Genomic DNA, 115,343 nt, shown 5'->3' with positions numbered 1-115,343 from the left:
GGATTCCTTTAGCATTTCCCTTATCGGCAGGTTGTAGGGGCACTTCTCTTCACAAAGGCCACATTCGACACAATCGGAAGCCTTTTTGGCCAACGGTCTGTATCTGTCTACAGCCCAATCCTGCAGTCCGTATCTGGTCCAGTAACCCTCCAGGAGAAAAATCATAGGAATATCAATGCCCTGGGGGCACGGTTGGCAGTATTCGCAGCGCCGGCAAAAACGCTCTCCCAATTGCCGCACTTCCCGGTTTAAGGTTTCCTGCTCTTCCTCCGTCAAAGGTAATATTTGCTGTCCAAGGGCAGCATTTTCGGCCACCTGATCCAGTTTGTCCACGCCTGGTATAATGGTCGAAACAGGCGAATTTAGAAGAAACTTAATGGCCAGGGCCGCGTTTTTAAAAGCCCCGCCGGCCAAGGGTTTCATGGCAATCATCCCAATATTCATTTCCAGGGCAAGGGGGATGAGGGCTTTTTCCGCTTCCCTTTCTACAGGGTTATATGGGAACTGGACTGTATCGAATTCCCCTGTTTTCAGTGCTTCCACCAGGATTTCCGGAATGTGCCCGGTAATCCCAATGTAATTGATCTCGCCCCGGGCCCTGGCTTCTTTTAAAGCGGCCAGCGCCCCATCAGGCCCCTGGACCTTTTGCAGAGTTTCCCTATCCTTAACATTATGTAACTGGTACAGGTCAATGGTACCGACACCTAAATTTTTCAAGCTCAGTTCAATATCCCTGGCCATGGTCTCTTTGTCTCTGGCCATAGACTTAGTAGCGATGATGGGTCTTTTGGTGCCCCGAAAACCGACACCGAACTTTACTTCACTATCGGTGTACGCCCTGGCAGTATCAAAAAAATTAATGCCTTTTTCCAATGCGGTTTTCAGTATCGCTGTCGCTTCTTCCCCGGCAACCCGTTGGATGGGAATCCCCCCCAGTCCAATTACCGATACCTTTAAGCCAGTTCTGCCAAGAGTTCTTTTTTCCACAATCAATACCTCCTAATGTAACAGTTTATTGCCATCAATATAAACAATTATTGTAGTATGAAGTTATTTTACCCTGGAAAAAGAAAACTTTTACGTTCAAAAACTAATCCTTCTCTAGCAAATTACCCCACTAATATTTTCTGGGGCTTTTCCAAAAGCTAAGAAATAAGAAAAAAGATATGATACAAGCTTTGGAAGGAGGTGTTGTTGTTGTTGCAGAAAGAGCAAAAATTCATGGACAAACAAAGAGCGCCAAGGTTAAAAGACGCCAAAAACAACAAAAGCGTGATGGAGCCGGTTGAAAACACAGGTTTTACAGCAGCGGCAGACCGCATCACCCCTTATGACCCCGATGAACTAAAAAAAAGGAAAGAGCTATAGCGTCCTGCATATTTAGGTTGCCAAACCGGGGAAATAAGACCTTTCCCGTGACTTTAAGGTAGGTGGCGTATTCACCGGCAGGATACACCACCTATTCAACATTTTTTCTATTCTACTTTTATTTCCGTATCATTGATAATCCAATGGACAGCTTTAACCACGTAAAAAATGGCTATAGCATAATAAATCAAGAAGAAATAAGGAAACTGCGGGTACACCAATTTGACCAATGCTTCCAACAGCAGCGGCAAAGTCAATGCGTATATGCCAACGTTCCAGGCCTGGCCAAACTGCAAAGGGCCCTTTTGGGCGTTGTTGACAAACATACCGATCATGGCAAGGAATACTCCGCTTAGCAGTTTTCCCACCAGGCTAACGATATAACCTACAATGCCGATGATAATGATCAACCATTTCAAAGAAGGCAAAAAGGCCAAAACTTTATCTTTGGTGAGGGTTATTTCTTTATAATCCTTTAAATTTATCTGTCTGACCTGGTACTGCTGCTTAAGATAAATCTTAGTCTTGGTAATAAACACGCCATCGCTGTATTTATCCAGAACATCCTCTCTGGTGGCTCCCGTTGTATCAACCACCAGGACGGAATTGTTTTCTCCTTCCAGGTAATAAGGCTGCTTAGCATTGAATCGGAATTCACCGTCTGCCAGCTTAAAATCCGGCACCTTTTTTTTAAAATCACTGATAAACTGCTGTAAATCACTGTTTAACCCAATTGCGCTTTTGATGCCTGTGATAATAAAAAGGATACTGAATAAAACCAGCAAATACTTGATGGTTTTTGATGTTTTTTGGAAAGCTACTTCTCTGTAAAAAGTCCAATCTATAATACTGCCTTTAAACTGTTCTATAAAACCCAACTCAGCGTACCTCCTTAAACAGGTTATCGGCTTCCGCCACATTTACCAGTTTATCCCAGAGCCAGGGAGCGGCTTTTTTAACATTAACCGGTTTGCCATGTTCGTTTAGAAAAGCATGGGTTGTCCCGCCATGGGCAATAAGCTGACCATCCGTATTAACGATGTCATAATCGAAACCAATACGGGCGCCGGAAAGTTTGTTTACTCGCGTGTTAATAATCAATTCATCGTCGTACCGGGCCGATGTTTTATACTGGCAGTGGGCCTCCACCACCGGCAGATAGATTTTATTGGCCTCCAGTACAGTATAAGGCAGCCCAAAGTCACGGAACAATTCAGTCCGACCTACTTCAAACCACACAAAATACTTCCCGTGGTATACCATCCCCATTTGGTCTGTTTCTTCATATCGTACCCTGACCTTGACTTCTCCCACCATATTTCCTCCTAAGTAATGTGAATTATTTTACCGTTTCTGTTAATGTCTATTAATATTTGCCCTTTCCCTTGCCATTTCCTGCTTTAAAAATACCTGCGCCGGGCGCGTTAGCCGCCGCTTATTTCATTTACTGAAAAAACGCTGTAGGTAAAAACCGAAATTCCAGTGCTCGAAAAAGGCTTCCGCGGCCATTTTACCTGATTCGTAAAGCTGGCGCATCTTTTCCTTACTTATATCGAAATCAGTGGCATGAATCCCGAGGGTAGGAATGGATATAGTCTTGGCTGAAGAGCGTTCCTCCAGGTAATAGGCATCGTGGGCTTCCAACATGGTGGAAACCAGGGCTGCTAGAAAAGATACCGGTCCTTCAATGTTTCGCGGCCTGCCCTCATTTGGTCCCACAAGCCGGAAACCAAAAGTAGGCAATTTCGGACGGGCCCCCTCGGACTCAAAGAGCCATAAGGGAAAATTGCTTAAAACCCCCCCGTCGACGAAATAACTTTCTCTGAGCACACATCTTTCATCATGGTATTTGATTACCACCGGCGCGAAATAAAAGGGAATGGTACTGCTCATGCGCACAGCCCTGGCTACAGAAAATTCGTCGGGATTTATGCCGTAAAACTTTAGGTCCCTGGGCAACACCACCATCCTACCCCGGGAAATATCCGATGTAATTACCTGTAATTTATACTTATAACGGTCATCCCTTTCCTTTGAATTAATTAAATCGCCAAAAGAACGAATACCCCTGGCGGCAAGTTTTTCCTTCACCCAGTCTTCAATAAACTTCCCCTGGTAAATTCCCATCCTGGTTATCACATTATAAATGGGACCGCCGACAGGTGGAATTTTCCCCGCAGGGAAGGAATCCTTTAATTGCTTATAATTTATAGAAAACAACATATCTTTAATTTCCGACGCGGAATAGCCTGCCGCTACCAAAGCGCCGATAATTGCCCCGGCAGAGGTCCCGGCGACGTTTTCCCATTCGTAATAACGTTCAGCCACTTCCAGGGCACCGGCAATGCCAAGGCCTTTTACTCCCCCGCCTTCAAAAACAGCGTAGGCTTTTTTCTTTTTTTTCAATTTATCAAAAAAGCCCATCCGTCAACCCTCCTCAATTTATAATATTAAAAGGGCCGACGGATGTACCTAATTCCCTGCGCAGATTTCTTCCACAGCCTTGCGAATATTCTCCATGTGCATTTTTACCAAAACACCGGTAATTTTTTCGCCACGGAATGACATTTCTTTTAGAACTTCCAGAATTTCCTTTAAAGTTATGCCGCGAGTACAATAATCCGTAACCCTGGCCAGGATTTCTTCCAAGTAGTCCTTATCGCTGTCAATACGGAACAGGATTTCTTGTCGACCGGCTGCAAAATCTCCGTGGCCGGGTATAACCATTTCGATTTCCAGTTCATCAACCAGCTTTTTTGTCTTTTCCAACGTATCTATATAAGACCGAAAACTATGGTATACAAACGGAAACTCAAGATCGGAAAGATAATCACCCGCTACCAGTATTCTCTTAGACCTGCTGATTAAAAATATACTTTCCGCTGTATGTCCGGGGGCATGAACGACTAAAAGTTCATCCTTTGCCAGGGGTATGCGCATTCCGTCTTCCAGGTAATTGTCTATTTCCGGGAAAACAAATTTTTTATCCCTGGATACGTAGTAAGTTTCATCAAGTTCGTTGAGCTGAATCAACTGAGCCTCCCGGTCTACTGTCCGGAACGCCGAATGTCCCAACAATTTAAACCCGTTAAAGTACTGATGCCCCACAATATGGTCAAAATCAGCATGGGTGAAAATGACATACTTGTTAAAGGCTTTGCTATTCATCGCCTGGCTGGCAATAATCCGGATCTCGCTTGGGAAATAGGTCGGGTCAATCACAACTGCAACTGCTTCATTCCGGTAGACCACACTGTTAGTCTGCCACATGCTGCTTTGAAAGACAAAAAAATCTTTATCTATCCTGAACAACTACAACACTCCGCTCCATTTTTCTTTTCCATTTGTTTCTTATATGTACAAAAAATTCCTACTTTATACAGGCGCTTTTTTCCCACTGCACAACCATTATATTTTACTGGTATCGTAATGTAGTAAAACATAATCTTTCTGTACGGGGCGCCATTTGGTAATTCCGCCGGATACCATGGCTTCTTCCCAGAACTGCCCGCACTTTGGGCAAATAAACAGGTATTTGAAATCCCGCTTATGTACAGATACAATATGCCAATCATCTCTAACGGTCCCACAGGCGCAGTCGCAATTGTCCCATTCCCCGGAAGTTTCCACCAATTGGGGAGGGATAATAAATTTGTCTTTTTTGGCAATTCTCCACTTGAGAGCAAACATGAGCCAAAGAGTACCAAAAGTAATTAATGCCAGCGATTTAATCGTCCTGACCACCGCCCTCCGGATACCGGTTTTTGTATCTATATCATATTTTCGACCGTTGAACCCAAATCCCTTTTTCTTACGCAAAAAGGAGAGGATAATCCTCTCCATTCAGGCAACGTTTGTTTCACCGGGCAACGGCTCCTATTTTTCTTTCTCCCCTCCTACGGCAGGATAGGGAGGGTTCTCCGCCTACCGTTTGGGAGCGACTGCGCCCGCAAGCCCGCTGCCGGGCAGGCAGGGAGTTCCCGCATGCCCGAAGATGGCGAAAATACCGTTTTGAGGCTTTACTACTGCATTTACTCTGCAGGATATCAAAAAACCGCTGCACATTAAAGTGATGAGTTGCGACTTAGTGGAGGGCGGATAGACAGTGTTTACGACAGTGAGGGCTTGAAATTGCCGTTTCCGACACGGACGTCGGAAACCCGGCCATTGAGTCACGGATGACGATTTGGCCGGGTTCGGCAATTTCAAACGAACGGAGTTTACACTGTCTCCGCCCGTAACTTTTAAGCAACGTTTACTTTATGTGCAGCGGTTTTTCCGCCGAAACTGCAATATAAGCCATCGAGTTCGGGAACGCTGCCTGAACGGCAAGGGCTTGCAGCACCAAGCTCCCGGGTAGCGGAGACACCCTCCTACCCTGCCGCCATTCTCCAGCATAAAGCTCCGTGGTAACGGAGAGCCCACCCACCCCTTCAATAGACTGACTTGGAAATATTGGAGCGGAGAAACTTTGTCTTCAATCAGAAAGGAGAGGATTACCCTCTCCTTCCTTTTTTAACCTTCCGGATCAAAATAATAACCCACACCCCAGATAGTTTTGATAAACTGGGGTTTATAAGGATCCCCCTGAATTTTTTTACGAAGCCTGGTCACATGGACACATACCCTCGATGCATCCATGGTGGAACGTTCCTTCCATATGTTTTCCATAATTTCATATCTGGAAAATACTTCGTAAGGGTGACTGGCCAGGAAATTTAGAATTTCAAATTCCTTGAATGTTAACTGAATTTCTGTTCCGTCAATAGTTACGGTACGAAGTACCCTATTCAGACTGATTTCCGGAGTTTTACCATGCTTGTTTCTTGGCATTGCCAAAACCATTGTTGTCCACCTCCTATAAAATATAATAAATTAGAACCCTTACGAAATCGTTTCGCAATTATTACAAATAAATTAATTTTCAAGATTATTACTTTTTCTTAACGTTAACAATAGATACTACTGCTCTGCTTCAAATTTATAACCAATACCCCAAATAGTTTTAATAAATTCAGGATCGGCAGGGTCATTTTCAATTTTCTCACGCAGTCTCCGAATATGAACTGTTACCGTATTCTCATCACCGTAGTAACTGCTGTCCCATATTTTCTCCAGCAACTGCATTCTGGAAAATACCTGGTTGGGGTAAGAAGCCAGAAGCCACAGTAAATCGAATTCCTTAACTGTCAGGTTGACATTTCGCCCATAGACCCTGACCTGCCTGGTTCGCTGGTTTATTTCTATATCTTTGTAGGTGAGAATTCCATCATTGGCAGCTTCTTTACAACCCTTGCTCCTTCTTAATACGGCCCTGATTCTAAGCACAAGTTCGGTAGGGCTGAAAGGCTTGGTCTGGTAATCATCTATCCCTAATTTAAACCCGACTATTTTGTCAACTTCATCATCTTTTGCTGATAAAACAATGATCGGTATGTCTGACCGGCTTTTTATTCTTCTGCACACTTCAAACCCGTCAATATCGGGCAGCATCAAGTCCAGTAAAACCAAATCCGGCGATACTTTGGCTGCCAATTCCACTGCCTCCATGCCGTTTTGCGCCGTAATAACCTGGAATCTCTCTTTTTTCAGAGTATGTTCAAGGATCTTCAAAATTTTAGGTTCATCATCAACAACCAAAACTTTATGATTATTCACTTTTCTCTCCCCCAATCAATGGAATGGAAAAGTAAAAGGTGCTTCCCTGACCCAGTATACTTTCCACTTTTACCTGACCGCCGTGCATTTCTACTATATGCTTGACCAGAGCCAGCCCCAGCCCGGTACCCTGGTATAGCGGCTCAGGCCTGTTATTAACCTGCCGAAACTTTTCAAAAATCAGCTCCAGGTTTTCACTGGAAATCCCCACTCCGTTATCGGATACACTTACAATTACCTGGTCCCGCCGGTCATTCATCCTGGCCCGTAACTCAATACGTCCATCCTCAGGAGTAAATTTGTGGGCGTTGCTCAGCAGGTTAGTCAAAACTTGCATCATTTTCGGCGGATCGACGTAGACAGGCGGTATGTTATCCTCCACATCTATGATAACCTGCTGTTTTTTTAATTTAAAGATGGGTTCGGTTTTCCGAAGAACACTGCTACAAAGGTCTGATATGCTTACCGCCTCACGGTGCACCTCAAATTTTCCGGCTTCAATTTTCGCCAGGTCCAAAAGATTATTTATATAATTGAGCAGTTGCTGACTGCTCTCGTTTATCTCGTTAATATAATCACGCTGCCTATTGTTTAAAGGGCCCGTTTCTTCGTCCAATAAAAGCTCTGTAAAAGCAATGATAGCGGTCAAAGGGGTTCTTAATTCGTGACTTGTATTGGCCAGAAACTCATTTTTCAACCTGTTCGCTTTTTCTAACTGCAGATTTATTTCGGCCATCTGGCGTTTCTGATTATGGAGCACGGTATTGGTCTGATAAAGCCTCACCACGGACAATATAAATAAGGCCCGCATAATGTAAGCAAATTCAAAAATTTTGTAAACATGGCCCAGGACGTTGTATGTATCATAGGCAGAGGCGTATAAAGTAAAAGCCGCTTCACTAAATATCCCGAAAATCAGGGCCGCCTGCAGGTAATAATCGGCCGAATACTTCCTACCCAGTCTTATTAGATGGTAAAGGGCTATGCCTTTTAAAACAATTACCAGATAATCCAGAAATACCTTCAGCCAGGTCTGGCCTTCTCCCGGTATAAACATGGCCGGGTATTTGGGATGATAGTACCCTATACTGATTATAATTACTAATGTAAAGACCGCCGCCCCGGCCAGAAAATAGCCGGGATTAAGTTTGCTTTTACGTATGGGGTTTATAACTACAGCGGTTAGTAAACCAAGAGATTCAACTGACCTGGACAGCACCCAGTAGAGAGTTGATTTATTTAACGAATTTTCCGTGAGGAAATTCGGCATGCCATGATAAGAAAGCGTATGGGCAACATCGATTAGGCCCACCATAAAAAATGTCAGGCATAATACCAGCTCCCGCAAGCTCCTGGTTTGTTTAAAATCATACCAGGCGGCAACAAAAACAGTGCAGCTTACGACCACGCTAAACAACATAAGAACTATGTGCAGGGTCAGAAAGACGCTCTGGTCCATGTCAAAGTAAAATATCCTGGGTAACCAACCTACTATCAGAATTCCGGCCACTAATACGAAAACTAAAATCAATAGCCAATCCTGCCTCAATTTGGGCGGGCTTAAGTAATTTGGCGGGTTTTCATCTTTTACAGCCATCATATTGGCCTCCGGTAACTTTATTACGCAAAGATTACTAGTAGTAATTATACTTTTCTTTCAAATTTTCCTTCTTTTCGAGGTTATTTGACAATGTAAAAACATGCCATTTTTTTGCAGCCATTAAATGCTGACTTATGGGCAACATTATTAATGTAACGTCAACCTTATCACTGGAAAAATATTTTTGAAATTTACAGCCATAACAAGCTAAAAATCAGGGAGGAAAAGAAGTGAAAAAAGAAAAGAAAATTTATAATAGTGGCGCTAACGGCCAAAAGCCCAAACCATACCGGTTAGAATACAAAGAAACTTTTGTGGAGCCTGTTGGCGCCGGTAAGCCAAAGAAAAAGTAATCGTGCCCGGCAGCCGGCGTCTAATCAATGATTACACTGAAATGAGTGTAATGAGGATGCTTAGAGAAAAAAATGATAAACTTGCCGGCTGCCAGGCACTAACCACTAAAGCTTTGGAAAAAGAGGTTTTTCATAAACCAGGTAATCATGTAGTTTTTCAAAAAAGAGCCCCATAAAAAACCAAACCGGAGCATAGTCAAGCCTGATCAGGCCGTCAATAGCATACCGGTTTGTATATGTCCAGGGGGCCACCCCGAATATACTGCGGAGAAACCAACCGGACAAGTATTCCGCAGCAAAGATAATGGCAGTCCAGAATACCCCCCGGATCAACCACGGCCAATTCCTGATCCGGTCATGCACAAATTCCAGAAATACGCCCGAACCATAAATCAGGAACATCCACAGGGAACTGTAAGTCTTTAACCGCCAGTCGCCTGCCAATAGCGCGCCCATACCTGTCCAGAAAAACTCCATAACCAATCCGATTGTCCCGTAAATAATAAACCTTTTCCACATAAACATAGTGTTACCCGATGCAGGGAACACTATGTCCTGTCCTTTATGGTAATGGTAGGCAGCCTGCAAATCATGCCCCTTCCACCATTTCTGACTTTAATATGGCACTAATTACTCAGCCCGGGCAAAAACGGCGCCGAATAGAATCCGGCCAATAACCCCAAAAATGCAATAACAGCTATTACCAAAAGATATTTGAGCATTCTTTTTAATATCCTTTTTAACAAAATAGAACCTCCTTACCGGTTTTAATTTTTGTCTGTTATTCCCCTATAATTTTAACGACCACCCGTTTTCTTCGGCGTCCGTCAAACTCCGCGTAGTAGATTTCCTGCCACGGTCCTAAATCCAATCTGCCGTTTGTTACCGGCACAATCACCTGGTGGTGCACCAAAATACTCTTTAAATGGGCATCACCATTATCTTCACCGGTTCGGTGGTGCAGGTAATCGGGACCAAATGGAGCTATTTCCTCTAACATGTTATCTATATCCTGAATTATCCCTTCTTCGGCATCGTTAACATAAACACCGGCCGTAATATGCATAGCGGAAACCAGTGCCATCCCTTCCCGGATGCCGCTGCGGCCGAGGATCTCCTTAACCTTTCCGGTGATGTTAATATACTCCCTGCGTTTAGTGGTATTAAACTCCAGATATTCCGTATGAGATTTCATCTTGTTTCCTCCTCCCGATATATTCTTTGTCTCAACTTCGCATTTTATTTTTGCCATTTTAAAAATCATTTGCAGCGCCCTGTAATGGTAAACAACACTAAATGGCAACTTTTGTTTCATAACAGTGCGAAAGTTGAATTCTTTGTTTTTAAAGGTACTACGTGTGGCAGGTATTTCCTCCTTCATATTAAACAAACTATATGGAAAAAGCTTATATTATGCTATAATATACCAAGCAACAAACCTACAGAGAAAAGGAGTTTTGGCTATGGGAATTTCCAATAAGATTGAAGAAAACCTGAAAAGAGCCTCCTGGATCAGGGCCATGTTTGAAGAGGGTGAACGTTTAAGAAAAATATATGGCCCGGAAAAAGTCTATGATTTTACGCTGGGTAACCCCAATGTAGAACCGCCTGCCGTCTTCAAGGAAGAATTAAAAAGGCTGGCCGACAACCCCATACCCGGGATGCACCGTTACATGAGTAACGCTGGCTATCCTGAAGTCAGAAAAGCTGTTGCCGATGTCCTGGCAGAAGAATCGGGCCTGCCCGTTAATGAAAACCATGTGGTTATGACCGTTGGCGCTGGCGGGGCTTTAAACGTGGTTTTAAAAACTCTCCTGGATCCCGGCGATGAAGTAATTATCCTGAGTCCCTATTTTGTCGAATACAAGTTTTATGTTGATAACCATGGAGGGGTATGTAAAGAGGTTTCTACCCTGGAAAACTTCCAAATCGATACCGAGGCCATAGCCCAGGCTGTCACGGCAAAAACGAAAGCTATAATCATCAATTCCCCTAACAACCCCACCGGAGTTGTTTATCCGGAAGAATCCCTGTCGGCGCTGGATCAAGTCCTCAGCGCGAAAGAAGAAGAATTGGGCACTGATATTTACGTGATTTCCGATGAACCATATGCCAAAATCTGTTACGATGGCATTAAGGAGCCAAACGTCTTTAAATACATCAGGAAAAGTATTATTGTAACTTCACACAGTAAAGACCTGGCCTTACCCGGCGAAAGGATCGGTTACCTGGCAGTGAGCCCGAAGGTGCCGAAGGTTGACCTGGTTATGGAAGGAATGACTTTTGCTAACCGTATCCTGGGGTTTGTCAACGCACCGGCCCTGATGCAGCGACTGGTTACTAAACTGCAAAGGGAAAGGGTAGATATCGCCGATTATGAGGAAAAAAGAAATATCCTCTACGAAAATCTCACTGCTCTCGGCTTTGAAATGGTCAAACCGCAGGGCGCATTTTACCTTTTTCCCAAATCACCCATACCCGATGACATTGCTTTTATAAAGGCAGCCCAGAAACATAACATTCTCCTCGTGCCCGGAAGCGGTTTCGGAAAACCGGGGTATTTCCGCATTTCTTACTGCATTGACAAACAAATTATCCTGAATTCTCTACCTGCCTTTAAACAGTTAGCCGCAGAATTTAGTCTGGGATAATGTAAAGGACCTGCATTACCGGCAGTTGCATACCGGCAATGCAGGTCCTTTCTTTTAACGGTTAGCCTTTTTCTGCTGCCAGAATTTCTGGCTTTTTTGCCAGATTTCTTTCTTTGTCGGTTCGGGCGGCCACAGGTCGGCTATATTCTGTCGGCGCATGGCTGCTGTCAAATTTTCAAAAACCTGCGGGTGCTCTTTGACCAGGGATTTGATGAGTTGCTTAGTGGTTTCCCGTTTCGTCTTCTTATCCCTCGGACAACCCCCGGGAATGGGTTCAAAGCCGATAAAACGCAAAGCTCCTTTGATCTCCTTTTCCCTTAAATAAACCAATGGTTTAATTAAGGCGAGGCCGCTGCGGTCCCACTGCGTCTTCGGCAGAAAAGTCCTTATCTGCCCGGAAAAAAGCTGGCTCATCAAAAATGTCTCCACTGCATCATCCAGGTGATGGGCAAAAGCTACCTTATTAAACCCTTCCGCCCGGGCACAGGCGCTGATTATACCTTTTCTGAAAAATGCACAGGCAGCGCAGGGGTTTGGCTGTGAGGGAGAAAAGGCAATTTCGGCAATTTGGGTCTTTTCGAAAAAGAACGGTACATCCAGCCGGCGGCAAAAATCTTCCAGGGGCTGTCGGTCGAATTTGTCGTTAAAACCCAGGTCTATGGTAATAGCTCCAATATCAAACTTGAACGGAAAATGCCGGCGTAGCACTCCCAGTGCATAAACTAAAAAAGCGCTGTCCTTGCCCCCCGATAAACCGATTAATATTCTGTCGTTCGGTTCAATAAGTTCAAATTCTATTATCGCCCGCATCAATTTCCTGACATAGCTTTTCGGTAAAGTTTCCCTCATTGTTGTCCATCCTTTTGCTTGTCTTTATACTGCAATCTGTAAACTACTCCCTGCGCCACAGCTACGGTATCCCCTGTTTCGTCCCGGATCATGATACTGTAAATTCCCGTTCTGTTGGTCAGGCTGTCCTCCCTGGCCTCAGCCGTCAGAATTGTTCCTTCTTTCGTTGCTTTGGCATAACTGATATTCATATTTAAACCCAGGGCTATTTTGTCATGGGTATTGGCGGCCACGGCAAAAGCCAAATCCGCGATGGCAAACACCACAGCCCCATGGGTGATGCCCGCCCCGTTCAGCATATCCCTGGTCACCTTAAGCCTTGTTTTACCGTAACCTGCAGAGGCTTCCACTATTTCTATGCCCAGGCTCCGGGCAAAAAAGTCTTTCTTAAATTTTTCTTTTATTTTTTCCAGCATACTTTACCACCCCCTACTTCGTCCCTTTTTTATTCGCTTTCTTTTTCGAAATTCCTTTATCCGGCACTCCGTTAATTTTTAACTCAACTCGCGCAGTTCAATTAGCAGTTGTTACTTTTAAAACAATTCCTTAAAGTTAAAAAACGAGCTGCCTATGCGCCCGTTTTAATTAAAATATCATAAAACATTTGGCCTAATTTTATATTTATTTTACCCGTACCGGCGTCAGGTAACCATTTATATAAATCATGCTTAAAATTGACTGCAGGTATTCCAAAATTCTCCTGTGATGATTTTCCAGCAGTGCTGCTGAAGCCCTTATTTTCAGCAGTTGTTCGGGTTGCAAACCAGCCAAGGACTTTTTGAGCTCATTTGAATCAATACTTGGTGAAGGAACACTGATAGCTGCCCAAGATAGCCTCTTTAAGACTTCTTCTACCGATGTGCTGCCAGCCCGTATATCATCCTCCTGCACGAAAGGATTTGCTGAATTCCAAATTCCTTCCCTCGAACTTCCCTTTGCCAAAACGTATCAACTCCATTTTCTGTTTTCCTTCCTCCAGGTAACCCTTTACCCGAAACAACATAATTGCCCACTGTGAAATTCCTAGTAAATTATAACATAACTGCCCCATTTTCACAACATATTTTCGGAATATTTGGAATTATGTGTTTTCCTCGGCAATTGCAGCAATGCTGGCAAATTTATGTGTTTAAAAACTTGCGCATTTTAACCCTTTTAGCACTTCGTTCCCTTTTTGCATATTGTAATTAAAAAGCTATTTCTATGCAGGAGGGATATATTCATGTATCACTACGGTCATATATGGCCTGCCTACCCTTACCGCGACGACGTCTATATGCCTGTCATCAGATACGGTCAAGCGTATGTTCCATACCAGAGGTACAGATGTTTCTTCCCTTTACCGGAGGGATTTCACAAGGGCACAATCTTTCAGGAACTGTACGACCCTTACCAAAGAAAACCCTGGTAACCGAAAGGAGGCGCAGTTATGCATAGATACGACAAAAGAAGGGTCCAAATGCTGGAAGAAATTATGATGGTAGAGTTTGCCACTATTGAACTTGGTTTATTCCTGGATACACACCCCTATGATATGAGAGCCTTGAAAGACTACAACCGTTACACCTGCATGCTGCAGAAACTGAAGGCAGAATATGAACAGCTTTACGGTCCTTTAGCCCTGCATGGGACTGCCCCAACCCAATTCCCCTGGAAATGGGTGGAAGAACCATGGCCGTGGGAAATTGAATATTAATCTAGAAGGAGGTATTAAATATTAATGTGGATATATGAACGAAAACTGGAGTACCCTATTCGCGTCAGGAAACCTGACCCCAGAATGGCCAAGGCTATAATAACCCAGTACGGCGGGCCCGACGGCGAACTTTCCGCTTCCCTCCGATACCTGACCCAAAGGTACAGCATGCCCACCAGAAAAGCCCAGGCCGTTCTTACCGACATAGGTACCGAAGAACTGGCCCATATGGAAATGGTGGCCACCATGGTATACAAGCTGCTCCGGGATGCTCCGTTAAAAGAAATAAAAGCGGCCGGTCTGGATACCTACTATGCTGACCATGACCGCGCCCTTTTCTATATAGACGCGGCCGGCAACCCATGGTCAGCCAAGTATATACAGTCCAAAGGCGACCCGGTGGCCGACCTGCAGGAAGACCTGGCTGCCGAAGCAAAGGCCAGAGCTACTTATGAACACCTGATCAATCTTACCGATGACCCGTGCCTGCGCGACGGGCTGCGCTTCCTGAGGGAAAGGGAAGTTGTCCACTTCCAGCGTTTCGGCGAAGCCCTGGATGATGTGCATATGTGGATGCACAAGAAGAAGTGTTAATAAAACCGGTAAAACAATAAATATTAAAGAGAGCCGTAGGTTTCCTCCGCTCAAGGACGAAATCTCCATTGGTCACCGCTCCCGCTTATGCGGCTCGCGGACCGATGGATGATTTTAGTCCCTGCTCCGGAAATCCTGCGGCTCTCTTTTATGTAAGTAGTTTAGCAGCAGAATCCTGAAGAATTCTTGCAACAGCAAGTGATAAATAACTGTAATCCCTTCCTGAATTATTATAAAAACTTTTTATTGCCACAATAGCAGGTATTAATAGCAAAATATTGTAATATTTATTAAGGAAATTATTTTATGTCAAGGAGGTATAAAATGGGAAACAAAAAATTAATCATCCTGACCGGTGCAATAATCGGGTTACTGGCACTGACCCTGGTCAAACTGGGGAATCCTGCCAATATGGGCGTATGTATTGCCTGCTTCCTCCGGGATGTCTCAGGAAGCCTGGGGCTCCACCAGGCCAAGTTGGTTCAATACATGCGACCGGAGATTCTCGGCATTGTTTTAGGGGCCTTCCTCACCGCAAGAGCAACAGGGGACTTTCGGGCTACCGGCGGTTCAAGCCCGCTGATTCGTTTTATACTGGGGCTTACCATGATGATAGGTATGCTGGTATTCCTCGGTTGCCCTTTACGCGTGGCACTTCGGTTAGGTGCAGGAGATCTGAATGCTCTGGTCGGATTAGCAGGATTAATAGCAGGCGTTGTGGCAGGAACTCTCCTCATCAGAAAAGGTTTTTCGCTGGGACGTGCCGGCAGTCAGCCGAAAGCTAACGGTTATGTTTTTCCCCTGATGGTTCTAGTCCTGTTAATCTTACTACTGACATCCCCTTCTCTCTTTGTCTTCAGCCAGGAAGGACCCGGTTCTATGCACGCTCCCCTGTTTATTTCCCTGAGCGCCGGTATTGTAATAGGTGCTCTTAGCCAGCGCTCACGCCTGTGTCTGGCCGGCGGAGTAAGAGATATGGTTTTGTTTAAAAATTTCCACCTCATTTCTGGATTTGCTGTGATCTTCGTGGTTGTTTTGGTCGGTAACCTGCTGACAGGGGGCTTTAAACCGGGTTTTGCCGAACAGCCTATTGCCCACACAGAAGCCCTCTGGAATTTTCTGGGTATGGCCCTGGCCGGTTTTTCGGCAGCTTTGCTGGGCGGATGCCCTCTCCGCCAGTTGGTCCTGGCTTCAGAAGGCAACTCAGATTCTGCTGTTACCGTATTGGGCATGCTGTTTGGAGCAGCCCTGGCCCATAACTTTGGTATCGCTGCCAGCCCCAAGGGAGTGCCTGCAAACGGACAGATAGCGGTTTTAATTGGGTTGGCCTTAACTGCAGCCATCGGTTACCTGTTCAGGAAATGGGAAACGAAAGGAAGTTTGTCAGTGAAATCATCTGTAAAAATGTTGGAATAAATACACTGAGGAGGGATTGGTTTTGAAAACTCTGGATGTTCGGGGACTGGCCTGCCCGGAACCGGTACTGACGGTCAGGAGGGAGCTTGAAGAAATGGTTACAGGTACCTTACAAGTCATGGTCAATTCAGGAGCCGCCAAAGACAATATTACCTTTATGGCCAAAAACCTGGGGTGGGAGATAGATGTCACAGATCAGGAAGATTATATAACTCTCACATTAAAAAAGTAGCATGCCATGAGAAAGGAAAAATGTTTTATAACTTTTCCAAGCTCATATCACGTTTTGCAGGCAGAGAAAATCCTCAGGGCCCGCGGTCTTGATTTCTCCGTCGTACCTATCCCCAGGGAAATCACATCAAGTTGTGGCATGGCCATAATGTATAACTGTTCTGAGCATGCAAAATACTTTAATGTTATTGAGAGCTCCCGTCTGCCCGTTGAAGACTTCCACCGGTTAAAGTTTACCGGAACTTCGAGTTTATGGGACAAACTCTTAAGATAAAAACAGGTAAGCTGAAATTAAGGAAAAGTAGCTTCCCGATAAGGGTTTCGGCTACTTTTCCTGATTTATAGCCCTAGGTTCCCTCACGAAAAGAAAAGTCAAATTTTACTTCTTTTTTGCCATACAGTACGGGCTCTGGCCAGTTCTGTCCCGCTGTCCTTGTCCAAAATGATATGTAAAAAGGTTGTCTGCCTCTCTCCTGCTTCCGTTTCTTTTATCCCGCATAATACCGTGGAACCGTAGCTTGTTTCTTTCTTATAAGCTATTTCCACGGAAGAAAGCAAAAACCCGTTGTGCACGGAGAGCGGCACCGTTTCCAGCAGCCATTCAACATATTTTGTGTTGTTCACATGATCGTTGGTATCAATATCGCTTAATCGCACCCTGAACTCCAGTTTAATTTCCGGCTCATCTACGACCGGTAAATCGGCAAATTCGTCTGCCACCATCCTCTCCGCCCCTGTACCATATGCATCATAAATATCCGGCGGTATCCTGACCGGCCGCTTGCGGCGCAAATCAAAGAAAACCCAGAGTGTGGTGGCTGCTCCGAGTACTCTACCCTCCCTGTCACTAATCCTGAATTCCCGGGTAGCATAAAACCGTTCAAACTTATAAGGCCATGTCTCAATATTTACTGTTTCACCCCATTGGGGGTATTTTTGCATATGTAAGGACCAACGGGTCAAAAGCCAACCCCGGCTGTTTGCCAACAGTTTCTCTATACCCCAGCCCACAGATTCTGAATGCCTGATGGCAGCTTCTTCAAGATAATTTAAAATGGCTACCGGCGATGCCTGCCGGTGGTTGTTGATTTCGTAATAATGAACAGGGATGCTTGTCTGATAGGGTTCCATTGCTTTGCTCCTTTCCAGTTATGCACAGTCAAAAAGTTCCACTACAATTATAACTTATATTGCGCAGTTTTTTAAGGCATAGGTTAGTAACTGTCACTGTAATGGTGAAACAACCGTTGCTCCGAGGCTACGCCTTCCTTCAACCACAGAAGGGTGGGTAGGGTTCTCCGCTACCAAGGAGCTTTATGCTGCAAAACCTGGCCAGGAAGTCCGGTAACCGCTATGGAGGTAAAACAACCGTTGCTTCGAGGTTACGGGCGGAGACAGTGTAAACTCCGTTCAGTTGAAATCGCTGAACCCGGCCAAATCGTCATCCGTGACTCGTGGCCGGGTTTCCGGCGTCCGTGCCGGAAACAGCGATTTCAAGCCTTCACTGTCGTTAACACTGTCTACCCGCCCTCCACCAAGTCGCAACTTATTGTTTTACCTCCACAGCAGCTAAGTGATTACGGAAGGGTGGGTGGGGTGCCAATGCTACCGTTAAGGAGCGACTGCGCCCGCAAAACCGCAGCAAGGCAGGCAGGGAGTTCCCGCATGTTTAAAGATGGCGAAGGCCGCCGGGAAGTCCGGCGTTCAACTCATGTTGAGTGCCCGGACGGGAGGCGGCCTGACTCGTGACAAATGCACTATGAGCCATCAAGTTCGGGAACTCTGCCTTCCTGGCAAGGGTTTGCAGCACCAAGCTCCGGGGCAGCCGGGTCACCCCTCCCACCCTTCCGCCACCAGATGTTAAAGGCAGCAGGGAATTTGCAATTTTTGCCGAAAGCATATACCAAATCGTTTCTAAAACATATGGTGGAGGAACCTTTATGCCTAAAAAAGAATCCAAACAATTGGACAACCAGTTATTTCAACTGCAGTTAGCCTTTGCCGGTTTATCTTTATACCGGAACCTCCTGACAACAGATGCCGGTACACAGTTATACAACCTCCTAAGCCTGTTAAGAGCCAAGGAAGTGGAGCCTCTGGAAATTGTATCCGCTTACCATACTTTACTGCATACCCTGTGCAAGGACGCGGAGTTATCGGGAGAGCCCTGTGTGGGCGATGCCTGGCAGAACTTTTTACTTGATTTCATAATTACTGATGAAAACCCTTTTTCCCTGCAGGCCCAAAAAATGTCCCTGAGAGATATGAGTCCTTCCCTGATCAAAGCGGCCGGTTACGACATGAAGCTGCTGCAGCAGTTATTTTACGCCACATCCGTTGTTAAAAAGGCTTGTGGATTTGCTTCAGATTCAGCATACCCGGACTGGCACGTCTTTGGGGGCCAAAACCCACCAAGTAATACTAACCTGGAAAACCACCAAATAAAAAACATGTTTATGGAAACTCCCGCTTGGGAATCCTGCCTGGAAAAACTGGCAGACTTTTACCAGCAGAAAGGCTGTGGAATTTTCGCCAAGTATATTGCCTTCAAATGGTCCGGAGAGGATAAAAAGTTAAAGGGGATTCCCCAGCCGGACCCCGTCAGGCTGGATAATCTGGTAGGATATAAAACGGAACGAAAGGTAGTTATTGACAATACCAGGCAATTTATTGCCGGTTATCCGGCCAATAATATTTTATTATACGGAGACCGGGGCACGGGCAAATCGTCAACGGTCAAGGCCCTGTTAAACGAGTTTTTCATAAAAGGGCTCCGGCTGGTGGAAATGACCAAAAAGCAGTTGTCTGACCTACCAAGCCTGTTGGATGTCCTGAAACGTCATCCGCAAAAATTTATTATTTTTGTCGATGACCTTTCCTTTGAAGAAACCGAAACAGAATACCTGGCCCTGAAAGCGATTTTGGAAGGAAGCCTGGAAGCACGCCCGGCCAATGTGTTGATTTATGCCACATCAAACAGACGCCACTTGGTAAAAGAAAAATTCAGCGACAGGACTGTTTCTACAGTATACAAGGATTCGGAGGAAATCAGGATTCAGGATACGATGCAGGAGAAACTGTCATTGTCGGACCGTTTCGGGATAACGGTGATATTCCCTGCTCCTGACCAAAAAACCTACCTGGAAATAGTGGAAAATCTGGCTATCCAGAGAAGCATCGCATTGGACCCCGCTGTTTTGAGGCAGCGGGCGATACAGTGGTCCATGCTACACAACGGTCGCTCCGGCAGGTCGGCAAAACAGTTTATCGATCAATTGGAAGGTGAACTGGCCCTGGAAAAAACACATTTTTGACAGTTAGGAAAAATAATGAGGGGGCCGTTCACGTATGAACTGAGCCCCTTTCAAACTTCCCTCTTTAGTGGTTTTTTTATGTTTTACCTGACCCCACCAAAAACAATACAGGAATTATAATAGCCAACAAAGACACCGCTGAGCACCTGCCCGTACAAGCTGTGCAAAGGCCGTTAAAATTACGGTAAAAGTCTATGGACGCCAATATCAACCCAGCGGCTAAAACCGTATACAATATCACCCTATAGGTTAAAGCGCTGCCTGATTTCATAAAATTCCCCCACAGTCTCATCAAAAATCTTCCTGATTTTTCAATAATTTGTCCAAGGAGGGTTTGCCACAGGCTCTCATATTCTGCACTCTAGCTCCAATTTTTTTGGAAGATAAAGGCTTTTCCTTACGATTATATTAAAATTATATTACAAAAATAGGTCGGTTTCCATAAAAAATTAACAAAACGGCAAAAAAAATGGTAGAGAGTATTTCTCTACCAAATGGAAAATGGGTTTAACAGGTTTAGAAATAAAAATCCTGGCCTCAAAAGAAACCAGGAAAACCGTTAACTTTATCCGGTACTTCCCTTTCTCCCGAAGGGCGCTGCACCTTTGTCCCAGGCAGGTCTCCTGACTCATGGCTCAACGCTTCCCAAACCTTCCCCGGAAATCCGAGTGGCCTTCTTTGGGTTGCTCCCCATTCACAGTGGCGGGACCGTACAGGATTTTCACCTGTTTCCCTATTATCCCTTATAAGGGCACCTGAAACAAATCCAATTTTAAGTTCTTAAAAATTATAACATAATCCTTTCGAAAAGTCTACCGTAAAAAACGAATTTAAGGGTGGCAAAAACGCCACCCTTTGCTTAATTGCAGCCTGTATTCCTGAATTTGGTTTCTTTATTTGGTACTGACTGCACTTTCGCCACCTACAGCTGCCTGGGCTGCTGCCAGACGGGCAATAGGCACGCGGAACGGAGAACAGCTGACATAATCCATGCCTACCCGGTGACAGAAGGCGATGGAACTGGGCTCGCCTCCATGTTCACCGCAGATACCCACTTTGAGTTTTGGGTTGGCTTGCCGGCCGAGTTCGGTACCCATTTTAACCAATTTGCCCACACCGCCCTGGTCGAGGACAATAAAGGGGTTATCGGTAAGAATTTTCTTGGCCAGGTAATCCTGTAGGAACTTACCTTCAGCATCGTCCCGGCTAAAGCCCAGGGTGGTCTGGGTCAGGTCATTGGTGCCAAAGGAGAAGAAATCAGCAAATTCCGCAATCTCATCGGCTGTGACAGCAGCTCTCGGCATCTCAATCATCGTTCCTACATGGATATCAAAAGTAACACCTGTTTCTTCCTGTACTTGTTTGGCTATTTCAACGGCCTGTTCACGCAGCATCCTGAGCTCGTTGGCATGAATAACCAGCGGGATCATAACCTCCGGCTTAGCATCAACACCTTCCTTCACTAACTGCGCCGTAGCCTGGTAAATAGCGCGAACCTGCATAGCATAAATTTCCGGGAAGGTTACGCCCAGACGGCAGCCCCGGTGCCCAAGCATGGGGTTAAACTCATGCAGTTGACGTACTTTCTTGAGCAGTTCTTCTTTTTCAGCAATAACCTTGGGATCCCCATTAGTACATTTCAACTCGGCGATCTCAACGGCCAGTTCTTCCTGGTTGGGCAGGAACTCATGCAGTGGTGGGTCAAGCAACCGGATGTAAACAGGGAAACCTGCCATGGCCTTTAAAATGCCGTAAAAATCTCCCTGCTGCATGGGCAGTAATTTTTCCAGAGCGGCATTTCTTTCTTCCAGGGTTTCGGCCAAAATCATCTGCTGAACAACAGGCAGTCTATCCTGAGCCATAAACATGTGCTCGGTACGACAGAGGCCGATACCTTCAGCGCCAAATTCCCGTGCCCTGGCTGCGTCTTCTGGAGTATCAGCATTAGCCCTTACGGACATGGTTCTCAGTTCATCGGCCCAGCAAAGCAGTTTCTGGAATTCACCGGAAATCTCCGGGTCAATCATGGGCACTTCACCAAGAATGACCTGGCCGGTAGCGCCATCGATAGAAATTACGTCGCCCTCTTTAACTGTAACACCGTCAACAGTAAAATATTTGCCTTCGTAATTAATTTTGATTGCTTCACAGCCGCATACACAAGGTTTACCCATACCGCGGGCAACAACGGCTGCGTGGCTGGTCATACCGCCACGGCTGGTCAATACGCCCTGAGCTTCCACAATGCCGTGGATATCATCAGGTGTTGTCTCGGTCCGTACCAACACAACTTTTACGCCCTGCTGGCCCAATTTTTCGGCCTCGTCAGCATCGAATACTACCTGGCCGCAGGCAGCGCCGGGAGAGGCAGGTAATCCTTTAGCGATTACTTCAAATTTGGCATTGGGGTCAATTCTCCGGTGGAGGAGTTGGTCTAACTGACCGGGCTCTACTCTTAAGATAGCTTCTTTCTTATCAATAAGGCCTTCTTCTACCATATCCACCGCTATCTTGATAGCAGCCGGCGCTGTCCTCTTTCCATGACGGGTCTGTAATATGTACAACTTACCTCTTTCAATAGTAAACTCAATATCCTGCATGTTCTTGTAGTGGTTTTCGAGGAGCTTGCAGATATCAAGAAACTGTTGGTAGATTTCTGGCATTTCCTCTTCCAACTTGCTGATGGGCTGCGGAGTTCTGATACCGGCAACTACGTCTTCGCCCTGCGCGTTAATAAGATACTCGCCGTAAAGCTTTTTTTCACCGGTAGACGGGTTCCTGGTAAAGGCGACGCCGGTACCGCAGTCATTACCCATATTACCGAAAACCATTAGCTGAACGTTCACGGCTGTACCCAGATCATCGGGGATACCGTTAAGCTTCCGGTAAACTATGGCCCTTTGGTTGTTCCAGGAGCCAAATACGGCAGTAACAGCGCCGAATAACTGTTCCATGGGGTCTTCGGGGAATGGTTTTCCCGTTTCTCTTAAAACTACATTCTTGTATTCGGCAACTATTGCTCTTAAATCTTCAGCATCCAGTTCCGTGTCGTAATGAACGCCTTTTTTCTCCTTTTGGGCTTCTAAAACATTTTCAAATTTATAATGATCTACACCCAGAACTACGTTGCTGTACATTTGGATAAATCTGCGGTAGCAGTCCAGAACAAAGCGTTCATTCTGAGTGGCTTCGATCATACCCTGGCAGGTTTGTTCATTGAGCCCCAGGTTCAGAATGGTATCCATCATACCGGGCATCGAAAACTTGGCCCCAGAACGAACGGATACCAGTAACGGGTTTTTGGCGTCCCCAAACTTTTTCCCGGCCATTTCCTCAAGGCTGGCCAACTTTTCTTTAAGCTCTTCTTCCAATCCTTCAGGCCACTTTTTGCCCTGGGCATAATATTCGTTGCATGCCTCTGTGGTAATGGTCAATCCTGGTGGCACGGGAAGACCGATGTTTGTCATTTCCGCCAGGTTAGCGCCCTTGCCTCCCAGCAAATCCCTCATATCCGCTTTGCCTTCTTTAAACAGGTAAACATACTTCTTATTTGCCATATCCATCCCCCTTATTAACTATTTCTAAAACTTTACTGGCCGTTTCTTCCACGGCTTTGTTAGTAACATCAATAATAGGGCAGTTGATTTTACGCATAATTTCTTCTGCATAGTCCAGTTCCTTTAAAATTCGTTCCATGCTGGCATAATCGGCCCCGGATTTTAACCCAAGGGTCTTTAGTCGTTCACGGCGGATTTCGTTTAGCTGTTCGGGTTTAATCGTTAAGCCAATTACTTTCTTCGGAGGCAGGATAAAAAGATCGGCCGGAGCTGCCACTTCCGGGACCAGAGGAATATTGGTAGCTTTCACCCTTTTATGTGCCAGATACATGCATAAGGGGGTTTTACCGGTCCGGGATACCCCAATGATGACCACATCGGCATAATTTATCCCTCTGGGGTCCTTTCCGTCATCATATTTGACGGCAAATTCTATGGCCTCGACTTTCCGAAAATATTCTTTGTCCAACTTATGGAGAAGGCCCGGCTTCATCTTTGGCGTTTTGTCCAGCATATTGGCCAGGGCCTCCACCATTGGCCCCATAATATCCACAGCCGTTACACCCAGGTTTACCGTTTCCTGCACAAGGGCATCACGAAGTTCCGGGAGCACCAGTGTATATGCAATTATTGCAGGCTCCTGTTTGGCTTCAGCTACAATCTCTTTGATATGATGGACATTATTAACATAGGGAATTGTCCTTATATCAATATTTCCTCCGTTGAACTGGCTTGCCGCAGCTCTTACAACGAATTCTGCTGTTTCTCCTACCGAGTCGGATACCACGTAAACTTTTGGCTGCATTGTATCGGTTGAAACACCTTCACCTCCTAACGGGTTTCGCCTAACTCAACAAAGAGCTTGGTAATAGTTGTTTTTGTTATCCTGCCGGTAACCCGCAATTTTTCTTCGCCGTTGGCCAGGGTTTTCACTTCCACAACGGGCAGGGCATCAATTTCCCTGGACACCAGTTTCTGAGCAGCGAGCAAAATGGGGTCATCAGGATTGATTGTAACTACATTGGGCATCTTAGTCATCACAACCATTACCGGCACTTTGGAAACATCCATGCCACCCATGGTTGCTTTTAAAAGATCTTTTCTGGAAACCACCCCTTCCAGGTAACCATTTTTAGTAATAAACAATGTTCCTACATCTTCCATAAACATGCTGACAATAGCATCGTAAACGCTGACTTGCTCATCAAGAACAAAAGGAAAAGAACAAACATCTTTTACTTTAATTTTATTGATCCTCTGGGCAACCAGACTATTAATCGTTTTCCCGGTAAAAATATAACCGACCCGCGGCCGGGCTTCCAAAATGCCGGCCATAGTCAACAGGGTTAGGTCAGGGCGTAAGGTTGCCCTGATCAGGGACAGTTTTTCAGCAATTTGTCTACCGGTAATAGGGCCTTCCTGCTTGACTATTTCTACGATTTGTTCCTGGCGTTTGGTAAGTTCCACTTCGGTCACTACCCTCCCTGAAGACAATGTGTTATACTAATAGAACAAATATACTATATAATTATACGCGATATTTGAGAAAAGTCCTGCCTTTTTGTACTAATGTTCTACATTTTTTACCCAGAAAATATAGTATTTAACCATTTGCCGACATAGACCGATTTTTCAAAAAAGACCTTAAGGTTCCCTCAAGGCGGGAGCCGGATTTATCCGTCTTTACCCGCTAGACTCTACACGCCAACTGAAATATAAGCGTAAAAAGGAACCCTAAGGTCTCTTAATATCATACAAACATGTGGAACAAAACCAACTTCACGGCTCGCTTTGTCATTTACTGGACAATTTTGGTCAGGTCGGCTATGGGCAGCATCAAGTTAGTAATCTGCTTTAACAGCGCTAACCGGTTATTCTTAATCTGTTCATCGTCAACCATTACCATAACTTGCTCAAAGTAATTATCTATGGGCTGCTGAAGGAGAGCAAACCGCTGAAACAACTGCCTGTACTGCCCTTCTTTCAGGTAAGTCCTAAACTCTTCGGAAGCTGTCAAAAATTCTTTATAAAGGGCTTTTTCAGCTTCTTCCTTTAATAGTGCAGGTTCAATATCTTCAGTCTCGGCTTTATTAGCCAGATTTGCCACCCGGTTATAAGCCCTTAACAACTTATCAAAAATTTCCTGGTTGCGCAGGTTGGTCAGCGCCTCTGCCCTATTGACCGTATCAATCAAATCATCGTAACCCGATGCCAGGACAGCTTCAATTACATCGTAGCTGATGGCCTTGTTTTCCAGGATATTCTTAATCCGCTGCCGGAAAAATTCCAGCACTTCGGCAACAGTCTCCTCCTTATTTAATTTTGCTTCGATTTTTCCTTCATAATTGTCATATGCCCGTTTTACCATCGCGCTTAAAGAAACCCGCAGGCCGGAATTAACAATGACATGACAGATTCCCAATGCCTGGCGCCTCAGTGCATAGGGGTCCTGGGAACCGGTAGGCTGGATACCGACAGCGAAACACCCGACTACCGTATCCATTTTATCGGCAATACTCAATATCTGGCCTGCTTTTGCTTCCGGTAAAATATCGCCGGCAAACCTGGGCAGGTAGTGTTCGAATATAGCTTCCGCTACCGCATCGGTTTCGCCGCTGTGCCGGGCATAGTCTTTACCCATTACCCCCTGCAGTTCGGGAAATTCATATACCATGTTGCTTACCAGGTCAGCTTTGCAAAGGTAGCCGGCCCTTTTAATGGTTTCCTGTACAGCGCCATCAATTTGCAGTGCTTCGGCGAGATAAGTTCCCAGCTTGATAATTCGTTCAACCTTGTCGTAAACAGTACCCAGGCTTTCCTGAAAAACGATTTTCTTAAGTTTGTCCACGTTTTCGGCCAAGGGTACTTTTAAGTCCTCGTCATAGAAGAATTTTGCATCGGCTAACCTGGCCCGGAGAACTTTTTCATTGCCTTCCCTGACCAGGTCATTATTAATGCCATTACTGATGGCGATAAACTTGTCCAGCAACTGGCCATCCTCTTTTTCCACGGGAAAATACCGCTGGTGTTCCCGCATAGGCGTAACTACCACTTCTTTTGGTAGTTTCAGAAAATCAGGTTCGAAACTTCCTGTCAAGGCAACGGGATATTCTACCAGGTGGACAACTTCATCAAGGAGTTCTCTAAAATCATCATCTTCCTTAAAATAACCGCCCGCCTGTTTGGTTAAAGCTTCTACCTCCCTGGTTATCCGCCTCTTTCTTTCCTCAGGATCTATGACAACAAATAATTCCTTTTCTATCCGCCGAAAATAATCAGCAGGATTGGCAATTTCTGCCTCACCTTTGCCTAAAAAACGGTGGCCCTTAGTAGTTCTGCCGCTTACGGTGCCGGCAACCTGAAAATTAATAACATCTTCCCCGTACAGAGCCAAAATCCACCTGATAGGCCGCACAAAGCGCATCTCATGATCAGCCCAGCGCATGGGTTTGGGGAAACTGAGCCCGTTAATCAACTGCAGGCAAAATTCCGGCAGCAATTCTGCCACATTGCGGCCTTCTTCCCTTTTGACTGCAAAGACGTATTCCCCGGCCCCCGTATTTTTAACTACCAGGTCTTCTACTGCTACACCCTGGCTCCGGGCGAAGCCCAAAGCAGCTTTTGTGGGCTGCCCCTGCTCGTCATAGGCGGCTTTCACGGAAGGACCTTTAGCCTCGCTTTCTGCCGATTCCTGGGTTTCCCCCAAATTGCTGATGCTTACCACCAACCGCCTGGGAGTTCCATATACCTGCACTGCTCCCTTTTCATCCGGCGTCTTAAACCTGTATTCTTTTATCAATTCGCCCGTTATGGCCCCAAGCTGCACCAAAGCATCATCCATAAATCTGGCCGGAATTTCTTCTGTCCCGATTTCCAGTAAAAAATCTTTGGCCATGACTTACTTTCCCCCTTTCTTCAATAAGGGAAAGCCCATCCTCTCCCTTTGTTCGACATATGCCTGCGCACATAACCTGGCCATGTTTCTCACTCTGGCGATATATCCTTGCCGTTCAGTAACACTGATGGCCCCCCGGGCGTCTAATAAATTAAAGGTGTGGGAACATTTCAACACATAATCATAGGCCGGCAGGACAAAACCTTTTTCAATTACCCTGACAGCCTCTTTTTCAAACATGTTAAAGGCGTTAAAAAGCATATCAGTGTCGGCAATTTCAAAATTGTAGTGCGAGTGTTCAACTTCTCCCTGGTGGTGAACGTCGCCGTAAGTTATTCCGTCCACCCAGATGATATCGAAGACACTGTCTTTCTTTTGAATAAATGTAGCCAACCGCTCCAGGCCATAGGTAATTTCAGCACAGACAGGTTTGCAGTCTAAGCCGCCGCACTGTTGAAAATATGTAAACTGAGTGATTTCCATGCCGTCAAGCCATACTTCCCAGCCCAACCCCCAAGCGCCCAAAGTAGGGGATTCCCAGTTGTCTTCCACAAATCTAATATCGTGTTCTTCGGGGTTGATACCAATGGCCCGCAAACTATCCAGGTAAATTTCCACCACATTTTCCGGGTGCGGCTTCAAAATAACCTGGTATTGATAATAATGTTGCAAGCGGTTGGGGTTATCCCCATAACGCCCGTCAGTAGGCCGCCTGGATGGCTCTACATAAGCCACATTCCACGGTTCCGGTCCCAGGACCCGTAAAAATGTGGCGGGATTCATGGTACCTGCCCCTTTTTCAACATCGTAAGGCTGTTGAATAATACAGTTGCGTTCAGACCAAAACTTATTGAGAGTTAAAATAATGTCCTGAAAATTCATATAAACCTCCCCTTTTTGAAGTTTATAATTGACAATTGATAACTGATAATTGACTACAAGCTGCAGGGTTATGGTTAATTGTCAACTATAAATTGCCAATTAAAAAACCTCCCATCCCCGGCAAATTGCCAGGGACGAGAGGAATTTCCCGCGGTTCCACCCTGCTTGGCCAAAAAACATTGACCCACTTTCTTTTCTGCAGGCTTTACTCAGGCCAGGGCCCTTTCCTCCTGCCGTTCAGGAGCGCCTTTCCCCGTATGCCTCTGGCCGGATTTCCACCACCACCGGCTCTCTTGGCAGTAAACATACGGCTACTTTCTCCCTCATCACGCAACATTATCCATTTTGATAATACTTTAGCAAATTAGATATTAAAAGTCAAGCAGGCAACTTAATGCCGGACGTCCATATATTCATTGGTCGGGTTATTGGCCGGTTTTGCTTCGTCTGAATTATTTTCGTCATCTTTCCTATTTTTCTCCAGTTCCAGAGTTACTTTGTTAGCCATGGCCGCAATGGTACCTATACCGGCAACAAGAGCTAACTGGGTGTTGGCCAAGGCCCCCAGCACCCCCAGCGCCCCCAAGGTAGCCGGTACTTCAAACAAGGTCTTGTCACCCTGTTTGACTTTTATCTTCGTATCAGTTCCCTTTTTTATATAGGTTTTAATTTGGTTTATCACTTCTTCGCCTTTTTTCTGAGCGCGGTCTGACCAGTTCTCGCTCGCCTGTTCTTCCAGCAAAACCAAAGCTTCAATAATATCACCATTGGTTTTTTCCAAAGCTTCTTTGGCTTCCCGGTAAGAGACGTCTAACCTTTCACGAATAATATCTATCTTTTCCAAGTCCAGGTCCACTGTCATTTTAAAGCCTCCTTTCTGCTTTATAGTTTGTGCAAATCATCCGAATTTATTGTAGAACGGTATCGAGGAAAACAGTTGATTTTAACTTCCGCTCAATCCGTTCATCGATATAATGTCTCAAAATAGCCGCGATTTCTTGCTGTCTTTCTTCGGGAACTTTGAGAACCTGTAGCCGGCGAATATCCCATTTTAACAATTGTTGCATAGTTTTTAGACTGCCCATTTGTATAGTTGTAGCAAATGGGTCATGGCCGGAACATTCATCACATAAACCCCCACCAAGGCGGGAACTGAACCTGACTTTCGCAGCATTGCCTGCCACGGGTCCGTGACAATGAACACAACTCTCCAACTGCGGGCAGTATCCTAAAATATTTAACAGCTTTAATTCAAAAGCCCGCACCAACAGGCCTGGATTATCTTTTAACAAAAGGTAAAAAGTTGTCAGCAATAAAAGAAAAACCTGCTCATTCGGCTCTCCTTCGGCCGTAAAACCATCCACCAATTCCGTTAAATAAGTGGAATAAGCCAGTTTAACAAGGTCTTCCCGCAAGTGACTGAACGATTCTTTGGGTTCACATTGGGTTATCGTATCCAGAGAACGTCCCTGATAAAGGAGGAAATTACCGTATGTAAAAGGCTGGACCGCTCCCCTTTTGCGACTTTTTGTTTTTCGGCTGCCTTTCGCTATAGCCTGCACTTTTCCACGGCTATAGGTGTATAAAGTCACTATCCTATCGGCTTCCGAAAAATCCCGGACCCGTAGCACCAAAGCATCAGTTTTATATAATCTCATCATGTCCCACTTCTTTTCATAAATGTATAGCTACGGGTTACCTATTCGACAAGGGCAAGCGGATTCCTTTTCCTTCAATATTCGCCTCCCGTTGCCACATTCTGAGTTTCCGCGGAATTATTGCCTGTTAGCGCCATTTCTTCGTTACTATAATCTTTATATAGCAAATAAGCGCCAATGTGTCCGGTATTTTCAAATAACTTCCAAAATACATCACTGCTGACCATCGCAAGCAACCCCTTTCCGCTCAGGTGAATCTTGCATACACTAAAGTATATGCAGCTAAATATTTTCCTTTTAAACCTTATTCAATTTTTACAGTATTAGATTGACCGGAAGAGATGCAGACTATACTAGCTGGTTAATTCCAGTTTCACCTTAAAAAAACTGGTTTAATGTAAAAGTACAAGTCTGCATTGACATTTTAAAACTTACATCATATACTAAAATCAGCAAAAAGGATTTCCGTTTTTCATTTTCTTAACTTAAACAGAATCAAAAACCCCATTCTTTGTTAGGTGAGGCTTCTGCATAGACCATACGCCACTGCCCGGAAATGTCGAGAGACGCCAATGGGTCAACAGGTACTACCGGATTAAGGTTTTACCTAATGTGGCTGAGTTGTAGAACTCTAGCTATGTATGTGCCAAAGCTCAGACGAGGAAGGTGGTCGCGATATGCATTTTTGTTTTATCGTAAACATCTTCTTCGGGAAGGTGTTTTTTTTCTTTTTGAACAAAACATTTTTCAATTTTTGAACAAAATAGATTTATAATCACAAGAAAGGAGTGTTCCCGGTGATTAATATATTCAAATCTTCAATAGACGGGCAGTTTCATGAACTCGATACTTTCGAAAAAGGCTGTTGGGTCAACCTGGTCAACCCGACTGAGCCTGAAATCCAGCTTGTTTCAAAAGAACTTGGCATCGAGCCCAATTTCCTGCGGGATCCCCTGGACGAAGAAGAAAAAGCGCGTATTGAAAAAGAAGACAATATATTATTAATCATCGTGGATATTCCTATTCTAAATATCGAAGACAACGAATGTTATTTTGATACCATACCCCTTGGTATGATAGTTGTTGACGACAGTTATTTTGTCACCGTCTGTCTCAAAGAAAACCCTATCCTGAACGAATTCGCCCAAAACAGAATTAAAGGTTTTTTTACCTTTAAAAAAACCCGGTTTATTCTGCAACTGCTGTACCGAATAGCAACTTATTACCTGCGGTACCTGAAACAGATAAACCGGAAAACTGATGAAATAGAAAAACAACTGCACAAGTCTATGAAAAACCAGGAGCTGTTTTCTCTCCTGAACCTGGAAAAGAGTTTGGTTTATTTTACTACATCCTTAAGGGCTAACGAAATCGTCATGGAAAAATTGTTAAGGGGCGGTTTCCTGAAAATGTACCCGGAAGACGAAGATCTGATGGACGACACCATTATAGAAAATAAACAGGCCATTGAAATGGCTCATATATACAGCAACATTTTAAGCGGCATGATGGATGCTTTTGCGTCGGTTATCTCCAATAACCTAAATATGGTGATGAAATTTCTTACCTCGATAACCATAGTCCTCGCCATTCCAACCATGGTGGCCAGTTTTTTTGGCATGAATGTCAGTCTTCCGTTTCAGAACAATGAACACGCCTTCACCTTTATTATCCTTTTGACCCTGTTCGTTTCATTCGCAACAACCTTAATACTTGCCAAGCGAAAACTGTTTTAGTTTAATGGGAGCTTAAATGATTCCTCGCTCCAATTTTTCCAAGCCACTCAATTGTAGGGTTGGGTGGGCTCTCCGCTACCACGGAAACTTTATGCTGGAGAATGGCGGCAGGGTAGGAGGGTCTCCACTACCCGGGAGCTTGGTGCTGCAAACCCTTGCCGTTCAGCCAGCGTTCCCGAACTCGATGGCTTATATTGCAGTTTCGGCGGAAAAACCGCTGCACATAAAGTAAACGTTGCTTAAAAGTTACGGGCGGAGACAGTGTAAACTCCGTTCGTTTGAAATTGCCGAACCCGGCCAAATCGTCATCCGTGACTCAATGGCCGGGTTTCCGACGTCCGTGTCGGAAACGGCAATTTCAAGCCCTCACTGTCGTAAACACTGTCTATCCGCCCTCCACTAAGTCGCAACTCATCACTTTAATGTGCAGCGGTTTTTTGATATCCTGCAGAGTAAATGCAGTAGTAAAGCCTCAAAACGGTATTTTCGCCATCTTCGGGCATACGGGAACTCCCTGCCTGCCCGGCAGCGGGTTTGCGGGCACAGTCGCTCCCAAACGGTAGGCGGAGAACCCTCCCTATCCTGCCGTAGGAGGGGAGAAAGAAAAATAGGAGCCGCTGCCCGGTGAAACAAACGTTGCTCCGGAGCTGCGCACGGAGATAGTTTACCACAGAGAAGTCATTACTTGAAATGTCTTCTTTGGGAGGCTCTACGGTTTCAGAAAATACCACAGAGAGTTCAGAGAACACAGAGAAAACACAGAGAAAACACAGAGAAAAAATTGAACGAGAAAATTACTAAGAAGCTAATTAAAATTTCACTTTTAGAATAAGCTATATACTTTGCTTTCACCATTAATTCTCCGTGTCCTGGTTGCGCGGATTATACTGGAGCCCCGCTCCGGAAAATATTTAAGCTCTCCAAATTTATCCCGGAGACCTTTGCCATAGCCTAGGGAGTGTCCCATAACTAACAGCCTTTAAACATCCCGCATATCAAATACCCGCTTGCTCTTTTTCTCTGACCTGGGCAAAGTACCTCTTGGTACCGCCTCCACATCAGCCAGAATGCCGATCCGCGCTTTTATGTTTTTCCTGCATTCACCGGCAACCTGCTCGAGGCTAGCGCCCGGTTCGGCCTCCACCTTTATCAGGATCTGGTCTTTGGCATCTTTACGGGTCAAAATAATCTGGTACTCACTGCAAGCTCCGGGCGTAAGCTTAAGGACATCATCAATCTGGCCGGGGTAAATATTTACAGCCTTAACCTTAATCATGTCATCAGTTCTGCCCAGTACCCTGTCGATCATGGGATACAGACTGCCACAAGGACACTTCTCCACAAAAATTCTGGTAATGTCATGAGTCCTGTACCTCAATAAAGGCATACCTTCCTTGGTCAGGGTAGTAATAACCAGTTCGCCCTGTTCGCCGGGGGGCAGTTGTTTACCCGTGTCAGGGTCAATAATTTCGAAAATTAGGTGGTCAGACCAGAAATGCAGACCCGTATGGTACGGACAGTCTATAGCGATGCCGGGTCCGTAAATTTCAGTCAGGCCATAAATATCGAAACTGTCGATATGCAGGTATTCCTCAATACGTGAGCGCATCTTGTCGCTCCACCGTTCGGAACCGATTACACCAATACGCAGTTTGATTTTATCCCCTAATCCACGGCGGTGAATCTCCTCGGCCAGCAGCAAAGCATAAGACGATGTACCGATAATAACTGTGGTTCCCATGTCCACCATCATTTCCAGTTGTTTTTCCGTATTTCCGGGCCCCGTGGGTATAGCCATTGCCCCAAGGCGTTCTACCCCGGCCTGGAAGCCGATGCCGGCTGTCCATAACCCATAGCCGGGAGTAATCTGCACCCGGTCACGGTTAGTTACTCCAGCCATAGCCAGGCAGCGAGCCATCAGCTCCGCCCAGGTTATGACATCTTTTTGCGTGTAAGGGACGATTATCGGTTTCCCTGTGGTCCCCGAGGAAGAGTGAATCCTGACCACGTCTTCTTCCGGCACGGCCATCAACCCCAACGGGTAGCCGTTGCGAAGTTCTCCTTTATCAGTCATGGGCACGCTTTCCAAATCCCGGATGGTTCGTATGTCGTCCGGTTTAATACCGGCCTGGCTTAGTTTTTCGCGGTAGAAAGGAGAGTTTCTGAACAGCCGCTGCACCAAAGCCTGCAGCTTTTCCTCCTGGTATTTGGTAATATCCTCAAAATTCATCTTTTCTGTTTGGATGGCATCTCTGTTTATTGCCATTTAACTCCCTCCCAAGGCTTGCCTGCCGGCAAGAAATGCTTTTTTATTTATTTCTGTTGTTTTTGGCGGTACCATGGCCAGAATTGCTTCCAACAATTGTTCGGAAGTAAAAAGCAGGTCGGGTAGTGTGGAAAGGGCTCCCAGCATAACTATATTTACAGCTTTAAAACTACCGGCTTCCTCAGCTAAGCGGGAAGCGTCAAAAATATAACAGCTTCCGGGCCATTCGTTAAGGTACTCGCTAAGTTGGGCCTCATTGTAAACAGATTTTCCAGTCGCCACTGACACCGGAACAATTTTAGTAGCATTGGCTATAACCGTCCCGCCCGGCTTGAGCTTGGGCAGCAGCCTGACTGTCTCGGCCAGTTCAAATCCTATTAAAACATCCGCTTTACCGTCGGGGATGACCGCGCCATACAGGGGTTCCCCAATACGGACATTGCTTGTCACACAGCCTTCCCGCTGAGCCATACCAATGGTTTCAGACGTAAATACAGGCTGGTTGGCCAAAATGGCTGCTTCCGCAATTATCCGGGAAGCCAGGACTGTCCCCTGGCCGCCAACTCCGGCAATTACAATATCCTGGCTCACTTTGCCACCTCCTCTATGGCATCAGCCGGGCAAACCTGCCGGCAAACACCACACCCCGTACAAGTTGCTCCGATAATAACTTTTTCGCCTGCAGGAACAAGGGCAGGACAACCAAGTTTGTTCATACAAACTTTACAACCAACACATTTATCAGTAACCCAGCAAATTTTCGCAGGCTTAACCAGGGAAACACACTCCCGTTTCATGATGACAACAGCAGGGCCTGTAAAGTCAACAGCCTCCCTGACAGCATCCACTGCTTCAGCCAGGTTGTATGGATCGACTTCTTTAACCAGGCTTATACCCAAAGCCCGGCAAACTTCCGCAATACTGATAACTTTATCGTTCACACCCGTAGCCGTACAGGGCAGTCCGGGATGGGGCTGGTGCCCTGTCATGGCCGTGGTGCTGTTATCTAAAACTACCAAAGTAATATCGGCGTTATTATATACGGCATTAACCAGTCCCGCCAAACCGGTGTGGAAAAAGGTCGAATCTCCCAGAAAGGCCAGGTGTTTGACCCCGGATTCCACTTTGGACAAACCCGATGCAATCGTCACACTGGCACCCATACATAAACAGGTATCCATGGCATTCAGGGGCGGCGCTACGCCAAGGGTATAGCAGCCAATATCGCCGGCAAAAACAGCAGGTTTCCCTTTGACAGCTTCTTTCGCCGCAAAAAAGGAAGCGCGGTGCGGACACCCGGCGCACAAGACAGGGTTCCTTGCCGGCAGCGGAGGCGGCGGGCTCTGTTCCGCCGTTGTTTTATCTTCCACCCCAAGAAACCCGGCCAGGATAGCGCGTACTTTATCGACATTCAACTCCCCTTCCCGCGGCACCAGTTTATCATTTTTACCGGTGATGGAAAGATTAAGTTTATTTTTCCAGGCTATTTTAATGATCTGGTCTTCCACCACGGGTTCCTGTTCTTCGATAACAATCAGCCTGTCTACATTCCGTAGCAATTCCAGCACGGGCTTCTCCGGCAGGGGATAAGGCGTACCAACCTTAAGCAGGGAAACCTCCTGTCCCAGTTGGGCCAGGGCTTCCCGCACATAGTTGTAACTCACGCCCGAGGTCACCACACCTGTACGGTTTTTCAACACTAATTTATTAAAAGGAGAATAATTAAAGGCAGCAGCAATCTCCTCCTGCATTTCGTTTAACCAGATGTGTTTTTGGTATGCCAGACTGGGGAAAATAACCCAGGAAGGATCCTTTTCAAATACAAAGGCCTGGTCCTTTTTCGGGACTTCCTCCATGACTACATCCTGGCAGACATGACAAACTCTTGTGGTGGGCCGTAAGATAACAGGCAGTTTAGTCTGTTCGGAAAGTTCAAAGGCCGCAATAGTCATGTCCTTGGCTTCCTGTGGAGTACTGGGGTCAAATACGGGCAGTTTGGCAAACTGGGCAAATTTTCTCGTGTCTTGTTCATTTTGCGAGCTGTGCGGTCCCGGGTCATCAGCCACAACTATAACCAGCCCGCCTTTTATTCCTATATAAGCCAGAGTCATTAACGGGTCCGCCGCCACATTTAAACCTACCTGCTTCATAGAAACTATGGCGCGCGCCCCCGCATACGCGGCGCCAGCAGCAACTTCCAGCGCAACTTTTTCGTTTACAGACCATTCAGCATAATAACCGTACTCTTTAGCAAAACGAGCAAGGGTAGAGAAAACCTCCGAAGAAGGGGTTCCCGGATAAGCGGCAGCTACCTTGACTCCTGCTTCAACAGCGCCTCTGGCTATGGCTTCATTGCCCATCAGAAGCTTTTTTTTTGTCATTATTGTTTCCTCCCGAGCAGTAATTTTTCTAATCTGTCTCTATTATAGAAAAAGCCAGGTTTTTGGTAAGACCTGGCCACAAGATTCTATTTAAAAATGTGTATCAAGACAGGCTAGGCTAGGCTCATCTCAAAACTCTTCTATACTTTTAGCTGCTATATTTAATTTTAGCACATACTTGATTTTTTTGTCAGTAGAAAAACTTTGCCTTGACGGCGCCTCTCTTCAACGAGGCCAAAAAATGCTTTACCTAATCCCTGCCTCCATGGGGCGGCGCCAGCAGGCCCAGATGTTTCAGCAGGTCAACAAATTTCCGCAGCGTTTCCCGTTGATACTCTGATACATCCCTGTCCCTGTAATTGTAAAAACCGTGACCAGTTTTGAGCCCAATTTTCCCTTTTTCCATATTTTCAGTGATTATTGTCGGTGGAGCAAACCGTTCCGAATTAAGGGCTTTTGCCAAATAGTTGCCGGCATAATAAAGAGTGTCTCCTCCACCCCAGTCGATAAACTCAAGCAGTCCCAGAACCGCAAACCTAAGACCGAAGCCCACCCTGCAGGCTTTATCTATATCTTCTGGTTCCGCTACCCCTTCATCTACCAGGCGGGCAGCCTCATTCATGGCCAAGGCCTGGATACGGGGAACGATAAACCCCGGTGAAGGCGCGCATTTCACAGGTACCTTCCCTATGGATTCAAGAAGTTCGATCATTTTCTCCAACATTGCCGGTGAAGTACCATGGGCAGGACTGACTTCCACCAGGGGGATAAGGTAAGCAGGATTCAGCCAGTGCGTATTCATAAACCGCTCCGCCCCTTTTATAAAAGAAGCCAACGTATCGGCAAGAAATGTAGATGTGGTAGAAGCAATTATTGTTTCACCGGAGACCAGCCGGCATATTTCAGCAAAGACTTCTTCCTTTGCTTCCAATATCTCGGGTACCGCTTCAAAAACCACCCCGGCCTCCTCTAAAGATTCTTTTGCCTGGGACCGGCCATGGTACGTTACCCGGGCGGCAATTACCTGTGCTGTTACCTCATCGGTGACCCCCAGGGACGTCAGTAAGGAAAGGGTGGCCTCAATTTGCTCCCTGGCCTTTAAGAGAACCTGTCGAGATTCACCGGGTGAGCGTTTTTTTAGATCCAAGAGCCTCACATTATGCCCGGCGGAGGCAAAAACCTGGGCAATACCGGTACCCATGCGGCCGGCCCCAACAACAGTTATGATTGTTTTGCTGTCATCCATAAAAGCACTTCCTTATAGAGCAAGCCTTTATCCAACATTAACCTCATTTCTTCCCTGGATAAATGATTTAACCCGAGGTTTTCCAGGGTCCGGCCCGTCACCCGCAGGTTTTCCCCAACAATTGCAGACGCAATGTTCAAAAGACCGGTAGCCACAGGTACCGGTACCCCAACCCAGTCAGCAATTGATACCAGCAAAGCCAACCCGCAGGCGATATCTTCACGCATGTAGCGGTGGTTCAGCAGGTCCAAGGATTCGCGCCAATCGGCGCTGTCAACCAGTTTCTCATGGGCTGCATTGCCATACATCCACTCTTCTCCGTCAGGATTATAGTGGTCTGCCAGAGGAAAGTGGGGCGGCCCGTACCCTAAAGCCTCCCTAACGGCAATCCGTTCAGCGTCGAGGGCGTCATGGACCCGACGTATGGAAGGCTGGGTGCCTTCGTTGTGAATGTCCCAGTAGTCAAAGTGTTCAATCGGGCCCGCGTTAAGGAGGATAAGTGGCGGGTGGATAATGGGCCCGGCATTCATTAGTGCCCCGTCCAGGGCATCCTGCAGGGGCTCCACTGCAGGAAAGGCCCTCTTTATAATATCAAAGGCATAAGCTGATTTGTTCGCCGGGAACACTCCCGTTGGCAGGCGAGTTGCCCTGGCAGTTATTGCCACCGTGTCAGGGCCATGTTTTCGTGCCAGGTACGGAAGAGTCCCCGTTTCCGCAAAAACCACTTCGGCCCTGCATCCTTCTTCAATGAGCCCCTTGGCCATGATATAACTACCGAAGGTACCCGGTGTCATTAGGATTACCTGTCCATTCTTAAGGTGCTGCGCAAGCCGCTTAACCAGCGAATCTTGCGTGAAAGCAGGAAGCGGGATCATAATCAACTCCGCATCCCTGATAACAGCGCCCAGATCGTCACTTGCCATCGCCAGATTGACTTTCCGGTGCCCCTTATAGTCTTTTAAAAATAAGGCCTGTTTCTCAAGGACCGGTTTAAAGGCGGTGATGTCTCGCCTCCACAATCTGACTCTATGTCCCTTTTCAGCAAGGTCTGCTGCCGCTGCATAAGCTCCGTTTCCACCACCCAATACTGCTACATCCATATCTTTCCTTCCTTCCTTCCTTACTTACTAAATAAAAGTTATTATTCCAATTACATAAAAATTATTAACTCAATTACATAAAAGTTATTGTCCCAGGGAATACAATCAGCAGGGCAATTAATACTGCATAAGCAACAAGGAAATACCCTGCTCCTTTAAAGATGGACATCACCGGTGTTTCCGGGGCTAACCCCTTGACCACAAAAACCGTAACTCCTACGGGCGGTGTAATAGCCCCGGCGCTGGTAACAATGCAGAGAAGAACGGCAAACCAGACTGGGTCATATCCCAGAGCCATAACAGTGGGATAAAAAATAGGGATTGAAATAATTAGAAAACCAAGGGCGTCCATTAGGGCGCCGCCCAAAATATATATACCGAGAATCGCCAGCAGGATAATAAGAGAAGGTACGTGTAAAGCGGCCGTCCAGTCAGCAACCTCGTAAGGAAGCCTGGTTATGGTCAGGAACCTGCTGAACACCATGGCACTGATAACAAGTGTTAAAACCATGGTTGAGGATTTTAAGGTTCCGAACAGGGAAGCCGAGAGTTTGCTGAAGTTCAGTTTACCCATGGCAAGGGAAATCACTATGGCCCCGAAAGCTCCAAAAGCTCCTGATTCGGTTGGGGTAAACCAGCCCTTATAAAGCCCGCCTATAACAAAGATGAAAAGCAGTAGTGTAGGGAAAACCCCTTTGATGGATACCATTTTTTCTTTAAAAGTACTTACCGGCCCCGCCGGCCCCATCTCGGGGTACTTCATACACAAGAAAAATATAGTGAGAAGGAACAGCAGAGTCAACAGTATGCCTGGAATAACCGAAGCTACAAATAACTGCTTAACAGACTGTTCCGTCTGCAATGCAATAACCAGCAGCACTGTACTGGGAGGTATAATTATGCCCAAAGTACCTCCGGCTGCCACAGACCCGGTACTTAGCTTCTCATCATACTTATATTTCTTCAATTCCGGCAGGGCCATTGTCCCCATAGCTGCAGCAGTAGCCGAGTTGGAACCACATATAGCGGCAAACCCCGCACTGGCCAGCACAACGGTAGCAGCCATACCTCCCCTGAGGTGCCCGACCCATTTATAGGCCGCCTTAAAGAGGCTTTCGGTAACTCCCGTCCGAAATATAATTTCTCCCATTAGTATGTAAAGGGGTATAACACTCATGGTATAGCTTGAAAACTGATTCCACAAGTCTCCGGTCAGTACACTGAAGGCCGCCTTAGGAGAAGCTACTGTCAGAAGCCCCGCGAACCCCACTATAAACATGGAAAAACTTATCGGCATTCTGAGGATCATTAGAAAAAACAATACTAAAAGACCAATTAATGCTATGGTTATATCACTCATCGCCAGCCCTCCCAACCACTTCTTTGACGAAATCTACAAAAAGAGCCAATGTAAGGCCGGCAAAACCCAGAGCCACCAGGTATATTAAAGGATAAAAGGGTATTTTCATGGTTTCGGAGACGTTTCCATTTTCGGCCACGTTAATTGCATATGAAACCATTTTCCATGATACCATGAAGAAGAAACACGCGCTTAAAAAAAGCATTATGCTTTTAATGATTCTTTGGAGGAGCGGGGAAAAATGCTCAACCAGAGCATCAATCTCAACATAACCCTGCTGCAATTGGGTAAATCCCAGGCCGAAAGCAAGGGCAATGGCAGCCAACCACCCGACAAGTTCTGTTGTGCCTATAAATGGTTTGTATACCTCACGGGAAACCGCATTGGCTACAACTACAAATACCATCAAAAGCAGGCTAATACCCGCTATCCAGGCAAGGCTTTTATTGATATATACATTAATAAGATCTAAATAGCCCAGTAACCCCCTTTTAGTTAGCTTAGTTTTACTTTCCAACGGAATCAACCGTTCGTCAGGATTTGCCATAATTTCCCCCCCCAAAAATGTGCAGACACCCAGATCCTATTTGGGGTAGGCAGGGTGCCTTTTGTTTTTACTTTCTACTATACTTATCTTTAAGTTCATAAAGCCTGTTCCTGTATTCTTCTGCCGGCAGGCCTTTGGCCTTCAAATCCTTAACAAGTTTATCCTGCAGAGGCTTCAGTTTTGCGTCCCATTTAGCCTTTTCTTCCTCGGACAGGGTCACTACTTGAAGGCCATGTTCCCGGGCGCTCCATTTCAGGGCTTCCTGAACATGGTTGTCGTGGTATTCACCGGTCCACCTGGCCATTTCAGGGCCAAGTTCGTCAATTACCTTCTGCACATCGGGTGGCAGGGATTCCCATACATCTTTATTCATAACAGCTATAAAGCTGGTTACTGTCAGCGGGTAATCGGTGGTATATTTCAGTGATTCTGCCAGTTTCAGGTCTTTCAAGACTTCGCGGGAGCTTACAAGCCCATCAATGATTCCTGTTTGCAGCGCTTCCGGAACCTCGGCCATTCCCATGCCCACCGGAGTGGCGCCAAGGTCCCGCAAAACAGGAGTGAGGGCTCCGGAAATCCTGATCTGCATCCCCTTGAGGTCATCTAAACTTTTGACTGGCTTTTTAGTCATTAGGTGGGCAGGTTCCGTGGCAAAAGCAGCGATAATTTTATAATCTTTTAAAGCATCGGGCGGGAACTCCCGTACCAAATCGTAGAATACCTGACTGGATACCTTGGAGTTAGGGAAACCGGAAGGCAGATCTGAAATACCGATTAAACCAAACCGGCCCGGTTCATACGTGGGACATGACAAGCCAATATCCGCTACCCCGTCCCTGACACCGTCATACATATTTTTATCGGTAAGCAGGGTACCGCCTGGGAACAGCTCAACTTGAACCTTACCGTTGGTCCTCTTTTCAACCTCTTCCTTCCACTTTTCCATCTGTTTCGCCGGGAAGGTATTTGCCGGCGCAAAGAAGGCATATGTAAGCTTGATAGGCTTATCGCTCTCAGCTTTACCGGATTCAGAACGCCCCCCACAGCCGGATAAAATGGCGCTCAATAAAAACATCAGAGCAATTAAACTAAATACTGCTTTCCTTTTCATCTTAAAGCCTCCATACTTTATTGTTTTTTCAGCTTATTTTCTCAGACACAGGGTTCACAATAAAATTAATCTGCCAGAAACCAAAAAACCAGCACTCAAATGAGTACTGGTAATTAACTGCACCAACCTCATCTCAGCTCCTCTCATCTCTTTTTCTAACTTTACTCAACTAAACTGAACTTCAATTTTCCTTTGGTCTATACATCTTATTTTATTTTATATTAGCATCTAAAATATAAAAATGTCAAGAATTTTAAGTATCCGGCATCCTGTGATATTTGTATGGATTGGTATTAATTAAAAAATATACCGCGGCAGGACTGGCCGTCATAATGTGGAATATAAGTTATTGTTGTTCCCGAGCCATATCTCCGGAGTTATCCGGCATTACTTATATCACCAAAAAAAGGAGTTGTTGAAATGATTAGTATAAAAATTAGTAAAAACTTTGCCAGCGACAATTGTTCCGGGGTTCATCCGGAAATTCTGCAAGCCATCTGTGAGGCCAATCAAGGCCATACCCTAGCTTATGGGGATGATGTATATACTGCATCGGCCCTCAACAAGTTCCGTGAACATTTTGGAAAAGATATCGAAGTCTTTTTTGTCTTCAACGGGACAGGCGCTAACGTTCTAAGTCTGCAGGCAGCCACCGATTCCTTTAATGCAGTCATTTGCGCCGATACGGCTCATATTAACTGTGACGAATGCGGCGCCCCCGAGAAATTTACAGGCTGCAAGTTGCTAACAATCCCATCGGCTAACGGTAAAATAACAGTTGACCAGGTTGAAAAATTTCTGCACCTGGCCGGCAATCAGCACCACAGCCAACCGAAAGCCATCTCGATAACCCAGTCAACAGAGCTTGGCACCGTATATCAACCGGAGGAAATCCAATCCATCGCCGATTTTGCCCATACTCATGACATGTTCCTGCATGTGGACGGCACCAGGCTTGCTAATGCAGCAGCCAGTCTAAACCTTACCCTACGCGAGATTAGCCGTGACGTGGGAGTGGATATTCTTTCCTTCGGCGGCACTAAAAACGGGATGATGTACGGCGAGGCAGTGGTTATTTTTAATAAGAATCTGCATAAAAATTTCTCATATATAAGAAAACAGGGCATGCAACTGGCATCTAAAATGCGTTTTATTGCAGCTCAGTTTGAAGCCCTGCTGTCCAATGATTTGTGGCTGCGAAACGCCCGCCATACCAATAAACTGGCCAAGCTACTGGCAGAAGAAGTATCAAAAATACCGCAGATTAAAATCACCCAACCGGTGCAGGCCAATGCTGTTTTTGCCATTGTACCGCCGCAATTCATCCCGGCGCTGCAGCAGGAATATTTCTTTTATGTCTGGAATAAAGAAACTTCCGAAGTGCGCTGGATGATTTCTTTCGATACCACGGAGGAAGACGTCATGGACTTCGTTCGGCTTATCAGACAAACGATTTCCTGAATTTACATTGGTATTGTCACTACGGCCCTGCTATATCTGTAACCGATGTCCGGCACTCCAAAACCCTTTTTGACCTCATATTAGAAACTTAAAGAAGAGCATGGTAAGACTACCGTAAATAATCAAACCCGTATTATCCAAGGTTGTTGAGATAAAGGGAGCCGAAGCTACGGCCGGGTCTATATTGAATTTTTTAAGCAACAGAGGAACTAGGGTCCCTATTGTGGCGGCTGTAACCATGTTCCCCCACATAGCTAAGCCCACAATCAGTCCCAGGATAGGTTTTCCCTGCCATAGAACAGCAAAAATCGCTACAATAAATCCACAAATCAAACCGATCGAAAGGCCCACCAAGCCTTCTCTGATGATATTATGCAATATCTTGCGGCTGTCTATTTGGCCGGTGGCAATCCCCCGGACTATAATGGTGGAGGACTGGGTCCCCAGGTTTCCACCCATTCCTGTAAGCAAGGGAATAAAAAAGGCCAGGGCCACCATGGCATTTAGAGCTCCTGAAAAACTCTTTATAATCTGACCCGAGATTACCCCGCTCATCAAAGTAATTAATAGCCACGGCAGGCGGTAGCGTACCGACTTGCGAATCCTATGGTACAAATCCTCTTCATCGTCAATTTCGGTAGTTCCAACCAGCAAATACATATCTTCAGTAGCCTCTTCGCGAATAACGTCTATAACATCGTCTACAGTGACAATACCGAGCAGTTGATTGTTGTCGTCAACTACCGGCACAGCCAGGAAGTCATATTTAGCCACCATATTGGCCACTTCTTCCTGGTCGGTTTGCACATTAACACTAACTACTTTTCGCCGCATAACATCGGCAATGGTTGCGCTGGATTTAGCCAGAATTAATTCCCGCAGGGAAATAACCCCCACCAGTTGATTGCGCTCGTTTATTACATATACATAATAAACAGTCTCCGCTTCCTGAGCAAATTCCCGGACAACCTGTATGGCCCTTTCCACCGTTATATCTTCCCTGATAGCCACGTACTCGGTGGTCATAATTCCACCGGCTGTGTCTTCCGGGTAATCCATCAGTTCCTGTACATCTTCCGCATCAGCGTACTCCATCAGGTTAAGGAGTTTTGCTTTGTCTTCGTCCTTCAAGTCGCCAATTATATCTGCCGCATCATCAGTAGACATCTCGTCCATAATTTCGGCAGCCATGGATTTATCCAACGACTCCATTAATGGCGCCACTATTTCACTGTTTAATTCATAAAGAACTGCGGCCGCTTTTTCACTACTTAAAAGCCCAAATACTGATACCCGCTGTTTTTCGGCGAGACTCTCAATAATTTCAGCAATATCGGCCGGATGCAGCTCTTCCAGCATTTTTTTCAAATCTACTTCCCGGTGCGTGTTAATTTGACTTTTTATTGCCGCCAATATCTGTTCTTTATCGTTTGGCACTGATTTTACAAATTCCATAACGTAGCGCCCCCTTTCAGGACACGTCAACCCAACTCCAAAATTTCTTACGGTTTATGAAAATAACCAAATAATGAATAAAGCCTTCGTCTGAAAAGATGAAGGCCTCATAAACAAATAGTTCCACATTCCGGTATCATTCATGAATTAAATTTATCAATATTTACCGGCGCTGTCAATAGGCTAGGTATCCAATTTATAACCAAATCCCTGCAGGATATTGGCGCGGTTACGCCAATCCTTTTTCACTTTTACCCAAAGATCCAGGTATACCTTGGAGCCAAGCAAATTCTCTATATCCTGTCTCGCAAAAGCTCCCACTTTTTTCAACATCTGGCCGCCTTTACCGACGATAATTCCTTTTTGGCTCTCCCGCTCCACATAGACTACGGCCCTTACATATACAGTCTCATTTTTCCTGGCAGTTACTTCTTCAATATCAACAGCTACGGAATGAGGAACTTCATCTCTGGTCAGCTCCAGCACCTTTTCTCTAATCAATTCAGCCATTACAAAGCGTTCAGGCTGGTCGGAAATCATGTCATCAGGATAATACTTGGGCCCTTCCGGCAAATATTTCAGTATATTGTCCAAAAGCGCCTGGAGGTTCGCTCCTGTAATCGCCGAGACGGGCACCACCTCAGCAAACTGTTTTAGCGCAGTATAAGCATCAATCACAGGCAAAATAGCATCTTTCTGTACCAGGTCAATTTTATTAATCACCAGTATCACAGGCGTCTTGATTTCCTGCAACTGTTCCAATATGTATCGGTCGCCGGTCCCAACCTCTTGTTCCGTTGCTTCCACAAGAAAGAGAATCAAATCAACTTCTTTTAAAGCATTATATGCCACCTGAACCATGTATTCGCCCAGTTTATGCTTGGGCTTATGGATGCCAGGCGTATCTAAAAAAATTACCTGGTAGTTTTCTCCGGTTAAAACACCGTTAATTTTATTCCTGGTGGTCTGCGGCTTTTCTGACATAATTGCCAGCTTTTGGCCGAGAAACTTATTCATCAACGTTGATTTTCCTACGTTAGGCCGACCAATTAATGCTACAAACCCGGACTTAAAACCCTCCGCCATTTTACCTACCCCCAGTTACGGAATCGCCGGAAAAAGCCTCGGGAAGCAATTCCGTGATTGTTGTTAACCGGTAATCTCCTTTGTTATTGGCCATTATTACCGTTAAGTCCCTGGAAAATTCAACAAGTACCTGTCGGCAGGCGCCACAGGGAATACAGTAGTCATCAGCATCGGAAACTATGGCGATAGCCTTAAAACCACGGCAGTCATCGGCAATTGCCCGGAAAACGGCATTTCGTTCGGCACAGCTGGTCAATCCGAACGAAGCATTTTCCACATTGCATCCTGTATAAACCCGCCCGTCACCGGTCAGTAAAGCCGCCCCCACCCGGAACTTGGAATAGGGAGCATAAGCCCTTTCCTTAACTTCCAGGGCATGCTTTACTAATTCATCGATTTTTTTTCGTTCAAAGACACCTTTGTCCATTATCCAACCTCACGTATTTTAAAAATTAATTCAACTTTCTCACTTTAAATCTCACTTTAAATTTTTTGCAAATAAATTATTGCTTTTAAAAATATTTACCACTCTGTGGTTAGGTACTGTAAGTCGCCACTTATTGTTTCACTATTACAGTGTTATTAGCTGTTACCTTGCCACTGATGGCTTATTATTGGTCAGTATACTCAGTGGTTTAGTTTTTCCTTTAGTAATCTACTCTTGTGTTTGAAGGAACTACCTCAATCCATGTCTGCCCCGGCCGCAGCCTGATTTCTTTACCTTGCTCGTCTCTATACACCGTCCAGGCACGCAGGGCGCCTTTTTCCCAACGGCCCCGGTATACTTGCCCATCTATGAAAAACAGGGCTTTACCGCTACCAATCATTTGCACATCCAGACGACCTTCAGCATCTATAACCTTAGTATTTGTATATTGGATAATAATATTGCGGGCCGTCAACTGCCTACCGGTAACGTTGTCAATATGGGCTTTGCCACCGTTATACCTGAAATAAAGATTCTTTTTCGGATCATAGGTATATTTAACCAGACTATAGCGGCGGGGAAAATTTATTACGATTTCTGGGGCCGGGAGGCCGTTGTGCAGTTTTTCACCGGGACTTAAGAAGCTAAATCCAGGTACCCGGACATGGGCTTGATAACCCTTATCCAAACTTACTTGGCGTATTTTGTCCGTATCTCCGTATAAGTTATGCGGCGCCTTGCGGCTTTTTATCCGCCAGTAAGCTCCCCCTCTTCTGCCGATGCCAAACTCATCAATATCTGCTACCCGTGCAGTCTTAACAAATTTTTTGGCATCTTCGCTGCCGCCGCAGTGGGCATAAAGAGCATTATATTCCAAAGCTCTTTCGATATAATAGGGCCGCGCGCTGCGAACAGGCCCCACATTATTACTGTCCTGTGAATGATATATAGCCAGAAACCTGGTTATGCCCCCCTCGGCCAATACTTCGTAAACTATATCAGCTTTCGGCAGCCCTGATTGCGGTCTGGCCGCCGGGGCATTTTCCACCATAACAGCCACGGGACGTTTTTCCAGGTTAGCCGGGTCAGTCATTATCCCTGTAAGCGGAGCCGGAACGTAATTATCGGGCACAACCGAATCCTTCTCTTTACCCGGTTTTTCCACTTCCTTTTGTTGTATGGCAGAAGGTAGGGGGCCTTTGTCTTTTATTGAACAGCCCGTACCATAAATCAAGAGAGATAAAACCAAAACTACCATCAAGGCCGATAAACAAACCCTTTTTAACAAACTGTTCATAATGTCGTGCTCCTGTCAGTTGATCTCTTACCTGGTGATATTTAAGCCGGTTAATACCTGTTCTTCTTTCTCCCGCATGATATCCCGTTCTTCCTCTGTATTATGGTCGTAACCTAGCAGATGAAACATGCCATGGGCCGTTAGATAAGCCATTTCCCTGGTAAAAGAATGTCCATATTCTTCTGCCTGATTTTGCGCCCGTTCTACGGAAATAAATACGTCACCCAAAAGAAGGTCTTCTTCTTCTTCAAAAAATTCCTCTTCTCCGTCTTCAATCAGGGCAAAAGACAGGACATCCGTTGGAGAATCTACACCCCGGTACTGCTTGTTCAATTGGTGAATATAATCATCATCAACAAGCACTATGCCCACTTCAGCGCCGGGAAACTCGCTTTGTTCCAAAACGGCATTAGCAACCCTTTCGATGGTTTCGCCCAATTCGGGCGGCACTTCCACTTTTTCCTGCAAATTATTTACGTAAACCGGCATCTCTGGCCTTTCTCCTCTCTATTTCCTTGATTACTGTTTCAGGATATTCTACCCTGGCATGAAATATACCTGACAAAACACGCACAAAGGTATTGGCGATAACATCCAGGTCTTTAAAAGTCAAATCACATTCATCCAACTGCCCATCGTGGAGTTTATCCTTTATTATCCGCCTGACCAGGCCTTCAATCCTGCCCGGCGTGGGCTTTTGCAGGGCCCGCACTGCTGCTTCCACGGAATCGGCCATCATAACCAAAGCAGCTTCCTTGGTTTGCGGTTTGGGACCTTCATAGCGAAAATCTTCCTCAGAGACACTTTCATTTTTATCATTTTCTAAAGCCCTGTTAAAGAAATAACTTACTATGCTTGTTCCATGGTGCTGTTCAATGATATCAATGACAGGCTGGGGCAGTTTATGCTCTCTGGCCATTTCCACACCGTCTTTGGTGTGGGAAGTGATAATAAGGGTGCTCAAACTGGGCGCTATTTTATCATGTGGGTTTTCACAGGATAACTGGTTTTCGATAAAAAAGTACGGCCTCCTCAACTTTCCTATGTCATGGTAATAAGCGCCTACTCTGACAAGAAGCGATTCCCCCCCTACCGCGTCTGCAGCAGCTTCCGCCAAATTCCCGACAACAATGCTGTGGTGGTAAGTACCGGGCGCTTCCAGCAGAAGCCTTTTTAACAGAGGTTGGCTGGGGTTGGCCAATTCCAGTAATTTTACAGCGGAAGTAATACCAAAGGCGCTTTCCAGAAAAGGCAACATGCCGATAGTTAAAACGGAAGAAAAGATACCGTTGATTAAACCAAAAGCAATAGCCGAGAAAAATACTAATAATGCCGAAGCTGTTTCTCCTTTAGTAGTCAACTCAACAGCAATAATCCCTATGAAATGAGTAGCGCTGATATAAACCAGCCCAGCTTTTACCAGGTCAGAACGCTGACTGAGTTTGGAAACGCTGAAAACTCCGGCCATACCTGTAAAAAGGCTTACCACTGCAAAATTCAGTTGATTACCGGTGATGATCCCTAGCATTACGGCCAGGATGGCATTTATGAGCAAGGCAAGTTTAGTATCCAGTAGAATGGCAATCAGCATTACGGCCGCCGCAAAAGGCACCATATAACCCAGTAAAGCCGCTATGTTTGAGGTAATTTCGATGGCAATAATTATTTTCGCCAATATCAACGAAACAATTACTATCAGGCCCAAAAGCAACAGGTAACCTTCATTGCGGTAAATATTTCTCCTGTAGTGATATAAAAATACCATGACCATTATCAATGAGAGGATTACGAGGATGGCTATTCCCACAACTGACTTAAAGGGCGCGCGAGCTTTCAGTACGCCAAGGGCCTCCAATTTCGCGATATGGTCCTGAGTAACAATTTCTCCCTCGCCGATAATTTTCTCTCCCTGTTTCACCGTTACCCTGACAGGCGTTACCGCTTCTACTGCGGCTTCTATCTTGGCTTTGGTTGCTTCTTCATTATAAATGAAATTAGGACGCAAATAATTGTTTATCAGTGAAATCAAAAAAGACTTTTGTTCGGCGCTAATCTTCAGGGGTTCTATTTCTTCGCTGTTCAACCTGCTTTTGGCTGCTGCAAGATTTTCTTCAGAAATACCTACCTCCATGGCTTTATTTACAATACCTTTAACTTTTTCATGTAATGCCTGCAAAACGGCAGGATTGGAGGAAATTAATGCCTTATAAACGGCCGGTGAAAGGTCCAGCCCCAATTCTGTTCTTAAACGTTCTACTTTAGTGTTAAGATCGGCATTAGTTTGTGCTTGAATAGATTTAATTTTATTGAAAGCAGTGTCGATATCAGCAATTGTAGCCGCATAAGCATCGGGGTCTTCGTCGTGTACTTTCCCCACACTGTTGGCAGCCTGTCTTTTTAAAGCCTGTGTTTTCAGCTTGTCCTCAAATTCAATACTTCGAGGAGCCTTGATAGTTTTGGGGGCTACGTCACCTGGCTTTAAATTCAGCCGGTTAGGCAGAAAATTCAATGACAAAATAACCGTAACCAGAAAAAAAGTAGCCAAAGCTATACCGACCTTTTTCACGGTGGTATTTTTAAAAACGGGAATCAGTTTATTTTGCAGAAGGTCAAGGACACTATCCTTCAGAGCCATTCATGTCACTCCCAACTAATCTCCCTGCTCCGCGGCCCGGTCGTAGGCTTGAATAATACGCTGAACAAGTTGGTGCCTCATAACATCCTGGGTGCCAAAATACCGAAAAGCTATACCCTTTACGTCTTTCAAAATCCGTTCCGCCTCCAGGAGTCCTGAACGCTGCCCTTTGGGCAAATCAATCTGGGTTATATCTCCTGTTATAACTGCTTTGGAACCAAAGCCCAACCGGGTTAAAAACATTTTCATTTGCTCCGGAGTTGTATTTTGGGCCTCGTCCAAAATCAGAAAAGCATCGTCCAGAGTGCGCCCCCGCATATAGGCCAGAGGCGCAACTTCAATAATCCCTTTTTCCAGAAATTTATTGGTTTTATCCGGCCCGATAATGTCAAACAGGCTGTCATATAAAGGCCTTAAATAAGGATTAACTTTTTCCTGCAGGTCGCCGGGCAGGAACCCCAGTTTCTCTCCCGCTTCTACAGCGGGCCGGGTGATAATTAAACGGTTTACTGCTTTTTCTTTTAAAGCTTTGGCAGCCATAGCCACCGCCAGGTAGGTTTTGCCTGTGCCGGCAGGCCCAACGCCGAATACCACATCGTGCTGCTTAATGGCATCAATATACTGCTTTTGCCCATGGGTTTTAGGTTGCAGCGGCTTGCCACGGAAGGTAACAATAATTAACTCCGAGGCCAGTTCCTGCATTTTCCTGCCCTGCCCACTTTTCACCAGTCCAATAATATATTGGATCTCTCGCGTCGTTAAATTCTGGCCGGCATTGCTTAAAGCAACCATTTCCAAAAAAACTTGGGCCGCCTGTTCGACCGCCTCTTCATCACCGGAAAAAACAATCTGGTTTTCTCTGAGCACAACTGCAACATTCAGGGTCTCTTCCAAAAAACGTATGTTTTCGTCATAGTGACCAAAAATATTTCTGGCATCCGTTACATCGTCTATGGAAATTTTCTTTTCGACCTTTGTTATCAATTATGCCTAACCTCCTGTTTTTTTTCAAGGGTTTCGTATTTCATTTCGTTTTGGGTTAGTGGTCGCACTGAACCGATGTTTTCCAAAGTTTCCACCATTACCTTGACTCTGACCAGATCAGGTTCCTTTGTTTTTATGATATATGTTTTTTCTTTTAGTAGTTTCACCTGCGCCGGCAATTTAAACTGGCTTTTGGCCTTCTGTATGGCCAATTTCTTAGCTTCGTCAAAGGCTATCTTTTCCGTTACCGGCTTTGTTTCATAGTAATACGTTATAAGTACTTCGACGGGAATCTTTAGATTCCTCCAGGCCGGCAGTCTTTCGACTTCTTCCTTCTTTATATAAGACTTAAAGGGAACCCTTGCGCTACCCTGGAAAGATATGGATTTTTGACCCAGTTTCACCACTATTTTCCGTACATAACGCCCCGTCTCAACCGTTTTCACGGTTTTTAGCTGGGCTTCACCATATCCGTCATACCAAACCCTCGCTTTTATTATCCCCCGAGCGCGCACAAAACGCCTCCTGATAACTTTTTGTTTCTCACCTTCCAAAAGCTGTTCCGGATTCTCCTTTTCGATAGGCGCCTCTATCTCTGATTCAATAATACCGGAAATGAGCAGTTCGCCCTTTTTCACCATTTCCCCTTCTTTTGCGGCAGCCACTCCGGATAAAACCAGCACTTCTTCAATTAAACCGGTTTTGTTGGCCACTATATGCGCCGGCCTGTCATCTTCCACCGGCGGGGTCACCTTTTCCGCCACCCTGATGATGGCTTTGGTCCCCGTAATATTAATACCCACCCAGGATATACCGGGGAGTTCGGTCTTAATTCGTTTTTCCACTTCCGAGGAATCCAGTTTCCATTTCGCTGTTCCGGTATACAGGCCGGCCTTTTCAGCCGTCTTTAATATGATGTCCGTCGAGACCTTTTTGTTTCCCGCCACATCAATGAACCATACGAAAGACGATAAAATATACAATACCGCTACGCAGGTCAGCGCCCCCACTACCATCATTTTCCGGCGCAATACCTTTGCTGTGGCAAAAGGCAGCCCTTTTTTGTTCTTTATTTTCATCTTGCCGCCCGTTCTTTTTATGATATGCCGAAGAGCCCGAAAACTGCTTACCCTGGCTTTAAGCAGAATTTTCTGGGGACCAAGCCAACGGATGTCCCAAAGGTATATTCCCCGGCTGACGGCCATGTTAACCAGTTTTTCAACGGCCTCACCTTCCACCAATAGTGTTAAGTAACCCATCAAATAGGACCAAAATCTAACCCAAAACATTTGTCTCCCTCCCCTACGCCCCAATTTTTATATCATCGATTTTACCTTCTACCGAAATTTCATCGGGCAAAATACTACGCAGGGAAAGGTCTGTTCCCGTGATGGCATATTCTCCTATGCTGGTGTTAATTCTGACCAGGGTATCGGTATATTCCAAGATACCTTTATGATTCTCAATAATTACCTGAAAATTACCTACCATAATAATTTTCGGCAGGTCCAAAAGAACATCTTTCGGTATATCCAGAAAATTGGCAAATTGCTGGCCGAAGCGCCTTCTCTGGTCTTTCCACGACATAAAACAACCCCTCCTTGTACTAATAATCTCTATGCACGCGGAGGGGTAAACATGCCTTTGGGGTTAGTTTTTAACTACATAAAGTCCTTTTCTTTGTGGGCCGCGCTTTGATTTGGGTACCTGCAGCACTTCGCTTAAAATTATGCCGTTCAGCAATGCCTGGCTGTTGAAAAGGGGATAGCCCTCTGTATCCTGTCTCGCTGCCTGTTGGGCAGCCGGAAAAATATGCTCGTCAGGGGGTGGCCCCTCCTGGTACATCATCCGGGATTCCGTGCCACCTGCTGCGTCCTTTGATATCATTTGGCTTCTTGCTTCCAGCTCGGATTTTTGATCTATATATTTGGTCATCTGCCGAATAGGAACTTGCCGTTCCCAGTTTTCCGACATTTCAGGCCATCTCTTCGGACCATGGGGCCACCCTTCCGGTCCCCAATTCTTCGGTCCCCAATCTTTCGGAAGTTTGTCTTTTATTTCCGGCATTTTGCCTAAAACTTTAAAGAAGACAAACGCCAGGAAAATTATCAACAACAATGCATCCATTTAAACGCCCCCTTTCCGGGCACCAACAATACGTTTATTTGTTATCTACAGGCGGAGTGTTGCCGGAACCTGCGCCATCTCCTTTGGGCGCCATTTTGCCTATAGCATCCCTCATCTGGGTATCGGCAAGCAGGTTTTGCAGGTTATAATAATCCATTACCCCCAGTTTACCCTCACGTAAGGCTTCAGCCAAAGCTCTCGGCACCATTGCTTCCGCTTCCACAACTTTTGCGCGCATTTCCTGTACGGCAGCCTTCATCTCCTGTTCTTTGGCCACCGCCATTGCCCGGCGTTCCTCAGCTTTGGCCTGGGCAATCCGCTTATCAGCCTCGGCCTGGTCAGTCTGCAACTGTGCTCCGATGTTTCGGCCAACGTCAACGTCTGCAATATCTATGGATAATATTTCAAAGGCTGTCCCGGCATCAAGTCCTTTGCCCAAAACAGTTTGCGAAATCAGGTCAGGGTTTTCCAGTACTGCCTTATGGTTGTCGGCGGAACCTACCGTAGTAACAACCCCTTCTCCAACCCGGGCAATAATTGTTTCTTCCCCAGCCCCGCCAACAAGGCGGTCGATGTTTGCCCGTACTGTTACCCGGGCAATAGCTTTTACTTCTATACCGTCCTTGGCTACAGCTGAAATCAAAGGTGTTTCAATAACTTTGGGGTTAACACTCATTTGTACCGCTTCCAAAACGTTTCTACCGGCCAAGTCGATAGCTGCCGCCCGCTCAAAGGCAAGGGGTATATTGGCCCTTTCCGCAGCGATCAAAGCATCAACTACCCGGTCCACATTACCACCGGCCAGGTAATGAGCTTCCAACTGATTAACCGTTACATTTAACCCCGCTTTTACAGCTTTAATTAAGGGATTAACTATTTTTGCCGGCGGTACCCGCCGTAACCGCATACCAATCAGGGTTATAATCCCGATTTTCACCCCTGCCGCCAAGGCAGAAATCCACAGCCCGACAGGAATAAAACTTAAAATGATGGCCAGGGCGATCAGGCCCACGGCAAAGAAAAATAAGGGAACCAGAGCAGCAATACCAGCAAATTCCATTAATTTAACCTCCTTGCAATTAGTTTTAAAAACTCTCCTAACTTATTCACTGGAATTTCCAAGTGACCGCACCACAACGCGGCCTCCTTCAACCAAAATAACTTTGACAGCTTTACCGGCAGGTATAAATCCTCCTTCGGTAACCACATCTACCCGTTGCCCGCTAAATTCCGCTGTTCCGGCAGGTCTTAAGGGAGTTACGGCCACCCCTTCCAGGCCCAGTAAATTTTCCAGTTCCTTTTTGGGCGCTACATACCCGGTGTCTTTGTCAAGCTTCAGGCCCAGGACAAGTCTGTCAAATATCCCTCGGCGGCCCATAACTTTAATTAACACGTATAACAGAATTATGGTGCCGGCAAAAGCTACCGAAAGGGAGATAATAGCCTGCAGTGGGCTGGTCGAAACGAGAAAAATACTCCAGATTACCAATCCTATGCCAATTACACCGGCTACGCCAAAACCCGGGATAACAAATATTTCAAGCATTAAGGCAATTATGCCCAGGCCGAAGATCAAAACCGCGAGCCACCCCGATACCCCGGCCATCATGTGCCCGCCGAAAAACAATCCCAGGGCAATAAGCCCAACAGTACCGGCTACTCCCCAGCCAAGGGTAAAAGCTTCCATCACTAACCCCACAAAGCCGATCAACAATAAAATGGGGCTGATAAAGGGGTTAATTATCCACCAGGCCAGCCTTTCCCCAAAGCCCGGCCGGTATTCTTCGGCGGTATAATATACCCCGTCTTTTTGGGCCAGATCTGTCAACAAGGCATGTTTATCGGGCACTATTTTATCCGCTATGCCCAGTTCTACTGCTTTCTTGGCTGTAAGCGATAAAATCTCGCCTTTTTCTTTAATGTTTTCGATAACAACATTTCTGTCGGCCATGCCGGCAACAATCTTTGGGTTGCGCCCCCTGGCTTCGGCCGCTTCCTCCAGGTCTGACCGCCAGGAAGCCAAAATCTTCGGATTGTTGGGAACGGGTTCCGCCGCTCCAATGGCAGTACCCGGAGTCATATAAATTTCTTCTGCTGCCAAAGCAATTAACACCCCGGCCGACTTGGCCTCTCCGTTAATAAAGGCTACCGTCGGCACTTGAGCATTAAAAATTCTCGTCTTGATCCGCTGGGCTGAATCTATAAGACCTCCCGGGGTATCAATTTCAAATACAACCTTCTTGGCCCCCATCTGCTCAGCTTTGTCAAGACTTCTTTCCACAAATGAGGCCATCCCCGGTTCAATTTCTCCCTTTATAGGGATAAAAACAATCTTGGCCTGGTCAGCAAAAACGGGGCCAGAACCTACGTTGAGGGCGAAACCCAGCAGAATAATCAGTAGGTAAACAGCAATGCGCCTAAATCTTCTTTGTAGCAAAAATACTGTTCCGCTCAAATCTATACCTCCTTTCTACCGGCTGGCGCCGCCGCCTCCCGAAGAACCACCGCCGAAGCCGCCTCCGCCGAAGCCGCCTCCGCCAAACCCTCCGAACCCGCCGAACCCTCCAAAGCCGCCGCCAAAGGGCCCGCGGTATTTACGAGAGCCTTTTCCTGAACCAAGCGACAGGAAAACCACTAGCAGGATAAGAAAAATTACAAATCCCGGGACCATTCCTTCTGATGAATTATCATTAAGCGGCCTTGGCAGAGCGACCCCGTCAGGCGCTAATTCAACTTTATATTCTTTTGCCAATTCGGCCGCTATACCCAGGTAGCCTCGCAAAATCCCGGCGCTGTAATCACCCTTTTCCCAGGCAGGTAATATAAAATTGTCTAAAATACGACCGGCTTTACCGTCAGGTATGGCTCCCTCCAGGCCATACCCAACCTCGATACGTACCTTACCGGGTTTGTTTTTCAGCAAGTTCTCTTTGTTGACAAGCAGCAGCACCCCGTTATTTTTATCCTTCTGACCTATCCCCCAATCTCTGAATAATTCATTGGCATATTCTTCAATACTGTAACCTTGGAGATTTTCTACAGTCACAACTGTTACCTGAGCCCCCGTTTTCTTTTCCAGTTCATACCCCACTGCGCTTATCGTGTCCCTGGTTTTCTCATCCAGCAAGCCGGCAAAATCCTGTACATATATATTGTCTGTTGGTTTGGCGGGTAGGTTCAAACCGGCCCAGGCCGGAAAAGAAACCAGTAGTAAACAAACAAGCACCAATACACTGACAAGTTTATTTCTCATACTCAGCACCCCTTACTGGGTTCCGCCAAAATCAACTTTGGGGGCATTTTCTGCCTGCGGTTGAGCCTGAAAATAAGGTTTTTCTGTGAAGCCCATCATCCTGGCAAATATCACCGTCGGAAAACGCTTGATGCTGGTATTATACTCCTGAACAGCCTGGTTATAATCCCGTCTGGCCACGGTAATCCGGTTTTCAGTACCGGCCAATTCATCCATTAACTGTCTAAAGTTAGCATCGGCTTTTAGGTTTGGATAATTTTCCACAACCACCAGCAACCGGGATAAAGCTGAACTTAATTCATTATTAGCTTTAATCTGGTCATCCACTGTTGTCGCACCGGCCAGTTTGGCCCGCGCATCGGAGACACTCTTCAACACTTTTTCCTCGTGCGCCGCATACCCTTTAACGGTCTCCACCAGGTTAGGAATTAAATCTGCCCTCCTCTGTAAATATGTTCCTACATCACTCCATTTTTTATTGACATTTTCCTCTTGGCTTACCAGCCCATTATAGGCGCCAAAAGCGCCCATCACAGCAAAGGCAAAAATAATCACTAAGGCTATGACCAAACTTTTCCCTCTCATTGTATCCCTCCTATTAATTTCCCAAAAATTCAGTTTCAAAAAAATCGCCTTTAATCTTACTTCCTTCTAATAACCCTATTCACCTCCTTAAGATTTAATATTTAAAACTGAGGCCTCAGATAAAGGGGAAGTCCGGCCAAGGTAAAATAAAAAGACCTTAACCGTCACAACGGTAAGGTCTTGCTTTCAAGCGATCACTTGCGGTAAAACCGGAGGATGGATGTGAGTTACTCCTCGACTGACGATTTTACCGGAACAGGTTGCCCTGTTCAAGCTACTCCCCTTCAGCTTATTAACTTGATTTAAATTATACAGAACCAAGCCAGAAAGGTCAATACCTGTTTTTGGTCATTTCCGCCCTTCCTGGTTTAATTTCTGGTATTCTAACGAAATTATCCTGCCGGGGACCCGCTGGACATATCCACAATTCTTTACCTGAATATTGTCTTAAATATGTTCCACATACGTGAACTACAAGTATTTTTATATCCTTCGTTCCAAACAATAATCACAGAAATGTTATCGTTTCCTCCGTTATCATTGGCAATCCGGATCAAACGGTCCGCTGCGCCTGGCATATTTTCCATAATAGAAGTGGCCAAACAATGGTGAGGCACCTTATTATAAAGTCCATCGCTGCATAATAAGAAAATGTCGCCTTTTTCCACCTTGCCCCAACTTAAAAAAGGCGATATTTCCTGGCGTATTCCCAAACACTGGGTCAGAATATTGCGGTTAGGATGATATAAAGCTTCTTCGGAAGTGATTTTACCGAAACGCACTTGTTCCGCCACTACAGTATGGTCTATCGTTAATTGGGTAAGCTGCTTATCCCGGCTTTTCAAACGGTATACCCGGCTGTCCCCGATATGGCATAAAACATAGGTATCCCGAACTATAAAAAGAGCGCTCAGTGTTGTTCCCAGTTTAATCCCCCGTTCTTGGCCATAGTGGCGAATGTTATTGTTTATATGTCGAAACTGTTTTCCTAAATCATCGCCTATGCTTGTCTGATCCGGGTGGCAGATATTTTTAAAATCCAATTGCTCCCACCAGTGTTTCAGAGCTTCTACGGCAATTTCGCTGGCCTTTTCTCCTTCCGCCATTCCTCCCATCCCATCGGCGACAACAAAGAGACCAAATTCTCCTATACCTTCTGCTTCCCCTATCCTGATAAGTAATTTATCCTGGTTATTAACTTTTCTTTTCCCAATATCACTGCCCAAATCATAAAAAAACTTCATAATTATCTCCGGCAAACTAATTTTTTATTTGGAGCAAAATAGGTAATCCACATCGGCAAAAGTAATTTTATCGTTTTCTCGCAATTCGTACTGCTTATTACTAATCAATTTATCACCATTTATAAAGGTGCCGTTTCTGGAATCGAGATCCACGATATAATAAACGCCGTCAATACACTTGATTTCCGCATGAGCCCGACCGATACTTTTGTTTGCTATCACCCGGTCACAAGTTTCCTTATTTCTGCCAATAACCATAGTTGATTTATCCAGGATTATTTTATCTCCACCATTTGCAGCCTTTAACACAGGGTAATTATTCTCAACCAGCAGGGTAGTTTCGTCACTGTAATCTTCCAAAAGGGTTGTCTCGTCGCGATCATAATTGGGTGAACCGGTTGCCGGCTTGGGAGGTAATGGAGAAATAACAAGATCGGCTATAGTTGTCTTGCGTTGGGGCTGAGTTTCGATGTCCACTTTTGACATATTCAGGTGGTTAAAGGTTTGGGGTAAATTGTCATCTTTTTGATTAACACTGCTGCCGCCTTTTGCAGAAGCCCTTTTAACCTTCCGGTAATAAAAGCTTAGAGTAATAACGAAAATTAAAAGTCCACCGGCAGCAGCTAATTCTTTATTGGTAAAATTCTGCAGAACCCTTGCGAAATCAATACCACTGTTGGAAATAATTGCCGACACCACTGAAATGACCGCCATTACACCCAGAACTTTAGTCCTGACAGAATTTTTATTATTTTTAGGAACGGGTGGTTGATTATTTATGTGTTTCTCAGCACGCATTTTTTTAACAGGCTGGGGCAGTACGGTCTTTTGAAAGGAAGGCTTATCCGGCGGAACATTTAATCCGGTATGAATCGGTATAACGGGCACCGGTTTTGCCTGTACCTTAGGTGTATGTGTTGATTCATCCTGAAGGGGCATGGATTCTATTCCCGGTATGGGGGATAAGTTCCTGATATTGTACGGTTCAGGGTTTTCCTCGGGCAGTTTATCGTCAACTCCAATTAATTTCATTAATTGTTTGCGAAATTCCGGTAAATTGAGATCTTCTGCTTTAAGCAACTGCAAAAGCCGTTGCACAAAATTGTCCCCCGTATCAATATTAGCCTTGCCAACCAGTAAATCTGTAACAAAGGTTTTGAAAGTCCGAGTAATATCCTGTTCTAATTCTAACGGTAGATAGGCCAGGAATACTTCCCCGGAATCAGGATTAATATAAATTAAGTTGTCATCAAGCAGGAAGGAATTGCTGTTTAGGAAATATTTTTTACTTTCCAAAATCGGACTTAAAATCCTTTCCAAAATTAAAGTAAATTCTGTTTTGCTCATTTTCTGCCTCTTTAAATAATTTGCCAGACTAATCAAACCGGTTAGATTATAATATAGTTTGGCATGCGCATTCTTTTCCCTTATCTCCAGGTTTAAGACCCCGGGAATTTGGTTGTTAGCAATCATTTCGGCCTGAAATCCGATAATTTGGTCCGCCTTAAGGTTCTCTTTATCCAACTCCAGGTAGCTTCTGCCCAAATCGGCAACATACTCCACCTTAAAATCAAATAAAGTGTTTTCCATGTTCCTTCACATCCTTAATTAAACAAAATGATGCCTTTAAACTGCAACAGGGTAAGTATATACTGTATCATGGTTCCCGGTACTATGGCTGTGGAGAAAATAAATTTGGAACTTTTATCGTCATCACCGCTGTACTTGGCCAACCGGCCGGTTAAAAAAATATATTTGAAGTAATTGCATACATCCTGCATACGTCTGATAAACTCTCTTTTTTTTAGCAATATAACCAAGGCAATAACACCGCCTGTATATACTGAAAAAACAAAGCTATAGGCTGTAAAAGGCAGCCCCATAACCGCCCCGATGGCAGCAAACAGTTTGATATCGCCCGCTCCCATAACATTGATGCGGTAAAGTACCATTAGGACTGCAACGGGAACAAGCCATCCCTTGATGGAGAACAAGAGCCCTGTCAAGCCACCTTCCATAAGGTTAGTTGCCAGTCCCAATACCGCTGCCGGTAAAGTAATAAAGTTCTTAATCTTTTGCTCCCTGATGTCATAATACAGGGCAAGGCCTAAGATGATGATTAATATCAAGGATTTGCCAATAAAACAAACTGTCACCATTATTCACCTGCCTATTTGTCGTCCACCCATGACCTTTCTATTGCCGTATTGGATAAAGTCAGCTCTTTTTTAAAAAACGGAAAAAGCAGTTTCACCTTATACTCCACCACCAGCGCTATATCCTCATTGTTTAGCTCCACGTTATTTACCAGACCGTTACTGCGGGATAGATTCAAAGGGTTAAACATAACAGCCTTAACAATTTTAAAGCTATCGTCCCTCAAGGAGCCCAGCGGATACATTTCCCTTATCTTTTTCTGCGCATATACTTTAACGGCAGGCTCAATCAGCGCCATTGTATCTTCCTTTATTTGGTTGCCAACCACCGCTAGAAAATCTGAGGTTACTGCCGCTTTGACCTGCTGCGGCAAATCAAGGGTAGCATTGGTTGGGTCCATAAGTATTTTTTGTGCCAAGTCTTCCATACCGGCGGGATCTGAGCCCCTGATAAATTTAAGCGGATAAGAATGGACCGCAATCTGTTTGGCCGTTTGACTGACCGCATGGTCCATGGCAATGTACACCATACATACATGCACAAAATTTATCAGGGTTAACATCAGCGCCAGAAAAAAGGGGAAAACAACAGTTGCTTCCAAAGTGAGGCTGCCATTATTGTCTTTAAAAAAATTTCTCATCAAAATCACCCGTTTAGTAGCCATATTCTACCCGCTTGGTTATATAACACCGGCCATCCTTAACTGTTGTTCCAAAGGGCCCGTGTTCCATATTACGAATGCCGGCCAAAGGTAAAAACCATAACCTTATGGAAACCTCTGCACTACCCGTTAAAACCGTATTTAGATTTTTCGGGTCCACATTGTTACGCAACCGGATTATTTCCTGAATCCGCCGCAATTTGTTGTCATCATTATTTATAAATAATAACAACCGCAAATGTTCTTTGTAGTTGGTCCTGATATCATGCAGGGGATTACCAAAAGCGTAGGTCGGGTCATACATCTCGGCAATGGCTACGGTTTGGCCCAGCAGCAACTTCAGCGTATCCACACCCGCATGCGTAACTCCCATGATTACAGAATAGATAAACCTGGCAACGGGTTCGGCAGGAGCAACTTTGCTGAAACAAAGATAAGCCATGGTATCCAGTCCAAAACGAATGAGGTATATTTCTCCTACTGCCCTTGCCCTGGGATAGGCTCCACCGAAGGTTATGTATTCCGCTTCACTGTTCCAATATTTATACATAAAATTTTTACCTGCTGCAGGTTTGGTCAGATAGGAGAAATGCGCCAGGATATATTCGTTGATATATAAATCATCCCGCATGTCCGTTAATACTTCCTCAATGGCTACAACGCCGTTCACCTTTTCAGTAATTTGTTCGATATCTTTGCCGTTCTTATCTTCAAAATCGTCTACTCTTGACGTAATGTCCTTAGGCTCAATAATCCCTTCCCCTTCCAGAATATTTTTTTGAATTATTTGGTTTTGCAGGTCGCTTTGTTGCCGCCTTAGCTCATTTCCATAAGCTGATGCGCTAACAGTTTCATACTCAGAAATTACTACATTAACAGCCGTCAACCCAATTCGTTCATACTGGTCATGGTCCAATGCATCCAGGCTGGCAGCAATTTCCCTGTTCACTTTCGTCATTTCTCGCTCGATATTGAGCTGAATTCTTTGCACTTCTGCATTAATCGATTTTTCACTTTCTTCAACAGCCATGTCTATTTCGTCTTTTCCGTCGGTCGGGCCCATATACCCGCCTTCAATTAGTTTACCCCTTTCCTCATCTACCTCCCGGGATAACCGTTGGCAGCGCTCTAAATCGCCGCTGATTTCTTCCTTTAACAGCTTTATTTCCTCTTTGACCTTGGCCATCTCTTTCCGGATGGCTTTTCTTGTTTCGGCATCCTGCGCCCGGGCCAGTTCTTCCTCCAGCTCTTCCAGGCGTTCCCTTTTGCTAATCAGGTCCTTTTTTTTCCGTTCTATGTCCCGGCCAATTTTATCAATCTCCCTGGACTTCTTTTTTATAGTATCCAGGCTTTTTCGTTCCTGGTTTTTCGCCTGAAAAAAGCTAAACATTTTGCCTATTACCCTGATCTTATCTGTAATAAACTGGCCCAACTCGATGGGAGCCCGGTATTTCATGTCTTCCAGAATTTGCTGTTTTAATACCGCTTCCTCAGCCAACGAATTGTTTACATCTGCCTGGGAACCTTCATACCGGTAGTCCAGCAAGTTGAAATTCTGCCCCGCTGAAGAAGTTAAATTGGCCTTGACATATTTTGCAAAATCCTGGTCATAATTCGTACCTTTATAGGTAAATAAACCAAAATCCTGTTTTGTAGAAGTATGGTAATCAGCCAATACGGAGCAGGCAGCGGCATTGGCTACCCTGCGCAATTGATTCTGAGCTGTTTTTATCCGGGCCAAATCAATAAATAGCCCAATAAAAATGACCATTATCATAAAAACAATAACCAGGTAAACAGTTACCGTCCCTTTTTCATTTTTCAGAAACCTTTCCAAAACACTGTTTATAATATACATTCCTAAAACCTCTCACCCCATTTAGGGGACTAGTGATTATTTTGGGTGCAGACTTTACACTGCCTGTACCCCATCTCTGTTGCCACCGCCGTTGATTCCAAAACCATCAGGTTTCCGTGCCTGCTAATTCTTTGTACATACCGGCAATTGGGGTCAGAATGATAAACCTTGTCTTCGTAAATATTTTTCGTGATATAAACCCTGCCTCCGTTATTTAAACTGTCCTGCCGCTTACCCAGCAGGGTCAGATACCCTTTCAACCTGTTCAGGTAATCATATAGAATATCCACATTTCTTATGTACTCCACAGGTTCGGCCACATCAGCCTGAGCCCTGGCCTGTATTTGATTGCCGAGGCACTTTGCTGCCCAAGCGGGCATGAGCACATTTTCATTGATGGAAGCCGTTACAGTTCTCTTGATAAGCTGATTATTATAGTTTATCTCAATTGTCTGGTCGTTTTGGAATACCCCGTAAGCAAGGTGCTCGCCGGCCAGGCCGGTAGCTTCAACAGCTTTTGCAACTGCCAGTGAGGAATTATCAGAGTCCTGGAAAATCCGCCAATACAGACCGTTATTTTTTAACTTCCCTCCCAAGGCGCCTGTTTCCAGGTCCTTAAAGCTGTTATTCCAGGTGGCGGCTCTTTGGGCGGAAGTGTACACAGCAGCATTGAGGACAACCAGTTTTTCAAAAATAAACATGGAAACAAACAGTAGACAAAACAAAATGAACAAGATTAACGGAAAAACAATAGTGGCTTCCAGGGTAAAACTACCTTTTGAACTGGCAAGGGCCTGGCAAAAATAAATACGCATTTTTGTTAACATATGGATAACCCCAAACTATATAAATCATTTGGTACCGCCGGGCAGTTAAAACCAACCTGCCCGGCGGAAATCCGGTCATTATTTTGCTTCTGTGACTGAAGGTAGGCCTTTATCAGTATTGTTAATCTGAGCAATCTGATCGTTGTACCATTTAGTAAGACTTTTTCTAAATGAAAAAGCCAAACCAACAATAACGACCAGAATAATTACCATTTCTACGGTTTCAAGACCATCCTCATCTTTAAAAAAGTTTATCAGCAGCTCTTTCATCTTGTCACCCCCTTCACAACTTCCGCTACAACTACCTGCCCATCGTCATGATGGCCGGAGCCAGAACTATAATGGCTACAGCAATAAACACCATAACCATGGGAAAAACCAGCTTTGACGATGCTTCTTCTCCCTGTTTCCGGGCAATATCCTTTCTTTTCTCCCATGCTTCCTGGGCCAGTGTCCTTAGCACATAAACAATGTCCCCGTTTCCACGATTTAAATTCTGAATTATAGTTGATACAAACCGGGTTATTTCCGGTATCCGGCATCTCCGGGCAAAATCTTCGTAAGCCTGGTGAATAGGTTTACCGGCGCCTATATCTGCCAAAACATAGTTCATTTCTTTGTATAGCGGCCTGTCCGGGTCGCTGTCATGTACAACCTTATGGACAGCCGATGAAAAAGGTAATCCGGCGTTTAACAGTAAGGCCAGGGTATTAATAAACCCGGGCAGATCAATCAAAATCTGTCTTTTTTTCATCTTCAGCTTCTTTTCCAAATCCTTATCAACCCAATAATACAGAAGAGCTGATAATATTAAGCCAAAAACCAAAAAAGAGTATTCTGCCTCACCGGCCAAATAAGTGATGCTAAAAAAGAAAGCGCTTGCTGTCATCAAGGCTGCTTTTTGAGCGATATGGACAGCAAAATAGGTGTAGGCTTCCCGCTGGCCAAACAGCTCAGCAATCCGGCCTCTAATTTTACGGTCGTAACCCGAGTTGAATTGATAGGGTAACTTTTCCGCCAGAAAAAAACCTATCGGAGCAAGAAACGCCAGTTTAAAACCGTACCTGTTGATTTCTTCGGCAAAATCACGGTCTTTGTCTTTAGCCAGAAAATATAAGCCTGCAAACAAAGCTAACAAAACCAAAGCCAATACCGGCTTGAGCACCAAAAGCAAATGATTCACCATAATCACACCTTAATGTCAAAGATTTTTTTGGATACCACTGAAGCGGCAATCAAAATTCCAAGAGCCAGCGCCATTAACAGGTAACCTTTAATTGAAGTATATAAGGAATCCATATAACCGGAGCCACCAAATTTGACCAGACCAATGAAGACTATAGGCATGATATTGAGAATTTTTTGTTCGTATTTTTGCTTTGTTAACAGAAGCTCTATCTCCTGATTGATTTCTATTTTGTCGCTAAGGATGGCGGAGGTGTTTTTTACCACCTGCACAAGGTTCCCGCCTGTTCTTTTGCAAATAACCATCACTTCGGCAAAGTTTTTGATATCCTCTAAACCGGACCTTTCGGCAAAATCCAGCAAAGCCGTTTCAACAGGTTCATTTAGTTCAATTTTCCTGCATATGTATCCGAATTCTTTTATGATGTAGGTGTTTTCGTCCGGATAAAGGACCCGCAAGTCATTAAGAGCAGTTTTAAAAGCGCTTTCCAAAGACCTACCCACACCCAGGGACGAAGTTAAAGAATAAAGTGCATCTTTAAACTGTAACTGAAGTTCCGCTTTTCTCTTAGTAATTAAATCCTGGACTTTATATTTTGGATAAAAAAAACCACCTAACGAGAAAATGAAGGCGATAATTAAATTGCTGAAAAAAATTAAACCTATGACAAACAATACGATGGCCGCTATAATTGTGTACTTGGTTTTCTCTTGCCGGGCCATATGGTATTCATTATAGTCAATTAAATCTGTTGCCGCAGGATTTTCGGCCAATATTGCTTTTTCACTGACAGCAATTGACCCCCGTAGTAACTCTCCGTCGTTTTTCCAATACAGCATATTTACCAACTCCAAACTTCTAATCTTCCAAGCTTAATCCCGCCATTTTCAATTTCAACCTGTGTAAAAGCTTACCGGTTCGTTTTAAGTTTCCGATTACCCTCTGGTCCACTTCGCCTTCTTCCTGGAAGCGGAATAAGGGATTTAGGACGATGTCGCCATGGGCAAAGCCTTCTACCTCACATATTTCCAAAACCTTACGGGTTCCATCCCGCAGGCGGCCAAGGTGAATAATAATATCTAACGCAGCGGCTATTTGCTTGCGAATGACTTCAACAGGAAGAGGTGCGGCGCTAAGAACCATGGTTTCCAACCGGCTGAGCATATCCTTGGTAGTATTGGCATGACCCGTTGATAAAGAGCCTTCATGCCCCGTATTCATTGCCTGCAGCATATCCAGGGCTTCCGCTCCCCTGACTTCCCCGACAATAATCCGGTCCGGTCTCATTCTTAGCGAAGTTTTAATCAAATCCCGGGTGGTTATTTCGCCTTTCCCTTCGGTGTTGGCATTTCTGGTTTCCAGACTTACCAGGTTCTTGATGTTTTTCAACTGTAGCTCGGCAGAATCCTCGATAGTAATGATCCTTTCATGCGGTGGGATAAAATCGGAAAGGGCGTTTAGAAAAGTGGTTTTTCCCGAACCCGTGCCACCGCTAACAAAGATGTTATACCTGGCCTGTACCAGTTTTTTTAATAGTTCTGCCGCTTCTTCCGATAAAGACCCCAGCTCGATTAATTTTTCCACTGTTAAATGCTGCTCGGGAAACTTCCGGATAGTCATGGTCGGCCCCCGCAACGCTATAGGGGGTAGTACCACGTTTACCCTGGACCCGTCCGGAAGCCTGGCATCTACTATGGGCATAGCCTCATTTACAACCCTGTTTACCCTGGAAACTATTGACTGAATTACATTTTCCAGCTTTTCTGTGCCTTCGAATTTGATATCGAGTTGATAAGTCCGGCCGTTTTTCTCAATGAAAATGTTATCCGGTCCGTTAACCATGATTTCAGTAACCGCCGGGTCTTCCAGCAGCGGCTGAAGCACATCCAGCCTTCTCATGGAATTGAAAACCCCGGCTATCAGTTCCTGCTTTTGCAAAAGCGTCAGGTAATTTTCTTTGCTCTTTTCAAAAACTACCTGGGTAATCACATCTTTAATCTCTTCATCTTGCAATTCTTTTGAAAGGTCTAGCCTGTATCCGACTTCATCCCTAATAAGTTGGATCATGTCTTCCTTGGCAATATCCACCATCTCAGGTAACCCCTTTCACTCAGAGTTTACCCAACCGCTTTAGCCAACTGATACAAACTGTTGCTGAACTCACGTGTGCTGTCAAAAATGTTGCGCCCATTGACGGAATGCCATAACCCCTGAACAACAGGAATTGTAAAGTTGGTTCGCAATTCCTCACTTAATTGGGTATCCACATTACCGTAATGTTTGTTTAACACCGGTACCAGCTTGTCAAAAAACCCCGTTTTTTCCGCAATACCTGTTATCCTCATCTGGTTTAAAAAGCTTTGCGTCTTGAAGTGGCACAGACTATCGGGGGCCTGAACCAACACAACACTGTCGCTTGCTTCAAAAACCGCAACAGCCCGTTCATCAGCGGCAGCATCCATATCTACCAGTATAAAGTCATATTTGCCCAATTGCCTGAGATTTTGGAAAAGCAAACGCAAATCATCAGCTTTTAATTCCGAAAGTTCCAGAAAACATTCAGGAGGCTCAATAAAATCAATGTTCAAGGACAGGTCTTTGGTTTTGTACATTTCCAATTTAACCGGCAGTACCGCCACATTTTCCTTCAGGCTTATTAATATATGAGTCATGGCATCATTTCCATTGCATACCAGCCCGGAAACCATTGAATTGATGCTTTCAAAACTCAAACACAATACTGCGTTTCCAAAATCACCGAGTTTAGAAGCCAGGCCCAGGGTAAGGGATGTTTTTCCCACGCCGCCGGCCGGTGAATAAACAGAAACAACCTTTGTCCTGGCGCATCCTTTAATCAAATCAGATACAGACGAATTCTTTTCAGCATAAAAATTTAGCAACTGGCTGACCAACTGGTCCCCCGGCTGGTATTTGTTAATACTGCAGCCTTTTCCCTGACAGATGAGGCTTCCGTCAGATAGGGTAACAATCATGCAGACATTTTTATATAAATCGGGTTCATCAATTAGAAAATTCGGGTGAGCCAATAATATATCAACTTTATCCCGACCGGAGCTTAAAAATTCCCTGAGCAGGTCAGCTCTGGTAAAAGAGACAACCCTTATGCGTGACATGTAGATTGAATTAATGTATTCAGCAACCTTATCTACATATTTACTATCATGGTCGGCCAGGACCAGGCGAATTTTATACAACTGAAATCACCTCTAAATATCCTGGGTTCTGAACTTAGAATATAAAATTGCCACCTTAGCCTCAATTATAAAGCGATGATATATCGATGATATCGCAAAAAACCCCGTCAAATGTCCGCTATGTATTAAATTTCCTGGCAATACATGGTATAATGATAACTACTGACAAAATATAATCTTTATATCCGGCGTGGATTGGGGGAGGAAAAAGCTGTGCACAATATATTCCTTTATATTATTCAGGGAGAGCCTTATAATTACGCTACAGTCATATACCTGCCCGGTCACCGAACCCTAATTGGACGTTCCTGGAACGGGCATCAACCAGATATTTCTTTTAACAGTTTGTTAATATCAAGAAAACACGCCGAAATAGTCCTCGAAAAAGACCGTTGCTATATAAAAGATTTGGCCAGTAAGCACGGAACCCATGTAAATGGCCGCGATATCGGGCAAAACCAGGCCTGTCCCCTTAGCCACGGAGACAAGATTGACCTGGCCCGGGGGGAAGTGAAATTTATCTTTAACAACTTACTCGAAGCCGATGCCGGGGAAACTGTAGAACTTGGTGAAGCTCTTCTGCGGCAGCGCCATAGCGGCTCCGGTACTGATTCCCTCTGCATTGTTCCCGAGCGGAGAGAGGTTTTTGTAAATGGCCAACCGGTAAACTTGTCCGGCAAAGACCTGGACCTGCTGCTACTGCTGTACGATAACCGCGGCAAAGCAGTAAATTATGATGAAATTAAGAGAAAAATCTGGCCCGAACGGCAAATAGACATTACCAACACCCCGGACGTGGGTAATGACGAAATTACTGCCCTTGTTTACCGTTTAAGAAAAAGACTTGGCAACTGCGGGCAGTATATCGTAAGCATTCCAAGATACGGCTACATGCTGGAGTCAAAATAAAAGGCCCGGTCAAATGACCGGGCTTTGTTCAGCTCAACAATTCTCTTACTATTTCGTTTACCAGCTTGCCGTCTGCTTTTCCTTTTACCTTCGGCATCAGTTTACCCATTACTTTACCCATATCTTTGGGTCCTGAAGGATTAACTTCAGCAATTACTTCCTGTGCTAATTTCCTAATTTCGTCCGCAGACAGTTGCTCGGGGAGGTATTTCATAAGAATGGCGATTTCTTCTTTTAGGGTATTGGCTATATCATCGCGGTTTGCTCTTTCGTATTCCGCAATGGCATCCCGTCTTTGTTTAACTTCCCTTGCCAAAACTTCGATAACTTCTTCTTCGGATAATTCCCTTTTTTTATCAATTTCGATATTCTTGATAGCCGACCTGGCCATACGGATAACGCTTAGCCTAAGCTTCCCGTTTTCCTTATCCTTCATGGCGGCCTTCATATCTTCGTTTAACATGTCCTTAAGGGACATTTGGATTCCTCCTTAGAAACTAAACAAACCTGCGCTTGCGTGCAGCCTCAGACTTTTTCTTCCTCCTCACGCTGGGCTTTTCGTAATGTTCGCGCTTTCTTACTTCTGATAAAACACCAGCTTTTTGACAGGAACGCTTGAACCTTCTGAGGGCGCTATCCAGTGTTTCGTTTTTTCCTACTCTAACTTCCGCCATTTCTTATCCCTCCCTCCGCCGGGCAATAAATGCCGAGAGGTAAAATTAACTAGCATAGGAGTAATTTCTAAAGTCTCTGTTTTTGGCACATAAGCAATTTTTATTATACTATATTATGTAAAAGAATGTCAACCGGACTAAGCGAAGTTACGCAGTTCTTCGCCGCCGATAAGGTGATAGTGGAGGTGGAAAATAATCTGCCCACCCTCTTTGTTGCAGTTGGTTACAATCCTAAAACCTTTCTCCGCTATACCTGTATCGCGGGCAATCTTATTGGCTACCAGGTGGATATGTCCGATCAAATCGACATTATCCTCATGTATATCCAGCACGTTTGTTAGATGTTCCTTGGGAATTATCAGGATATGCACGGGAGCCAAGGGATTGATATCTTTAAAAGCCAGCACCCGGTCGTCTTCATAAACTACCTGACTGGGAATCTCTTTCCTGACTATTTTACAAAAAATACAGTCCTCCATAGTCAACCTCCTTTCCAAAAAAACTCTTCCCTCAAAAGTATTTCTTTCTTTATATTTGCGCAAAATCCTGCACTTTAAACCAAATTAGCCCATTTTTTCAACCAATCCGCCTTCACTTCCCCGAAGACATGCTCCTCTTTAACAGAAGTTAATTTCACGGTGACAAATTCCCCCTTTAATTCATTGCCGCCGGGGAAAGCAACCGCCAGGTAATTATCGGTAAGACCTTCCATATAATGCAAGTCGGCCTCCAGCCTTTGCTCGACCAGGACTTCCATTTCCCGGCCCAAAAAGCGGCGGGCAAATTCGCGGCCCATTTCTTTACCCAGCTCAATAAGCCTGCTGCTGCGCTCCTCTTTCGTTTCCGCCGGAACCTGCCCGGGGAAATTTGCCGCCGGCGTGCCCTTACGCGGCGAGTATTTGAAAACATGCAAGCGGCTGAACCCCAGAGCTTTAACATAGTTATAAGTGTTGTCAAACTGCTCGTCGGTCTCTCCCGGAAATCCGACAATTATGTCCGTTGTGATAGCAATGTCGTCAACCATAGCCCTGATGGAGTTCACCAGTCGGGTAAACTCGTGAGTATTATACTTGCGGTTCATTTTTTCCAGGACTGCATCATCACCGCTCTGCAGAGGAAGGTGCAGGTGACGGCAGATTACCCGGTTGTCCGCCATGGTAGCAATCAAATGCGGGGTAACATCCTCCGGCTCCACGGAACCCAAGCGCAGCCGGCGTAAGCCTTTTATCCGGGCAAGATCGGCAACCAACGCCGCCAAGTCATACCCGTCGTCCCTGTCCCGACCGTAAGCTCCTATATGGATGCCCGTCAGAACTATTTCCCTGAATCCTTCGCCAACGAGACGCTCCGCTTCCGCGATAACTTTGTCCCTTTTCCGGCTGCGCACAGGACCTCGGGCATAGGGAATGATGCAGTAGGTGCAAAAATTGTTACAGCCTTCCTGGATTTTCAGAAAGGCCCGCGTTCTTGATTCATAATCAAGAACAGGCAATTCTTCAAACTCCCGTGCCTGCATAATGTCTTTCACCAGGTTAACGGGAGTATCCTGTCTTTTAAAGTCCTCCACACATTCAACAACTTTGCTCCGGTCGCTGGTGCCGATCACCAGGTCCACCCCTTCTATGGCCGTCACTTCCCCGGGAGAAGTCTGGGCATAGCAGCCCATTACAGCAACAATGGCATCGGGGTTGTTGCGTTTGGCCCGCCTGATCATCTGCCTTGATTTGCGGTCTCCCAGGTGCGTAACGGTACAGGTATTTATCACGTAAACATCAGCTTTATCAGAAAATTCGACAACCTGGTAACCTTGCCGCCGGAACAGGCTGGCCAGCGCTTCTGTTTCGTATTGATTAACTTTACACCCAAGGGTATGAAAAGCCACCTTTTTCATTACGCCATTCCTCCCAGGTCTCCCAGTTGGTACAGGACCATGGTTATTGCCGCTATGCCTGCCGTTTCCGTACGCAGAATCCGCCTGCCCAGGGTAACAGGGACCACCCCTTTGCCCTTGGCTTTTTCAATTTCCGCCTCGGTAAAACCGCCTTCGGGGCCGATAAAAATCCATACCTGCCCCCTGTTATTGTAACTCCGCAAGACCTTTTTTAACCCCGTACCTACGGCATCCTCCCATGGAATCACCGCCAGAACCCCATCCGGTATTAATTGCAAGGCCTCATCAAAGCCCGTCAGGGGCGAAACTTCCGGTACCTTGTTACGACGGCACTGCTTGGCTGCCTCCAAGGCCACCCGTTGCCACCGTTCGCGCCTTTTGGCCGCTTTCTCCTCTGTCAGTTGAACAACACTGCGGGTGCAGGACACAGGTATAATGCGGGTGACGCCAAGCTCCACGCCTTTTTGAATGATTAGCTCCAGCTTGTCTCCTTTAGGCAGCCCCTGGCACAAAATTACTTCCAGGGGTGGTTCCCGGTTAACGGAAGTTTCAGTAACAATTTCACATGTAATCCGCTCCGGGGCTATTTGAGTTATCCGGGCTTCATACTCCGTCCCCGCTTCGTCAATGAGGGTCAAGCAATCCCCCGGCTGCATCCGTAACACTTTGCTGATGTGCCGGACATCGGACCCAACTATGAAAACCTGAACCCCCTTAACCTGTTCATCTTTTACAAAAAACCTGGCCATGGTTATGCCTCCTTGACAGCCAGGACTGCGGCCCAATCGCCGGACTCTCTGGTCTTTCTGTGCTTAAAACCGTTTTCCTCCAGCCACCGGTAAATGTCCGGCAGCCTTTCGACAAATATTCCCGAAACCAGCAGCAGCCCACTATCCTTTAATTTCTCTTTTGCCTGGGGAATAACCTCTTTTATTACATCCGCCACAATATTGGCCACCACTATATCGGCAAGTTCCGTTTCACCGGCCAGCAAATCGCCCAATTTCACTTCCACCTTAGCAGCAACACCGTTTAAAGCTGCGTTTTCCCGGGCAACTCTGACAGCCACTTCATCTATGTCGATAGATACCACTTCCGCACCCAACTTGGCGCCGGTAATGGCCAGGATGCCAGAACCGGTACCCACATCATAAACCTTATGCCCTTCCCTGATAATGTCCTCCAGGAATTCCAGGCATAAAACCGTTGTAGCATGGGTTCCCGTTCCGAAAGCCATACCCGGGTCAAGTTCTACAATTATATCACCCGGCGCGGGAACTACCTCTTCCCAGGAAGGCTTGATAAGTATGGAGCGGCCCACCCGAACAGGTTTATAATAAGCCTTCCAGTTCTCTGCCCAGTCTTCTTCCTTGACGGTGGCATATGAAATGTTTTTAATGCAGCCGGGCAACAGGTAGGTATTGAGATAATCCAATCGCTGTTTCATATCTTCCAGCCTGCGTGGCAGATTTTCATTTACAGGGAGGTAGAGTCTGACAAAAGCATTCTCCCCTTGGGTAAGGTATTCGGGCAATTCATAAGCGTCCCAGCTTCCTTCTTTGATTTTATTGATTACCATTTGCGGGTCTTCTATGGCGACACCACCGGCTCCGACTTCATCGGCTATATTTGCTACAGCTTCCACTCCTTCCGGAGCAGACTCGATAATTATTTCCTGCCAGTTCATAAGTCAGCCTCCTTCCGGCCCATAAGTCACAAATTTAAAGCCCCGGAGTCCGTTCAGACCCGGAGCCCTTTTGCTGCCTATTAATGGAATTTCCAACGGGCTAACCCATAAACGCATCTTTCATCTTTTCGAAAAAGCCTTTTTCCACTCCCTGCGGGTGTTCCCCAAAAGTGGCCGCATATTTGCGCAGCAGATTTTTCTGCTCCTCGGTAAGTTTGGTTGGCGTTTGGATAACCACTTTTACGTGCTGATCCCCGCGTCCGTATCCATGTAGATCGGGAATGCCCTTGCCCCGCAGTCGGAAATAGGTCCCTGACTGGGTCCCCTCGGGTATCTTGAGTTTAACCTTTCCGTCAAGAGTCGGCACCTCTATTTCATCCCCCAATGCAGCCTGGGGAAAACTAATGGGAATTTCACATATAACATCATTGCCTTCACGGGTAAATATTTTATGAGCCTTTACCCGCACATAAACAAATAGGTCACCGGGAGGGCCACCTCTCAAGCCTGGCTCCCCTTCGCCGCTCACCCTGAGCCTTGAACCGGTATCAACACCGGCAGGAACCCGAATGTGAATTTTCTTCTGTTTGCGTACAATACCTTCGCCATGGCAAGACGGGCAAGGCTGGTCAATAATCTTCCCGCCGCCATGGCATTTATCACAGGTCCTTGTCTGGACGAACCTTCCGAAAGGCGTATTCTGGGCATACTGTACCTGTCCTGATCCGTGGCAAACATCACAAGTCCTGGGCTTGGTTCCTGGCGCCGCGCCGGTCCCGGCGCACTTGCCGCAGGTCTCGTTCTTAGTGATGGCAATATCCTTCTCCACGCCAAAGGCAGCCTCTTCAAAAGTAATATCCAGGTTATACTTCAAATCAGCGCCTTTTACAGGCCCGTTCCTGCGGCGTCCACCACCGCCGAAAAACATTTCAAAGATATCGCCAAAGCCGCCAAAATCTGCTCCCGAAAACCCGCCGAAACCTTCAAATCCGCCGAAACCGCCCTGGCCGTTCATACCGGCATGGCCAAACTGGTCATACTGCCTGCGTTTTTCCGGGTCGCTAAGAACCTCGTATGCCTCAGTTACTTCCTTAAATTTGGCTTCCGCCTCTTTATCTCCCGGATTCATGTCGGGATGGTACTTGCGGGCCAGTTTACGATATGCCTTTTTAATTTCCTGTTCGGTAGCATCTTTGCTGATCCCCAGGACCTCATAATAGTCCCGTTTACTCATTACTTATCACCTTTCCTACCGGGGTTAAAGCTGAACTGCTAAAAAGAAATTAGAAAAGCCAGGTAGATACACCAGCTTTTCTATTATATCATAAACATTCCGGTTTTGGTGACCTGGGAAAGATTATTTTTTCTCGTCTTCGTCAACAACTTTATAATCGGCGTCGACGACGTTATCTTTTTCTTTGCCTGTCTCTGCGCCACCGGCAGCGCCGGCTCCCTGCGCCCCCTGTGCCGCCTGCTGTTGATACATGGCGGTAGTCAATTCGTACAGGGGCCCGGTCAGAGCTTCGGACTTGGCTTTAATTTCCTCAATGTTATTCCCTTTGAGGGCCTCCTTCAATTCATCAACGGCCTTTTGCACCTTATCGACCAAGGCCTTATCGGCCTTATCGCCAAAATCTTTGATTGTCTTTTCAGCCTGGTAAACCAGAGAATCAGCCTGGTTCCTGGTTTCGGCCTCTTCCTTACGCTTTTTGTCTTCTGAAGCATGAGCCTCAGCTTCTTTAACCATCCTGTCAATTTCCTCATCGGAAAGTCCGGAAGACGCGGTAATGGTTATCTGCTGCTGGTTGCCGGTAGCCATATCCTTGGCCGAAACATGGACTATACCGTTGGCATCGATATCAAACTTGACTTCAATTTGCGGAATACCGCGCGGAGCGGGCGGAATTCCGGTAAGTTGGAACCTGCCCAGGGTCTTGTTGTATGCTGCCATTTCCCTTTCACCCTGTAGGACATGGATCTCTACAGTAGTCTGGTTATCAGCGGCTGTAGAGAAAATTTGGCTCTTAGAAGTCGGAATGGTGGTATTCCGTGGAATAAGCTTGGTAAATACGCCACCCAGTGTCTCAATACCCAGGGAAAGCGGTGTTACATCCAGCAACAAAACGTCTTTTACTTCACCGGCCAATACCCCGCCCTGGATGGCGGCGCCCATAGCCACAACCTCATCGGGGTTGACGCCCTTGTGGGGTTCTTTGCCCAGCAACTTCCGGATAGCTTCCTGCACCGCCGGTACCCGTGTGGAACCGCCGACCAGAATTACTTTATCGATCTGGTCAGGGGTTAAACCCGCATCAGATAAAGCCTGACGGGTTGGGCCCATGGTTTTTTCGATCAGGTCAGCAATCAGCTCTTCAAATTTTGCCCTTGTTAATGTTATATCAAGGTGTTTCGGACCTGTCTGGTCAGCAGTAATAAAGGGTAGGTTGATGTTGGTGCTGGTAACACCGGACAGTTCTATTTTAGCTTTTTCCGCAGCTTCTTTGAGCCGCTGCATGGCCATTTTATCATTGCGCAGGTCAATACCGTTTTCTTTCTTAAACTCTTCTACCAAATAATTTATGATGCGTTCATCAAAGTCATCACCACCCAGATGGTTATTCCCGCTGGTGGCTTTTACTTCAAACACCCCGTCGCCCAGCTCCAAAATAGACACGTCAAAGGTACCGCCACCCAGGTCATAAACCAGAATTGTCTGGTCCTCACCTTTATCCAATCCGTAAGCAAGAGCTGCTGCTGTAGGCTCGTTAATAATGCGCAGAACTTCCAGTCCGGCGATTTTGCCGGCATCCTTGGTAGCCTGACGTTGGCTATCAGTAAAATAAGCCGGCACAGTAATTACGGCCTGGGTGATAGTTTCTCCCAGGTAAGCTTCTGCATCAGCCTTCAGCTTCTGTAAAATCATGGCTGAAATTTCCTGGGGGGTGTAATCCTTGCCGTTTATATGCACTTTATAGTCAGAACCCATGTGCCGCTTTATAGACATGACCGTCCCTTCCGGATTGGTAACGGCCTGACGCTTGGCCACCTGGCCCACCAGTCGTTCACCTGTTTTCGAAAAAGCTACTACGGACGGTGTGGTCCGGCCTCCTTCAGCGTTGGGAATTACCGTGGCTTCTCCACCCTCCATAACAGCCATACATGAATATGTAGTTCCTAAGTCAATTCCTAGTACCTTACCCATTTACGAATCCCTCCTAAAAATATGATATCCCTTTTAAAAAATTAATTAATTCTTTTTAGATTAATATTAGCTGTTTTTCGCCACTTTAACCATTGCCGGGCGGATAACCTTGTCATGCAAGTAATAACCCTTCTGTACTTCTTCAACCACAGTGTTATCGGGATGGTCGGGTGATTCTACGCCCATTACCGCCTCATGCTTGGTCGGGTCAAATTCAGTCCCCACGGCTTCGATGGGTTTAACCCCCTCTTTTTGCAGGACATCCTGTAACTGCCTGAAAATTAAGGAAACTCCCGCTAAAAAGCTCTCTAAATCTTGTCCCTCAGCTTTCAAAGCTCTTTCAAAATTGTCCAGCACAGGTAGCATGTTCTCCACTAACCGACAGGCCCCGTATTTCAATATTTCTTCCCGCTCCTGCCGGGCCCGACGGCGGAAGTTTTCAAAATCTGCCTGGGTCCTCTGCAATAACTGCAGATATTCATTAGCCTCTGCTTTGGCCTTGGCCAGTTCCTTTTCAATGTCCGCCTGTCCTTCCCGGTCCGGAGTCGCATCGGCAGGGGTATCCCCCTCTGCTCCTTCGCCGGCATTTTCTATATCCTGAGTACCGGCGGCGTCCGGGGCATTATTTTCGCCTGTAACCGCTGTTGTATCGGCATTGGCGTTAACGGAATTTTCCGTTTCTTTTTCATCAGGCAGTCCGTTATCGGCTTGGCCCGTTACCTTCTCTTCCTGCATTATCAACCCTCCCAGTCAAAGTTTTCCTTTCCTGTTTTGTGCTCAGGTTTTTCTTCCTTTTTCTTGATGATGGTATCTATCCGCAGAATAGCCTCAGCTACTTCTCCCGCCGCTCGTAATGCATGCAGTTTAACCAGCGTGGGGTCAACAACGCCGAGTTCCAGCATATCGGCAACATCGCCCGTATCACAATCAAGGGAAAGGGAATCTTTACCTTCTGTAACCTGTGCAGCAATTACATCACCGATTTTCTCCAACGGGTTAAAACCTGCATTGGCCACAATTTGCGAGAAAGGCCTTTTCAGGGCTTCTACCACACAATCAACACCGTAGGCGGCCATGCCGCGGATACTTTCCCTGACCTTTTCCACTTCCCGGGCTACGGCCAGTTCCACTGAACCTCCACCGGGCACTATTCCGCCACGCACCGCTGCCTGTACAGAAGCGGCGGCATCTTTGGCAATACGTTCTCTTTCCCCTACTACCTCTTCCGTGGCAGCGCCCACCAACACTGTGGCCATAGGCTTACCTTTCCCGCCCAGAATGCAGATATGCTTTAATTTTTCATCTTCGTAAATCTTTTCCGCCATACCCAAAATCTTGGCCAGCTCTTCAACGGGCTTTTTCAAGCCGGTTCTTTTAATCGGGCGAGCCCCCACGTGTTCCGCAGCTTTTCGCAGTTCCTTGTTGGAAATCCGCTGCACCACCATAATCCCCGCATCTGTCAGCACTTCTTCCGCTATGTCTTCTACTCCTCGGTCTACAAGTACAACATTGACACCCAGATCAACAATCTTATCGAGATTTTCCCTGAACTGCCGCTGTAATTCCTGGTACCGGGCAAAGCCCGCTTCTGTGGCCAGGGCTTCGTCCTCTATTTCCTCCGGCTCCAGGGCATCGTCGATAACCAATACTTTGGCGTCAATCACTTCCCGGGGCATATGTTTGCTCAGGCGCTCCTTGTTAATCAGAACGCCCATAAACACTTCATTATTGGCTCCTTCCTCGGCAGTGATGATATCCGAAAGCTTAAATCCAGAATCTTTAAGTTTTTCGGTTCCAATCATGCCGGCAGCCTTTACCACCAGGCTGGCAATGTCGTCATAACCCCTTCCGGCAACAAGAGCAATCTGGTGCAGTATCGGGTCATCGGCGCCAGAAACAGGTCTTGATTTTTTTTCGACCAGCTCCAGCGCTTTCCTTACCCCTACCCGGACGCCTTCAATAACTCTGGACACCGGCACACCTTTAATTACCTGTTCCACACCGCAACCTACCAAAGCACCGGCCATCACTGTAGCGGTGGTAGTGCCGTCTCCTATTTCCGCCTGCTGGGCTTTGGCTATATTAATAAGCATCTTGGCCGCAGGATGGTTAGCCTCCATCGTGGTAAGGATGGTAACCCCATCATTGGTTATCACCACTTCCCCAAATTTATCCACCAGCATAGTATCAAGTCCTTTTGGCCCAAGGGTCCCTTCTACGGCCGATGCAATAGCTCTGATAGCATTTGAATTGGTCACAAGGGCGGCCAACCGTTCATCCACATCGGAACCGGCGCTGGCCTGCTGTTTTAAACTCATGCAGCGAATCCTCCTGACTACATAACTCTTTATCTTTTCTTGTAATAATCATGCAGTACCTCAGACAGGTACTGGGTGACAAATTCCACCATGGCAACTGCCTTATCATAATGCATGCGCGTCGGCCCGATGAGACCGATAGCTCCAACAACCTCCCCCTCGATCTGGTAAGAGGCTGTAATCATACTGCACTCTTTAAAGCCTTCAAGCTCATTCTCGCCGCCGATTTTTATAGTAACGCCGGCTTCATTTTTACTGGACTCCTTGAGAAGGTTTCTCAGTAAGGAATCCTGTTCTAACAGGCTGAGCAGGGTTTTGACCTTATTTATATCCCTAAATTCCGGCTGGTTAAAAATGTTCAGAGTCCCGGCCAAATACACCTTTTCTTCCGAATTAAGGTCTAAGGTCCCCTGCAGTAAATCCATGGCCGCATCAAAAATATGCTCATTTTTGGCCAGTTCGGAGTAAATTTCCCGTATTAGGGTCATTTTTATGCTTTCCAGGGTCAGGCCTTGCAGTTTAGCATTGAGTACCCTGCTGATATGCTCCAGATCAGCCGGCGTTAAGCTCTCTGCAATGTCTATCATCCGATTGCGGACCACACCGACGGAAGTAACAACCACAACCAGGGCTTTCGCGCCCTCCAGGGGTATAATTTGCACATGCTTTATAGCGCCTCCAGTGTTGGGGCCCAGTACTACGGTAGTATAATTGGTCAGCGAGGACAAAATCCGGTTGGTTTGTTCTATTACCTGGGCCACTTCGTTCACCCTGGTCGCAAGCCCCCGGGTAATTGCATCTTTTTCGTTCTTAGTAAGTTTGCTCTTTTTCATCAGGCAGTCCACATAGTAGCGGTACCCTAAATCTGACGGGACTCTGCCTGCAGAAGTGTGGGGCTGTTCTATATATCCAAGCTCTTCCAGGTCAGCCATTTCGTTTCTGATGGTAGCGGGGCTGACGCCGAGCTTATATTTACGGGCTATAGTCCGTGAACCGATAGGTTCGGCAGTAGCAATGTAATCTTGAATGATAGCCAGTAAAATCTGTTTTTTCCGCTCATCAAGCATCACATTCACCCCAGTTTGTTAGCACTCTAACCCGTTGAGTGCTAAAATATCTAATTAAAAAATACCATCGAAAGCCCCCTTTGTCAAGAAGTAACCAAAGACCGGCAATTTAGACAAATTCGGCAAAAACTTCATTGGCTAAGGGCAATCCTTTCCTGGTCAGGCGCAAAAAAACATCCCTCTTTTCTACCAGTCCTAACCGTTCTAGTTTATCCAAAGCAGCCGGAAACAATTCTTCAATGCTTTGACCAAAACGCTGCCGAAAATCCTTCAAATTCAGCCCATTAATCAAGCGCAAACCCAGAAAAATTGTCTCAGAAATTTCCCCGTGCCGGTCAACAGGATTCCGCTCTGCAACAGGCAGCAACCCATCATTCAAGGCAGTACAATACTCGTTAAGGCCGGGTCTGTTAGAAAAACGCACGCCGTGCAAGTAAGAATGGGCCGCCGGCCCAAGGCCCAGGTATTCCTTGTTGGCCCAGTACCTCAGGTTATGGGCAGAGGCCTTCCCCGGGCGGCAGAAATTGGAGATTTCATAATGCTCGTATCCTGCCGCCCTTAAAGTATCTATGGTATGAAAATACATTTCCACTTCCAGGTCTTCGTCGCCCGGGGGCAGTTGCCCCTCTGCCTGTAGCCTGGCCAAAGGGGTCCCCTCTTCTATCTTCAGTCCGTAGGCAGAAATGTGTTCCGGCCCGAGTTCCAGCACCCGCCGCAATGTATCCGACCAGTCATGCATCCCCTGCCCCGGAATGCCAAAAATCAGATCTATATTTATATTGTCAAAACCTGCTTCCCTGGCCAGGTAAAAAGCATGGGCGGCTTCATCGGCCCGGTATATTCTGCCCAGAAACCGCAACAGGCTGTCATTCATCGATTGAATACCAATGCTTAACCGGTTGCAGCCAAAAGCCTTCCAGTTATTCAGTTTTTCCCGGTCCAAAGTGCCGGGATTGGCTTCAACAGTGACCTCCGCCCCGGGGACATAATCAAAAAAACTTCCTAAATTGCCAAAAACGGCTTCCAACTGGGGTACAGACAACAGCGAAGGGGTTCCCCCCCCTATATAAACAGAAGCCAGCTCTTTATCTTTTCCGGACAGTTGTTGCCCGTACAACTCAATTTCTTTTAACAACGCAGAAACATATGACGCAGTCAAACCTGCGTCATAAGGATAAGATATAAAATCACAGTAATTACATTTTTTTACACAGAACGGTACATGAATATAAAGGCCTATTGCCATAATTTAACACCTTGCCGAAGGTTCTATTCAAGCTTCAGTACAGCCATAAATGCTTCCTGCGGAATCTCCACGTTGCCCACCTGCTTCATGCGTTTTTTACCCTCTTTCTGCTTTTCCAAGAGCTTTCGTTTCCGGGTAATGTCACCGCCGTAACATTTGGCCAGCACGTTCTTCCGCAGAGCTTTTACCGTTTCGCGAGCGATAATCTTGTTTCCTATGGCCGCCTGAATAGGAATTTCAAACATGTGCCGCGGAATTAATTCCTTAAGTTTTTCCGCCAGTTGTCTTCCTCTTTGGTAAGCCCGGTCCTTGTGTACTATTGAAGACAGAGCGTCAACTACTTCGCCGCCGACCAAAATGTCCAGTTTGACCAGGTCCGATTCCTTATAGCCGGAAAATTCGTAATCAAAAGAGGCGTAACCCTTTGTCCGTGACTTTAACAAGTCAAAGAAATCGTAAATAATCTCAATAAGAGGGAGTTCATAATGAAGCATGACCCTGTTTTCGCTAAGGTATTCCATATTGATAAAGGTGCCCCGTTTCTCCTGGGCCAGTTCCATCACCGAACCAACGTAGGTGTTCGGTACCATAACAGTAGCCTTCACATAAGGTTCTTCCATTTTGGCGATGTTTTGGGGCGGCGGTAGGTTGGTCGGATTGTCCACATCAATAACTTCGCCGTTAGTTTTGTGTACCTTAAATATTACACTGGGCGCTGTGGTAATCAGATTTAAACCATATTCCCGCTCCAGGCGTTCCTGGATTATTTCCATATGCAGCAGCCCCAGAAAACCCAGGCGAAAACCGAATCCCAGCGCCACCGAATTTTCGGGTTCAAAAATCAGTGAAGCATCGTTAAGTTTCAGTTTTTCCAAGGCATCCCGCAAATCGTCGTAATCAGCCCCGTCAATCGGATACAGACCACAGAAAACCATGGGTGTAATCTTCTTGTACCCTGGCAAGGGCTTATCAGCAGGCCTGTCGGCTTCGGTAACCGTATCACCGACCCGGGTATCCTTCACATTCTTGATACTGGCGGCAATAAAACCCACATCACCGACGGATAACCGGTCTACCTGTGTCATATAGGGCTTGAAAATCCCCACTTCGTTTACCTCGAAGGTCTTGCCGGTAGCCATCATTTTTATTTTCATACCCGGGCGGATAGACCCGTCCACTACCCTGATGTAAACAATAACTCCTTTATAAGGGTCATAATGGGAGTCAAAAATCAGGGCTTTTAACGGCGCCGCAGCATCGCCCTTCGGCGGCGGAACCTGCCGGACAATCCGTTCGAGAATCTCCTCAACCCCGATACCTTCCTTGGCAGATGCCAGAATCGCGTCACTGGCATCGAGGCCGATAACCTCTTCGATCTCCTTTTTGACCCTCTCCGGTTCCGCACTGGGCAAGTCGATTTTGTTGATAACCGGAATAATTTCCAAATCATGTTCCAAAGCAAGGTACACATTGGCCAGGGTCTGAGCCTCAATTCCCTGAGCCGCATCCACTACCAACAGGGCTCCCTCGCAGGCAGCCAGGCTACGGGATACTTCATAAGTAAAGTCAACATGTCCGGGAGTATCGATCAGGTTTAAGGTATAAACATTGCCGTCTTTAGCCGGATATGTAAGTCTCACGGCCTGGGCTTTAATAGTTATCCCCCGTTCCCGTTCAAGGTCCATTTGGTCCAAAACCTGGTCGGCCATTTCCCGCTGCGACAGGGTGCCCGTATACTCCAGCAACCTGTCGGCCAATGTGGATTTGCCGTGGTCAATATGGGCAATAATGGAAAAATTACGGGTAAAGTGGTGTTTCTTATCCTCTCCCATTAACATTTCCTCCAAATCACTGCGTAGATCTTAACTTTTTAATTATAGCACCTGAGGTAAGACCTATCAACTTATTACCCAAATACCCATCCCCACTATCGTCAGCAGTTGAACCAGTAATCCAAACCGGCCACCCGCTTTGCGATGGGGTATCCAACCGGAATGAGAAGGAAAATACCTTTTGGAAATTAGCCTATAATAATACAACGGTATTTCTATATCCGGAAGAACACCGGCCACTGACCCCACCAGGCAACTGAGACCCGGCCGGTAAGCAAAAAACCATAAAGCAAATAATAAGCTGCCGCCCATTACATCTATTAAGCAGTTTATTACTTTTTCATGGTCACGGTGAGGAATCAGGTCCATTATAATGTGGCTGGCCAACCCGGCAATAAAAGCCTTTAGCGGATGACCGGTAGCAATTCCGATGGTTGCTCCGACTACCAAATGCGTTGAATAGTACAATGACAACTACCTCCTACCTATGTTAAGCGGCTCTTTTTACCTTCCTTTTAATTATACCCAAAACCATGTCGGCTTCTTCCAGTTTTAAAAGAAAAGTTACGCCAACATAGGCAGCTAAACCAACTACAATGGCCATGCCCACCTGAATCATTTGATTTACTTTCTGTGCCGTGTCCAGAACGGAACCTGAATAGTACGCAGCTCCATAAGCTGCAGCTCCCATAACAGCAGAGGCCAGTACAATGAGAACAAAAGAACGCAGGATACTCCTCGCCCCTAACGGACCAATTTTTTTCCTCAACAGAATCATCAGTACCAGCATATTGAATATCCCGCTCAGGGAATAAGCCAGCGCCAGACCTCCCTCAGCCATCGGCCCCATCAGGGTAACGTTAAGCAGGTAGTTTACAACAATAGTAACACAAGCGACGAGCAGCGGGATCAGAGTGTTATGTATAGCGTAAAAAGCCCTAGTTATGACGAGAATAGCTGACTGGGCAAAAAGCCCAATGCAATAAAAAATCAGCGCATAAGCAGTCCTTTCAGTAGCATCGGGTCCGAATTTCCCCTGTTCAAAAAGCAGCCTGACTATCGGCATACTGAGAACCATTAAACCGGTAGCCGCCGGGATAATAATGAGGAAAATGGACCTTATGCCAAGAGAAAGAGTCTTTTTGAACTCGGAAATTTCATTCCTGGCCACCTGAGCCGTCATGGTGGGAAAAATAGCTACGCCAATCGAACCGGCAAAAACGCCCAGGGGCAACCACATTAAACGGTTGGCCATCCGCAATGCCGTGATACTGCCGTCAGATAAACCGGATGCCAGGTTTTGGTTAATTATAAGGTTTATCTGGTTCGCCGCCAACCCCAGCACTGCGGGAAGCATAAGGACAAACAACCGCTTGACACCGGGGTGCCGCAAGTTTAATACCGGTTTATACCGTAAACCCTTTCTCACCAAAACAGGCAGTTGGACCAGGAAATTACCTATGTGGCCGGCCACAACACCGATAGCAAAAGCAGCTATACCAAATTTATGAGCCAAAGCCAGTCCGAAAACAATAATAGACAGGTTGTAAATAATGGCGCCAAAAGCCGGAGCTTTGAAATGCTGGTAGGAATTCAATATCCCCATCATCAGCCCGTTTAAGCCCAACAATAAAAAGGCCGGAAACATAATGCGCGTAAGCTTCACCGTCAAATCAAGGGTCTCCCCTTTAAACTTGTATGCAACCAGGGGAACCAATTGGCGAGTGAAAATCATGCCGCAAACAATGCCCACGGTCATGACTATGACCACCAGATTTATAACAGTGCTGGCTACCTCCCAGGCATCCTTTTCCTCGTTTCGGGCCACGTAACTGGAGAAAACAGGAATAAAGGCTGAACTTAACACTCCCCCTACCAGCAGGTTATAAAGTAAATCCGGGACCGTAAAAGCAGCTATGTAAGCGTCTGTTACCGAAGTTTGTCCAAACTTGGAAGTCAGGGCTATTTCCCTTACGTAACCGAGGACCCTGGATACCAGCATTGCCACCATCAGCATACCTGCCGCCTTGGCTACTGTTTTCCCTGTTGACATGAATAATCTCCTTTCATCTCCCCTTGTTATACCTTTATTTAATATACCACTTTTGGGATGCGCCGGAAAGAAGAATTATTGAAAAGTTGCATGATTAACGGTCAAGGTAAGCATGGAACCTACAGGTAACTTCCGTAGCCTTTTCCCGGGCGTTGTTGTAAAGTTGCTCAGCTTTGATGAGCGACCGGTTCCAAAGGCTATTCGCCCGGTCGCCCCAGTATTTGAGGTAAAATATAGCCTTTCCCTCCGGGTCTCTAATACCGAAGTTGTCACCAAATACTGACACAGTAACTGTTTCCTCCCGAAGGTTCCAGGTAACAGGCTGCGGAATCTCCGTAGCTCCCGTCATTGCCAGATTGGCCCGGTAGGCTTTATTTACGCCCAGTAAAATCAAAATAAAACCTGCCAGAATAAAAATGAACATCTTGGTCCGATCCATCAGCGATTCCTCCAATATAGGGTTTTCCATGACGCAGAATTTTTCTACATAATTTAGTTTACCCACATTTAGTTTACCCACCCAGCCGTTTCCCAAACTTTTGTCTAAATCTTAGGTCCATAAAAGGGACCAGAAAAAGAGAAAAGACCTAGCTGAAGTATAAAAAAATGAAACAAGCATATAAATTAAAGTACCCAAAAGTTTAGGAGTGGTCCCCTTGCGAGCTCATTCTTTAAGGAGAATATCCCCTCTACTAAAAAGTATGGGCATATATTTATTAATTGTCGTTATCCTTTTCGCCGGATTAGGTTCCCGGTTTCTTTCGGATACCAATGCCATGGTAGCTCCGGTGTTCAAAAATTTAAACAGTGACACTGTTAGCAAAGGACTGCCACTGGTAAATAAATTAAACAGCGCAACGCTGAAAAACCTGCTTTTTTCCAACATACCGGCTCTTAAAGAAGCCAGCGACGACGGTAACTTGCACCACACCCAATGGAATCCTTTTAGTTTTTTCCTGTTTGTTTTGACAGGCATAAAACTTGATGACCCGGTGAACTTTCTGCAAGCCGAAGTCCCGGTAATGAACATGATTCCAATTGAGCAGGACAATCTGGACGATGCCGAACCTGATTCAATAACCGACCCGCCCCACCCCAACCCGCAAGCAGAGGAACAGAAAATAAAAAATGACATCCGCGCAGATTCGCCGCTGGTAGCCTTCTACTGTACTCATTCCAGCGAAACATACCAACTGACGGAAGGCATCGCCCATGTTAAAGGAAAAGCGGGAGCCGTTATGGAGGTAGCAAAATCTATCGCGCAAAAAATACAAGATAAATATAAAATCCCAACAATCTACTCCGATAAAATTCACGATACCGCATTCAATAAATCATATGTGGAGTCCCAGAAAACAGTAAAAGACTTGCTGGCCAACAATAAATCTCTGCGTATGCTCTTTGATATTCACCGTGACAGTTCTCTGCCCCGTGAGCGTACCCAGGTGCAAATCAACGGGAAAAGTTGTGCCAAAGTATTAATTGTTGTAGGCACCGATGCCCGGGCTGAACACCCTAGATGGAGGGAAAACCTGGCCTTGGCCAGAAAACTTGCGGCTAAAATGGATGAACTGTATCCGGGGCTATCCCGCGGGATATCAGTCAAAAAGGGGCGTTACAACCAACAATACAGCACCTCCGCTCTCCTGCTGGAAATTGGTAGCTTAAACAACACTAAAGAAGAGGCTTTAAACTCTGCCTCCCTCATAGCCGATGTCATCGTTTCTTTGCTCAACGACGAAAAATAACTAAAAGCCAGGCCGATACCACAAGTGAAAGGCCCAAACCACCGGCACAGACCTCGCAACAGCCATCGCCACTTAGGTGATTTGGACCTTATGTGCTTTCGGTTATTCCAAAAATAACTTTTTTATTGCAGAAACAGATTTGTGAAGACTTTTCTTCTATCTTAACAAAGTAGGCACAAATGCATCGATGAGTCCTACCACAAAGGCTGTCAACAGCGCGCCGATGATGCTTACACTTAAATAAGCAGGAACAATGTATTGGGCCAGGTAAATAACCACAGCAGATGTAATAAAGCCAACAATGCCCCTGCCCTGTGGTGAAATTTTATCGCCCATGATACGCTCAATCAGGAAACCTATAATAGCTATGACTGCTGCGGCAATCAAAGCTCCGGTAAACCCTGCCACCTTAATTCCCGGCAGTAAGGCTGCAACCAGCAACAATACTAACCCGGAAACAATAAACCTGACAATGAAGCCTATCCAACTCTGCATATTCTTCACCTCCTATAAAGCTTTTCAGGAATATAATTCTCCAAAAAAATTATGTCTATACGTTTTTGCCCTTGCTTTTTTATTTACCACGTGGTAAAATGTAGTGTGTTATTCAAGGAAATTATAAATTTCGATAGGATAAGCGTTCTTTTAAGGAGGTGAAGCCCATGCCAAATATTAAATCTGCTATGAAAAGGGTAGAAATCACCAAAAAAAGGACTTTACGGAACAGCGCCATCAAGTCTTCTGTTAAAACAGCTATCCGCAAGTTTGAAAATGCTTTGGAAAACGCTAATATCGATGAAGCTAAGGCTAAGTTGACTGTTGCCATTTCGGCCCTTGATAAGGCAGTCACTAAGGGCGTTTTACATAAAAATTCCGCTGCCAGAAAAAAGTCCAGATTGGTCAAGAAATTACAAAAGGTGCAAGGTTAATAAAAAGCATGTCCATGCGGACATGCTTTTTATATTGCCCTTTCCTGTCGGCAGAGATTTACGAAAAGAAGTTCCAGGGCAAGGACGGGTTCGCGGTAGCTGGTTTTAATTGAAATATCCGTCTCAAGGATTTTTTCCAGGGCCTGTTCCAGTTCTTCCCGGCTAAAGTTTTTCGACTGCCGGACACATTTCCGGGCCACGTAGGGGTGAATCTGCAGTTGAGTGGCTACCTGTTTCTCGGCATAACCGGTCAAGTACAGCGTTTTCGCCTGCAAAAGTGTCCGGAAATGCTTGGCCACCATAAACAAAAGCCTCACGGGCGGCTCCCCGTAAATAATCATTTCCCTCATCAACTGAATGGCCTTTTGGGAATTCCGCTCACCGACAGCATCGACAAGTTCAAAAATGCTTAAATTCGTAGTTTTGCTGACTAACTGGAGAACATCTTCCCTGTTAATAACCTTTCTTTCCCCTGTATAATTAAAAAGCTTCCGGAGTTCCGCATCCAACATTCTTAGATTGCTGCCCACTGCCGCCACCAGTTCGTCAATGGCTTCGGTTTCTATGTTTTTCCCCATCCCGTTGATCCTGTTTTCAACCCAATCGTTTAATTCAGTATCTTTCAGAGGCGTAAATTCCACCGCCATACCTGTTTCCTGAACGGCCTTAAAAAGCTTCTTTTTCCGGTCCACGCTGTCGGAAGTAAATATAAGGCAGGTTGTGTCCAGCGGTTGTTTACAATATTCTATCAGCAACTCTTCCTGACTTTTGGCCTGGTCGCTTTTTTCACCGGTTTTTTTCTGCGCTTTAAAAAGGTCCGCATTTTCTATTATCACAACCCGTTTATCAGACATAAACGGCAGCGTCGTAGCAAGTCTGACGATGTCTTCAGGAGAAACATTTTTGCCCTCTACCACATCCATGTTAAAATCCCTGACATCAGGAGGAATAAGTTGATATTTGAATTTTGCCAACACCTCTTCCAGCAAAAAAGTTTCTTCTCCCCAAAAGAGATAAACGGGTAAAACAACCTTCCTTTTCAGATTGTTCATCAAAGCTTGGTAGCTCAATCCATGCCCTCCTTCCGAAACGCAGAAACCCTTATACTTTTTCCGTCGCTCAGGCAGGTAACCGCTCCGGTACGGTCGGTACGGTAAACCATGGCGCCCCTTTGTTTCAATTCTTCAATAACTCGTCGGTCAGGGTGGCCGAAATAATTCGGTCCGACAGAAACCACTGCAATATGCGGTCTTGTTTTATCGTAGAAGCGGGAATCAAAAGAGCCTTTACTGCCATGGTGCGGTACTTTTAATACGGTAGCTTTTAACGTACCTACTTCCGCTTCTGCAGCTTCACTACAGTAATAATCTATGGCCTCCTGCTGGATATCCCCCGGAAACAAGTAGGTAACTTGGCCATATGTCAATTTCAGTACCAGTGAATTGTTGTTGACATCGGATACAGTGTTTTCGAAGTTCTTCCGAGGCGGCCCCAATATTCTCAGTTGCAACCCGGGTTCCAAAACAATTTGCTTCAGCCGCCCGGCATTGATGAAGGGAATGTGCTTCCTTTTCAGCAAAGCAAATACCTGGCGAGCCTCTTCTGAATCTTCCCACTCTCCGGGCACCAAAACCTGCTTTATAGTAAATTCGCCGGCCAATCCGGCGATTCCTCCTATGTGGTCCCGGTGGAAGTGAGATAAAACCAGCAGGTCTACCTGCTGCACACCCATACTGCGCAAATATGGCGTCAAAACCGTCCTGCCCGGGTCGAAGGATTTTTTCAACCCCAAACTTCCTCCTGTATCAATGACAAGTACATACCTGCGTGGGCCGATAACCACAGCGCAATCCGCTTCGCCCACATCCAGGAAAGTGACGTTTAATCGCTTGGCAGGCAAGATTACGCCGAACCAGACAAAAATGCACATAAGAAATAAAGCCAACGTGACTGCACTCCTGCGGTTTCGTTTGTAAATCCATAAAACCCGCAAGTAAAGCAATCTTTCCCAATAGAGGGCGCCCAATAACACAAGTATCCCGTACCAAATCACCAATTCCCAGAGGCGGGGGCTTTGTATGTTATAAACAGCTACGGGCAACCGGCCGACGATCCAGACTATCCACCTGACAACCTGTAACAAACAGGAAGTCCCTGTATTCAGCAATACAGCGCCGGGTAAAAAAAGCAAGCCAACCGTCAGTGACGTGCAGGCCAACAAAATAATTAATGTAATGAGCGGAACAACCAGGAGATTGGCCAGAACTGAAAAAAGAGGCAGATAATTAAAATAATAAATTAACAAAGGCATCGTACTAATCTGGGCAGCACATATTACCGCCAGGGAACCTCTTAAAGCCGCAGGCATAAATCCAATCAGGTTTTTAATGGGCGATGTCAGATATAATATGCCCCAGGTGGCGGCAAAGGAAAGTTGCGCTCCTGTGGTAAAGAGATTGGCCGGGTTCCACATCAGCAGCAGCATACATGCGGCGCTTAAAGAAACCGGCCAACTGCTTTTCCTGCCCAGAACACTGCCCACCAACGGCAGACAGGCCATTACCGCCGCCCGTAGTACCGAAGGGCGCCATCCCGTCATCAATGTGTATAAGAACAGAACTGCCAACGCAACCAAAATATGAACCCGTTTCTTTCTAATCCGCAAACAACGGAGCAAGACCTGCGTTCCGGCCATGACCAGGCCGACATGAAACCCGGAAACAGATAAAACATGAATTACCCCGGTTTTTTGTAGGTCGGTTTTAAAATCCCCGTTTAAATTACCGGCGCCGCCAAACAACAATCCATCTACAACATAATAATCCTGTTGCGGTAAAGAACGCAGGGCTATATCCCGCAGTTTTTCTTTTATTTTTATTGCTCCCCCGGTAACTACGCCGGCTACGGTTTTCCGGCCCATACCAACGGTGGTCACCTTTTCGGGATACATGATCCCGCTGATACCCTGCTGCCGGCAGTAGCTCCGATAGTCAAACTGCCCCGGATTCGAAGGTGGCGGCGGAGATTCGAGAACTCCCCGAACACATAGTATTTCCCCATACCTGTGGATTTTGCGGCTCTTTGCCGCGGTAGCCGGAACAGGGGTGTTCCGGAGCTTTACTAATATTTTTGCGCTGATTTTTTCAGTATCTTTATTTCCTCCCTTCAGCTCATTAATTTTGAAGATGTAATCTGTCGTATTTTCCCTTACCACCGGTTCCTCGCAAATCATACCGCAAACTTCTATATTTTTGTTCACCAGATAACGGTCGGCAGTTACCAGCCGGTCAAGAGCATAATGCTGCCGCAAAGCCCCCAGAAAAACAAAGGCCAGCAAAATATAAACAGAAGTTTTGCGCCAGGAAAAAAACTTGTTAAACAGGACCAGCGAAGTAGATAAAATCAAACCTGAAATCAAAAGGCCCCTGGGCAGGGGCAGGTAAGTGGCAGTGATAATACCTAAAATAAAACATGCCGTATAATGGACAAAAACCTTTTCCATAGCAGATACCTCAAATATTCAACCGGCATCGTCATATGGTAATTAGATCCTTCAGCTTGGCAAATTTCTGTTCGCCAATCCCCGACACCTTCTTTAAATCATTGATGTCTTTAAAGCCCCCGTTACTTTGCCGGTATTCGATAATTCTTTCCGCCAAAGCGGGTCCTATGCCGGGCAGACTGTCCAATTCTTTGGCGGAAGCGGTATTAATATTGACCTTCCCCGTGGGACCTGCGGGTCGACCACCGGAACCGGGGGAAGCAATCGGCGGTTGCGCGGAAGTAAAACGGTTAACCTCTCCCTGTCTGGGCACATAAATTTTTTGTTGGTCAACAACCAACTCGGCCAGGTTTAATGCGTTCAGGTCAGCCCTGGAACTGGGGATAGCCAAGCGGACGGCGTCGGCAACTCGCGCCCCCTCCGGCAGCCAGTATAATCCAGGCTTATTCACTGCGCCCACGATATGAAAGTAAACCATTTGGGCAACCCGGTCTTCCTCCGGGGTTTCTCCTTTCTGCCCGGCTTCCGCGGTTTTAGCTGCTCCTCTTCCCTCATCCGCAGCATCATTTTCCTCATCGGTTTCAGTCATCACCGTTTCATATGGGTTTGTCAGCCCGGAACCGGCCAGGCGGTATCCCAGTCCGAAAACCAGCGCCAACACTATAATTATTATCAACATTATTTCTTTTCTTTTCAAATCAATTTCCATAATAATCCTCTCCAATCCTCTCCCAATTTTAAATACAGTAATAGCCGGTATTTTTTCTATCGGACTTAACATAACACTACTACTCTAATTTTTAATTATATTTAAAAGTCCGTAAAAAACTTGTCGTTTTATGTCGCCGTTGAAAGTTTTTGTCTTTTTGGCGCAAAAAAAATGACCGCCTCAAAAGGCGGCCCATGTTTTGGGGATTTTAGGAGAATGAAGAAGTTCTCCTTAACAATATTATCGCTTTTAAATTGTTTACAAAAAAGACTAAAAATATTCACTTTTTATGCAAATAATGGCAGACCAATAAAAGGCAAGATTGCATTAGCTAAATGGTGAAATATTTTAATTGATTGTGTCCTGATTCACCCACGCTTTACCATAGCCCTGTACGGACCGTCAACTCTCTTTAAAGTTGAAAACAGCCATATACATTCCGGCATAAAAGGAGTAATATTGTTATCAGAAAAAAGCACTGCTTAATGCGCTGAATCCGATAAGGAACGGGGGACCCATTTCCACAGGGGTGAATCTCTATTGAGTAGGGTTACTCTTTCGACCCGAACCCGGCAGCTAACCTCGTAAGCGTTGAAAGGGAGGCGTGATAAACAGGTATTTTCTGCCCGTCTGTCCATCTCCCAGGAAAACCCTGGGTTTTATTTTTTTGTTTCGAGGTGTTTATTATGACAACGGCTGTTTTTCGGGCAACCAAAAAATTTTTGTTGGGCCGGCCATTGCGCACTTCCAGGCTGATGCACGAACGTCTGGGCAAAGCCAGGGCTTTGGCAGTTTTTTCTTCTGATGCTTTATCCTCCGTTGCTTACGCCACGGAAGAAATTTTAATGGTATTGGTTACGGCAGGCACTGCCGCCCTGCGTTTGTCTTTGCCGGTAGCTCTGGTTATTTCGGCGTTACTGGTTATACTCATAACCTCCTATCGCCAGACTATTTATGCATATCCGAACGGAGGCGGGGCTTATATAGTAGCCAAGGATAACCTTGGTACCGCCCCAGGATTGGTGGCAGCCGCAGCTTTATTGACTGATTATGTCCTTACCGTGGCCGTAAGTATTTCAGCAGGAGTAGCGGCCATTACATCTGCCTTCCCTGCACTTCTTGAATACAGGGTAGCCATCTGCCTCTTTTTCATAGCCCTGGTTACCCTGGCCAACCTCAGGGGAATGAAAGAATCAGCCACCATATTTGCAGTACCGACTTATATTTTCGTTTTCAGTATATACATTATGATTTTTGCGGGGCTCATCAAATATTTTACCGGTTCTTATGTTCCGGCTCACGCCATGGCGACTGCGGGGCCGGCGCAGGGTGTTACCCTGTACCTTATTCTCAGGGCCTTTTCTTCAGGTTGCTCTGCTCTGACCGGCGTGGAAGCAATCAGCAACGGAGTGCCTGCTTTCCGGCCACCAGAGTCAAAAAATGCCGGGATAACCCTTGTTTGGATGGGTAGTATCCTGATGACCATGTTTGTTGGAATTACGCTCCTGGCCAGGTTTTTCGGGATTGTACCCGTTCATGACCAGACAGTGGTGTCGCAAATTGCCGCTGCCATCTTTGGCCGTTCGCCGCTTTATTTCCTGATCCAGGCCAGTACAACGGCTATTTTGGTCCTGGCCGCCAACACCAGTTTTGCCGATTTTCCCCGATTGGCTTCTCTTTTGGCCAAAGATGGGTTTATGCCCAGGTTTATGGCCATGCGCGGGGATAAATTAGTATTTTCCAACGGCATTATCACCCTTGGGTTCCTGTCAGCCATACTGGTAATTATATTCGGCGGTTCTACCCATGCCTTAATTCCTTTGTATGCCGTCGGAGTCTTCCTCTCTTTTACCCTTTCCCAAAGCGGCATGGTCGTACACTGGCTAAAAACCAAGGAAAAAGGCTGGGTAAATCACGCGCTGATTAATGGGCTCGGCGCACTGGCCACCAGCATAGCGGTCGTAATTATCGCCCGCACAAAGTTTCTGTATGGGGCCTGGGTCGTTATTATCATTATCCCAGTGCTTGTCCTGACATTTCTAAAAATACACCGGCATTATTCTGAAATCACCGCCGAACTGGACCCCAACGGCTGTGCATGTTACCGTAAACTTAATCCCATTATTATCGTGCCCATCGCCAATATAAACAAAGTTGTGATCAATACCATCGAATACGCCAAATCCATGACGGATAATATAATTCCTGTTCACATTTGCATCAGTGAAGAAGGAGCCGGTCGATTAAAAGAAGAGTGGAAGAAATGGAACTTTGGCGTAGATTTGCTGGTTATTCCTTCTCCTTACCGTTCTATCTTCGGGCCTTTGCTGCGGTTTATCGATAGGGTGGAAGCCCGGGCCGGAGAAAACGATAAAGTCACTGTGCTCATCCCTGAATTTGTGCCCCGGAAATGGTGGCATTATTTCCTGCACAATCAAACAGGCATGTGGCTGAGGTTCCTCCTGCTCATGCGCAAAGATATAGTGATCAGTTCTGTTCCCTATCACTTGAAAAAATAAAGTTTCCTAAGTCACCTCCCGGCCAAAGTCTAAAACCTCTGTATGATGTCTATACTTATAATAAGAAAGGTCGGGAGGTCACAGATGAAAAAGAAGGAATTGGTTAAAGAGATTGAAAAACACTTAAAGCTTTACGAACAGTATCTGAAATCTCTCAGAAAAACGAAAAAAACCGGAACCAGATAAAGCACAGCCCGCCGGGCTGTGCTTTTGTCTGGTTATGGTTTCGTCAGTACAACCGTACAGTTATTCTCATTCCATGCTACCCCATAGCCAAAAGCCTCGGCCAGGACCCTGACATGGACAAAAGCCCTGCCGTGCTTCATAATCACAGGTTTATCTATTATTTTTGGGATACCGTTAAGCGTTATTTCCCTGCTGTTCACAACAAAACATATCTGCGTCTCCCCTTGCTGCACGGTAACCTCTTTTTTCCCGGCATCCCATGTTACTACAGCGTCCAACGCCTCTGCCAGCGTCCGGATGGGAACCATTACTCTGTTATCTTCCAAATAGGCTCTGCCTTCCCTGCCCTGAGCAACGGTCTTTCCGTTAACCACAAGTTCAACAAACTTCTGTAGCCCGTCTCCTTCCAGGTCCCAGTCTCTGTTGATAATTTCCACCGGCGTCCCAATGGGCGTCCGTTCATAAAGCCAAATAACATCCTGGTTAAACATCCTGATGCAGCCGCCGGAAGCATATTTCCCGATGGATTTCGGGTTATTCGTTCCGTGAATACCGTAAGTTCCGCCCGAGGTGCCGCGTGCATCAATCCCCAGCCAGCGGGCACCCAGCGGATTTCTGGGACTGCCACCGGGTATTTTTAACTTATTGTAATATGGATTGACCACTTTACGGACCACCCGGAAAGAGCCTTCAGGCGTGAGGTCCGGCGTGCGCCCCGTGGCCACCGGAAAAATCTTGCTCACTTGGCCGTTTTCCAGATAAGCCAGCTTGTTAACCTTCTTGTTGATAATTATCTTTTTTGCTTCAGTGGCAAATACCGGACCCGGCAATGAGCACAATAAAAACAAAGCCAGCAGAACACAACTGAACCTGCGCGTCCTTCTTCCCTCCCCCCAATAGTTTTTCACAGGGAAATAACTATGCGCAAGGGAGAGGACTTAGAACCGGCAACAATGGATAAGAATTAATTATCTCTATGCGACCTTTGATAGAAAACTTTTATTGGTCACATATATAGTTTTTATATACAATTATGTTGATACGGCAAATTCGTTCTTGAAAGGATGAAGCAGGTGATACTGTGCGCACAAGATATAAACAAATTTTTTCACACTCAGAACGGCAAACAAATCGAGGCTCTCAAAGATGTCAGTCTGTCTGTCAGGAAACACGAATTTGTTGCCATTGTCGGTCCAAGCGGCTGCGGTAAGAGCACCCTGCTAAATGTTTTGGCCGGACTTTATGAACCCGATACCGGCCAGGTTCTTATTAACGGCAGTCCCAGCAGGAGTTCCAGTGTCAAAAGGGGCCACATATCCCAGGCTGATACCCTTCTTCCCTGGCGAACGATAATGGAAAATGTCGAACTTGGACTCGAAATCAGAGGTATGGCCAAAAAAGAAAGAAGAGAAATTGCCGCCATGTTGATTAAACAGGTCGGTTTGGGCGGTTTTGAAAAAAGTTACCCCTTTGAGCTTTCGGGCGGGATGAGGAAGAGAGCTATTATAATCAGGACTCTGGCTTATGACCCTGAGATAATATTTATGGACGAGCCCTTTGTCGGGCTGGATGTTCAATCAAGAGACGAGCTTATGGATGACATCTTAAAATTATGGCAGGAAACAAAAAAAACCATCTTATTTGTAACCCACGACCTGGCCGAAGCGATAACCCTTGCCGACAGGGTTATTTTGATGAGCGCCCGGCCGGCCACTGTGAAAGCCGAATACCTGGTATCATTGCCCCGCCCCAGATCTGTGGCCGAGATCAAATTCACTCCTCAATTTATTCAGCTTCATAAACGTATTTGGGGAGATTTAAGTAACGAAGTAATGAAATCCTATAGAAATGAGGCGTCTTCATGAAAAACGTTGTACGAAAAAGACGGTAAGGGCCGGTTTAGGGAAATATCCTGGGATGAAGCCTTCTCTCTGATCACACGGCAGTTAAAAGATATCAAGGCCAAATATGGAGCAGAATCCCTGGCCGTTCACGTTGGCCATGCAGGAGTAAGAAAAGAATTCACCCCTTATGTGGAACTGTTTTGCAGGCTGTTCGGAACGCCGAACTTTTCCACGAGCGGGAGCCACTGCTACCTCTCCAAATTAATCGCCAATGAAATTACCTACGGCGGCCTGCCGGTTCCGGACCTGCCAAACAGCAAATGTGTAATTCTCTGGGGGTACAACCCAAAAGAATCCTATCCTCCGGTGAAGCGTATTATCAGCGAGGCACGCAAAAAGGGGACCGGGCTCATTGTAGTAGACCCCAGGGCAACCTCAACGGCAAGAGAATCCGACCTCCATCTCCAACTTCGCCCTGGAACTGACACAGCCCTGGCTCTTGGCCTGCTTAACGTAATCATCGGGGAAAATCTCTATGACCGTGAGTTCGTTGACAAATGGACCATTGGTTTCAGTGAGCTTCTTCAGCATATCCGGCAATATCCTCCGGAAGAAGTGGCAAAGATTACATGGGTACCGGCGGATAAAATCAGAAAGGCTGCTCGCATGTATGCGTCCTGTAAACCGGCCAGTATTGCTTCCGGAATCGCACCGGAACTTCTCACCAACGGGTTTCAGGCCGAACGGGCCATGTCTGTGTTACAGGCAATAACGGGTAACCTGGACATACCAGGAGGGGCTATCTTTACCCCACCGCCGAAATTGTCTCCTGTATTGGTAGAAACTGCAACAGAAAAGCCAGCCATTGGCAAAGAAGAGTTCCCCTTATTTCATAAATATACTAATCGTGCCCAGGCTAACTTATATCCAAGAGCAATTCTCGAAGGCAGGCCATACCCTATAAAAAGTTTAATAGTTGTTGGAAGTAATCCTGTTTTAACTTGGCCTGACGCCGGAAAAGTTAAAAGAGCACTGGGTAAATTAGAGTTTCTGGCGGTCATGGACCTGTTTCTGACGGAAACAGCTAAACTTGCTGATCTGGTTCTCCCTGCAGCAACGTTCTGGGAACGCGATGAAATATGGGACCATTCCTACATAATAGGCGACCCAAGGTTGGGAATGGCCCAAAAAGCACTACCGGTCGGAGACGTTATGACTGACTGGGCCTTTTGGCGAGAATTGGCAACCAGGCTGGGATACGGGCATGAATTCCCACCCAAAACCGAGTATGAAGCAATTAATTTTAGATTAAAACCATTAGGCCTTGATTTTGAACAACTGGCTGAGTGTCCGAACGGCTATATTTATCAGGAAAAGCAATACAAAAAATATGAAGAAGAGGGATTTAATACTCCCTCAGGAAAAGTTGAAATCTATTCCAAACAGTTGGAAAACCACGGGTATTATCCTCTGCCAACATATCACGAGCCCGGTGAAAGTCCCTGGTCCACGCCCGAAATTGCCAGAGATTATCCGTTTATTCTCAGCACCGGCGCGAGGGTTTTCAGTTATATCCATTCCCGCTACCGTAACCTGCCTTCATTTCGTAAACGGGTGTATGAGCCCTTAGTTGAAATGAACAGAAAAACAGCCGAAAAGCTAAAGATAAAAGACGGAGAGTTGATTGCCGTTGAGTCCCTGAGAGGAAGAATTGATCTCAAGGCAAAGTTAACAGAGGAGCTACATCCTCAAGTGATCTATGTTCCCCATGGTTGGGCCGAGGCCAATGTAAACCTTTTAACCGATGATACCGTTCTTGATCCTGTCACCGGTTTTCCGGCATTTAGGGCACTTTTGGCCCGGGTAAGAAAAATAAACCTTTCGCACCCATAAAAGCCCCGCCTTGTAGACGGGGCGACAATTTTTTCAGATGAATCGTTTATGACCTGCAACCATTTGATTGATGACCCCGAACATCTTATATGTGAGGCGTTCCCTGCAATATTTTAATCCCTCGCAGAGAGGCTAAAAACCCAAATCCTGCCCACCCGCTTCTGATAAATTGGATGAACTTCATTCCGGGTTATAACGGAATATCAACTTAGTAAGATGTCCAAATACATCCTTGCCCAGTTCCTCCCATAAAAAATACATCGACAATTTGTCTCCCGGGTATTCTTTTTTTATAATCTGCCAAAATTCTTCTGTGCTTTTGGTTTTCATGAGCCTTTCCTTTACATCGTCATTCATTTTCCTCAACCCCTTTTGATTTTCAATTCCTTATCAGGTACGCTTAAGACCTTTAGTAGTATGAGTCGTTCCGCAGAGAGGGCATATCCCAAACAAATGGTTTTTATTTTCGTCAAATACCATTACATATGTCAACAGGACGATGGGATATGGTTTTTGACATTTTCAGTCATCTGTTTCAATCCCCAATAGGTAGGCTAAAAACTAGGTCCCAAGTCTGGGTAATCAGTGCCCGTCTGGTGAGTTTCAATCCCTCATAGGTAGGCTAAAAACTTCGGATGAACTCTTAGAGATGACTGACTACCTTGAGTTTCAATCCCTTATAGGTAGGCTAAAAACGTCGGCGCAGAAGATATACAACCACATTCAGAAAATGTTTCAATCCCTTATAGGTAGGCTAAAAACAAAAGTCATAGCACGGTAATGATTAAAATAATCAGGTTTCAATCCCTTATAGGTAGGCTAAAAACTTAAAAAAATATCCCCAATACTTAAAGTAGGTATAAAGTTTCAATCCCTTATAGGTAGGCTAAAAACCTAGTTGGGTGGGCGTTGCACCGTTCTTGGTTGCCAGTTTCAATCCCTTATAGGTAGGCTAAAAACCGTGACCTCGTCTATACCAACGAAATCCATAGACCGACGTTTCAATCCCTTATAGGTAGGCTAAAAACGGAGTTTATGAAGAAGGAATGGAAATTCCATTAGGTTAGTTTCAATCCCTTATAGGTAGGCTAAAAACGTATTACTCTATGGTGGTAAATAAGGCTGGCCTCGGAGTTTCAATCCCTCATAGGTAGGCTAAAAACGGAATAGTGGCGGGGTGGCGGAAGCGAGAGAGCCGCAGTTTCAATCCCTCATAGGTAGGCTAAAAACGGGAATCACAGGTTAGATTTGAACAGGAAATTACTGAGTTTCAATCCCTCATAGGTAGGCTAAAAACGGAACATTCTGACATTTATTTCTGGGGGAATGTACCGAAGTTTCAATCCCTCATAGGTAGGCTAAAAACGATATCGTAATCGTTGGCCAGCTCTACCAATCGCTGGTTTCAATCCCTCATAGGTAGGCTAAAAACAAGAAATTGAAAAGGCTGGCTGCCGGCTGGAGTTTGTGTTTCAATCCCTCATAGGTAGGCTAAAAACGGGTAGTTGGAGCTATAAGCGCGGTACTACATTCGGGTTTCAATCCCTCATAGGTAGGCTAAAAACTCTACCAAATCATTCCAGGTAACCGTTTGGATTCGTTGTTTCAATCCCTCATAGGTAGGCTAAAAACCCAGCTCTATTGGGTCCGGTACTACGCCGTGGCGGAGTTTCAATCCCTCATAGGTAGGCTAAAAACTTATTTTGACGGAAATGGAAGTATTACTTATTCTGAGTTTCAATCCCTCATAGGTAGGCTAAAAACCTTTCACTGCCCCTATTGTGGCAGGAAGCACGGTGAGTTTCAATCCCTTATAGGTAGGCTAAAAACAAAAAAACCAATTTACAAAAGGCTTTGGTATTTGGTAGTTTCAATCCCTTATAGGTAGGCTAAAAACATGGACAATGAAACGGTGTCTGAGGAAGAGCTTCAGGTTTCAATCCCTTATAGGTAGGCTAAAAACGGGCGCGCTGGACATGCTCCAGTGCCTCAATATGCCGGGTTTCAATCCCTCATAGGTAGGCTAAAAACTTGAAGCATTGCGCCGGGCTGTTGCCCAGGGAGTGCTGTTTCAATCCCTCATAGGTAGGCTAAAAACAAAAACAGTATATTGTCCATGCAGCCGTAGTGTTTAGGGGTTTCAATCCCTCATAGGTAGGCTAAAAACTACACCAAACATTGTATTGTATTTCCGTCATTTTGGTTTCAATCCCTCATAGGTAGGCTAAAAACTATCTTTACTCTTTGCTTTCTCTGCTGTGTTATCTCACTGTTTCAATCCCTCATAGGTAGGCTAAAAACTAGTACAGTTCATAAGCGCGCTGAACAGCATATCAGCGTTTCAATCCCTTATAGGTAGGCTAAAAACTTATCCCAGTTTTCTACAACCGTTTCACCTTCAGAGTTTCAATCCCTCATAGGTAGGCTAAAAACTGAAGATCCTTTTGGCTTTCGTTTTCTGATGGAAGCTTTATTTCAATCCCTCATAGGTAGGCTAAAAACGGTATCGGGTCGTCGCCATTTTCAATGCGTTCCTTCATATTTCAATCCCTCATAGGTAGGCTAAAAACTGAGAATCCCTGAAAAATGAACGGTTAGCCGGGGCGATATTTCAATCCCTCATAGGTAGGCTAAAAACATTGGCTTAAAATTTTGGTTTAAATATAGGTATACGTAATTTCAATCCCTCATAGGTAGGCTAAAAACGTTACGGTGTCAACAGATTCTATACCTAATTCTGCATTTCAATCCCTCATAGGTAGGCTAAAAACTCCGGGCCGCCGATACTCTGCCTGCCCGTAAGTCCGATTTCAATCCCTCATAGGTAGGCTAAAAACGTAAATGTGGTGCGTTGTATAGTTCTGCCATTGCATTTCAATCCCTCATAGGTAGGCTAAAAACAATATGAATTAATTCACGCAAAAAATCCCTTTGCTCTTGATTTCAATCCCTCATAGGTAGGCTAAAAACCTTGAAGAAGGCGGGATATATGAAGCATCTATAAAAATATTTCAATCCCTCATAGGTAGGCTAAAAACAATCAGACTAACACCAGCCATAAAAGCGAGAATCTTATTTCAATCCCTCATAGGTAGGCTAAAAACCGGGGTCGATAACCCTTGACCAATACCGCTCTGCGGGGAATTTCAATCCCTCATAGGTAGGCTAAAAACCACAACAGGTAAAACATAATTTGCTTTAGCGACCAAGGCAAATTTCAATCCCTCATAGGTAGGCTAAAAACCTAACTTTAACATCGCCATATTCATTAGGTTCAGAATATTTCAATCCCTCATAGGTAGGCTAAAAACCTAAAAGTCAAAGTTAAAAATTTAGCAGTAAATTCCCTGCCATATTTCAATCCCTCATAGGTAGGCTAAAAACCCGTTCGGGCGGGCCAAAAAATCAGGTACAGCAAGGCTTTTTGGTTTTCTGTACCTTTCAGCATTTTAACATAAAAATGTTCTTTTTTAAAGGCCTGTTTTGCAGTATTTGCTTATTTTTCTAAGCCTGAGCCCTGTTTTGGCTTTGTCGTCGATCCCCCGGGGTTCTTGCGCTACCGGAGGTCGACGACAAATTTTCCGTCTGACCGGTTTCGGCTTTGAAGTTAATAATTCAGGGCTTACGCCCATCTGGTACTTTTCCAGTTTACACAGTTCCAGTCTGATTAACCGTCTTTATGAAACTTCCCTGCCAGTATCCCGGTGTTTGGTAGTAGTCTTGAGCTTGTTATCCCCCATGCCGGGTACACGTATATCGGCTAAATCATTTAACCATTTGGGAATGGTAAGGGTTTTTTTGACCGCCTTGTTCGCCGTGAAAAATTACGCTTAAATATTTATTATTATTAACTTATTTGAACGGGGCCGAATTTTTATTGAAACCCCGCCTGTTTTAGTAAGTTTCTTAAAGTCTTGGGGTCAAGGTCCTTCTTCGGATGAGGAACTGTTACCTGGTAGGCTAAAAACATAATTTGCAGCCGCAAAAACAAACCGGTATACTGTGCAGTAGAAAGGAGATGATGTCAATGACCACTGTCAGAGCGCCAATTTGCATGACCTGTGACCATTTCATTGATGACCCCGAACGTCTGATATGTGAGGCGTTCCCAAATGGAATTCCGGAAGCAATTATTAATAGTCAAGCTGATCACCGAATGCCTTTTCCAGGTGATAACGGCATACAATATAAGCGCAAACTCAATGGACCAGGTTCAGCCGAACCGCAATATTTCGATCCCTAAAATGCAGGCTAAAACCCTTAAATCCTACCCCACCCGCTTCTGATAAATTGGATGAACTTCATTCCGGAGTTTCGCTCATCAAATATGCCTCCAGCCATCTGTTTCAATCCCTCATAGGTAGGATAAAAACTGAAGCATTTCATAATTTTGCTTCATTCTTTCGGGTTTCAATTCCTCATAGGTAGGCTAAAAACCTCTGCGAACACCGTGTCCATGTCGCTGGCCTTCAGGAGTTTCAATCCCTTATAGGTAGGCTAAAAACTGGCTGGCTGATCGGGGCAGAGCCAAAGGCATTCCGAGTTTCGATCCCTATATGTCAACGCCGGAATTAAATTGACCCACTTTAGCCGGAATAGTTTTGACCCACCCCGGCTTCATGTAGTTGCCAGTACGGCATAAGTGCCGGTCTTTATGCGGTCTTTAAGTCGATAGCTGTTGCCACGGGTTTTCCCTGTCTTCTTCATAGGCCCATTATTAGCATGAAGATAACATCCAGAACCACATTTATCTTTCATTTTTCTCCTCTAAAGCAGGCTGTTCAAGCACACGGTATTTTCTTAAAATCGAATTGCAATAGTCCCTTAGTTTCGGCACATCATCAGAAACAGCTTCCCAAACTGTCGAAATACTTATATCTCCATATTTGTGCGCTATAAAATTTCTCATTCCCTTAATGTTCTTCCACGGAACTCCATTATGCATTTCTTTAAAGCTATCAGATAAATGACCAGACAGCTCACCAATTTGAAGGATGCACATTGATACTGCATTTCTATAAATGGAATTAGCCTTGAAGATTTCAAAGGAATTGCCAAAATACTCTATTGTTTCATAAATTTCATCACAATATTTTATAATATGCTCCAGAATATCAACGTTTCTTGCATCATTGCTCATAAAGCAAAATCTCCTCTCTGCTTATTCTTTTTAAAAATTTCTCATCAAGGCTGTCAGTAACGATTACATCAACATGCGTTTTAAATTTCTCCTCAAGGTCAATATGAAAGCCAGAAAGCTGGAATAGCCCCCGTATTCTCCCCTTATCAATACGCAGGTCAATGTCACTGCCAGGCCTTGCCTCACCTCTGGCATAGGACCCAAATAAAGTAACCCTTTCAACCCCATACTGCTTTGCAACTTTACTGACAATGTTCCGTATTTCATCAATGGTGTATATATGTTTCGTCATACCAAAACACCTCTTTTCCTTTTTTGGTAGACATTGTTTACAAACTTAAATCCTGTTCCAACAATATTCTCTGCTCCCTTATCTTATACTCATATTATATACTACATTGGGATATAATAAAATATTACTGTCGCTGCTGGTCAATCCGCTGAAGGAATCCACCAACTTCCGATGACTTGTGGTCTTACCTGTCCCCACATCCCCAGTTACAACAGCAAATAGCCTGTTTGGCTACATTCAAGCCTACTACGCAGTTCCTCCAGCCCGTCCTACAAAAAACAGCCTTAAACAGGCTGTTTTATTGTTGTTTTATATCGGTTACATTTTACTGCAGAGTGCCAAAAAAACGTGATATTTTGAAAAATTATTCGTTTTCCTCATTCATTTTGCAAATTTTGCTCAATCAGACAGTCATATGTGTTGGTTTATTCTGTAAATGCGGTGCTGGATTAATTTGCATAATCATAATACATTTCTATCCAGTCTAGAAAAAATTCACCTACTGTAACCTTAAATGGTTTAATGAAAGTGCCAGATTCTAGGTAGGCTATAAACCTTTTTCGTATGTTTTCCGTCAAATATCTGCCGGGTCGTTTCAATCCCTTATAGGTAGGCTAAAAACCCTAGAGCCTTCGGGCTCTTTTCTTTTGGGGTTGATAGTTTCAATCCCTTATAGGTAGGCTAAAAACAATCCCTCATGTATAGGAAATATAATCCTGAAACCAGTTTCAATCCCTTATAGGTAGGCTAAAAACAACCGAAGAAGAGAGAGAAGAAGCAGTAACGGAATATATGTTTCAATCCCTTATAGGTAGGCTAAAAACGGCAGTCCAACTTGATTTGAAGGTTACATCAAATAAGTTTCAATCCCTTATAGGTAGGCTAAAAACCGCACTGATTTTCGCAACTTTCATTTTCACATTCTTGGGTTTCAATCCCTTATAGGTAGGCTAAAAACTTGATTAAAGACTCACAAGCGGTTGCTACAGCAAAAATGTTTCAATCCCTTATAGGTAGGCTAAAAACATCATCCGGAATGGGCGGTAACGGAATCAGGATTATGTTTCAATCCCTTATAGGTAGGCTAAAAACATTAATAAAAAATATTTATATATGAGGATAAAAAAAGTTTCAATCCCTTATAGGTAGGCTAAAAACGAAACTCAGATTGATGCTGTTGTTACGGCTGTTACCGGTGTTTCAATCCCTTATAGGTAGGCTAAAAACTCTGACCAAGTACTAGCTGGCAAATTAACAGTTTTGTTTCAATCCCTTATAGGTAGGCTAAAAACTTAGGGCAACATTGCCAATATTGCCTTTGGCATCCACAGCAGTTTCAATCCCTTATAGGTAGGCTAAAAACCCAGCGCAGGTTGTGCCAAGCCTTTTTAACCTTGCGGCGTTTCAATCCCTTATAGGTAGGCTAAAAACGAAGGATTTGGTAGAATATGCCAAATCTAAAGAATATGGTTTCAATCCCTTATAGGTAGGCTAAAAACTATTCCCTGTGGAAGGAGAATGTGCCCGGATGAGAAAGTTTCAATCCCTTATAGGTAGGCTAAAAACTAATTATTATTCCAATAATAGCTATAAAGTTTCATATTAGTTTCAATCCCTTATAGGTAGGCTAAAAACACGTGAACTTCAGGAATACCCGAAACAACACCATGGTTTCAATCCCTTATAGGTAGGCTAAAAACTAAATAGACGGCTGTCTTTTAGTTCATTCCCTGATTTGTCGTTTCAATCCCTTATAGGTAGGCTAAAAACTTAGGGCAACATTGCCAATATTGCCTTTGGCATCCACAGCAGTTTCAATCCCTTATAGGTAGGCTAAAAACTGAAAGTTAGGAGGTAAGATTATGGCGTTTACTCCTTGGTTTCAATCCCTTATAGGTAGGCTAAAAACCAACAGTATGAACCCCGGCGACTTGAGACACCGCATAAGTTTCAATCCCTTATAGGTAGGCTAAAAACCCGCAAGGATAATTTGTACATGTACTTTTGCTCAGGTTTCAATCCCTTATAGGTAGGCTAAAAACGTGATCCGCTTACCTAGCCTTTGGCCCTGGTCCAGGTTTCAATCCCTTATAGGTAGGCTAAAAACAAGGATTTGTTGAATTCCAAGTTTCCTTTTTTGGGTGTTTCAATCCCTTATAGGTAGGCTAAAAACTCACCGTCTACTTTGTGGATATTACCGGGATACCCAGGTTTCAATCCCTTATAGGTAGGCTAAAAACGAAATGGCTTTTTGTATCTTTTCTGGACAGTCTGTAATAAGTTTCAATCCCTCATAGGTAGGCTAAAAACGACTTTATCAACATAGTTGCCTGGGGTACTCAGGCAGGTTTCAATCCCTCATAGGTAGGCTAAAAACAAAAAAGAGTATGGTTTAATTTAAAATTCTTAAGAGATGTTTCAATCCCTCATAGGTAGGCTAAAAACCATTCTCCGGGGTGGCTTCGAGGCCCCGGAAAATGGTTTCAATCCCTCATAGGTAGGCTAAAAACGAGGTCATCGACCGGTACTATGATGCCGAGTACTGGGAGTTTCAATCCCTCATAGGTAGGCTAAAAACAAACTTGCCCAAAGATAAACAGAGCTTGGCAGAGGGGTGTTTCAATCCCTCATAGGTAGGCTAAAAACCGAAGGAAGAAGTTTTCATTGGCTTGTATACATATAGTTTCAATCCCTCATAGGTAGGCTAAAAACCTCTAATACTGAGGGGGCGAGAGAAGAATGAATATAGGTTTCAATCCCTCATAGGTAGGCTAAAAACGAGGCAGAGGACAGACGAATCCGGGAGGCGCAGGAGAGTTTCAATCCCTCATAGGTAGGCTAAAAACTAATTATGTTCCAATTGAAATAAGAAAACAGCCAAAAGTTTCAATCCCTCATAGGTAGGCTAAAAACCTTGCCGACTACCCACAGGGTTGCACTGGCGGTTTCACGTTTCAATCCCTCATAGGTAGGCTAAAAACGGCTTACCCTTCATTACCCCTTCAAGTGTTTTGACTTGTTTCAATCCCTCATAGGTAGGCTAAAAACGACGATTTTTTGTTCGACTCTTTGGCTTGTTGGAGGAAGTTTCAATCCCTCATAGGTAGGCTAAAAACATGTTGGTAAAAGTTTTAGATGAACCAGTGAAGAAGCAGTTTCAATCCCTCATAGGTAGGCTAAAAACACGTTTATAATCTGGCGCAGCTTTGACTTTTCTTTGAGTTTCAATCCCTCATAGGTAGGCTAAAAACTTCGACATTCCAACCCTCCAGGCTCATGTATTGGCGTTTCAATCCCTCATAGGTAGGCTAAAAACTATAAATATTAATTTTAATTTATTTATTAACACATTTTATGTTTCAATCCCTCATAGGTAGGCTAAAAACTTAAGAAGAGTTTCATCAGAATCATCACGTTTAATGTTTCAATCCCTCATAGGTAGGCTAAAAACCCGGTTAGCCATTCTTTTGGTGTTGGTTCATACCCTTGTTTCAATCCCTCATAGGTAGGCTAAAAACGCTGGTACGGTTGCAGCGTCTCTTCCTATTGCCGGGTTTCAATCCCTCATAGGTAGGCTAAAAACTTTTACCGGCTTCCATTGCATTGTCCGGGAGCTTATCTTGTTTCAATCCCTCATAGGTAGGCTAAAAACGGGCGGTTAGGCTATGGCCAGTCATTGAGGAGGGGCTGAAGTTTCAATCCCTCATAGGTAGGCTAAAAACAAACACGGCAGCCCGGCTGTGCCGAGCGCCGGATATGGTTTCAATCCCTCATAGGTAGGCTAAAAACTTACCGCCGACAGCCATATAGAGGACCAGGCCGCCGTTTCAATCCCTCATAGGTAGGCTAAAAACGACCGTAATCTTCCAGCCATTTTAAGAGATATTCACGTTTCAATCCCTCATAGGTAGGCTAAAAACTCTTTGCCTGCGGGTTTAGCCTTATTTCCATTTGCACGCTTTGCTATTGGGTTTGATTTTGCTTTTCCACCATCTACCACCCCAAACATATCATGGGCTATTTCTCGCTTAAGCTTCTTAATGTCCTCTTTGGTCGGCTCCATCGGGAAGCCAATGCCAATGCCGTAGGTCATTCAATCACCTCGCTTTCGTGTAGCAAACACTTCTTTTGGATCGCAGTGGTCCTCTATGCTTTGTTTTATAACATTTTTGTATAGATGCCGACAAACATCCGTTCCGATATCAGCCAGTGTTATCTTTTCCTTGCCTGGGAATATCTCTTCTAATGCTTTTTTGAACTCTTGAGGGTCTGTGATGCCTAATAAACGGGCTTTTTCCTCCGAATTCATTTGCCCACCAACTTTGCTATAAAGTCATACAGTTCCCTGTCATTCTTTTGCAACACATCTGGTATTAGGATAAATGCCCTGTACCCCTCTGCAAAATATTCCCCCAAAACCTTGACATTAAATACCCGTCGATTGCCTACTTTGATAAAAATGTCGTTTTCCTCGATGTCTTCCATATACACCTTTGCCTGGGTTTCAATCCCTTATAGGTAGGCTAAAAACGTTATTACGAGGTTTTAGATGTATCTGAATTTATTGAGTTTCAATCCCTTATAGGTAGGCTAAAAACAAGAACGTTGTCCTTTTGTCTTCTTGTGAGAATTTTCCGGTTTCAATCCCTTATAGGTAGGCTAAAAACTCTGGAATGACCTTATATAATTGACCTTGTTCATCAGTTTCAATCCCTTATAGGTAGGCTAAAAACGTTATCAATAATTGAAAAAAAGGCCCGCGCGTTCATGTTTCAATCCCTTATAGGTAGGCTAAAAACGAATGCTGTCTTGGCCGCAGCCAGTAGCTCATCTCGAGTAGTTTCAATCCCTTATAGGTAGGCTAAAAACACAAAATCACCGGGTCCCGTTTCTGTTAATGGATTAGTCGTTTCAATCCCTTATAGGTAGGCTAAAAACGTATCTACTAACGATGGTTACATGATTATTAGAACGTTTCAATCCCTTATAGGTAGGCTAAAAACCCTTCCCATCACTTTATTTAATATTTCCCTGCTTTTGTTTCAATCCCTTATAGGTAGGCTAAAAACTTATTTTATGGGGGGAATTGTATGCGTTTTAAACGTTGTTTCAATCCCTTATAGGTAGGCTAAAAACTGATGCAGTTGTAGCAGGCGTGCAGAATTTTTGGGAGTTTCAATCCCTTATAGGTAGGCTAAAAACATGGAGAAGGTGGGGCCGAGGTTTACCCGATAGCCACGTTTCAATCCCTTATAGGTAGGCTAAAAACTGAGTTGATAGCCGCCGAAAATAAAAGCAATGATGTCAGTTTCAATCCCTTATAGGTAGGCTAAAAACTAGGGAATACTGGATATGCTCTTTATTCAGTTTTATCAGGTTTCAATCCCTTATAGGTAGGCTAAAAACCTTCACCAACTGAATACATCTTTTTAGTGCTAACTTTTATGTTTCAATCCCTTATAGGTAGGCTAAAAACAGGGCCGGGATGATGTGCTTGGTAATAACCATACGGGTTTCAATCCCTTATAGGTAGGCTAAAAACTAGGTTAGGAGCGTTGTTAACATTGTTAACAACAATGTTTCAATCCCTTATAGGTAGGCTAAAAACTACAATAAGTGTGCCCGGGGATTAGGAGTACACGTTCCGGTTTCAATCCCTTATAGGTAGGCTAAAAACGTTTGACTTCTGGAAAATTTTCTTTTAGCCATTCGCGTTTCAATCCCTTATAGGTAGGCTAAAAACCCGTTCGGGCGGGCCAAAAAATCAGGTACAGCAAGGCTTTTTGGTTTTCTGTACTTTCAGCATTTTAACATAAAAATGTTCTTTTTTAAAGGCCTGTTTTGCAGTATTTGCTTATTTTTCTAAGTCTGATCCCTGTTTTGGGTTTGTCGTCGATCCCCCGGGGTTTTTGCGCTACCGGAGGTCGACGACAAATTTTCCGTCTGATCGGTCTCGGCTTTGAAGTAATTATTCAGGGCTTACGCCCATCTGGTACTTTTCCAGTTTACACAGTTCCAGTCTGATTAACCGTCTTTATGAAACTTCCCTGCCAGTATCCCGGTGTTTGGTAGTAGTCTTGAGCTTGTTATCCCCCATGCCGGGTACACGTATATCGGCTAAATCATTTAACCATTTGGGGATGGTAAGGGTTTTTTTGACCGCCTTGTTCGCCGTGAAAAATTACGCTTAAATATTTATCCGGCTTTGATCTTGCTTTTCCACCGTCTACTGCCCCAAACCTATCACAAGCTAACTCTCGTTTCAGCTTCCTGATGTTCTTTTTAGCGGGCTCCGTTGGGAAACCAATGCCTATACCGGAGGTCACATAATCGCCCAAGTTTCTCCTTGGGTCGGTATGGTTTTCTTTTGTTTCTAGATTAACCCATTTTTCAAAGTAATCTATTTCAAGCAAATTCTTTAAATCCTCTCTATTCACCTTTAACCAACTCCCTAATAAATTCAAAAAGCTCTCTATCGCTTTTTCATGGACATATGTTAATTATATATGTTATTATATTTTTGTACGGTAGGTGATGCCATGAAAAGTTACTCTTCAACAGAAATTATCAAAATGCTTAAAGCCGATGGATGGTATGAAGTCAACCAAGTCGGTTCTCACAAACAGTTTAAACACCCAACAAAACCAGGAAGAGTAACAGTAACACATCCGGTAAAGGACATTCCAATCAGTACACTTAAAAGCATAATTAAGCAAGCGGGGCTTAAAATCTAAGTCCCCCAAAGCCTGCTAATATAAATCACCCAGGAGGAGGTTCAACTAATAATGAAAGACCATTATGCGTTTCCCGCTATATTTACATTCGAAGAAAACGGCATTTCAGTCGTATTCCCTGATTTGCCCGGTTGCTTACCTTGTGGCGCTAATGAAGATGAAGCTTTAAGAAACGCCAAAGAAGCATTGCAATTACACCTATACGGTATGGAAGAAGATAATGAAAATATTCCGGAACCGTCTAAAATCTCAGACTTAACTTTAGAAGCAAATCAGGCTATTGTACTTGTCGAAGTATGGATGCCACCTATCCGTGATAAAATAGCAAATAAAGCAGTTAATAAAATGGTAACGCTGCCTAAATGGTTAAACGATTTAGCAGTCCGGGAGAAGGTCAATGTTTCACATATCCTCCAGGATGCCCTAAAAAAACACTTTGGGATTGAAATCTATAAACAATCCTACAAAAAACAGCCTTAAACGGGCTGTTTTATTGTTGTTTTAGATCGGTTTCACTTTACTGCAGAGTGCCAAAAAACGCGAGATTTTGCAAAATATTAATTCGTTGTCCCGATTCATTGTGCAAATTTTGCTCAATCAGGAAGCCACATGTACCGGTTTATTTTGCAAAAGCGATACTGGATTAATTTGCAAAATCACAGGTAGACTAAAAACTTGGAATCGCTGCCTCAGCAACTGGCTATTTCCAGGTCTTTTTCACCAAGAAGTTTCTTTAGTTGCTCATTTTCCCTGGTGAGCTGCTTATAATCAGGATGGATTTGGTTAATAGTTGATTGATCCACAGGTACGGATTGGTGTTTGCCTTGTTTGTGTCTCTTACCCGCCGGCTAACCATGTTTGGATTCAGCTCGTGCCTTCTTGCTACTATGGCATTATTTCCTGTTTCCAGCGCTTCCTTAATAACTTGATTCTTAAATTTTAACTCTTAAGAGTCACATAAATTAGTTAGGGGGCTAAAAAGCTTAATGTTAGCCGTGGTGCCAGAAAAAAACAGGATATACAAATGGAAGAATTGAGCAGGATGACTTTTCTTGACCTCGTTCCTGAATTCGATTTGCATAGTTTTAGAGAAATTCTTGCCTCTTTGGCCTTTATGGATTTTTTATACCCCTCAAATATAACCTTAAACGTTATATCCAAATTAAGTTCATTTTTACGAAAAATTAATTTGTCTTTTTTATTGATAAATGTTTGAGCCATACCTCTACCGGCTCTGGTTTGCCAAAGAGGTAACCTTGATAAATCACATTTTTATAAGGATTGAGAAAAGCTACCTGTTCTTTAGTTTCTACGCCTTCGGCTACTACTGTGAGGTTAAAGTGTTCTGCTATTAAGATGATAGTTTTCACGATTGCAGCGTCGTCTGAATCAGTGGCTATATCCTGCACAAAACTTTTGTCGATTTTCAGCTCCGAAATTGGCAGGCGTTTTAGATAAGCTAACGAAGAATAGCCTGTACCAAAATCGTCGATAGAAAAGCGCACTCCAAGACTAGAAAGCTCATTCATTTTGGCAATCACAGCTTCTTTATCAGTAATCATTAATCCTTCCGTTACTTCCAACACGAGGTGGTTAGCATCAGCACCTGTTTTATGCAATATTGCTTTTACCAGTCCAACGAAATCAGGTTGGTGGAACTGTTTAGGGCTGACATTTACAGAAATGGGAAGCAACTTGTGAGCTGCGTTTAGCTGTGCAAGAAGCTGACAGGCTTCAGTAAGTACCCAGTCTCCTAACTCAATTATAAGTTCAGAATCTTCTGCAACAGGAATAAACACGCCAGGCAGTACTAGCCCGTGCTGCGGATGCTGCCATCGCACCAGAGCTTCAAAACCAACAATTTGGCCTGTTTTATTGACTTGTGGTTGCAGGTAAAGACGCAACTCGCCTGTTGCAATACCTTTACGCAAATCGCGTTCGATAGCAAAGCGTTCACGCAGTGCTTTTTCAAATGCTGGATCATAAATCACTACCTTGTTTCCACCAGCTGCCTTGGCCTGCTGCAGGGCCGTATTGACGTGCCGCAAGATACCAAGCGGAGTATCTTCTGCATCACACACCAAGAAGCCAGCCCCCACGCTTACTGTTATTGACACCAATTCATCTCCGACTTTTAGAGGCTTGCTACAAGCCAGCCAGGCTGTGTTAGCTATTTCCCGCAGCTGTTGCTCTGCTTCTTGTCTGTTGCACTTTGAAAAGTCAAATAGAAGAGCAAACTCATCAGCCGCTATTCGAGCAATCAGCGCGGCATCATCAAAGGTGTTTGAAAGACGCTCCGCAACTGCCTTAAGCAGGGCGTCGCCTTGGTCAAGACCGCGTGCATTGTCAAAATTTCTGAATCGGTCGATATTGACAAGCAGCAAATTTATCGGTTTTTTTTCATTAATCAGTTGCGTGAGCCGGGCATAGAGTTCGGCACGGTTAGCAAGCCGGGTAAGCGGATCAAAGCGGGCGAGGAAATCAGCCAGTGTTTTGGAGCGTTCGGTTGCTGCTGTAAACTGTTCCTGTAGTGTAATTATCCGCCGTCCGACATCAACCCGAGCACGCAATTCGCCAGAGTCGAAGGGTTTAACTAAATAATCGTCTGCACCAGCTTCTAAGGCTTCTACAATGTCTGTTTTTTCATTACGGGAAGTAAGCATTATGATGTATAGTGGCCTAACACGTGGCTTTCGACGCAATGCCTTTACTACTTCGATGCCGTTTTGACCTGGCATCATCCAGTCGAGAAGAAGAAGTCGCGGCGCATCAGGAGCCTGCATTAGTTCGAGAGCCTTTTCGCCATTGTCTACTGCTATGGGGTCATAACCCCATTTTTTAAGGATGGCAGCAAGCAAGGTTCGGGTTGTAAGATCATCTTCAACAACTAACACGCGCAAAGGTATTTGACTCATACCTATCCTCCTTTTATGGCGTCTTTCATTTCAATAAATGCCTCCTCGACATGCTTGGCAAGCGTATAAGCATTCTTTAAATCATTGTTAAGACAGGCTTTTTCGAGTTCTGCAGCAAAATGCGAAAGGCGAATTCCGCTTACATTGGCAGCAGCTCCTTTAATCGCATGGGCATAACGTGCGGCTTCTTCAGAATTCCCTTTATCGAGAGATTTATAAAGCCCACTTAGCTGATTAGGCATGTCGTTTAAAAAAGTATTAAGTACCAGCTCGGCTAGGGATTCATCATTCATCGAACGTTCGAGCAACTGTGCACGGTCAACTACCGGGTACATGTCTTCTGCTGGCCGAGAAGGCATTCCATTTTTGACCTGCTCTTCTTCACTATTCTCGGATAGCCAGCGTGAAAGAATAGCACGTAGTTTATCGACATTCAGCGGCTTAATAAGATAGTCGTTCATGCCTGTTGCAAGAAAACGTTCCTGGTCCTTGGGGAAAGCATTTGCGGTCAAGGCTATAATAGGCACATGTGGATTTAGTACTGCCGACTTTGGATCACGGATATGGCTGGTAGCTTCCAATCCATCCATGACTGGCATCTGGATGTCCATCAGCACTAGGTCGTAAGGAATCATCCGCAGAGCTTCTATTGCTTCAGCACCGTTGCTAACCGCATCAGCACTAACCCCGAGCTTTTTAAGGATACCAAGAACCACTTCCTGGTTTACCGAGTTATCTTCCACTACCAGAACACGTGCCCCTGGCTTGATCGTGAAAGAAGAGACAGATGTAGTTACCGGCGGAGAAGATATTTCACTAGACGGCACGAGTGGTGCTTTGGCTAACACGGTCATCAAAGTGTTAAGAAGTTCGGATTCACGTACTGGCTTATTGAGATAGGCGGCAAAGCCGATTTCTTTTAAACGCTTTATGCTAAATGTTTGACCTATTGATGACATCATTACCAGGATGGTATCGGTCAAACGTGGGTCAGCCTTAATTGCACGCCCTAAAGCTTCGCCGTCCATGCCAGGCATTTGTTCATCAATGATAGCTAGCTGATATGGTTTACCTTGTTCCTTAGCGTTGTGCAATGCCGCAAGTGCTGCAGGAGCATCAGCAACTTCATCCACCTGTAGTTCCCAAGCCTTGAGGCATTCTCGCAAAATTTCGCGGTTTACGGGATTATCATCGACAATTAAAGTACGTACGTTTACGATGCTAATTGGAAGTTGTGGATTTTTTGCAAAGGTTTTGCCTTTAATAAGTTGCGCAGTAAACCAAAATTCGGAGCCCTTGCCTTCTTCACTCTCTACGCCAATTTCACCACCCATTAATTCTATCAGTTGTTTGCTGATGGCAAGCCCAAGTCCGGTACCGCCGTATTTGCGCGTAATTGTGGAATCAATTTGGGAAAATTTCTGGAATAGACGCTCACATTTGTCAGGCGGGATGCCAATGCCTGTGTCACGCACAGCAAAGCGTAGTTTTACTCTTTCTCCAAAATCCTCAATAAGTTGGGCACGTATAACTACTTCGCCTTTTTCTGTGAATTTAATTGCATTGCCGGAAAGATTAATGAGGATCTGTCTTAAGCGTCCTGGATCACCTACAAGGTAACGCGGTACATTGGAACTAATGTGGCAGAAAAATTCAAGACCTTTTTTGTGTGCTGAAACAGCCATAATAGTAGCAAAGTCGCCAAGTAATTGTACAAGGTCAAATTCTACTTGTTCTAACTCCATCATACCTGCCTCAATCTTGGAAAAATCAAGAATGTCGTTGATAATTCCCAACAGATTTTCAGCACTCATGTGCGCAGTTTCAGCGTAATGCCGCTGTTCGGGAGTTAAGGGCGTATCAAGCAGCAAGTTGAGCATACCTAAAACGCCGTTAAGTGGCGTACGAATCTCATGGCTCATATTGGCAAGAAAGTCGCTCTTGGCACGATTAGCCACCTCGGCTTTCTTAGCTAGTTGTTCTGTATTGCGAATTGCATTTTCAAGTTTGCTATTAGTTTCAATGAGTTTTTCATTTGAGAGTTTTAATGTAAGCGTCAAACTCTACCCACCTGGCTTTATCCTCGGGTTTATAGGATAATCTTCCTCAAGAATATCGAATATTAG

At 45.2% G+C, this 115,343-nt stretch carries 109 protein-coding genes, 3 CRISPR repeat arrays and 3 riboswitches (1 of these 115 running past the window's edge); of the genes, 22 read left to right on the top strand and 87 right to left on the bottom strand.

Annotated elements, in window-relative coordinates; all coding sequences use genetic code 11:
• On the bottom strand, positions 1–987 hold the 5' portion of the coding sequence (locus ACSNJE_RS05265) for an aldo/keto reductase (RefSeq protein WP_013121213.1). The gene continues 21 nt to the left of window position 1, outside the view; 987 of the gene's 1,008 nt are visible here — the first part of the coding sequence; it begins with the start codon at positions 985–987; the stop codon falls past the left edge of the window.
• Between the two features lie 210 nt (positions 988–1,197).
• Here ACSNJE_RS05265 and ACSNJE_RS05260 point away from each other — a divergent pair, with 210 nt between their 5' ends.
• Positions 1,198–1,368 (top strand): hypothetical protein, encoded by a 171-nt coding sequence (locus ACSNJE_RS05260; RefSeq protein WP_495252152.1) that lies wholly within the window; start codon positions 1,198–1,200, stop codon positions 1,366–1,368.
• 107 nt (positions 1,369–1,475) lie between these two features.
• On the opposite strand, the gene ACSNJE_RS05255 is transcribed toward ACSNJE_RS05260, so the two are convergent.
• The 8 genes from ACSNJE_RS05255 to ACSNJE_RS05220 form a co-directional block, all read right to left on the bottom strand.
• Positions 1,476–2,246 carry a DUF1189 domain-containing protein gene (locus tag ACSNJE_RS05255; RefSeq protein ID WP_052218825.1) on the bottom strand — a complete coding sequence of 257 codons (771 nt, stop codon included), beginning with the start codon at positions 2,244–2,246 and terminating at the stop codon, positions 1,476–1,478.
• Between the two features lies 1 nt (position 2,247).
• Positions 2,248–2,685: an acyl-CoA thioesterase gene (locus tag ACSNJE_RS05250; RefSeq protein ID WP_461570367.1), complete on the bottom strand. Its 438-nt coding sequence runs from the start codon at positions 2,683–2,685 to the stop codon at positions 2,248–2,250.
• Positions 2,686–2,808: 123 nt separating this feature from the next.
• Complete coding sequence (locus ACSNJE_RS05245; RefSeq protein WP_052218823.1) at positions 2,809–3,792, bottom strand: patatin-like phospholipase family protein; 984 nt, start codon at positions 3,790–3,792, stop codon at positions 2,809–2,811.
• Positions 3,793–3,840: 48 nt separating this feature from the next.
• Positions 3,841–4,680 carry an MBL fold metallo-hydrolase gene (locus ACSNJE_RS05240; RefSeq protein ID WP_474774278.1) on the bottom strand — a complete coding sequence of 280 codons (840 nt, stop codon included), beginning with the start codon at positions 4,678–4,680 and terminating at the stop codon, positions 3,841–3,843.
• A gap of 96 nt (positions 4,681–4,776) precedes the next feature.
• Positions 4,777–5,187: a hypothetical protein gene (locus ACSNJE_RS05235; protein ID WP_052218821.1), complete on the bottom strand. Its 411-nt coding sequence runs from the start codon at positions 5,185–5,187 to the stop codon at positions 4,777–4,779.
• A 696-nt stretch (positions 5,188–5,883) separates the two neighbouring features.
• The gene (locus ACSNJE_RS05230; protein WP_049771657.1) at positions 5,884–6,213 is read right to left on the bottom strand and encodes a winged helix-turn-helix domain-containing protein; all 330 of its coding nucleotides are present in this window, start codon (positions 6,211–6,213) and stop codon (positions 5,884–5,886) included.
• A gap of 117 nt (positions 6,214–6,330) precedes the next feature.
• Positions 6,331–7,026 (bottom strand): response regulator transcription factor, encoded by a 696-nt coding sequence (locus ACSNJE_RS05225; protein WP_013121220.1) that lies wholly within the window; start codon positions 7,024–7,026, stop codon positions 6,331–6,333.
• The gene (locus ACSNJE_RS05220) at positions 7,019–8,623 is read right to left on the bottom strand and encodes a sensor histidine kinase (protein ID WP_495252151.1); all 1,605 of its coding nucleotides are present in this window, start codon (positions 8,621–8,623) and stop codon (positions 7,019–7,021) included. The genes ACSNJE_RS05225 and ACSNJE_RS05220 overlap by 8 nt, the downstream gene beginning before the upstream one ends.
• A gap of 233 nt (positions 8,624–8,856) precedes the next feature.
• On the opposite strand from ACSNJE_RS05220, the gene ACSNJE_RS05215 reads away from it, so the two are divergent.
• Complete coding sequence (locus ACSNJE_RS05215; RefSeq protein ID WP_282432078.1) at positions 8,857–8,979, top strand: hypothetical protein; 123 nt, start codon at positions 8,857–8,859, stop codon at positions 8,977–8,979.
• Positions 8,980–9,084: 105 nt separating this feature from the next.
• Here ACSNJE_RS05215 and ACSNJE_RS05210 read toward each other — a convergent pair whose 3' ends face one another.
• Together ACSNJE_RS05210 and ACSNJE_RS05205 are read right to left on the bottom strand one after the other, a co-directional pair.
• On the bottom strand, positions 9,085–9,567 hold the full coding sequence (locus tag ACSNJE_RS05210) for a putative ABC transporter permease (protein ID WP_083436986.1): 483 nt from the start codon (positions 9,565–9,567) through the stop codon (positions 9,085–9,087).
• A gap of 193 nt (positions 9,568–9,760) precedes the next feature.
• The gene (locus tag ACSNJE_RS05205; RefSeq protein ID WP_013121223.1) at positions 9,761–10,174 is read right to left on the bottom strand and encodes a secondary thiamine-phosphate synthase enzyme YjbQ; all 414 of its coding nucleotides are present in this window, start codon (positions 10,172–10,174) and stop codon (positions 9,761–9,763) included.
• A gap of 268 nt (positions 10,175–10,442) precedes the next feature.
• Here ACSNJE_RS05205 and ACSNJE_RS05200 point away from each other — a divergent pair, with 268 nt between their 5' ends.
• Positions 10,443–11,630: a pyridoxal phosphate-dependent aminotransferase gene (locus ACSNJE_RS05200; RefSeq protein WP_495252150.1), complete on the top strand. Its 1,188-nt coding sequence runs from the start codon at positions 10,443–10,445 to the stop codon at positions 11,628–11,630.
• Positions 11,631–11,684: 54 nt separating this feature from the next.
• On the opposite strand, the gene ACSNJE_RS05195 is transcribed toward ACSNJE_RS05200, so the two are convergent.
• The 3 genes from ACSNJE_RS05195 to ACSNJE_RS05185 all read right to left on the bottom strand — a co-directional run bounded on the left by ACSNJE_RS05195 (position 11,685) and on the right by ACSNJE_RS05185 (position 13,421).
• Positions 11,685–12,479 carry a tRNA 2-thiocytidine biosynthesis TtcA family protein gene (locus ACSNJE_RS05195; RefSeq protein ID WP_495252149.1) on the bottom strand — a complete coding sequence of 265 codons (795 nt, stop codon included), beginning with the start codon at positions 12,477–12,479 and terminating at the stop codon, positions 11,685–11,687.
• Positions 12,476–12,895 carry a PaaI family thioesterase gene (locus ACSNJE_RS05190; RefSeq protein WP_474658937.1) on the bottom strand — a complete coding sequence of 140 codons (420 nt, stop codon included), beginning with the start codon at positions 12,893–12,895 and terminating at the stop codon, positions 12,476–12,478. The genes ACSNJE_RS05195 and ACSNJE_RS05190 overlap by 4 nt, the downstream gene beginning before the upstream one ends.
• Positions 12,896–13,100: 205 nt before the next feature.
• Entirely contained in the window at positions 13,101–13,421 is a 321-nt protein-coding gene (locus ACSNJE_RS05185; protein WP_495252148.1) for a hypothetical protein, read from the bottom strand.
• A gap of 280 nt (positions 13,422–13,701) precedes the next feature.
• On the opposite strand from ACSNJE_RS05185, the gene ACSNJE_RS05180 reads away from it, so the two are divergent.
• The 6 genes from ACSNJE_RS05180 (at position 13,702) to ACSNJE_RS05155 (ending at position 16,690) form a co-directional block, all read left to right on the top strand.
• The gene (locus ACSNJE_RS05180) at positions 13,702–13,890 is read left to right on the top strand and encodes a spore coat associated protein CotJA (protein WP_052219150.1); all 189 of its coding nucleotides are present in this window, start codon (positions 13,702–13,704) and stop codon (positions 13,888–13,890) included.
• Positions 13,891–13,908: 18 nt separating this feature from the next.
• On the top strand, positions 13,909–14,175 hold the full coding sequence (locus tag ACSNJE_RS05175; protein ID WP_013121229.1) for a spore coat protein CotJB: 267 nt from the start codon (positions 13,909–13,911) through the stop codon (positions 14,173–14,175).
• 24 nt (positions 14,176–14,199) lie between these two features.
• Positions 14,200–14,769: a manganese catalase family protein gene (locus ACSNJE_RS05170; protein ID WP_013121230.1), complete on the top strand. Its 570-nt coding sequence runs from the start codon at positions 14,200–14,202 to the stop codon at positions 14,767–14,769.
• A gap of 324 nt (positions 14,770–15,093) precedes the next feature.
• A complete protein-coding gene (gene yedE / locus ACSNJE_RS05165) occupies positions 15,094–16,185 on the top strand; it encodes a YedE family putative selenium transporter (RefSeq protein WP_013121231.1) in 1,092 nt (363 codons plus the stop codon).
• A gap of 22 nt (positions 16,186–16,207) precedes the next feature.
• Positions 16,208–16,417 carry a sulfurtransferase TusA family protein gene (locus ACSNJE_RS05160; protein ID WP_013121232.1) on the top strand — a complete coding sequence of 70 codons (210 nt, stop codon included), beginning with the start codon at positions 16,208–16,210 and terminating at the stop codon, positions 16,415–16,417.
• A 6-nt stretch (positions 16,418–16,423) separates the two neighbouring features.
• Positions 16,424–16,690 carry a putative Se/S carrier protein gene (locus tag ACSNJE_RS05155; protein ID WP_013121233.1) on the top strand — a complete coding sequence of 89 codons (267 nt, stop codon included), beginning with the start codon at positions 16,424–16,426 and terminating at the stop codon, positions 16,688–16,690.
• 98 nt (positions 16,691–16,788) lie between these two features.
• Here the strand turns inward: ACSNJE_RS05155 and ACSNJE_RS05150 are convergent, their stop codons facing one another.
• Positions 16,789–17,547, bottom strand: a complete 759-nt coding sequence (locus tag ACSNJE_RS05150; RefSeq protein WP_013121234.1) for an acyl-[acyl-carrier-protein] thioesterase — start codon at positions 17,545–17,547, stop codon at positions 16,789–16,791.
• Between the two features lie 279 nt (positions 17,548–17,826).
• Positions 17,827–17,961: a hypothetical protein gene (locus tag ACSNJE_RS05145; protein WP_474658929.1), complete on the bottom strand. Its 135-nt coding sequence runs from the start codon at positions 17,959–17,961 to the stop codon at positions 17,827–17,829.
• Positions 17,962–18,018: 57 nt separating this feature from the next.
• Between ACSNJE_RS05145 and ACSNJE_RS05140 the strand changes: the two genes are divergently transcribed.
• Both ACSNJE_RS05140 and ACSNJE_RS05135 read left to right on the top strand, forming a co-directional pair.
• Positions 18,019–18,165, top strand: a complete 147-nt coding sequence (locus tag ACSNJE_RS05140) for a hypothetical protein (RefSeq protein WP_474658927.1) — start codon at positions 18,019–18,021, stop codon at positions 18,163–18,165.
• A gap of 191 nt (positions 18,166–18,356) precedes the next feature.
• Positions 18,357–19,730 carry an ATP-binding protein gene (locus ACSNJE_RS05135; RefSeq protein ID WP_495252147.1) on the top strand — a complete coding sequence of 458 codons (1,374 nt, stop codon included), beginning with the start codon at positions 18,357–18,359 and terminating at the stop codon, positions 19,728–19,730.
• Between the two features lie 596 nt (positions 19,731–20,326).
• A riboswitch (cobalamin riboswitch) is annotated at positions 20,327–20,504 on the bottom strand.
• A 119-nt stretch (positions 20,505–20,623) separates the two neighbouring features.
• On the opposite strand, the gene ppdK is transcribed toward ACSNJE_RS05135, so the two are convergent.
• The 8 genes from ppdK to ACSNJE_RS05095 form a co-directional block, all read right to left on the bottom strand.
• Positions 20,624–23,287 carry a pyruvate, phosphate dikinase gene (gene ppdK / locus ACSNJE_RS05130; protein WP_474658923.1) on the bottom strand — a complete coding sequence of 888 codons (2,664 nt, stop codon included), beginning with the start codon at positions 23,285–23,287 and terminating at the stop codon, positions 20,624–20,626.
• Entirely contained in the window at positions 23,277–24,092 is an 816-nt protein-coding gene (locus ACSNJE_RS05125) for a pyruvate, water dikinase regulatory protein (protein ID WP_013121238.1), read from the bottom strand. The genes ppdK and ACSNJE_RS05125 overlap by 11 nt, the downstream gene beginning before the upstream one ends.
• Before the next feature lie 26 nt (positions 24,093–24,118).
• Positions 24,119–24,754 carry a transcriptional regulator CcpN gene (gene ccpN, locus ACSNJE_RS05120; RefSeq protein WP_013121239.1) on the bottom strand — a complete coding sequence of 212 codons (636 nt, stop codon included), beginning with the start codon at positions 24,752–24,754 and terminating at the stop codon, positions 24,119–24,121.
• 331 nt (positions 24,755–25,085) lie between these two features.
• Positions 25,086–27,182 carry a glycine--tRNA ligase subunit beta gene (glyS, locus tag ACSNJE_RS05115; RefSeq protein ID WP_495252146.1) on the bottom strand — a complete coding sequence of 699 codons (2,097 nt, stop codon included), beginning with the start codon at positions 27,180–27,182 and terminating at the stop codon, positions 25,086–25,088.
• 3 nt (positions 27,183–27,185) lie between these two features.
• On the bottom strand, positions 27,186–28,064 hold the full coding sequence (glyQ, locus tag ACSNJE_RS05110) for a glycine--tRNA ligase subunit alpha (protein WP_052219135.1): 879 nt from the start codon (positions 28,062–28,064) through the stop codon (positions 27,186–27,188).
• Between the two features lie 391 nt (positions 28,065–28,455).
• On the bottom strand, positions 28,456–28,926 hold the full coding sequence (locus ACSNJE_RS05105; RefSeq protein WP_013121242.1) for a DUF4342 domain-containing protein: 471 nt from the start codon (positions 28,924–28,926) through the stop codon (positions 28,456–28,458).
• 46 nt (positions 28,927–28,972) lie between these two features.
• Positions 28,973–29,722, bottom strand: a complete 750-nt coding sequence (gene recO, locus ACSNJE_RS05100) for a DNA repair protein RecO (protein WP_495252145.1) — start codon at positions 29,720–29,722, stop codon at positions 28,973–28,975.
• A 74-nt stretch (positions 29,723–29,796) separates the two neighbouring features.
• Positions 29,797–29,949, bottom strand: coding sequence for a YqzL family protein (locus tag ACSNJE_RS05095; protein ID WP_083436985.1), 153 nt, complete (start codon positions 29,947–29,949; stop codon positions 29,797–29,799).
• Between the two features lie 276 nt (positions 29,950–30,225).
• Positions 30,226–30,395: riboswitch (M-box (ykoK) riboswitch) on the top strand.
• Between the two features lie 124 nt (positions 30,396–30,519).
• Here ACSNJE_RS05095 and ACSNJE_RS05090 point away from each other — a divergent pair.
• Positions 30,520–31,458 carry a magnesium transporter CorA family protein gene (locus tag ACSNJE_RS05090; protein WP_052219137.1) on the top strand — a complete coding sequence of 313 codons (939 nt, stop codon included), beginning with the start codon at positions 30,520–30,522 and terminating at the stop codon, positions 31,456–31,458.
• A 979-nt stretch (positions 31,459–32,437) separates the two neighbouring features.
• On the opposite strand, the gene ACSNJE_RS05085 is transcribed toward ACSNJE_RS05090, so the two are convergent.
• The 8 genes from ACSNJE_RS05085 to ACSNJE_RS05050 all read right to left on the bottom strand — a co-directional run bounded on the left by ACSNJE_RS05085 (position 32,438) and on the right by ACSNJE_RS05050 (position 41,469).
• Positions 32,438–33,688, bottom strand: a complete 1,251-nt coding sequence (locus ACSNJE_RS05085) for a phenylacetate--CoA ligase family protein (RefSeq protein WP_461571187.1) — start codon at positions 33,686–33,688, stop codon at positions 32,438–32,440.
• A gap of 36 nt (positions 33,689–33,724) precedes the next feature.
• Positions 33,725–34,315 carry an indolepyruvate oxidoreductase subunit beta gene (locus ACSNJE_RS05080; RefSeq protein ID WP_013121246.1) on the bottom strand — a complete coding sequence of 197 codons (591 nt, stop codon included), beginning with the start codon at positions 34,313–34,315 and terminating at the stop codon, positions 33,725–33,727.
• Positions 34,312–36,105 (bottom strand): indolepyruvate ferredoxin oxidoreductase subunit alpha, encoded by a 1,794-nt coding sequence (gene iorA, locus ACSNJE_RS05075; protein ID WP_495252144.1) that lies wholly within the window; start codon positions 36,103–36,105, stop codon positions 34,312–34,314. Before iorA ends, ACSNJE_RS05080 begins: the two co-directional genes overlap by 4 nt.
• Positions 36,106–36,355: 250 nt before the next feature.
• A complete protein-coding gene (locus tag ACSNJE_RS05070; protein ID WP_495252143.1) occupies positions 36,356–37,351 on the bottom strand; it encodes a 3-hydroxybutyryl-CoA dehydrogenase in 996 nt (331 codons plus the stop codon).
• The gene (locus tag ACSNJE_RS05065; RefSeq protein WP_474773926.1) at positions 37,327–38,451 is read right to left on the bottom strand and encodes an NAD/NADP-dependent octopine/nopaline dehydrogenase family protein; all 1,125 of its coding nucleotides are present in this window, start codon (positions 38,449–38,451) and stop codon (positions 37,327–37,329) included. The genes ACSNJE_RS05070 and ACSNJE_RS05065 overlap by 25 nt, the downstream gene beginning before the upstream one ends.
• Positions 38,452–38,524: 73 nt before the next feature.
• Positions 38,525–39,811: a TRAP transporter large permease gene (locus ACSNJE_RS05060; protein WP_495252142.1), complete on the bottom strand. Its 1,287-nt coding sequence runs from the start codon at positions 39,809–39,811 to the stop codon at positions 38,525–38,527.
• Positions 39,804–40,358, bottom strand: a complete 555-nt coding sequence (locus tag ACSNJE_RS05055; protein ID WP_474773925.1) for a TRAP transporter small permease — start codon at positions 40,356–40,358, stop codon at positions 39,804–39,806. The genes ACSNJE_RS05060 and ACSNJE_RS05055 overlap by 8 nt, the downstream gene beginning before the upstream one ends.
• A 67-nt stretch (positions 40,359–40,425) precedes the next feature.
• Entirely contained in the window at positions 40,426–41,469 is a 1,044-nt protein-coding gene (locus tag ACSNJE_RS05050) for a TRAP transporter substrate-binding protein (RefSeq protein WP_013121252.1), read from the bottom strand.
• Positions 41,470–41,889: 420 nt separating this feature from the next.
• Between ACSNJE_RS05050 and ACSNJE_RS05045 the strand changes: the two genes are divergently transcribed.
• Positions 41,890–42,930, top strand: a complete 1,041-nt coding sequence (locus tag ACSNJE_RS05045) for a threonine aldolase family protein (RefSeq protein ID WP_495252141.1) — start codon at positions 41,890–41,892, stop codon at positions 42,928–42,930.
• 75 nt (positions 42,931–43,005) lie between these two features.
• On the opposite strand, the gene mgtE is transcribed toward ACSNJE_RS05045, so the two are convergent.
• The 25 genes from mgtE to ACSNJE_RS04920 all read right to left on the bottom strand — a co-directional run bounded on the left by mgtE (position 43,006) and on the right by ACSNJE_RS04920 (position 67,927).
• Positions 43,006–44,385, bottom strand: coding sequence for a magnesium transporter (gene mgtE / locus ACSNJE_RS05040; RefSeq protein ID WP_474658908.1), 1,380 nt, complete (start codon positions 44,383–44,385; stop codon positions 43,006–43,008).
• Positions 44,386–44,568: 183 nt separating this feature from the next.
• Positions 44,569–45,471: a GTPase Era gene (gene era, locus ACSNJE_RS05035; protein WP_495252140.1), complete on the bottom strand. Its 903-nt coding sequence runs from the start codon at positions 45,469–45,471 to the stop codon at positions 44,569–44,571.
• 1 nt (position 45,472) lies between these two features.
• Positions 45,473–45,898: a cytidine deaminase gene (cdd, locus tag ACSNJE_RS05030; RefSeq protein ID WP_013121256.1), complete on the bottom strand. Its 426-nt coding sequence runs from the start codon at positions 45,896–45,898 to the stop codon at positions 45,473–45,475.
• Positions 45,899–46,118: 220 nt separating this feature from the next.
• On the bottom strand, positions 46,119–47,195 hold the full coding sequence (locus tag ACSNJE_RS05025; protein ID WP_495252139.1) for a DUF3048 domain-containing protein: 1,077 nt from the start codon (positions 47,193–47,195) through the stop codon (positions 46,119–46,121).
• Between the two features lie 27 nt (positions 47,196–47,222).
• Positions 47,223–47,684 (bottom strand): rRNA maturation RNase YbeY, encoded by a 462-nt coding sequence (gene ybeY / locus ACSNJE_RS05020; protein WP_013121258.1) that lies wholly within the window; start codon positions 47,682–47,684, stop codon positions 47,223–47,225.
• Positions 47,665–49,830 carry an HD family phosphohydrolase gene (locus ACSNJE_RS05015; protein WP_461570134.1) on the bottom strand — a complete coding sequence of 722 codons (2,166 nt, stop codon included), beginning with the start codon at positions 49,828–49,830 and terminating at the stop codon, positions 47,665–47,667. The genes ybeY and ACSNJE_RS05015 overlap by 20 nt, the downstream gene beginning before the upstream one ends.
• A gap of 15 nt (positions 49,831–49,845) precedes the next feature.
• A complete protein-coding gene (locus ACSNJE_RS05010; protein WP_461570135.1) occupies positions 49,846–50,814 on the bottom strand; it encodes a PhoH family protein in 969 nt (322 codons plus the stop codon).
• Positions 50,811–52,103 carry a sporulation protein YqfD gene (yqfD, locus tag ACSNJE_RS05005; protein WP_495252138.1) on the bottom strand — a complete coding sequence of 431 codons (1,293 nt, stop codon included), beginning with the start codon at positions 52,101–52,103 and terminating at the stop codon, positions 50,811–50,813. Before yqfD ends, ACSNJE_RS05010 begins: the two co-directional genes overlap by 4 nt.
• A gap of 13 nt (positions 52,104–52,116) precedes the next feature.
• The gene (yqfC, locus tag ACSNJE_RS05000; protein WP_013121262.1) at positions 52,117–52,401 is read right to left on the bottom strand and encodes a sporulation protein YqfC; all 285 of its coding nucleotides are present in this window, start codon (positions 52,399–52,401) and stop codon (positions 52,117–52,119) included.
• A 63-nt stretch (positions 52,402–52,464) separates the two neighbouring features.
• A complete protein-coding gene (locus ACSNJE_RS04995; protein WP_495252137.1) occupies positions 52,465–52,941 on the bottom strand; it encodes a hypothetical protein in 477 nt (158 codons plus the stop codon).
• A gap of 34 nt (positions 52,942–52,975) precedes the next feature.
• Positions 52,976–54,001 (bottom strand): flotillin-like protein FloA, encoded by a 1,026-nt coding sequence (gene floA / locus ACSNJE_RS04990; protein WP_052219063.1) that lies wholly within the window; start codon positions 53,999–54,001, stop codon positions 52,976–52,978.
• 42 nt (positions 54,002–54,043) lie between these two features.
• On the bottom strand, positions 54,044–55,396 hold the full coding sequence (locus ACSNJE_RS04985; RefSeq protein ID WP_495252136.1) for an NfeD family protein: 1,353 nt from the start codon (positions 55,394–55,396) through the stop codon (positions 54,044–54,046).
• A gap of 15 nt (positions 55,397–55,411) precedes the next feature.
• A complete protein-coding gene (locus tag ACSNJE_RS04980) occupies positions 55,412–56,194 on the bottom strand; it encodes a TPM domain-containing protein (protein ID WP_495252135.1) in 783 nt (260 codons plus the stop codon).
• Positions 56,195–56,206: 12 nt separating this feature from the next.
• Positions 56,207–56,779, bottom strand: a complete 573-nt coding sequence (locus ACSNJE_RS04975; protein ID WP_474658892.1) for a LemA family protein — start codon at positions 56,777–56,779, stop codon at positions 56,207–56,209.
• A 431-nt stretch (positions 56,780–57,210) separates the two neighbouring features.
• Positions 57,211–58,023, bottom strand: coding sequence for a PP2C family protein-serine/threonine phosphatase (locus tag ACSNJE_RS04970; protein ID WP_495252134.1), 813 nt, complete (start codon positions 58,021–58,023; stop codon positions 57,211–57,213).
• Between the two features lie 24 nt (positions 58,024–58,047).
• Entirely contained in the window at positions 58,048–59,613 is a 1,566-nt protein-coding gene (locus tag ACSNJE_RS04965) for a DUF6382 and FHA domain-containing protein (RefSeq protein WP_495252133.1), read from the bottom strand.
• A gap of 14 nt (positions 59,614–59,627) precedes the next feature.
• Positions 59,628–60,182: an A24 family peptidase gene (locus tag ACSNJE_RS04960; protein ID WP_495252132.1), complete on the bottom strand. Its 555-nt coding sequence runs from the start codon at positions 60,180–60,182 to the stop codon at positions 59,628–59,630.
• A gap of 11 nt (positions 60,183–60,193) precedes the next feature.
• Entirely contained in the window at positions 60,194–60,844 is a 651-nt protein-coding gene (locus ACSNJE_RS04955) for a TadE/TadG family type IV pilus assembly protein (protein ID WP_495252131.1), read from the bottom strand.
• Entirely contained in the window at positions 60,834–62,699 is a 1,866-nt protein-coding gene (locus tag ACSNJE_RS04950) for a pilus assembly protein TadG-related protein (protein WP_495252130.1), read from the bottom strand. Before ACSNJE_RS04950 ends, ACSNJE_RS04955 begins: the two co-directional genes overlap by 11 nt.
• A 29-nt stretch (positions 62,700–62,728) precedes the next feature.
• Complete coding sequence (locus ACSNJE_RS04945) at positions 62,729–63,526, bottom strand: hypothetical protein (RefSeq protein WP_461569464.1); 798 nt, start codon at positions 63,524–63,526, stop codon at positions 62,729–62,731.
• Between the two features lie 78 nt (positions 63,527–63,604).
• The gene (locus ACSNJE_RS04940) at positions 63,605–63,796 is read right to left on the bottom strand and encodes a Flp1 family type IVb pilin (RefSeq protein ID WP_013121274.1); all 192 of its coding nucleotides are present in this window, start codon (positions 63,794–63,796) and stop codon (positions 63,605–63,607) included.
• 31 nt (positions 63,797–63,827) lie between these two features.
• The gene (locus tag ACSNJE_RS04935; RefSeq protein ID WP_495252129.1) at positions 63,828–64,709 is read right to left on the bottom strand and encodes a type II secretion system F family protein; all 882 of its coding nucleotides are present in this window, start codon (positions 64,707–64,709) and stop codon (positions 63,828–63,830) included.
• Positions 64,710–64,714: 5 nt separating this feature from the next.
• Complete coding sequence (locus ACSNJE_RS04930) at positions 64,715–65,551, bottom strand: type II secretion system F family protein (RefSeq protein WP_495252128.1); 837 nt, start codon at positions 65,549–65,551, stop codon at positions 64,715–64,717.
• 19 nt (positions 65,552–65,570) lie between these two features.
• Positions 65,571–66,803, bottom strand: coding sequence for a TadA family conjugal transfer-associated ATPase (locus ACSNJE_RS04925; protein WP_495252127.1), 1,233 nt, complete (start codon positions 66,801–66,803; stop codon positions 65,571–65,573).
• A gap of 26 nt (positions 66,804–66,829) precedes the next feature.
• Positions 66,830–67,927 carry an AAA family ATPase gene (locus ACSNJE_RS04920; RefSeq protein WP_474773909.1) on the bottom strand — a complete coding sequence of 366 codons (1,098 nt, stop codon included), beginning with the start codon at positions 67,925–67,927 and terminating at the stop codon, positions 66,830–66,832.
• Positions 67,928–68,140: 213 nt separating this feature from the next.
• On the opposite strand from ACSNJE_RS04920, the gene ACSNJE_RS04915 reads away from it, so the two are divergent.
• Positions 68,141–68,836 carry an FHA domain-containing protein gene (locus tag ACSNJE_RS04915; protein WP_461569454.1) on the top strand — a complete coding sequence of 232 codons (696 nt, stop codon included), beginning with the start codon at positions 68,141–68,143 and terminating at the stop codon, positions 68,834–68,836.
• 28 nt (positions 68,837–68,864) lie between these two features.
• Here the strand turns inward: ACSNJE_RS04915 and ACSNJE_RS04910 are convergent, their stop codons facing one another.
• From ACSNJE_RS04910 to ACSNJE_RS04835, 16 genes are all read right to left on the bottom strand, one after another.
• Entirely contained in the window at positions 68,865–69,314 is a 450-nt protein-coding gene (locus ACSNJE_RS04910) for a GatB/YqeY domain-containing protein (RefSeq protein WP_013121280.1), read from the bottom strand.
• Positions 69,315–69,333: 19 nt separating this feature from the next.
• On the bottom strand, positions 69,334–69,510 hold the full coding sequence (gene rpsU, locus ACSNJE_RS04905; RefSeq protein WP_013121281.1) for a 30S ribosomal protein S21: 177 nt from the start codon (positions 69,508–69,510) through the stop codon (positions 69,334–69,336).
• 137 nt (positions 69,511–69,647) lie between these two features.
• The gene (locus tag ACSNJE_RS04900; RefSeq protein WP_013121282.1) at positions 69,648–69,989 is read right to left on the bottom strand and encodes a histidine triad nucleotide-binding protein; all 342 of its coding nucleotides are present in this window, start codon (positions 69,987–69,989) and stop codon (positions 69,648–69,650) included.
• A 74-nt stretch (positions 69,990–70,063) separates the two neighbouring features.
• The gene (mtaB, locus tag ACSNJE_RS04895) at positions 70,064–71,401 is read right to left on the bottom strand and encodes a tRNA (N(6)-L-threonylcarbamoyladenosine(37)-C(2))-methylthiotransferase MtaB (RefSeq protein WP_052218636.1); all 1,338 of its coding nucleotides are present in this window, start codon (positions 71,399–71,401) and stop codon (positions 70,064–70,066) included.
• Positions 71,401–72,150, bottom strand: coding sequence for a 16S rRNA (uracil(1498)-N(3))-methyltransferase (locus ACSNJE_RS04890; protein WP_052218637.1), 750 nt, complete (start codon positions 72,148–72,150; stop codon positions 71,401–71,403). The genes mtaB and ACSNJE_RS04890 overlap by 1 nt, the downstream gene beginning before the upstream one ends.
• Before the next feature lie 2 nt (positions 72,151–72,152).
• A complete protein-coding gene (gene prmA / locus ACSNJE_RS04885; protein ID WP_495252126.1) occupies positions 72,153–73,088 on the bottom strand; it encodes a 50S ribosomal protein L11 methyltransferase in 936 nt (311 codons plus the stop codon).
• Between the two features lie 100 nt (positions 73,089–73,188).
• Positions 73,189–74,322, bottom strand: a complete 1,134-nt coding sequence (gene dnaJ, locus ACSNJE_RS04880) for a molecular chaperone DnaJ (protein WP_495252125.1) — start codon at positions 74,320–74,322, stop codon at positions 73,189–73,191.
• Between the two features lie 123 nt (positions 74,323–74,445).
• The gene (gene dnaK, locus ACSNJE_RS04875) at positions 74,446–76,290 is read right to left on the bottom strand and encodes a molecular chaperone DnaK (protein WP_013121287.1); all 1,845 of its coding nucleotides are present in this window, start codon (positions 76,288–76,290) and stop codon (positions 74,446–74,448) included.
• 66 nt (positions 76,291–76,356) lie between these two features.
• Entirely contained in the window at positions 76,357–77,025 is a 669-nt protein-coding gene (gene grpE / locus ACSNJE_RS04870) for a nucleotide exchange factor GrpE (protein WP_474773904.1), read from the bottom strand.
• 2 nt (positions 77,026–77,027) lie between these two features.
• The gene (locus ACSNJE_RS04865) at positions 77,028–78,608 is read right to left on the bottom strand and encodes a TCP-1/cpn60 chaperonin family protein (RefSeq protein ID WP_474773903.1); all 1,581 of its coding nucleotides are present in this window, start codon (positions 78,606–78,608) and stop codon (positions 77,028–77,030) included.
• Between the two features lie 29 nt (positions 78,609–78,637).
• Positions 78,638–79,678: a heat-inducible transcriptional repressor HrcA gene (hrcA, locus tag ACSNJE_RS04860; RefSeq protein WP_495252124.1), complete on the bottom strand. Its 1,041-nt coding sequence runs from the start codon at positions 79,676–79,678 to the stop codon at positions 78,638–78,640.
• Positions 79,679–79,784: 106 nt separating this feature from the next.
• Complete coding sequence (hemW, locus tag ACSNJE_RS04855) at positions 79,785–80,921, bottom strand: radical SAM family heme chaperone HemW (protein WP_495252123.1); 1,137 nt, start codon at positions 80,919–80,921, stop codon at positions 79,785–79,787.
• 23 nt (positions 80,922–80,944) lie between these two features.
• Complete coding sequence (lepA, locus tag ACSNJE_RS04850) at positions 80,945–82,753, bottom strand: translation elongation factor 4 (protein ID WP_013121292.1); 1,809 nt, start codon at positions 82,751–82,753, stop codon at positions 80,945–80,947.
• Between the two features lie 66 nt (positions 82,754–82,819).
• Complete coding sequence (locus tag ACSNJE_RS04845) at positions 82,820–83,221, bottom strand: hypothetical protein (protein ID WP_013121293.1); 402 nt, start codon at positions 83,219–83,221, stop codon at positions 82,820–82,822.
• Between the two features lie 22 nt (positions 83,222–83,243).
• Positions 83,244–84,806 carry a murein biosynthesis integral membrane protein MurJ gene (gene murJ, locus ACSNJE_RS04840; RefSeq protein WP_052218643.1) on the bottom strand — a complete coding sequence of 521 codons (1,563 nt, stop codon included), beginning with the start codon at positions 84,804–84,806 and terminating at the stop codon, positions 83,244–83,246.
• A gap of 94 nt (positions 84,807–84,900) precedes the next feature.
• Positions 84,901–85,311 carry a hypothetical protein gene (locus tag ACSNJE_RS04835; protein WP_474773901.1) on the bottom strand — a complete coding sequence of 137 codons (411 nt, stop codon included), beginning with the start codon at positions 85,309–85,311 and terminating at the stop codon, positions 84,901–84,903.
• 151 nt (positions 85,312–85,462) lie between these two features.
• Here ACSNJE_RS04835 and spoIIP point away from each other — a divergent pair, with 151 nt between their 5' ends.
• Positions 85,463–86,554, top strand: coding sequence for a stage II sporulation protein P (gene spoIIP / locus ACSNJE_RS04830; protein WP_495252122.1), 1,092 nt, complete (start codon positions 85,463–85,465; stop codon positions 86,552–86,554).
• 156 nt (positions 86,555–86,710) lie between these two features.
• Here the strand turns inward: spoIIP and ACSNJE_RS04825 are convergent, their stop codons facing one another.
• The gene (locus ACSNJE_RS04825) at positions 86,711–87,049 is read right to left on the bottom strand and encodes a phage holin family protein (protein ID WP_013121297.1); all 339 of its coding nucleotides are present in this window, start codon (positions 87,047–87,049) and stop codon (positions 86,711–86,713) included.
• Positions 87,050–87,216: 167 nt separating this feature from the next.
• On the opposite strand from ACSNJE_RS04825, the gene rpsT reads away from it, so the two are divergent.
• Positions 87,217–87,483 (top strand): 30S ribosomal protein S20, encoded by a 267-nt coding sequence (gene rpsT / locus ACSNJE_RS04820; RefSeq protein ID WP_013121298.1) that lies wholly within the window; start codon positions 87,217–87,219, stop codon positions 87,481–87,483.
• Between the two features lie 29 nt (positions 87,484–87,512).
• Here rpsT and holA read toward each other — a convergent pair whose 3' ends face one another.
• From holA to ACSNJE_RS04805, 3 genes are read right to left on the bottom strand one after another with little or no spacing between them, the layout of a single operon-like run.
• The gene (gene holA / locus ACSNJE_RS04815) at positions 87,513–88,553 is read right to left on the bottom strand and encodes a DNA polymerase III subunit delta (RefSeq protein WP_474773898.1); all 1,041 of its coding nucleotides are present in this window, start codon (positions 88,551–88,553) and stop codon (positions 87,513–87,515) included.
• Positions 88,550–90,985, bottom strand: a complete 2,436-nt coding sequence (locus ACSNJE_RS04810) for a DNA internalization-related competence protein ComEC/Rec2 (RefSeq protein WP_495252121.1) — start codon at positions 90,983–90,985, stop codon at positions 88,550–88,552. Before ACSNJE_RS04810 ends, holA begins: the two co-directional genes overlap by 4 nt.
• A 31-nt stretch (positions 90,986–91,016) precedes the next feature.
• Complete coding sequence (locus ACSNJE_RS04805) at positions 91,017–91,694, bottom strand: ComEA family DNA-binding protein (protein WP_495252120.1); 678 nt, start codon at positions 91,692–91,694, stop codon at positions 91,017–91,019.
• Between the two features lie 478 nt (positions 91,695–92,172).
• Positions 92,173–92,301, top strand: a riboswitch (cyclic di-AMP (ydaO/yuaA leader).
• Between the two features lie 79 nt (positions 92,302–92,380).
• Here ACSNJE_RS04805 and ACSNJE_RS04800 point away from each other — a divergent pair.
• Positions 92,381–94,213: an APC family permease gene (locus tag ACSNJE_RS04800; RefSeq protein WP_495252119.1), complete on the top strand. Its 1,833-nt coding sequence runs from the start codon at positions 92,381–92,383 to the stop codon at positions 94,211–94,213.
• Positions 94,214–94,431: 218 nt separating this feature from the next.
• Here ACSNJE_RS04800 and ACSNJE_RS04795 read toward each other — a convergent pair whose 3' ends face one another.
• Complete coding sequence (locus tag ACSNJE_RS04795; RefSeq protein WP_495252118.1) at positions 94,432–95,238, bottom strand: L,D-transpeptidase family protein; 807 nt, start codon at positions 95,236–95,238, stop codon at positions 94,432–94,434.
• A gap of 234 nt (positions 95,239–95,472) precedes the next feature.
• Between ACSNJE_RS04795 and ACSNJE_RS04790 the strand changes: the two genes are divergently transcribed.
• Together ACSNJE_RS04790 and ACSNJE_RS04785 are read left to right on the top strand one after the other, a co-directional pair.
• A complete protein-coding gene (locus tag ACSNJE_RS04790; RefSeq protein WP_474660345.1) occupies positions 95,473–96,264 on the top strand; it encodes an ABC transporter ATP-binding protein in 792 nt (263 codons plus the stop codon).
• A gap of 6 nt (positions 96,265–96,270) precedes the next feature.
• The gene (locus tag ACSNJE_RS04785) at positions 96,271–98,136 is read left to right on the top strand and encodes a molybdopterin-containing oxidoreductase family protein (RefSeq protein ID WP_495252117.1); all 1,866 of its coding nucleotides are present in this window, start codon (positions 96,271–96,273) and stop codon (positions 98,134–98,136) included.
• Positions 98,137–98,316: 180 nt separating this feature from the next.
• Here the strand turns inward: ACSNJE_RS04785 and ACSNJE_RS04780 are convergent, their stop codons facing one another.
• Positions 98,317–98,493, bottom strand: a complete 177-nt coding sequence (locus tag ACSNJE_RS04780) for a hypothetical protein (RefSeq protein ID WP_474773890.1) — start codon at positions 98,491–98,493, stop codon at positions 98,317–98,319.
• A 175-nt stretch (positions 98,494–98,668) separates the two neighbouring features.
• Positions 98,669–101,520: direct repeats of the CRISPR family, unit length 30 nt; unit sequence GTTTCAATCCCTTATAGGTAGGCTAAAAAC.
• Between the two features lie 490 nt (positions 101,521–102,010).
• Positions 102,011–102,106 (bottom strand): type II toxin-antitoxin system HicA family toxin, encoded by a 96-nt coding sequence (locus ACSNJE_RS04775; protein ID WP_495252116.1) that lies wholly within the window; start codon positions 102,104–102,106, stop codon positions 102,011–102,013.
• A 57-nt stretch (positions 102,107–102,163) separates the two neighbouring features.
• On the opposite strand from ACSNJE_RS04775, the gene ACSNJE_RS04770 reads away from it, so the two are divergent.
• Positions 102,164–102,379: a hypothetical protein gene (locus ACSNJE_RS04770; protein WP_474774720.1), complete on the top strand. Its 216-nt coding sequence runs from the start codon at positions 102,164–102,166 to the stop codon at positions 102,377–102,379.
• Positions 102,380–102,883: 504 nt separating this feature from the next.
• On the opposite strand, the gene ACSNJE_RS04765 is transcribed toward ACSNJE_RS04770, so the two are convergent.
• The 5 genes from ACSNJE_RS04765 to ACSNJE_RS04745 form a co-directional block, all read right to left on the bottom strand.
• Positions 102,884–103,276, bottom strand: coding sequence for a HepT-like ribonuclease domain-containing protein (locus ACSNJE_RS04765; RefSeq protein ID WP_495252115.1), 393 nt, complete (start codon positions 103,274–103,276; stop codon positions 102,884–102,886).
• A complete protein-coding gene (locus tag ACSNJE_RS04760; RefSeq protein ID WP_495252114.1) occupies positions 103,266–103,568 on the bottom strand; it encodes a nucleotidyltransferase family protein in 303 nt (100 codons plus the stop codon). Before ACSNJE_RS04760 ends, ACSNJE_RS04765 begins: the two co-directional genes overlap by 11 nt.
• A gap of 592 nt (positions 103,569–104,160) precedes the next feature.
• A CRISPR array of direct repeats spans positions 104,161–107,488; the repeat unit is 30 nt; unit sequence GTTTCAATCCCTTATAGGTAGGCTAAAAAC.
• Between the two features lie 173 nt (positions 107,489–107,661).
• Positions 107,662–107,877 (bottom strand): hypothetical protein, encoded by a 216-nt coding sequence (locus ACSNJE_RS04755; RefSeq protein WP_495252113.1) that lies wholly within the window; start codon positions 107,875–107,877, stop codon positions 107,662–107,664.
• Positions 107,874–108,053 (bottom strand): hypothetical protein, encoded by a 180-nt coding sequence (locus ACSNJE_RS04750; RefSeq protein WP_495252112.1) that lies wholly within the window; start codon positions 108,051–108,053, stop codon positions 107,874–107,876. The genes ACSNJE_RS04755 and ACSNJE_RS04750 overlap by 4 nt, the downstream gene beginning before the upstream one ends.
• 15 nt (positions 108,054–108,068) lie before the next feature.
• Positions 108,069–109,311: a CRISPR direct-repeat array (repeat unit 30 nt; unit sequence GTTTCAATCCCTTATAGGTAGGCTAAAAAC).
• A 379-nt stretch (positions 109,312–109,690) separates the two neighbouring features.
• The gene (locus ACSNJE_RS04745; RefSeq protein ID WP_495252111.1) at positions 109,691–110,005 is read right to left on the bottom strand and encodes a hypothetical protein; all 315 of its coding nucleotides are present in this window, start codon (positions 110,003–110,005) and stop codon (positions 109,691–109,693) included.
• Positions 110,006–110,107: 102 nt separating this feature from the next.
• On the opposite strand from ACSNJE_RS04745, the gene ACSNJE_RS04740 reads away from it, so the two are divergent.
• On the top strand, positions 110,108–110,302 hold the full coding sequence (locus ACSNJE_RS04740) for a type II toxin-antitoxin system HicA family toxin (RefSeq protein ID WP_474659907.1): 195 nt from the start codon (positions 110,108–110,110) through the stop codon (positions 110,300–110,302).
• 51 nt (positions 110,303–110,353) lie between these two features.
• The gene (locus ACSNJE_RS04735) at positions 110,354–110,782 is read left to right on the top strand and encodes a type II toxin-antitoxin system HicB family antitoxin (protein WP_495252110.1); all 429 of its coding nucleotides are present in this window, start codon (positions 110,354–110,356) and stop codon (positions 110,780–110,782) included.
• Between the two features lie 704 nt (positions 110,783–111,486).
• Here the strand turns inward: ACSNJE_RS04735 and ACSNJE_RS04730 are convergent.
• Both ACSNJE_RS04730 and ACSNJE_RS04725 read right to left on the bottom strand, forming a co-directional pair.
• Positions 111,487–113,217, bottom strand: coding sequence for a two-component system response regulator (locus ACSNJE_RS04730; protein WP_495252109.1), 1,731 nt, complete (start codon positions 113,215–113,217; stop codon positions 111,487–111,489).
• 2 nt (positions 113,218–113,219) lie between these two features.
• The gene (locus ACSNJE_RS04725) at positions 113,220–115,277 is read right to left on the bottom strand and encodes a response regulator (protein WP_495252108.1); all 2,058 of its coding nucleotides are present in this window, start codon (positions 115,275–115,277) and stop codon (positions 113,220–113,222) included.
• Between the last annotated feature and the right edge of the window lie 66 nt (positions 115,278–115,343).

It is taken from the genome of Thermincola sp. GK-1 (genome assembly GCF_059412445.1).
Note: the sequence above shows the minus strand (reverse complement) of the source record. Positions and strands in the feature narration are given on the sequence as shown.

What these genes read in the sequence shown, in the direction of transcription:
- ACSNJE_RS04755 (WP_495252113.1), bottom strand. Translation starts at nt 107,877, where the DNA reads ATGAATTCGGAGGAAAAAGCCCGTTTATTAGGCATCACAGACCCTCAA.
- lepA (WP_013121292.1), bottom strand. Translation starts at nt 82,753, where the DNA reads ATGGGAGAGGATAAGAAACACCACTTTACCCGTAATTTTTCCATTATT.
- ACSNJE_RS04975 (WP_474658892.1), bottom strand. Translation starts at nt 56,779, where the DNA reads ATGAGAGGGAAAAGTTTGGTCATAGCCTTAGTGATTATTTTTGCCTTT.
- ACSNJE_RS05070 (WP_495252143.1), bottom strand. Translation starts at nt 37,351, where the DNA reads ATGGATGACAGCAAAACAATCATAACTGTTGTTGGGGCCGGCCGCATG.
- ACSNJE_RS04925 (WP_495252127.1), bottom strand. Translation starts at nt 66,803, where the DNA reads ATGGTGGATATTGCCAAGGAAGACATGATCCAACTTATTAGGGATGAA.
- floA (WP_052219063.1), bottom strand. Translation starts at nt 54,001, where the DNA reads ATGGAATTTGCTGGTATTGCTGCTCTGGTTCCCTTATTTTTCTTTGCC.
- ACSNJE_RS05170 (WP_013121230.1), top strand. Translation starts at nt 14,200, where the DNA reads ATGTGGATATATGAACGAAAACTGGAGTACCCTATTCGCGTCAGGAAA.
- ACSNJE_RS04865 (WP_474773903.1), bottom strand. Translation starts at nt 78,608, where the DNA reads ATGAGTTTAAAACAGCAGGCCAGCGCCGGTTCCGATGTGGATGAACGG.
- grpE (WP_474773904.1), bottom strand. Translation starts at nt 77,025, where the DNA reads ATGCAGGAAGAGAAGGTAACGGGCCAAGCCGATAACGGACTGCCTGAT.
- era (WP_495252140.1), bottom strand. Translation starts at nt 45,471, where the DNA reads ATGGCGGAGGGTTTTAAGTCCGGGTTTGTAGCATTAATTGGTCGGCCT.
- ACSNJE_RS04940 (WP_013121274.1), bottom strand. Translation starts at nt 63,796, where the DNA reads ATGAAAGAGCTGCTGATAAACTTTTTTAAAGATGAGGATGGTCTTGAA.
- dnaJ (WP_495252125.1), bottom strand. Translation starts at nt 74,322, where the DNA reads ATGAGTAAACGGGACTATTATGAGGTCCTGGGGATCAGCAAAGATGCT.
- ACSNJE_RS05065 (WP_474773926.1), bottom strand. Translation starts at nt 38,451, where the DNA reads ATGGATGTAGCAGTATTGGGTGGTGGAAACGGAGCTTATGCAGCGGCA.
- ACSNJE_RS04995 (WP_495252137.1), bottom strand. Translation starts at nt 52,941, where the DNA reads ATGGATGCATTGTTGTTGATAATTTTCCTGGCGTTTGTCTTCTTTAAA.
- ACSNJE_RS04960 (WP_495252132.1), bottom strand. Translation starts at nt 60,182, where the DNA reads ATGGTGACAGTTTGTTTTATTGGCAAATCCTTGATATTAATCATCATC.
- ACSNJE_RS05055 (WP_474773925.1), bottom strand. Translation starts at nt 40,358, where the DNA reads ATGGCAAATCCTGACGAACGGTTGATTCCGTTGGAAAGTAAAACTAAG.
- ACSNJE_RS04730 (WP_495252109.1), bottom strand. Translation starts at nt 113,217, where the DNA reads ATGAGTCAAATACCTTTGCGCGTGTTAGTTGTTGAAGATGATCTTACA.
- ACSNJE_RS04810 (WP_495252121.1), bottom strand. Translation starts at nt 90,985, where the DNA reads ATGGAAAAGGTTTTTGTCCATTATACGGCATGTTTTATTTTAGGTATT.
- ACSNJE_RS04980 (WP_495252135.1), bottom strand. Translation starts at nt 56,194, where the DNA reads ATGAGAAATAAACTTGTCAGTGTATTGGTGCTTGTTTGTTTACTACTG.
- ACSNJE_RS05060 (WP_495252142.1), bottom strand. Translation starts at nt 39,811, where the DNA reads ATGAGTGATATAACCATAGCATTAATTGGTCTTTTAGTATTGTTTTTT.
- dnaK (WP_013121287.1), bottom strand. Translation starts at nt 76,290, where the DNA reads ATGGGTAAGGTACTAGGAATTGACTTAGGAACTACATATTCATGTATG.
- mgtE (WP_474658908.1), bottom strand. Translation starts at nt 44,385, where the DNA reads ATGGAATTTGTAAAATCAGTGCCAAACGATAAAGAACAGATATTGGCG.
- ACSNJE_RS04760 (WP_495252114.1), bottom strand. Translation starts at nt 103,568, where the DNA reads ATGACGAAACATATATACACCATTGATGAAATACGGAACATTGTCAGT.
- ppdK (WP_474658923.1), bottom strand. Translation starts at nt 23,287, where the DNA reads ATGGCAAATAAGAAGTATGTTTACCTGTTTAAAGAAGGCAAAGCGGAT.
- ACSNJE_RS05190 (WP_474658937.1), bottom strand. Translation starts at nt 12,895, where the DNA reads ATGCTGGAAAAAATAAAAGAAAAATTTAAGAAAGACTTTTTTGCCCGG.
- murJ (WP_052218643.1), bottom strand. Translation starts at nt 84,806, where the DNA reads ATGTCAACAGGGAAAACAGTAGCCAAGGCGGCAGGTATGCTGATGGTG.
- ACSNJE_RS05140 (WP_474658927.1), top strand. Translation starts at nt 18,019, where the DNA reads ATGCTACCGTTAAGGAGCGACTGCGCCCGCAAAACCGCAGCAAGGCAG.
- iorA (WP_495252144.1), bottom strand. Translation starts at nt 36,105, where the DNA reads ATGACAAAAAAAAAGCTTCTGATGGGCAATGAAGCCATAGCCAGAGGC.
- ACSNJE_RS04780 (WP_474773890.1), bottom strand. Translation starts at nt 98,493, where the DNA reads ATGAATGACGATGTAAAGGAAAGGCTCATGAAAACCAAAAGCACAGAA.
- ACSNJE_RS04890 (WP_052218637.1), bottom strand. Translation starts at nt 72,150, where the DNA reads ATGGCCAGGTTTTTTGTAAAAGATGAACAGGTTAAGGGGGTTCAGGTT.
- ACSNJE_RS04800 (WP_495252119.1), top strand. Translation starts at nt 92,381, where the DNA reads ATGACAACGGCTGTTTTTCGGGCAACCAAAAAATTTTTGTTGGGCCGG.
- glyQ (WP_052219135.1), bottom strand. Translation starts at nt 28,064, where the DNA reads ATGAATTTTCAGGACATTATTTTAACTCTCAATAAGTTTTGGTCTGAA.
- ACSNJE_RS04945 (WP_461569464.1), bottom strand. Translation starts at nt 63,526, where the DNA reads ATGTTAACAAAAATGCGTATTTATTTTTGCCAGGCCCTTGCCAGTTCA.
- glyS (WP_495252146.1), bottom strand. Translation starts at nt 27,182, where the DNA reads ATGGCCAAAGATTTTTTACTGGAAATCGGGACAGAAGAAATTCCGGCC.
- yqfD (WP_495252138.1), bottom strand. Translation starts at nt 52,103, where the DNA reads ATGTTTTGGGTTAGATTTTGGTCCTATTTGATGGGTTACTTAACACTA.
- ACSNJE_RS05175 (WP_013121229.1), top strand. Translation starts at nt 13,909, where the DNA reads ATGCATAGATACGACAAAAGAAGGGTCCAAATGCTGGAAGAAATTATG.
- ACSNJE_RS04955 (WP_495252131.1), bottom strand. Translation starts at nt 60,844, where the DNA reads ATGGCTACTAAACGGGTGATTTTGATGAGAAATTTTTTTAAAGACAAT.
- ACSNJE_RS05015 (WP_461570134.1), bottom strand. Translation starts at nt 49,830, where the DNA reads ATGGCTCTGAAGGATAGTGTCCTTGACCTTCTGCAAAATAAACTGATT.
- ACSNJE_RS05220 (WP_495252151.1), bottom strand. Translation starts at nt 8,623, where the DNA reads ATGGCTGTAAAAGATGAAAACCCGCCAAATTACTTAAGCCCGCCCAAA.
- hemW (WP_495252123.1), bottom strand. Translation starts at nt 80,921, where the DNA reads ATGGCAATAGGCCTTTATATTCATGTACCGTTCTGTGTAAAAAAATGT.
- ACSNJE_RS05230 (WP_049771657.1), bottom strand. Translation starts at nt 6,213, where the DNA reads ATGGTTTTGGCAATGCCAAGAAACAAGCATGGTAAAACTCCGGAAATC.
- ACSNJE_RS04750 (WP_495252112.1), bottom strand. Translation starts at nt 108,053, where the DNA reads ATGGAAGACATCGAGGAAAACGACATTTTTATCAAAGTAGGCAATCGA.
- rpsT (WP_013121298.1), top strand. Translation starts at nt 87,217, where the DNA reads ATGCCAAATATTAAATCTGCTATGAAAAGGGTAGAAATCACCAAAAAA.
- ACSNJE_RS05250 (WP_461570367.1), bottom strand. Translation starts at nt 2,685, where the DNA reads ATGGTGGGAGAAGTCAAGGTCAGGGTACGATATGAAGAAACAGACCAA.
- recO (WP_495252145.1), bottom strand. Translation starts at nt 29,722, where the DNA reads ATGAGATTATATAAAACTGATGCTTTGGTGCTACGGGTCCGGGATTTT.
- ACSNJE_RS05045 (WP_495252141.1), top strand. Translation starts at nt 41,890, where the DNA reads ATGATTAGTATAAAAATTAGTAAAAACTTTGCCAGCGACAATTGTTCC.
- ACSNJE_RS05245 (WP_052218823.1), bottom strand. Translation starts at nt 3,792, where the DNA reads ATGGGCTTTTTTGATAAATTGAAAAAAAAGAAAAAAGCCTACGCTGTT.
- ACSNJE_RS04770 (WP_474774720.1), top strand. Translation starts at nt 102,164, where the DNA reads ATGACCACTGTCAGAGCGCCAATTTGCATGACCTGTGACCATTTCATT.
- ACSNJE_RS04910 (WP_013121280.1), bottom strand. Translation starts at nt 69,314, where the DNA reads ATGTCCCTTAAGGACATGTTAAACGAAGATATGAAGGCCGCCATGAAG.
- yedE (WP_013121231.1), top strand. Translation starts at nt 15,094, where the DNA reads ATGGGAAACAAAAAATTAATCATCCTGACCGGTGCAATAATCGGGTTA.
- ACSNJE_RS05105 (WP_013121242.1), bottom strand. Translation starts at nt 28,926, where the DNA reads ATGACAGTGGACCTGGACTTGGAAAAGATAGATATTATTCGTGAAAGG.
- rpsU (WP_013121281.1), bottom strand. Translation starts at nt 69,510, where the DNA reads ATGGCGGAAGTTAGAGTAGGAAAAAACGAAACACTGGATAGCGCCCTC.
- ACSNJE_RS04970 (WP_495252134.1), bottom strand. Translation starts at nt 58,023, where the DNA reads ATGAAGTTTTTTTATGATTTGGGCAGTGATATTGGGAAAAGAAAAGTT.
- ACSNJE_RS05155 (WP_013121233.1), top strand. Translation starts at nt 16,424, where the DNA reads ATGAGAAAGGAAAAATGTTTTATAACTTTTCCAAGCTCATATCACGTT.
- ACSNJE_RS04825 (WP_013121297.1), bottom strand. Translation starts at nt 87,049, where the DNA reads ATGCAGAGTTGGATAGGCTTCATTGTCAGGTTTATTGTTTCCGGGTTA.
- ACSNJE_RS05125 (WP_013121238.1), bottom strand. Translation starts at nt 24,092, where the DNA reads ATGCAGCCAAAAGTTTACGTGGTATCCGACTCGGTAGGAGAAACAGCA.
- ACSNJE_RS04765 (WP_495252115.1), bottom strand. Translation starts at nt 103,276, where the DNA reads ATGAGCAATGATGCAAGAAACGTTGATATTCTGGAGCATATTATAAAA.
- ACSNJE_RS05150 (WP_013121234.1), bottom strand. Translation starts at nt 17,547, where the DNA reads ATGGAACCCTATCAGACAAGCATCCCTGTTCATTATTACGAAATCAAC.
- ACSNJE_RS04930 (WP_495252128.1), bottom strand. Translation starts at nt 65,551, where the DNA reads ATGCTGTATTGGAAAAACGACGGAGAGTTACTACGGGGGTCAATTGCT.
- mtaB (WP_052218636.1), bottom strand. Translation starts at nt 71,401, where the DNA reads ATGAAAAAGGTGGCTTTTCATACCCTTGGGTGTAAAGTTAATCAATAC.
- ACSNJE_RS05195 (WP_495252149.1), bottom strand. Translation starts at nt 12,479, where the DNA reads ATGAGGGAAACTTTACCGAAAAGCTATGTCAGGAAATTGATGCGGGCG.
- ACSNJE_RS05025 (WP_495252139.1), bottom strand. Translation starts at nt 47,195, where the DNA reads ATGAACAGTTTGTTAAAAAGGGTTTGTTTATCGGCCTTGATGGTAGTT.
- ACSNJE_RS04950 (WP_495252130.1), bottom strand. Translation starts at nt 62,699, where the DNA reads ATGTATATTATAAACAGTGTTTTGGAAAGGTTTCTGAAAAATGAAAAA.
- prmA (WP_495252126.1), bottom strand. Translation starts at nt 73,088, where the DNA reads ATGAACTGGCAGGAAATAATTATCGAGTCTGCTCCGGAAGGAGTGGAA.
- yqfC (WP_013121262.1), bottom strand. Translation starts at nt 52,401, where the DNA reads ATGTCGTGGAAAGACCAGAGAAGGCGCTTCGGCCAGCAATTTGCCAAT.
- ybeY (WP_013121258.1), bottom strand. Translation starts at nt 47,684, where the DNA reads ATGCCGGTTTACGTAAATAATTTGCAGGAAAAAGTGGAAGTGCCGCCC.
- ACSNJE_RS04965 (WP_495252133.1), bottom strand. Translation starts at nt 59,613, where the DNA reads ATGGAAAACACTTTATTTGATTTTAAGGTGGAGTATGTTGCCGATTTG.
- ACSNJE_RS04805 (WP_495252120.1), bottom strand. Translation starts at nt 91,694, where the DNA reads ATGGAAATTGATTTGAAAAGAAAAGAAATAATGTTGATAATAATTATA.
- ACSNJE_RS05180 (WP_052219150.1), top strand. Translation starts at nt 13,702, where the DNA reads ATGTATCACTACGGTCATATATGGCCTGCCTACCCTTACCGCGACGAC.
- ACSNJE_RS05085 (WP_461571187.1), bottom strand. Translation starts at nt 33,688, where the DNA reads ATGAATTTTGAGGATATTACCAAATACCAGGAGGAAAAGCTGCAGGCT.
- ACSNJE_RS05135 (WP_495252147.1), top strand. Translation starts at nt 18,357, where the DNA reads ATGCCTAAAAAAGAATCCAAACAATTGGACAACCAGTTATTTCAACTG.
- ACSNJE_RS05205 (WP_013121223.1), bottom strand. Translation starts at nt 10,174, where the DNA reads ATGAAATCTCATACGGAATATCTGGAGTTTAATACCACTAAACGCAGG.
- ACSNJE_RS04740 (WP_474659907.1), top strand. Translation starts at nt 110,108, where the DNA reads ATGAAAAGTTACTCTTCAACAGAAATTATCAAAATGCTTAAAGCCGAT.
- ACSNJE_RS04900 (WP_013121282.1), bottom strand. Translation starts at nt 69,989, where the DNA reads ATGGAGGACTGTATTTTTTGTAAAATAGTCAGGAAAGAGATTCCCAGT.
- cdd (WP_013121256.1), bottom strand. Translation starts at nt 45,898, where the DNA reads ATGGACAAAGGTGTCTTTGAACGAAAAAAAATCGATGAATTAGTAAAG.
- ACSNJE_RS05050 (WP_013121252.1), bottom strand. Translation starts at nt 41,469, where the DNA reads ATGAAAAGGAAAGCAGTATTTAGTTTAATTGCTCTGATGTTTTTATTG.
- ACSNJE_RS04735 (WP_495252110.1), top strand. Translation starts at nt 110,354, where the DNA reads ATGAAAGACCATTATGCGTTTCCCGCTATATTTACATTCGAAGAAAAC.
- ACSNJE_RS04775 (WP_495252116.1), bottom strand. Translation starts at nt 102,106, where the DNA reads ATGTTTTTAGCCTACCAGGTAACAGTTCCTCATCCGAAGAAGGACCTT.
- ACSNJE_RS05095 (WP_083436985.1), bottom strand. Translation starts at nt 29,949, where the DNA reads ATGGTCAGCAGTGATGTATTTTGGAAGTTATTTGAAAATACCGGACAC.
- ACSNJE_RS05200 (WP_495252150.1), top strand. Translation starts at nt 10,443, where the DNA reads ATGGGAATTTCCAATAAGATTGAAGAAAACCTGAAAAGAGCCTCCTGG.